The organism is Gluconobacter sp. ESL1110, assembly GCF_058107395.1.
In genome coordinates this window covers 804,492-919,834 of the sequence record NZ_JBYLUK010000007.1, presented here as the reverse complement: position 1 = coordinate 919,834, position 115,343 = coordinate 804,492, and the positions used below count along the sequence as shown (strand labels likewise).

99 protein-coding genes, 3 tRNA genes, 4 pseudogenes and 1 riboswitch (2 of these 107 cut by a window edge) are annotated in these 115,343 nt (G+C 55.9%); of the genes and pseudogenes, 42 read left to right on the top strand and 64 right to left on the bottom strand.

What is annotated here, in order from left to right; all coding sequences use genetic code 11:
• Window positions 1–613: the beginning of an MFS transporter gene (locus AC3B6F_RS08335; protein WP_211568160.1), read on the bottom strand. 617 nt of this gene lie to the left of the window's left edge; the window shows 613 of its 1,230 coding nt (coding positions 1–613); the start codon lies at window positions 611–613; its stop codon lies beyond the left edge, outside the window.
• 381 nt (window positions 614–994) lie between these two features.
• A riboswitch (TPP riboswitch) is annotated at window positions 995–1,130 on the top strand.
• Window positions 1,131–1,214: 84 nt separating this feature from the next.
• Here AC3B6F_RS08335 and AC3B6F_RS08330 point away from each other — a divergent pair.
• The 3 genes from AC3B6F_RS08330 to pnuC are packed head-to-tail and all read left to right on the top strand — an operon-like array spanning window position 1,215 to window position 5,306.
• Window positions 1,215–3,590, top strand: coding sequence for a TonB-dependent receptor (locus AC3B6F_RS08330; RefSeq protein WP_489823970.1), 2,376 nt, complete (start codon window positions 1,215–1,217; stop codon window positions 3,588–3,590).
• Between the two features lie 4 nt (window positions 3,591–3,594).
• A complete protein-coding gene (locus AC3B6F_RS08325) occupies window positions 3,595–4,740 on the top strand; it encodes a phosphotransferase enzyme family protein (protein ID WP_489823969.1) in 1,146 nt (381 codons plus the stop codon).
• Window positions 4,731–5,306 (top strand): nicotinamide riboside transporter PnuC, encoded by a 576-nt coding sequence (gene pnuC, locus AC3B6F_RS08320; RefSeq protein ID WP_489823968.1) that lies wholly within the window; start codon window positions 4,731–4,733, stop codon window positions 5,304–5,306. Before AC3B6F_RS08325 ends, pnuC begins: the two co-directional genes overlap by 10 nt.
• Here the strand turns inward: pnuC and AC3B6F_RS08315 are convergent.
• From AC3B6F_RS08315 to AC3B6F_RS08295, 5 genes are all read right to left on the bottom strand, one after another.
• Complete coding sequence (locus AC3B6F_RS08315; RefSeq protein WP_489823967.1) at window positions 5,291–6,430, bottom strand: pyridoxal phosphate-dependent aminotransferase; 1,140 nt, start codon at window positions 6,428–6,430, stop codon at window positions 5,291–5,293. The two genes, pnuC and AC3B6F_RS08315, sit on opposite strands and share 16 nt — an antisense overlap.
• A 166-nt stretch (window positions 6,431–6,596) precedes the next feature.
• Window positions 6,597–6,938 carry a hypothetical protein gene (locus tag AC3B6F_RS08310; RefSeq protein ID WP_010504078.1) on the bottom strand — a complete coding sequence of 114 codons (342 nt, stop codon included), beginning with the start codon at window positions 6,936–6,938 and terminating at the stop codon, window positions 6,597–6,599.
• 12 nt (window positions 6,939–6,950) lie between these two features.
• Window positions 6,951–8,405, bottom strand: coding sequence for an efflux transporter outer membrane subunit (locus tag AC3B6F_RS08305; RefSeq protein WP_489823966.1), 1,455 nt, complete (start codon window positions 8,403–8,405; stop codon window positions 6,951–6,953).
• Entirely contained in the window at window positions 8,402–11,578 is a 3,177-nt protein-coding gene (locus AC3B6F_RS08300) for an efflux RND transporter permease subunit (RefSeq protein WP_489823965.1), read from the bottom strand. The genes AC3B6F_RS08305 and AC3B6F_RS08300 overlap by 4 nt, the downstream gene beginning before the upstream one ends.
• A gap of 6 nt (window positions 11,579–11,584) precedes the next feature.
• Complete coding sequence (locus AC3B6F_RS08295) at window positions 11,585–12,796, bottom strand: efflux RND transporter periplasmic adaptor subunit (protein WP_489823964.1); 1,212 nt, start codon at window positions 12,794–12,796, stop codon at window positions 11,585–11,587.
• 116 nt (window positions 12,797–12,912) lie between these two features.
• Here AC3B6F_RS08295 and AC3B6F_RS08290 point away from each other — a divergent pair, with 116 nt between their 5' ends.
• Window positions 12,913–13,569 carry a TetR/AcrR family transcriptional regulator gene (locus tag AC3B6F_RS08290; RefSeq protein WP_489823963.1) on the top strand — a complete coding sequence of 219 codons (657 nt, stop codon included), beginning with the start codon at window positions 12,913–12,915 and terminating at the stop codon, window positions 13,567–13,569.
• A gap of 9 nt (window positions 13,570–13,578) precedes the next feature.
• On the opposite strand, the gene AC3B6F_RS08285 is transcribed toward AC3B6F_RS08290, so the two are convergent.
• Genes AC3B6F_RS08285 through AC3B6F_RS08265 form a run of 5 tightly spaced genes read right to left on the bottom strand, consistent with a single transcriptional unit; the run spans window position 13,579 to window position 18,885 of the window.
• Complete coding sequence (locus AC3B6F_RS08285; protein ID WP_489823962.1) at window positions 13,579–15,990, bottom strand: tetratricopeptide repeat protein; 2,412 nt, start codon at window positions 15,988–15,990, stop codon at window positions 13,579–13,581.
• A 35-nt stretch (window positions 15,991–16,025) separates the two neighbouring features.
• On the bottom strand, window positions 16,026–16,757 hold the full coding sequence (locus tag AC3B6F_RS08280) for a MotE family protein (protein WP_062503902.1): 732 nt from the start codon (window positions 16,755–16,757) through the stop codon (window positions 16,026–16,028).
• A gap of 5 nt (window positions 16,758–16,762) precedes the next feature.
• Window positions 16,763–17,266: a DUF6468 domain-containing protein gene (locus tag AC3B6F_RS08275; protein WP_489823961.1), complete on the bottom strand. Its 504-nt coding sequence runs from the start codon at window positions 17,264–17,266 to the stop codon at window positions 16,763–16,765.
• 18 nt (window positions 17,267–17,284) lie between these two features.
• Entirely contained in the window at window positions 17,285–18,394 is a 1,110-nt protein-coding gene (fliM, locus tag AC3B6F_RS08270; protein WP_489823960.1) for a flagellar motor switch protein FliM, read from the bottom strand.
• A gap of 17 nt (window positions 18,395–18,411) precedes the next feature.
• Complete coding sequence (locus tag AC3B6F_RS08265; RefSeq protein WP_489823959.1) at window positions 18,412–18,885, bottom strand: flagellar basal body-associated FliL family protein; 474 nt, start codon at window positions 18,883–18,885, stop codon at window positions 18,412–18,414.
• A gap of 63 nt (window positions 18,886–18,948) precedes the next feature.
• On the opposite strand from AC3B6F_RS08265, the gene AC3B6F_RS08260 reads away from it, so the two are divergent.
• On the top strand, window positions 18,949–20,184 hold the full coding sequence (locus AC3B6F_RS08260) for a transglycosylase SLT domain-containing protein (RefSeq protein ID WP_489823958.1): 1,236 nt from the start codon (window positions 18,949–18,951) through the stop codon (window positions 20,182–20,184).
• A 168-nt stretch (window positions 20,185–20,352) separates the two neighbouring features.
• Window positions 20,353–21,771, top strand: coding sequence for an amino acid permease (locus AC3B6F_RS08255; protein ID WP_034880650.1), 1,419 nt, complete (start codon window positions 20,353–20,355; stop codon window positions 21,769–21,771).
• A 63-nt stretch (window positions 21,772–21,834) separates the two neighbouring features.
• On the opposite strand, the gene AC3B6F_RS08250 is transcribed toward AC3B6F_RS08255, so the two are convergent.
• From AC3B6F_RS08250 to pstC, 6 genes are read right to left on the bottom strand one after another with little or no spacing between them, the layout of a single operon-like run.
• Entirely contained in the window at window positions 21,835–23,094 is a 1,260-nt protein-coding gene (locus AC3B6F_RS08250; protein WP_489823957.1) for a sensor histidine kinase, read from the bottom strand.
• Window positions 23,095–23,097: 3 nt separating this feature from the next.
• Window positions 23,098–23,820 (bottom strand): response regulator, encoded by a 723-nt coding sequence (locus tag AC3B6F_RS08245; protein WP_010504095.1) that lies wholly within the window; start codon window positions 23,818–23,820, stop codon window positions 23,098–23,100.
• Window positions 23,817–24,539: a phosphate signaling complex protein PhoU gene (phoU, locus tag AC3B6F_RS08240; RefSeq protein ID WP_211568149.1), complete on the bottom strand. Its 723-nt coding sequence runs from the start codon at window positions 24,537–24,539 to the stop codon at window positions 23,817–23,819. The genes AC3B6F_RS08245 and phoU overlap by 4 nt, the downstream gene beginning before the upstream one ends.
• Before the next feature lie 6 nt (window positions 24,540–24,545).
• Window positions 24,546–25,316 (bottom strand): phosphate ABC transporter ATP-binding protein PstB, encoded by a 771-nt coding sequence (pstB, locus tag AC3B6F_RS08235; RefSeq protein WP_234930915.1) that lies wholly within the window; start codon window positions 25,314–25,316, stop codon window positions 24,546–24,548.
• A 17-nt stretch (window positions 25,317–25,333) separates the two neighbouring features.
• Complete coding sequence (gene pstA / locus AC3B6F_RS08230) at window positions 25,334–26,206, bottom strand: phosphate ABC transporter permease PstA (protein WP_034880652.1); 873 nt, start codon at window positions 26,204–26,206, stop codon at window positions 25,334–25,336.
• A complete protein-coding gene (gene pstC / locus AC3B6F_RS08225; RefSeq protein WP_426066797.1) occupies window positions 26,203–27,171 on the bottom strand; it encodes a phosphate ABC transporter permease subunit PstC in 969 nt (322 codons plus the stop codon). The genes pstA and pstC overlap by 4 nt, the downstream gene beginning before the upstream one ends.
• 261 nt (window positions 27,172–27,432) lie before the next feature.
• On the opposite strand from pstC, the gene AC3B6F_RS08220 reads away from it, so the two are divergent.
• The 3 genes from AC3B6F_RS08220 (at window position 27,433) to dps (ending at window position 30,501) form a co-directional block, all read left to right on the top strand.
• Window positions 27,433–28,944 (top strand): glycosyltransferase, encoded by a 1,512-nt coding sequence (locus tag AC3B6F_RS08220; protein ID WP_489823956.1) that lies wholly within the window; start codon window positions 27,433–27,435, stop codon window positions 28,942–28,944.
• Window positions 28,945–29,092: 148 nt separating this feature from the next.
• Window positions 29,093–29,905, top strand: coding sequence for a glycosyltransferase family 2 protein (locus tag AC3B6F_RS08215; protein WP_489823955.1), 813 nt, complete (start codon window positions 29,093–29,095; stop codon window positions 29,903–29,905).
• 56 nt (window positions 29,906–29,961) lie between these two features.
• On the top strand, window positions 29,962–30,501 hold the full coding sequence (dps, locus tag AC3B6F_RS08210) for a DNA starvation/stationary phase protection protein Dps (protein WP_489823954.1): 540 nt from the start codon (window positions 29,962–29,964) through the stop codon (window positions 30,499–30,501).
• Between the two features lie 89 nt (window positions 30,502–30,590).
• Here the strand turns inward: dps and AC3B6F_RS08205 are convergent, their stop codons facing one another.
• The 7 genes from AC3B6F_RS08205 to AC3B6F_RS08175 form a co-directional block, all read right to left on the bottom strand.
• The gene (locus AC3B6F_RS08205; protein ID WP_061931965.1) at window positions 30,591–31,010 is read right to left on the bottom strand and encodes a hypothetical protein; all 420 of its coding nucleotides are present in this window, start codon (window positions 31,008–31,010) and stop codon (window positions 30,591–30,593) included.
• Between the two features lie 160 nt (window positions 31,011–31,170).
• A complete protein-coding gene (locus tag AC3B6F_RS08200) occupies window positions 31,171–32,406 on the bottom strand; it encodes a glycosyltransferase family 4 protein (protein WP_211568144.1) in 1,236 nt (411 codons plus the stop codon).
• Between the two features lie 118 nt (window positions 32,407–32,524).
• Window positions 32,525–33,427 (bottom strand): hypothetical protein, encoded by a 903-nt coding sequence (locus AC3B6F_RS08195; RefSeq protein ID WP_211568143.1) that lies wholly within the window; start codon window positions 33,425–33,427, stop codon window positions 32,525–32,527.
• 134 nt (window positions 33,428–33,561) lie between these two features.
• Window positions 33,562–36,513: a glycosyltransferase gene (locus AC3B6F_RS08190; RefSeq protein ID WP_489823953.1), complete on the bottom strand. Its 2,952-nt coding sequence runs from the start codon at window positions 36,511–36,513 to the stop codon at window positions 33,562–33,564.
• A gap of 5 nt (window positions 36,514–36,518) precedes the next feature.
• Entirely contained in the window at window positions 36,519–38,291 is a 1,773-nt protein-coding gene (locus AC3B6F_RS08185; RefSeq protein WP_211568141.1) for a tetratricopeptide repeat protein, read from the bottom strand.
• A gap of 61 nt (window positions 38,292–38,352) precedes the next feature.
• A complete protein-coding gene (locus AC3B6F_RS08180) occupies window positions 38,353–39,810 on the bottom strand; it encodes an HlyD family type I secretion periplasmic adaptor subunit (RefSeq protein ID WP_489823952.1) in 1,458 nt (485 codons plus the stop codon).
• Between the two features lie 3 nt (window positions 39,811–39,813).
• Entirely contained in the window at window positions 39,814–41,964 is a 2,151-nt protein-coding gene (locus AC3B6F_RS08175) for a peptidase domain-containing ABC transporter (RefSeq protein ID WP_489824012.1), read from the bottom strand.
• Between the two features lie 411 nt (window positions 41,965–42,375).
• Between AC3B6F_RS08175 and AC3B6F_RS08170 the strand changes: the two genes are divergently transcribed.
• Window positions 42,376–43,830 (top strand): protein adenylyltransferase SelO, encoded by a 1,455-nt coding sequence (locus AC3B6F_RS08170; RefSeq protein ID WP_489823951.1) that lies wholly within the window; start codon window positions 42,376–42,378, stop codon window positions 43,828–43,830.
• Window positions 43,831–43,834: 4 nt separating this feature from the next.
• On the opposite strand, the gene AC3B6F_RS08165 is transcribed toward AC3B6F_RS08170, so the two are convergent.
• Window positions 43,835–44,038, bottom strand: coding sequence for a hypothetical protein (locus AC3B6F_RS08165; RefSeq protein ID WP_426067611.1), 204 nt, complete (start codon window positions 44,036–44,038; stop codon window positions 43,835–43,837).
• Between the two features lie 126 nt (window positions 44,039–44,164).
• Between AC3B6F_RS08165 and AC3B6F_RS08160 the strand changes: the two genes are divergently transcribed.
• From AC3B6F_RS08160 to mdoH, 7 genes are all read left to right on the top strand, one after another.
• A complete protein-coding gene (locus AC3B6F_RS08160) occupies window positions 44,165–45,532 on the top strand; it encodes an adenosylmethionine--8-amino-7-oxononanoate transaminase (protein WP_489823950.1) in 1,368 nt (455 codons plus the stop codon).
• On the top strand, window positions 45,529–46,707 hold the full coding sequence (locus AC3B6F_RS08155) for an aminotransferase class I/II-fold pyridoxal phosphate-dependent enzyme (RefSeq protein ID WP_489823949.1): 1,179 nt from the start codon (window positions 45,529–45,531) through the stop codon (window positions 46,705–46,707). The genes AC3B6F_RS08160 and AC3B6F_RS08155 overlap by 4 nt, the downstream gene beginning before the upstream one ends.
• Window positions 46,704–47,330: an alpha/beta hydrolase family protein gene (locus AC3B6F_RS08150; RefSeq protein WP_489823948.1), complete on the top strand. Its 627-nt coding sequence runs from the start codon at window positions 46,704–46,706 to the stop codon at window positions 47,328–47,330. The genes AC3B6F_RS08155 and AC3B6F_RS08150 overlap by 4 nt, the downstream gene beginning before the upstream one ends.
• Window positions 47,323–48,090: a methyltransferase domain-containing protein gene (locus tag AC3B6F_RS08145; RefSeq protein ID WP_489823947.1), complete on the top strand. Its 768-nt coding sequence runs from the start codon at window positions 47,323–47,325 to the stop codon at window positions 48,088–48,090. Before AC3B6F_RS08150 ends, AC3B6F_RS08145 begins: the two co-directional genes overlap by 8 nt.
• Window positions 48,087–48,737, top strand: a complete 651-nt coding sequence (gene bioD / locus AC3B6F_RS08140) for a dethiobiotin synthase (RefSeq protein WP_489823946.1) — start codon at window positions 48,087–48,089, stop codon at window positions 48,735–48,737. Before AC3B6F_RS08145 ends, bioD begins: the two co-directional genes overlap by 4 nt.
• Window positions 48,738–48,902: 165 nt before the next feature.
• Window positions 48,903–50,450 (top strand): OpgD/OpgG family glucan biosynthesis protein, encoded by a 1,548-nt coding sequence (locus tag AC3B6F_RS08135; protein ID WP_061931940.1) that lies wholly within the window; start codon window positions 48,903–48,905, stop codon window positions 50,448–50,450.
• Window positions 50,426–52,600: a glucans biosynthesis glucosyltransferase MdoH gene (gene mdoH, locus AC3B6F_RS08130; RefSeq protein WP_489823945.1), complete on the top strand. Its 2,175-nt coding sequence runs from the start codon at window positions 50,426–50,428 to the stop codon at window positions 52,598–52,600. The genes AC3B6F_RS08135 and mdoH overlap by 25 nt, the downstream gene beginning before the upstream one ends.
• Before the next feature lie 40 nt (window positions 52,601–52,640).
• Here the strand turns inward: mdoH and AC3B6F_RS08125 are convergent, their stop codons facing one another.
• Complete coding sequence (locus tag AC3B6F_RS08125) at window positions 52,641–53,060, bottom strand: winged helix-turn-helix transcriptional regulator (RefSeq protein ID WP_489823944.1); 420 nt, start codon at window positions 53,058–53,060, stop codon at window positions 52,641–52,643.
• A gap of 103 nt (window positions 53,061–53,163) precedes the next feature.
• Here AC3B6F_RS08125 and AC3B6F_RS08120 point away from each other — a divergent pair, with 103 nt between their 5' ends.
• On the top strand, window positions 53,164–53,928 hold the full coding sequence (locus tag AC3B6F_RS08120) for an SDR family oxidoreductase (protein WP_489823943.1): 765 nt from the start codon (window positions 53,164–53,166) through the stop codon (window positions 53,926–53,928).
• A 68-nt stretch (window positions 53,929–53,996) separates the two neighbouring features.
• On the opposite strand, the gene AC3B6F_RS08115 is transcribed toward AC3B6F_RS08120, so the two are convergent.
• On the bottom strand, window positions 53,997–54,479 hold the full coding sequence (locus AC3B6F_RS08115) for a YjjA family protein (protein ID WP_023943831.1): 483 nt from the start codon (window positions 54,477–54,479) through the stop codon (window positions 53,997–53,999).
• 75 nt (window positions 54,480–54,554) lie between these two features.
• Here AC3B6F_RS08115 and AC3B6F_RS08110 point away from each other — a divergent pair, with 75 nt between their 5' ends.
• The 4 genes from AC3B6F_RS08110 to AC3B6F_RS08095 all read left to right on the top strand — a co-directional run bounded on the left by AC3B6F_RS08110 (window position 54,555) and on the right by AC3B6F_RS08095 (window position 58,945).
• The gene (locus AC3B6F_RS08110; protein WP_489823942.1) at window positions 54,555–54,680 is read left to right on the top strand and encodes a hypothetical protein; all 126 of its coding nucleotides are present in this window, start codon (window positions 54,555–54,557) and stop codon (window positions 54,678–54,680) included.
• Window positions 54,681–54,712: 32 nt separating this feature from the next.
• Entirely contained in the window at window positions 54,713–56,824 is a 2,112-nt protein-coding gene (locus AC3B6F_RS08105) for a S9 family peptidase (RefSeq protein ID WP_489823941.1), read from the top strand.
• 106 nt (window positions 56,825–56,930) lie between these two features.
• Window positions 56,931–57,902 (top strand): ELM1/GtrOC1 family putative glycosyltransferase, encoded by a 972-nt coding sequence (locus AC3B6F_RS08100; RefSeq protein WP_489823940.1) that lies wholly within the window; start codon window positions 56,931–56,933, stop codon window positions 57,900–57,902.
• 44 nt (window positions 57,903–57,946) lie between these two features.
• Entirely contained in the window at window positions 57,947–58,945 is a 999-nt protein-coding gene (locus AC3B6F_RS08095) for a glycosyltransferase (protein ID WP_489823939.1), read from the top strand.
• Here the strand turns inward: AC3B6F_RS08095 and AC3B6F_RS08090 are convergent.
• The 6 genes from AC3B6F_RS08090 to AC3B6F_RS08065 all read right to left on the bottom strand — a co-directional run bounded on the left by AC3B6F_RS08090 (window position 58,884) and on the right by AC3B6F_RS08065 (window position 65,422).
• On the bottom strand, window positions 58,884–60,236 hold the full coding sequence (locus AC3B6F_RS08090; protein ID WP_426067623.1) for a lipopolysaccharide biosynthesis protein: 1,353 nt from the start codon (window positions 60,234–60,236) through the stop codon (window positions 58,884–58,886). The genes AC3B6F_RS08095 and AC3B6F_RS08090 overlap by 62 nt on opposite strands.
• Window positions 60,237–60,353: 117 nt before the next feature.
• Window positions 60,354–61,541 carry a lipase family protein gene (locus tag AC3B6F_RS08085; protein ID WP_489823938.1) on the bottom strand — a complete coding sequence of 396 codons (1,188 nt, stop codon included), beginning with the start codon at window positions 61,539–61,541 and terminating at the stop codon, window positions 60,354–60,356.
• 129 nt (window positions 61,542–61,670) lie between these two features.
• A complete protein-coding gene (locus AC3B6F_RS08080; protein ID WP_489823937.1) occupies window positions 61,671–62,621 on the bottom strand; it encodes an efflux RND transporter periplasmic adaptor subunit in 951 nt (316 codons plus the stop codon).
• Window positions 62,622–62,637: 16 nt separating this feature from the next.
• Window positions 62,638–62,838: a DUF1656 domain-containing protein gene (locus tag AC3B6F_RS08075; RefSeq protein ID WP_010504136.1), complete on the bottom strand. Its 201-nt coding sequence runs from the start codon at window positions 62,836–62,838 to the stop codon at window positions 62,638–62,640.
• Complete coding sequence (locus AC3B6F_RS08070) at window positions 62,832–64,841, bottom strand: FUSC family protein (protein ID WP_489823936.1); 2,010 nt, start codon at window positions 64,839–64,841, stop codon at window positions 62,832–62,834. The genes AC3B6F_RS08075 and AC3B6F_RS08070 overlap by 7 nt, the downstream gene beginning before the upstream one ends.
• A 167-nt stretch (window positions 64,842–65,008) precedes the next feature.
• Entirely contained in the window at window positions 65,009–65,422 is a 414-nt protein-coding gene (locus AC3B6F_RS08065) for a hypothetical protein (protein WP_034880666.1), read from the bottom strand.
• A gap of 217 nt (window positions 65,423–65,639) precedes the next feature.
• On the opposite strand from AC3B6F_RS08065, the gene ykgO reads away from it, so the two are divergent.
• Together ykgO and AC3B6F_RS08055 are read left to right on the top strand one after the other, a co-directional pair.
• Window positions 65,640–65,765 (top strand): type B 50S ribosomal protein L36, encoded by a 126-nt coding sequence (ykgO, locus tag AC3B6F_RS08060; RefSeq protein WP_007281615.1) that lies wholly within the window; start codon window positions 65,640–65,642, stop codon window positions 65,763–65,765.
• Between the two features lie 17 nt (window positions 65,766–65,782).
• On the top strand, window positions 65,783–66,454 hold the full coding sequence (locus AC3B6F_RS08055) for a tetratricopeptide repeat protein (protein WP_489823935.1): 672 nt from the start codon (window positions 65,783–65,785) through the stop codon (window positions 66,452–66,454).
• Between the two features lie 46 nt (window positions 66,455–66,500).
• Here AC3B6F_RS08055 and AC3B6F_RS08050 read toward each other — a convergent pair whose 3' ends face one another.
• From AC3B6F_RS08050 to AC3B6F_RS08030, 5 genes are all read right to left on the bottom strand, one after another.
• Entirely contained in the window at window positions 66,501–66,770 is a 270-nt protein-coding gene (locus AC3B6F_RS08050; RefSeq protein WP_489823934.1) for a hypothetical protein, read from the bottom strand.
• A gap of 129 nt (window positions 66,771–66,899) precedes the next feature.
• Complete coding sequence (locus tag AC3B6F_RS08045) at window positions 66,900–69,716, bottom strand: TonB-dependent receptor domain-containing protein (protein WP_489823933.1); 2,817 nt, start codon at window positions 69,714–69,716, stop codon at window positions 66,900–66,902.
• A gap of 145 nt (window positions 69,717–69,861) precedes the next feature.
• Window positions 69,862–70,752 (bottom strand): FecR family protein, encoded by an 891-nt coding sequence (locus AC3B6F_RS08040; protein WP_489823932.1) that lies wholly within the window; start codon window positions 70,750–70,752, stop codon window positions 69,862–69,864.
• Window positions 70,730–71,293 carry an RNA polymerase sigma factor gene (locus AC3B6F_RS08035; RefSeq protein ID WP_489823931.1) on the bottom strand — a complete coding sequence of 188 codons (564 nt, stop codon included), beginning with the start codon at window positions 71,291–71,293 and terminating at the stop codon, window positions 70,730–70,732. The genes AC3B6F_RS08040 and AC3B6F_RS08035 overlap by 23 nt, the downstream gene beginning before the upstream one ends.
• 95 nt (window positions 71,294–71,388) lie before the next feature.
• On the bottom strand, window positions 71,389–73,629 hold the full coding sequence (locus tag AC3B6F_RS08030; protein WP_489823930.1) for a primosomal protein N': 2,241 nt from the start codon (window positions 73,627–73,629) through the stop codon (window positions 71,389–71,391).
• Window positions 73,630–73,662: 33 nt separating this feature from the next.
• Here AC3B6F_RS08030 and AC3B6F_RS08025 point away from each other — a divergent pair, with 33 nt between their 5' ends.
• Together AC3B6F_RS08025 and AC3B6F_RS08020 are read left to right on the top strand one after the other, a co-directional pair.
• Window positions 73,663–74,613 (top strand): tyrosine recombinase XerC, encoded by a 951-nt coding sequence (locus AC3B6F_RS08025; protein WP_489823929.1) that lies wholly within the window; start codon window positions 73,663–73,665, stop codon window positions 74,611–74,613.
• Entirely contained in the window at window positions 74,610–75,509 is a 900-nt protein-coding gene (locus AC3B6F_RS08020; protein WP_489823928.1) for a retroviral-like aspartic protease family protein, read from the top strand. Before AC3B6F_RS08025 ends, AC3B6F_RS08020 begins: the two co-directional genes overlap by 4 nt.
• On the opposite strand, the gene AC3B6F_RS08015 is transcribed toward AC3B6F_RS08020, so the two are convergent.
• Window positions 75,506–75,781: a helix-hairpin-helix domain-containing protein gene (locus AC3B6F_RS08015; protein WP_489823927.1), complete on the bottom strand. Its 276-nt coding sequence runs from the start codon at window positions 75,779–75,781 to the stop codon at window positions 75,506–75,508. The genes AC3B6F_RS08020 and AC3B6F_RS08015 overlap by 4 nt on opposite strands.
• Before the next feature lie 72 nt (window positions 75,782–75,853).
• Here AC3B6F_RS08015 and budC point away from each other — a divergent pair, with 72 nt between their 5' ends.
• Window positions 75,854–76,639 carry a meso-2,3-butanediol dehydrogenase gene (gene budC, locus AC3B6F_RS08010; RefSeq protein WP_194257658.1) on the top strand — a complete coding sequence of 262 codons (786 nt, stop codon included), beginning with the start codon at window positions 75,854–75,856 and terminating at the stop codon, window positions 76,637–76,639.
• A gap of 1 nt (window position 76,640) precedes the next feature.
• Here budC and AC3B6F_RS08005 read toward each other — a convergent pair whose 3' ends face one another.
• The 6 genes from AC3B6F_RS08005 to AC3B6F_RS07980 all read right to left on the bottom strand — a co-directional run bounded on the left by AC3B6F_RS08005 (window position 76,641) and on the right by AC3B6F_RS07980 (window position 84,163).
• Window positions 76,641–77,627 (bottom strand): hypothetical protein, encoded by a 987-nt coding sequence (locus tag AC3B6F_RS08005; protein ID WP_489823926.1) that lies wholly within the window; start codon window positions 77,625–77,627, stop codon window positions 76,641–76,643.
• 216 nt (window positions 77,628–77,843) lie between these two features.
• Complete coding sequence (locus AC3B6F_RS08000; RefSeq protein ID WP_426066776.1) at window positions 77,844–78,374, bottom strand: hypothetical protein; 531 nt, start codon at window positions 78,372–78,374, stop codon at window positions 77,844–77,846.
• Window positions 78,375–78,455: 81 nt separating this feature from the next.
• Complete coding sequence (locus AC3B6F_RS07995) at window positions 78,456–79,799, bottom strand: ammonium transporter (protein WP_489823925.1); 1,344 nt, start codon at window positions 79,797–79,799, stop codon at window positions 78,456–78,458.
• On the bottom strand, window positions 79,799–80,137 hold the full coding sequence (locus AC3B6F_RS07990; protein WP_010504156.1) for a P-II family nitrogen regulator: 339 nt from the start codon (window positions 80,135–80,137) through the stop codon (window positions 79,799–79,801). The genes AC3B6F_RS07995 and AC3B6F_RS07990 overlap by 1 nt, the downstream gene beginning before the upstream one ends.
• Window positions 80,138–80,285: 148 nt before the next feature.
• Window positions 80,286–82,811 (bottom strand): TonB-dependent receptor plug domain-containing protein, encoded by a 2,526-nt coding sequence (locus AC3B6F_RS07985; protein ID WP_489823924.1) that lies wholly within the window; start codon window positions 82,809–82,811, stop codon window positions 80,286–80,288.
• Between the two features lie 173 nt (window positions 82,812–82,984).
• On the bottom strand, window positions 82,985–84,163 hold the full coding sequence (locus tag AC3B6F_RS07980) for a mechanosensitive ion channel family protein (RefSeq protein ID WP_489823923.1): 1,179 nt from the start codon (window positions 84,161–84,163) through the stop codon (window positions 82,985–82,987).
• A gap of 444 nt (window positions 84,164–84,607) precedes the next feature.
• Between AC3B6F_RS07980 and AC3B6F_RS07975 the strand changes: the two genes are divergently transcribed.
• From AC3B6F_RS07975 to AC3B6F_RS07960, 4 genes and pseudogenes are all read left to right on the top strand, one after another.
• Window positions 84,608–86,797 carry a TonB-dependent siderophore receptor gene (locus tag AC3B6F_RS07975; protein WP_489823922.1) on the top strand — a complete coding sequence of 730 codons (2,190 nt, stop codon included), beginning with the start codon at window positions 84,608–84,610 and terminating at the stop codon, window positions 86,795–86,797.
• Window positions 86,798–86,863: 66 nt separating this feature from the next.
• Complete coding sequence (locus tag AC3B6F_RS07970; RefSeq protein ID WP_489823921.1) at window positions 86,864–88,081, top strand: UbiH/UbiF/VisC/COQ6 family ubiquinone biosynthesis hydroxylase; 1,218 nt, start codon at window positions 86,864–86,866, stop codon at window positions 88,079–88,081.
• Window positions 88,078–88,857 (top strand): serine O-acetyltransferase, encoded by a 780-nt coding sequence (gene cysE, locus AC3B6F_RS07965; RefSeq protein WP_489823920.1) that lies wholly within the window; start codon window positions 88,078–88,080, stop codon window positions 88,855–88,857. The genes AC3B6F_RS07970 and cysE overlap by 4 nt, the downstream gene beginning before the upstream one ends.
• Window positions 88,858–89,101: 244 nt before the next feature.
• A pseudogene (locus AC3B6F_RS07960) lies at window positions 89,102–92,033 on the top strand (TonB-dependent receptor domain-containing protein).
• Between the two features lie 119 nt (window positions 92,034–92,152).
• On the opposite strand, the pseudogene AC3B6F_RS07955 reads toward AC3B6F_RS07960, so the two are convergent.
• Window positions 92,153–92,940, bottom strand: a pseudogene (locus tag AC3B6F_RS07955) (aldose epimerase family protein); the annotation flags it as partial.
• Window positions 92,865–94,019, bottom strand: a pseudogene (locus AC3B6F_RS07950) (ATP-dependent DNA helicase); the annotation flags it as partial. The pseudogenes AC3B6F_RS07950 and AC3B6F_RS07955, both read right to left, overlap by 76 nt.
• Between AC3B6F_RS07950 and AC3B6F_RS07945 the strand changes: the two are divergent.
• Window positions 93,990–94,674: pseudogene (locus AC3B6F_RS07945) on the top strand (MlaA family lipoprotein). The pseudogenes AC3B6F_RS07950 and AC3B6F_RS07945 sit on opposite strands and share 30 nt — an antisense overlap.
• 10 nt (window positions 94,675–94,684) lie before the next feature.
• Entirely contained in the window at window positions 94,685–95,281 is a 597-nt protein-coding gene (locus AC3B6F_RS07940; protein WP_010504167.1) for an MlaC/ttg2D family ABC transporter substrate-binding protein, read from the top strand.
• Between the two features lie 83 nt (window positions 95,282–95,364).
• Here the strand turns inward: AC3B6F_RS07940 and AC3B6F_RS07935 are convergent, their stop codons facing one another.
• The 4 genes from AC3B6F_RS07935 to AC3B6F_RS07920 form a co-directional block, all read right to left on the bottom strand.
• Window positions 95,365–95,682 carry a pilus assembly protein N-terminal domain-containing protein gene (locus tag AC3B6F_RS07935; RefSeq protein ID WP_489823919.1) on the bottom strand — a complete coding sequence of 106 codons (318 nt, stop codon included), beginning with the start codon at window positions 95,680–95,682 and terminating at the stop codon, window positions 95,365–95,367.
• Window positions 95,683–95,808: 126 nt separating this feature from the next.
• The gene (locus AC3B6F_RS07930) at window positions 95,809–96,306 is read right to left on the bottom strand and encodes a GNAT family N-acetyltransferase (RefSeq protein WP_010504171.1); all 498 of its coding nucleotides are present in this window, start codon (window positions 96,304–96,306) and stop codon (window positions 95,809–95,811) included.
• Between the two features lie 74 nt (window positions 96,307–96,380).
• Window positions 96,381–98,060: an energy-dependent translational throttle protein EttA gene (gene ettA, locus AC3B6F_RS07925; protein ID WP_489823918.1), complete on the bottom strand. Its 1,680-nt coding sequence runs from the start codon at window positions 98,058–98,060 to the stop codon at window positions 96,381–96,383.
• Window positions 98,061–98,133: 73 nt separating this feature from the next.
• Window positions 98,134–98,207, bottom strand: a tRNA-Ile gene (locus AC3B6F_RS07920).
• 220 nt (window positions 98,208–98,427) lie between these two features.
• Between AC3B6F_RS07920 and AC3B6F_RS07915 the strand changes: the two genes are divergently transcribed.
• The 4 genes from AC3B6F_RS07915 to AC3B6F_RS07900 all read left to right on the top strand — a co-directional run bounded on the left by AC3B6F_RS07915 (window position 98,428) and on the right by AC3B6F_RS07900 (window position 103,483).
• Window positions 98,428–100,566 (top strand): FUSC family protein, encoded by a 2,139-nt coding sequence (locus AC3B6F_RS07915; RefSeq protein WP_489824011.1) that lies wholly within the window; start codon window positions 98,428–98,430, stop codon window positions 100,564–100,566.
• Between the two features lie 114 nt (window positions 100,567–100,680).
• Window positions 100,681–101,082 carry a hypothetical protein gene (locus AC3B6F_RS07910; RefSeq protein WP_010504177.1) on the top strand — a complete coding sequence of 134 codons (402 nt, stop codon included), beginning with the start codon at window positions 100,681–100,683 and terminating at the stop codon, window positions 101,080–101,082.
• A 156-nt stretch (window positions 101,083–101,238) separates the two neighbouring features.
• Window positions 101,239–101,760 carry an inorganic diphosphatase gene (gene ppa / locus AC3B6F_RS07905; protein ID WP_010504179.1) on the top strand — a complete coding sequence of 174 codons (522 nt, stop codon included), beginning with the start codon at window positions 101,239–101,241 and terminating at the stop codon, window positions 101,758–101,760.
• A gap of 190 nt (window positions 101,761–101,950) precedes the next feature.
• Window positions 101,951–103,483, top strand: a complete 1,533-nt coding sequence (locus AC3B6F_RS07900) for a carbohydrate porin (RefSeq protein ID WP_489823917.1) — start codon at window positions 101,951–101,953, stop codon at window positions 103,481–103,483.
• 145 nt (window positions 103,484–103,628) lie between these two features.
• On the opposite strand, the gene AC3B6F_RS07895 is transcribed toward AC3B6F_RS07900, so the two are convergent.
• Both AC3B6F_RS07895 and AC3B6F_RS07890 read right to left on the bottom strand, forming a co-directional pair.
• Window positions 103,629–103,703 (bottom strand) — tRNA-Gly (locus AC3B6F_RS07895).
• A 135-nt stretch (window positions 103,704–103,838) separates the two neighbouring features.
• Window positions 103,839–103,913, bottom strand: a tRNA-Gly gene (locus tag AC3B6F_RS07890).
• 216 nt (window positions 103,914–104,129) lie between these two features.
• On the opposite strand from AC3B6F_RS07890, the gene AC3B6F_RS07885 reads away from it, so the two are divergent.
• From AC3B6F_RS07885 to AC3B6F_RS07875, 3 genes are read left to right on the top strand one after another with little or no spacing between them, the layout of a single operon-like run.
• On the top strand, window positions 104,130–105,074 hold the full coding sequence (locus tag AC3B6F_RS07885; RefSeq protein ID WP_489823916.1) for a tetratricopeptide repeat protein: 945 nt from the start codon (window positions 104,130–104,132) through the stop codon (window positions 105,072–105,074).
• Window positions 105,075–105,078: 4 nt separating this feature from the next.
• Window positions 105,079–105,759: an LON peptidase substrate-binding domain-containing protein gene (locus AC3B6F_RS07880; protein WP_010503568.1), complete on the top strand. Its 681-nt coding sequence runs from the start codon at window positions 105,079–105,081 to the stop codon at window positions 105,757–105,759.
• 2 nt (window positions 105,760–105,761) lie between these two features.
• Window positions 105,762–105,941, top strand: a complete 180-nt coding sequence (locus tag AC3B6F_RS07875) for a Trm112 family protein (RefSeq protein ID WP_010503567.1) — start codon at window positions 105,762–105,764, stop codon at window positions 105,939–105,941.
• Here the strand turns inward: AC3B6F_RS07875 and AC3B6F_RS07870 are convergent.
• A complete protein-coding gene (locus tag AC3B6F_RS07870) occupies window positions 105,938–107,467 on the bottom strand; it encodes a methyl-accepting chemotaxis protein (RefSeq protein ID WP_489823915.1) in 1,530 nt (509 codons plus the stop codon). The two genes, AC3B6F_RS07875 and AC3B6F_RS07870, sit on opposite strands and share 4 nt — an antisense overlap.
• A 107-nt stretch (window positions 107,468–107,574) precedes the next feature.
• Window positions 107,575–107,943, bottom strand: coding sequence for a hypothetical protein (locus AC3B6F_RS07865; protein ID WP_426066763.1), 369 nt, complete (start codon window positions 107,941–107,943; stop codon window positions 107,575–107,577).
• Window positions 107,944–108,049: 106 nt separating this feature from the next.
• On the opposite strand from AC3B6F_RS07865, the gene AC3B6F_RS07860 reads away from it, so the two are divergent.
• Complete coding sequence (locus AC3B6F_RS07860) at window positions 108,050–108,712, top strand: protein-tyrosine phosphatase family protein (protein ID WP_010503561.1); 663 nt, start codon at window positions 108,050–108,052, stop codon at window positions 108,710–108,712.
• 15 nt (window positions 108,713–108,727) lie between these two features.
• Here the strand turns inward: AC3B6F_RS07860 and AC3B6F_RS07855 are convergent, their stop codons facing one another.
• The 5 genes from AC3B6F_RS07855 to AC3B6F_RS07835 form a co-directional block, all read right to left on the bottom strand.
• Entirely contained in the window at window positions 108,728–109,258 is a 531-nt protein-coding gene (locus tag AC3B6F_RS07855; protein ID WP_489823914.1) for a helix-turn-helix domain-containing protein, read from the bottom strand.
• A 68-nt stretch (window positions 109,259–109,326) separates the two neighbouring features.
• Window positions 109,327–110,856: an apolipoprotein N-acyltransferase gene (lnt, locus tag AC3B6F_RS07850; RefSeq protein WP_489823913.1), complete on the bottom strand. Its 1,530-nt coding sequence runs from the start codon at window positions 110,854–110,856 to the stop codon at window positions 109,327–109,329.
• A 53-nt stretch (window positions 110,857–110,909) separates the two neighbouring features.
• Window positions 110,910–111,743 carry a GNAT family N-acetyltransferase gene (locus tag AC3B6F_RS07845; protein ID WP_023943927.1) on the bottom strand — a complete coding sequence of 278 codons (834 nt, stop codon included), beginning with the start codon at window positions 111,741–111,743 and terminating at the stop codon, window positions 110,910–110,912.
• A 74-nt stretch (window positions 111,744–111,817) separates the two neighbouring features.
• Window positions 111,818–112,351, bottom strand: coding sequence for a Fur family transcriptional regulator (locus AC3B6F_RS07840; protein ID WP_010503553.1), 534 nt, complete (start codon window positions 112,349–112,351; stop codon window positions 111,818–111,820).
• A gap of 100 nt (window positions 112,352–112,451) precedes the next feature.
• A complete protein-coding gene (locus AC3B6F_RS07835) occupies window positions 112,452–112,862 on the bottom strand; it encodes a Ros/MucR family transcriptional regulator (RefSeq protein ID WP_010503551.1) in 411 nt (136 codons plus the stop codon).
• Window positions 112,863–112,948: 86 nt separating this feature from the next.
• Between AC3B6F_RS07835 and AC3B6F_RS07830 the strand changes: the two genes are divergently transcribed.
• Window positions 112,949–113,191, top strand: coding sequence for a sulfurtransferase TusA family protein (locus AC3B6F_RS07830; protein ID WP_062025690.1), 243 nt, complete (start codon window positions 112,949–112,951; stop codon window positions 113,189–113,191).
• Here AC3B6F_RS07830 and rimI read toward each other — a convergent pair.
• The 4 genes in view from rimI to AC3B6F_RS07810 are tightly spaced (at most 5 nt apart) and all read right to left on the bottom strand, a layout consistent with a single transcriptional unit that may run on beyond the window.
• Window positions 113,181–113,621: a ribosomal protein S18-alanine N-acetyltransferase gene (gene rimI, locus AC3B6F_RS07825; protein ID WP_489823912.1), complete on the bottom strand. Its 441-nt coding sequence runs from the start codon at window positions 113,619–113,621 to the stop codon at window positions 113,181–113,183. The genes AC3B6F_RS07830 and rimI overlap by 11 nt on opposite strands.
• A complete protein-coding gene (gene tsaB / locus AC3B6F_RS07820) occupies window positions 113,618–114,229 on the bottom strand; it encodes a tRNA (adenosine(37)-N6)-threonylcarbamoyltransferase complex dimerization subunit type 1 TsaB (protein WP_489824010.1) in 612 nt (203 codons plus the stop codon). The genes rimI and tsaB overlap by 4 nt, the downstream gene beginning before the upstream one ends.
• Before the next feature lie 5 nt (window positions 114,230–114,234).
• Window positions 114,235–114,873, bottom strand: coding sequence for a malonic semialdehyde reductase (locus AC3B6F_RS07815; RefSeq protein WP_489823911.1), 639 nt, complete (start codon window positions 114,871–114,873; stop codon window positions 114,235–114,237).
• A gap of 3 nt (window positions 114,874–114,876) precedes the next feature.
• Window positions 114,877–115,343, bottom strand: partial view of a NifU family protein gene (locus AC3B6F_RS07810; RefSeq protein WP_026017565.1) — the 3' portion only. The gene runs 97 nt beyond the window's last position; the window shows 467 of its 564 coding nt (coding positions 98–564); the start codon falls outside the window, past its right edge; the stop codon is at window positions 114,877–114,879.

Here is a 115,343-nt window from a genome sequence, read left to right as displayed (position 1 = left end):
TTGCGCGTTCAAAACGGAACAGCTTGTCCCTGCGAATAAACAGGAGCGAAACCATTACGCCGAAAAATGACAGGCCATTGACCATGAACGACCAGCCGGACCCCACTTCCGCAATGCAGAACCCTGCAACAGCCGGCCCTACCATCCGCCCCGCATTGTAGGACATCGAGTTAATGCCAACCGCGTTATAAAGGTCTTCTTCGCCGACAAGCTCTCCAACAAATGTCTGCCGGATCGGACTATCAAACGCTGCAACACACCCGCTGAGAAACGCAAACAGGTCCACCTGCCAAAGTCGGACCGCTCCCGTTACAACCAAAAGCCCTAACCCGACGGCGAGCGTTCCCAACGCAGCTTGCGTGAATAAAAGGAATTTATGCTTTTCCACCCGGTCTGCGACGAGACCCGTCCACAGGATCAGTAACAGTGGCGGCGCAAGCTGAAGGGCCATGACAATACCGATGGCCATAGCATCATGATTTGTGAGTTCGGTCAGAACCAACCAGTCCTGAGTCGTGAGTTGCATCCACGTCCCAATGTTGGAGAACACAGCTCCACAGGCCCAGATACGATAATTGGGGCGTCCCAGAGACCGGAAAGTACCACCGGTCACAGGCGACACTCCAGACTGAAAAAGAGGCAGAGAGACGGACAGACTGGCATTCACCCACTGTCAGGAATCTTCCGTTGGATGTCGAGGGGTATTCCAGCGGATAGCATCTCCAACACGGTTGTGATTCAACCATGACGCGACTTATCCCGATCCTGGAACAAATGTCTGTCTTCCGACAGGCAAAACAATCAATCCTCGAATACTCACAATGACGGACAGCCCCGCTATCCACAGTTTTTAATATGCGGTTTTTGTTTTCCTCTGAAACCCGATGCGCCAGTCCACCAACAAACCCTGCCTCACGCTTTTCTTCCCGAAGCTTTGATACCCTCTCCAGTACGGAAAATATTGACATTGCCCCGCCTCCCATGAATGGAGTGCTGCATCACCTTGGGGTGCCCTGCCATAAGGGCTGAGAGACTGCTGAGGGTGTGTTCCGTTTCGGGGCAGACCGGCGCAGTGACCCATCGAACCTGATCCAGTTCATGCTGGCGGAGGGATGGTGGCTCCTGACAGATCCATAGACTGGATTTTCGGTGTCTCTCGTCGCCCCCGCCCTGCAGGATGGGATCGCCAGTTTTGCAGGCGGGACACGATATTCATGAGCAACCGATTTTCATACAGGCCGCGTCCCGTCCCTGTCGTTCTGCTCGGCCTGACCGTCTGTGCCGGTACGGTGCGCGCGGCTGACACCACAGCCCTCACCCCACCTGCCTCCAGTGCCCCGAAAACCGAGCACATTACCGTTCACCGCATCTCTGACAGCGCGCCCGGACATCAGCCCGGCGGAGGCCTTATCCGCCCGGAAAACAGTGTGCGCTCCATCAGTACGGTCAGCCGCGATTACATGGACAAGCAGCCACCGATGGCGACGGCCTATCAGCTCGCCTCCATGCTACCCGGCGCCAATGTTGCCACCTCCGACCCGTTCGGCTTTTCGCCCAGCACCAACCTGACAGTACGCGGCCTGAACAATGACGCCATCGGCTATGTGCTTGAAGGCACGCCGCTGAACGACGTCGCCTATTATTCCGGCTACCCGAGCCAGTTTGCTGACAGCGAGAACTACAGTCAGGTCGCGCTCGCCCAAGGTTCGGCCGATCTGGATAGCCCGGTTTTGAACGCTGCCGGCGGCCTGATGAGCCTGTCCTTTCTCGATCCGTCACAGAAGGCCGGAGGCTTCGCCAGCGTCTCCTACGGCTCCTTCGACACCAACCGCGAATTCATTCGCCTTGAAACGGGCAACATCGGCAATTCCGGCATTCGTGGCTTTGTGTCTTACTCCCACAGCGCCAGCGACAACTGGCGTGGGCCGGGACGGGACAAACGCCAGCATGTCGATTTCAAATTCCTGAAAGACTGGGGGCAAGGCAATCGTGCCAGTCTCATTGGCTCCTTCAATACAACCATCACCAGCTATTATCCGCAGGTAACGATGGAAAGCTGGAAAGCCGATGGTATCCATGGCGCAAACAATCTCGCTGGCCATTATGACGCGTCCAACGCAGACAATGCCGTCAATTACTGGCGTCTGTGGCGCGCGCCGGAACGCACTTTCTATGCAGGCGCCCCCGTCCATCTGCACCTGACGCACAAACTGTCGCTGGACGTCACACCCTACGCACAATTCGCTTATGGCAACGTTCCCGCTGGCTCCACGTTGGCGGAAACGGGCCTCTATAACGGCACGCAACCTCTAAGTGACACGCTCACGCTACCCAATGCACAGGATGGAACCGCTGTCGTTCGCGCCAACTACACCCAACGCAGCTATCGCTCCGGATTCAACTCCACCCTGCATTACAAAACAGGCTGGAATGATTTCGTGCTCGGCTACTGGTACGATTATGGAGACGACAACGAGCAGCAGCCCTTCACAACCGTTTCTGCAACCGGCGCTTCAGGCGATATTTGGGCAGAAAACAGCAACAGCCTGATCCATCTTGCGAATGGGCAGAAACTGCTGGGCGGCAGCTTCCACACCATTTCCCAGACCAATGCTCTGTATGTGGGCGATCACATCTCACTCCTGCATGATCGCCTGACCATCGAAGCCGGTTTCAAGGCCGTCATGATGAGCCGGTACGGCACGAACAATGTCCCCGGCCCTCAGTATCGTGTGGCGTCAAACAGCATGGAGCCTCTACCGCGTCTTGGCGTCCGCTGGCGCATTGATGAGCAGAACCAGATTTTCTTCAACGCCACGACCAATTTCCGCGCACCGGACCAGACGGCGCTTTACAACACCTACGACCCAACCTCCGGCGCACTCGCGACGACAGGTAGTGCGGATGTCCGCAACGAATATTCCATTTCCGAAGAACTGGGATATCGCCGTACAGGGCAGTGGATCATCGGCAGCTTGACGCTGTTCAACTACAACTTCACCAACCGCCAGATCTCAACACTGGCCTCCCAGAACGGCTCCATCATCCAGACGACCATGAACGCCGGAGGCCAGACCTCTCGTGGTGTGGATGTGGAAATCGGTCTCCGTCCCTGGCACCATTTCAGCCCTTATATTTCTGGCGAGTACTTGCACGCCACCATTGATAACAACATTTCCGCAGGTGGTGACCTTCTGCCGACCAAGGGCAAAATCGCCGTTCGCAGCCCAACACTTCAGGCCGCGGCTGGCATCAGCTACGATGACGGGCATATCTTCGGCGTGGCCACCCTGCATTACACCGGCCACCAATACGCAACATTCATGAATGATGAGCGGATGTCAGACCGAACAACCGGCGATATTTCCGTCGGCTACCGCTTCGGTGATCTGTCTCGCCTGCATAAGCCAACCCTGCGCCTGAACTTCATCAACATTACCAATGAGCGCTCCCTGTCCGGCGTTGCCAGCCCAACCCTGAATGCAAAGGACACAACCGGCATTTACGGCGGCACGATCAGTGGGAGCGCCCCGAGTTATTATATCGGGGGCGGTTTCGCAGCGCTGTTCACAGCGTCCACAGGCTTCTGAAACCGTGAGTTCTCCCGGACAGTTCGGCGTCAAGGGTGTGCAGGCTGAACGGCACTGGCCGCCTCTGACGCTGGAGGAAGCAAGCCGTGTTCTGAAACACTTTGCTCTGGCTTTCGCTCCGGATACTCTTTTATGGCACGGCCAGCGCCCCTTCTCCGCAACTGCGCTCGTGAAGCTGGCGGACGGAACCGTGCTGTTCCTCAAGCGGCATGATCCCCGCTTGCGCGATTACGCCGCCCTCATGGAAGAACACGCGTTCATGGCGCATCTCACTGCGCAGGGTCTGCCGGTACAGGTGCCGGTGAAAGATCGCGCAGGGCGTTCCGTAACGGAAGAAAATAGGTGGATTTACGAAGTCTTTCGCCCGCTTTCTGGCTTGGACCTGTATCGGGACGTTCAGTCTTGGGAGCCGTTTTTCTGCGCTGAACAGGCACACACTGCTGGACGAGCACTCGGCCGCCTCCATCTCGCTTCAAAAGAATATGAGGCTCCTGCGCGCCCAAATGACCGCCTGCTGCTTTCCAGTTTTCAGGCCATTACCCAGCCAGACCTTGAGGCAGGTCTTGCACAATGGGGCAAATCTCAACCCGGACTGAACGCACTCTTTCAATCACCGTCATGGGAACCAGATCTCAAAGTCCTACTCCCATTCCATGACCGTCTCAAACCCCTTCTGTCCCATATAGAACCACTCTGGGGACACGGAGACTGGCACCCCTCGAATCAGTTCTGGACGTCCAGCGATCCCACAGCGGAGATCTGCGGAATTTTTGATTTCGGTATGTCAGACCGAACCTGCGCGGCCTATGACCTCGCCGTTGCCATCGAACGCACGGCCATCACATGGCTTGCTTCAGATTACACAGTGGCGTGGGATCAACTGGCAGCCCTGCTCGCCGGGTATCAGTCCATCCGTCCGCTCTCACCAACCGAGCGCAAACTGGTCGTCGCGTTTCTCCCCTTGGCGCATGTCGAATTCGCACTCTCGGAGGTCTCGTATTACCGCACACTCGTACACGACGAAGCCTCTGCCACAGTGGCCTATTCGGACTATCTGCTCGGTCATGCCCATTGGTTTACAGGGCCAGAGGGCCAAGCGCTTCTGAACTGGCTTGAAGCCACTCTGGAACAGACTGCTTCATGTCCCTAACCGAGCTCCTCGCCGCTCTTCTCAGCGCCGCAGGTGTCTGGCTGACAGCAAAGCGCCAGATGGCCTGCTGGCCAGTCTCACTGATCGCTGCCCTGCTTTATGGTTGGGTTTTCTTCGCAGCACGACTTTACGCGGATGCCGCCCTGCAAGCCGTATTCTGCGGCTGCCTGTTTTACGGCTGGTGGCAGTGGAAAACAGATGGCGCCCAAGGGGATACCGCGCTCCATATCCGCTCGCTTTCTGCCTATACAGCCAGTACGGGTCTGTTGGCGGGTCTTGTCGGCGGCGGCCTCTGGGCGTTCTGCCTCGCCCGATTTACGGACGATCCCACGCCTCTGGCTGATGCCATGCTGAGCAGTTACAGCATCGTGGCGCAGCTCTGGGCAGCCCGACGCCACACCGCAAGCTGGCTGATGTGGATCGTGATCGACACAGCCTATGTGCTACTCTTCCTCACGCGCGGCCTGTATCCAACGGCCGTGCTGTATGCGGTTTTCATCGGGCTCGCTCTACAGGGCTTCCTGCGCTGGCGAGCCGCTGAACAGACGGATCAACGTCTGGGCTGAGCCGCAAACCAAGGCACCATACGGCGCACAGCCTCTTCAATCCGGTCAGTGGAGACCGCAAAACTGAAACGCATAAAACGGTTCCCATTCACCGGATCAAAGTCCACGCCCGGCGCAGTCGCAACGCCTGTTTCCAGCAACAGCCGACGGCAAAAAGCAAGACTGTCATCCGTGAGATGGCTGATATCCGCGTAGATATAAAACGCCCCATCGGGCGGCGCGATATGCGTCAGTCCCATCTCTGGCATAGCCGTCAGCAACAAATCACGGTTACGGCGATAGGTGTCGAGATGCCCTTCCAGTTCGTCGACGCAATCAAACGCCACAAGCCCGGCATGTTGGCTCAGAGCAGAAGGGGTCAGGAACAGATTGCCCATCCGCGCGCGGGCTGCATCAATCCGATCCGTAGGAACCACCAGCCATCCGAGACGCCACGGCGCCATGCTGAAATATTTGGAGAAGCTGTTCACCACCATGGCAGATGGCTCGTACTCCAAAACCGAATGAGCCGGATCGCCATAGCTCAGGCCGTGATAGATCTCGTCTGACACCACGCGGATACCACGATCATGGCAGACCTTCAGAATAGCCCTGAGTTCTTCGTCCCCAAGAATGGTGCCCGTCGGATTGGCCGGACTGGCAATAATGAGACCATCCGGGGCGGGTTCAATCGCGGCTACAGCATCAGCCGTAAGCTGAAAACGCTCGGCCTCTCCGCACTCGATCTCGACGGCCTCCATGTGAAGCGCCCGCAGAGTGTTGCGGTACGCAACATACCCTGGACGGGCGAGCGCCACCCTCTGCCCCGGCACGAAACTACTCGTCAGCGCCAGAACCAGAGCAGGCGAAGCACCACATGTCAGGATGACCTGATCCGCCTGAACCGTCGCGCCATACATGTCTTGATAATGGCGCGCGACCCTTTCCTTCAGAGGCTGACTTTCCCAGTAGCCCATTGGATCAGTGGCGAGGATATGCTGCGCCCGCTCAATGGCTTTCTGTGGTGCCCCTGTCGAAGGCTGGCCGAATTCCATGTGAATGATGCTGCGCCCTTCGGCGGCCAGTTTGTGCGCCAGGCTGCTGATGGCAATGGCATGAAACTGGTCAATATCAGGAACGGTCATCGGAAGCTCAAGAAAAACGCCAGCTTTGCCAGCAGGAAACAGGAAAAATGCATGATGGCCTGAACGCTGCACACAGGCAAACCCACTACAAACACAAACGGCGGGAAGCAGGCTTCACGCCCATTTCCCGCCGCCGATCAAATACGAATGAACGAACAGCCCAGCCTCAGTTGGAGGCTGTATCGTCTTCCGGCAGAGGCTGAACATGCGTGACCTTGCCGTAGCGATCATAATAGATCACCGCATTGCCACGACGTTCCGCATACCCATCCGGCTGACCATCACGAGTCCGGAAAAGCAGACGGAACGCATCCGGCTGCTCAATGACCTTGTCCCCTGGTGGCCGATACGTGAAACGGCTGAAATCGGCGTGACTCCGGGGAAGAGAGGAGTTGCGATACAACTCGTGCATGTCCGGCTTCTTCGGCCCGTCTCCATCCGCATCCTGCGCGACAGCGGTGCCCGTCAGGGCGAGAACCGCCAGTGTGGAAGTCAGGATCCTGCGCATGATGCTCTCCGGTCAGTGCGTTGCGGCGGGCACTGTAGGCGAAACCGTCTTCTGGCTCCACCCACCACCGAGAGCACGATACAATGTGACAAGATTCTGGAATCGTGCAGCCTGAACCACAATAGCGTTCTGCTGAGCCTGATAGAGCGTACGCTGCTGCTCAAGCGTTGTCAGATAACTGTCAATTCCGGCGTCGTACCGCATCTTGGCCAGATCATAGGCTTTCTGCGACTGATCAACCAGTTCCCGCATATGCCGTTCCTGCGCCGTATAAGTCTCCCGTGCCGTAAGCGCATCCGACACTTCCCGGAAGGCTGTCTGCACGGTCTTCTCATACTGCGCGGCATACTGGAGCTTCTGCCCCTTCGCCATCATCAAATTTCCCTCACTCTGCCCCCAGGTAAAGATTGGCAGACTGATAGACGGAGACACCGACCATGTCTCGGCGCCCGGCGTAAACAGCTTACGGAACTGAAGGGAACTTGTCCCCTCAGACGCCGTCAGCGTCACCTTCGGGAAAAACTCTGCCCGTGCCGCACCGATACTCGCATTGGCGCCGATCAGAGTGTGCTCCGCCGCGACAATATCAGGCCGCTGCGCCAGAAGATCCGACGGTAGCCCTTCCGGTAGATCACTAATCATCGTCTGGGCACCAAAAGGTGCTGGTGGCGGGAGATCAGCCGGCAACGGCACGCCAACCAGAACCTGAAGGGCATGTTCGTCATCCGCTACGGCACGCAGGTACTGCGCCTCATACGCCGAAGCCTGCTCGACCTGCGTCTTGACCTGCGCCAGCGTCAGGGCATCCGTCTCGCCATTGTCATACGAGAGCTGCGTCAGCCGCAGCGTATCCCGCTGTGACTTCAGCGTGTCGCGTGTGACACGAAGCTGTTCACGATCCGCTAGCCACTGAATGTAGGTCGTACCGATTTGCGAGACCGTCGTAATCAGAACGTTCCGTGCACCCTCGACACTGTTCAGAACCGTCTCAGCCTGCTGCTTCGTCAGATTACGAATACGCCCCCAGAGATCCACTTCGTAAGACGAGAAGCCAATGGACGTCTGGTACAACCGCAGGGTTGAAACGCTGGTCCCAAGGCCAGGAGCAAACGAAAAGCCCGCTGTATCGGACGGCGCCATGAACATCCCCTGCCCCCCAGCAGAAATAATGGGGAACAGGGAGGCATTCTGGATTTCATATTGCCCACGAGCCACCCTGATGGCCGCTGCCTGAGCGGCCAGATCCCGGTTGTTCCTCAGCCCCAACTGAACCAGAACTTTCAGACGAGGGTCCGTGAAGAAATCTTCCCATCCCAAATTGTAGGACTTGGCCACCGAAGCGACGTTTCTGGACCCTGTATCCTGCGGGTAGGCATTCTGCACCGCCTGTGTCGGCTGATGATATCGAGGTGCCATATTGCACCCCGACAGCATCAGCAGCGCGGCAAATCCAAGACGGGCCTTCATGCGCCGTGCTCCCCTTCAACAGCCGGTTGGGACTGTTCATTCAGATGATCATACGGGTCCTTCCGGTCCTTGATGCGGGTCACCCGGAAGAGACGCAGAACAACGACGAAGAACACAGGCACAAAATAGATCGCCAGCAACGTCGCAGACAGCATACCGCCGACCACACAGGTTCCGATTGCCACACGCGCGGCAGAGCCCGCGCCCGTCGCGATTGCCAGCGGGAACACACCACACACGAAGGCAATGGACGTCATCAGGATCGGGCGCAAACGTTCCTTGCCCGCTTCCAGAACGGACTCTTCAAGGGACTGCCCCTGCTCGAAGAAGGCTTTCGCGAACTCCACGATCAGGATCGCATTCTTCACCGAAAGACCGACAGTCGTCAGCAGACCCACCTGGAAGTAAACGTCATTGGAAAGACCACGCCCCAGCGTTGCAGCAATTGCCCCCAACACACCCAGCGGCAGCACAAGCAGCACCGCAAACGGAATGGCCCAGCTTTCATAGAGTGCTGCAAGGCAGAACAGAATGACGATCGCAGCCAATGCATAGAGAGGCGCCGTCGCACCGCTGGACGCAAGCTGCTCGTAGGACAGACCTGTCCACTCATACCCAATGCCACGCGGCAGCTTGGCAAGGATCTTTTCCATTTCTGCCATGGCCTGCCCGGAACTGGACCCCACAGCCGGCTGTCCCTGGATTTCGTAAGAGTTCATGCCGTTGTAGTCTTCAACCTTCTGCGGCCCACTCTCCCACGTTCCGGATGCAAACGCATTGAACGGAACCATCGTGCCGGTCGCATTGCGGACATACCAGCGGTTCAGATCTTCAGGCGTCATACGGGCCCAGGGCTCACCCTGAATGTAAACCTGCTTTACACGGTCATCCCGCATGAACTGGTTGACGTAAATTGACCCCAGAGCGCCTTCCAGCGTCGTGTTGATGTCAGCATTGGTCAGACCAAGGGCATTCGCACGCTCACGGTTGATGTCCAGCTTGAACTGCGGGGCATCTTCCATACCAAGCGGACGCACAGCCTGAAGAAGCGGATTCTTGGCAGCTTCCATCAGAACCTGATTGCGCGCTGCCAGCAGAGCCGCATGACCCAGATGTCCCGTGTCTTCCAGTTCCAGATCGAAACCCGTCGCATTACCCAGTTCCATTACGGCAGGCGGATTCACAGCAAAGATCTGTGCATCCGGATCCATCCAGAAATGCATCATGATCTCACGGGACACCGTCATCGTCGTATGGGCAGAACCCGGACGCTGATCCCATGGCTTCATACGAATGAAGAACGCACCCGCAGACTGTCCCTGCCCGGCGAAACTGAAGCCGTTCATGGCAAAGACGGACTGAACGTAGTCGCCATAATGCTTGAGAACGTAGTCTGTGATCTTCTGGTTGACAGCAGCGGTCTGGGCCTGTGTGGCATTGTTCCGCATAGTCACCTGACCGAAGATGATGCCCTGATCCTCATCCGGAAGGAAGCCACCCGGAACGCGCAGGAACAGGAACACCACACCCGCCGTCAGCAGCGCAAAAATGAGCATGCTGACGACCGGAACCCGGATCAGCCATTTTACGCCGCCCAGATATCCATTGGTCAGACGATCAAACGTGCGGTTGAACCAGGCAATGGGGCCCTTCTCATGGCCCGTATGCGTCGGCTTGAGCATGGAACCGCACAGGGCAGGCGTCATGACCATGGCCACCAGAACGGACAACCACATGGCGGCAACAATGGTGATGGAGAACTGGCGGTAAATTACGCCCGTCGATCCGCCAAAAGCAGCCATTGGGAGGAACACCGCGGTCAGAACCAGCACGATACCGATCAGCGCGCCAGAAATTTCGTCCATGGACTGACGGGCAGCTTCCTTGGGAGAAAGCCCCTGATCCGTCATCACACGTTCGACGTTTTCAACCACGACAATGGCATCGTCCACCAGCAGACCAACAGCCAGAACCATGGCCAGCATGGTCAGAGTGTTGATGCTGTATCCCAGCACAGACAGCAGCCCGAACGTCCCAAGAAGAACAACCGGAACGGCAATCGTTGGGATCAGCGTTGCACGGAAGTTCTGCAGGAAGATCAGCATCACGAAGAACACGAGCACAATGGCTTCCACCAGAGTCTCGATCACTTCCTTGATGGACAACGTAATGAACGGCTCGGTATCCAGCGGATAAACCAGCTTCAGCCCACCCGGGAAGTACCGCTGCAAATCGGCCATTTTGGCGCGCACTGCGGCTTCCGTGTTAAGCTGGTTGGCACCCGGAGCAAGCTTCAGAGCCATGGCTGCAGCCGGATGTCCGTTATAAACAGACCCCAGCGCATAACTCTGTGCCCCCAGTTCAACACGCGCCACATCTTTCAGGCGGACCTGGCTGCCATCCTGCTGAACCTTGAGCAGGATCTTCTCGAACTCTTCCGGGGAACTCAGACGCGTCGGGCCAATAACCGTTGCATCAAGACCAATTCCTTGCTTGGCCGGAAGGCCACCCAGTTCACCAGACGAAACCTGAATGTTCTGTGCCTGAATGGCAGACTGAACATCTCCCACCGTCAGGCCGTAATTATAAAGCTTGGACGGGTCGAGCCAGACACGCATGGCATATTCGGAACCGAACAGCGTGTGATCACCCACACCCGAAACGCGCGACAGCGGATCAGAAATATTGGAGGCCACGTAGTCCGAAATATCCTGCCCGGACATGCTGCCGTCTTCGGAAATAAAGGCCAGAACCATCATGAAGTTCTTGGTGGCCTTCGTGACACTCAGCCCCTGAGCCGTCACTTCCGACGGCAGACGCGGCTGTGCCAACTGCAGCTTGTTCTGAACCTGGACCTGAGCAATGTCCGGATTGGTTCCCTGTTCAAAGGTCAGGTCGATTTCCATCTGCCCACTCGCATAAGACGAGGCGGACAGATATTCGAGATGATCCAAACCATACATCTGCTGCAGGATCGGGCGCACAACCGTGTTGTTCACCGTCTCGGCAGATGCGCCGGGATACATGACGGAAATAGCGATCTGTGGCGGCGCGATGCTCGGATACTGAGCAATAGGCATACGAGTGATAGCAACGCCACCCACCAGCATGATGATCAGCCCGATGACCCAGGCAAAGATCGGCCGATCAATGAAAAAGCGTGAAAGCGTCATGGGAGATTACCCGGCCTTTCCAGCAGGAGCAGGCGCTTCCTGAGGTGCCACCTTGGCACCCGGCTGAACCTTCTGAAGACCATTCACGATCACCCGGTCTCCTGCCTTGACGCCATCCGTCACAAGCCAGTCTGTCCCGATCGTGCGGCTCGTCTGAATGGCGCGCTGCTGCACCTTGTTGTCAGCATCGACAATCATGACATACGGCTCCCCCTTGGAGTTCCGCTGAACGGCCACCTGCGGAACAAGCAGACCGTTCGGATCAATGCCTTCCCGAACATGGGCATGGACGAACATACCCGGCAGGAGCAGATGGTCCGGATTGGGGAAAACAGCTCGCATGACAAGAGTCCCTGTAGCCGGATCAACCGTCACTTCCGACAACTGCAGCTTGCCGCGCTGAGGATATTCGGAGTTGTCCTCAAGCTTCAGGCCAACAGCCGCCGCATCATCCCCCTTACGCTCAACCTGACCGGTCGCCAGTTCATGCTTCAGGCGCAACATGTCCGCCGCCGCAAGATTGACGTCCACGTAAATTGGATCAAGCCGCGTTACGACAGCAATCGGTTGTGTCTGACCCGCCGTCAGCAGGGCGCCAGGCGTGTAAAGCGTACGGCCAATACGTCCATCAATCGGCGCACGAACATGGGTGTAATTCAGATTGACGGCAGCCGCCTCAACATTGGCTTTTGCCTGTGCAACCTGCGCTTCGGCTTCACGGGCCGTAGCCAGCGTATTGTCATAGTCCTGCGAACTGACAGCATGCGCCTTGACCAGCGGCCCATAACGACGCAACTGACCTGTCGCACGGCTTGCAGCAGCCTGTGCATTCAAAAGCTGTGCTTTGGCCTGATCGTAAGCCGCCTGGTAGGGGGCGATATAGACCTGAAAGAGCTGTTGTCCTGCCTTGACGTCTGCACCCTGCTCAAAGTCACGCGAAACGATCACACCATTAACCTGTGGTCGGATCTGAGCCTGCTCATAGGCTTCAGTACGACCCGGCAGGGATGTTTCCAGCGTGACAGGCTGGGCCTGTAACGTAAGAACGCCAACAGATTGCGGCGGCATCTGGGGCGGAGCCTGCTTTTTGTGACAGCCCGCCAGCACGAGCGGTGCAACGAACAAAGGCAACAGCACGCCAGACTTCAGCCACCGATGCTGGTCTTTCTCCGAGACGGCTGCTGAGGACATCAAAAAAGTTTTCTGAAAAGAAGGCATGATACAGCCGCTATCCTGTGATACAGAAACCACGCAGTTTCCAGTTGAACTGGAAACTAGCCGGTTTCTTTGATGAACGTCAATTCGGTTTGACCGAATAATACCCGGAGTTGATCTTGAGCAGTTCTGACGCCCTGTCCGATGCCCGCAAGCTGCGCTGCTGCGACCACACCGGCACCCTGGACGACGTAGAGCGCAGAACCCGCATCCTGAATGCTGCCAGTTCAATGCTGTCAACATACGGATACCATGCCGCCTCAATGGATAGCATTGCCGCGTGTTCCGGCATGTCCAAGAAAACGCTGTATCAGTTTTTCGAGTCGAAAAAATCCCTGTTCGAAACGCTGATCATTGAACGGCTTTTCGCCCCTATTCCTTATGCACCCGTCGAAACAGATCCACTCTCCACCCAGCTTCAAGGCATGATGCTGCTAATTGCAGAACAGCTTCTGGATGAAGAACGTCTCAGCCTGCTCAAGTCCCTCGTCACGGAGACCACACGCAACCCTGCCATCCGGCAGATCGTAGCAGACTTGTTCCACCTGTCAGGCCGCGCCCTCCCCGTCCAGGACTGGCTGACCAAACAGGTGGCTACGGGCACTCTCGACATTGACGACGTCGAGGAAGCCGCGGACCTGCTATTCAGCATGACACTCGGTGGCCCCCTTCTTGCCCATCTGACGCATTGCAAACCCCCCAAAGAGGGTGAAAATCTCTCTCACTTCATCGAATATGGCGTTCAGACGTTCCTGAAAGCTCATACTGTCAAATAGGCGAAATCTTTAGCCACCTGCTGGCACAGACGAATCTTTGCCTTCTGTTAGCAGCTGGAACATTGCAGCCGACGGCTGGCCGCTCATTCTGGCGGAAAACTGCTTTGCCAGACTGGAAAGCATTGCGCTGTCATGGGCCCGGGACGCATCCGCCCCAACTCTCAACACAAGCTGGCTCTGCTCCGATGTCAAAGGATTTGCCGTCTCGTTTTGACCTGACAACAAGGGCTGAAGCAGGTTTTTCAGCGCCTTAACTGCTCCATTCCAATCTTTTTGCTGTTCCAGAACACTCGCCTGCATTTCAAGAGCCTCCGGTTCCGAACGGTTTTTCAAATATCCCAAAGCCCTTTGCGGATCATGCTGCGCCAAGGCAATTTTTGCCCGAAGAAGCACGATCTCCGACGACTCAACATGTCCACCAGGCAAGACGTTAATACTTGCAGGCTCCTCCGGTGGAAGAGCCTGCAGAGCAGCATCCAGAGCGCCCGTTTCAAGGTTCAGACGCGCAATCTGAAGCTTCGTCTTTTGCGCGTCATCCCCTTCTTGAAGCTGCGCTAGCGCCTGAAGCGTATCCCGCTGCGCCAAAGGCAGGCCCAAAACAGCATATCGGTCAGAAAGCGCTTTCAGAAAATTAAGCTGGATCCTGCTCTGCCCTGTCGCTGCAAGCATTGCTTTCTTCAGGAGGTCGGCTTCTGCCAATGCGGTGTCTGGCTTGTCAGGAGCATAAGAAGCCATTCCCTCAGCCACCAAAGAAAGCCGCTCCGCTCCAGGAAACTGCTCTGTTCCATAGAGTTGCTGACCATCCTGAACGGCTTGCAACGCTTTCGGCCATTCTCCCGCTTTTGCAAACGCATCTACGGTTAACAATCTCGCTTCCGGCTCTCGTCCCGCCATTCGGAAGGCCGGCATCAGTGCATCAAGACGCGCACCGACAACGCCGGGCGGTATCTGACCCGTCTCTAGCCCAAGCCTTAACGCAGCTTCCCGTGCGACCGGCCAGATCATGGGCGACGATGAACCTGCCAGAATTTCCAGTTTTTTCGAGGCACCCGGATCACGGTCCTGCGCAGCCAGCAATGCATGGGCCAGAGCCGTGTCCGAATTTTCTGGCATTTTTCGAACAACCGCACGATCTGTCTCATCGCCGTACCGCACGACCCACTCAGCAGCAAAGGGCACCAGACGATGCCGCAAGGGTTGCGCATAGGACGTGATGGAAGGCAGCCCTGACGCGATCAGTTTTGCCGCCTGTCCCCGCTCAGAACCCGAAACAGAGTTTTCTTTTTCCGAAGACAATGTTTGAACCATCCCACGCCAGAACTGGTCTTCCGGCGTGGAGCCTTCTTCCTCATCTCGCAAATCTGACGAAGGGCGGTGATTCAAAACTGCCGCAATCTGCTGCAACCGTTTTACATCAGAGCGGGCAACACCTTCAGGCTGATCTTCCAGAGCCGTTTGAAGAACCTGAGCAAGTTCAGGCCCATTTCCCAGACGTGCCAGTTCCTGAGCCAGGCGAATCCTCGCGTCGAACCTCTGCCCGGCAATCGCCATCGCCGCTGATATCCATGCATGATACGCTGCAGAGTGAAGCGCTTCCGGAGAGGTCTCCCCCAGCCGAACGCCCGCCATTGAGGCACCATAGGTGGCCATCTTCCCCTGAGACAAAAGGGGCAGACTGCCCGGCCCTATCCGATCCAGAAAGAATTTTCCTGATGATTGCCGCAATTCCAACACGTCAGAATCGGCCGCAATGACAACACCCATCAGGCTTGGGCGCACTTCAAATCCGTCCCCTCTCCTGGCCATCGACTCCGAAACCACACCTGACTGAGCCAGACCGAGCAAAAGACGACGCCCTGAATCAGGGTCCTGGACCGTAAGCACCTGCATGGCATCACTTGCCTGCGGAGGCGTAAAAGTCAGCGCCTGACCTTCCTGCCCAAGCTTCATTGCGCTGTTGGGCCGGGAAGGCGCGAGCGACACTGTCCACCCTCCCGCAACTGGCTTGAGGTCCAGTGCAGCATCTACAGGGCAACTGATACGCACCACTGTGCTGTTGCCCAAAATCTGGCTTTGCACGGTTCCAAAGGGAGCAATCCCACCTAGAGCAGCTGTGTCGAGAGGGTGGCGCCCCACCGCCACAAGAACAAAACTCCCCCCTCTCCGAAACGCTGCAACCGGCGTCCGCTCGCCCAGAGGCAACCACAGTCCTGTCGCGTCCGAGGCAGATGACACGGCGGAGGCAGGTCCAACGTCGATGCCCTTCACGCCTTCCCCTTTCAGGGCAGCGTCTTTCTCTTTCACTGCCCTGGGGGATAAAAGAGGGGACGGATCATTCAGAAACGACCATCCCTGCGGAAGAACAGGCCCCTTGGCGGACGATACCGATGGTCCCGCAAACGCTGTTGCAGTGAAAGTCATCAGCAGCATTGCCAAAGCAGAAATCCGCCATCCGGTCATCCGTTGATACCGCGCGAGCCAGCATGCGCATGAATATTGGCCAGTAGTTGCGTCGCAAGAATGGCCCGTTGTGGCGACATGGCTTCCATGATTGCAGAAGCCTTGCGGGAACTCATGCGGTTCAGAAGACCTACGCCCACCCTGAGATCCAGAATATTGAAAATAACAGCCGCATCAGCAGGCTTCATGGCTTCGTAAATCTTGACGAGCCGATCCGTATCCTGATTGAGAAGTTCATCGGAATGACGTTCACTGTCTTCAATCTGGGACCGTGACGCCTGCAAGGCCGTCATCCGGCGCTGAAGTTCTTCTTCCCCCGCATCAACGAGACGCTGCCTCTCATCCAACGCCTTGGACCGCCGGTCCAGTTCCTGCTGCCGCTCATTCAGATCGGCTTTCAAAGCCGGGTCAACGGTTTCTGCTGCCACCACTCCCGAAGGTGCCTGAGGTGCGCCTTGACAGCCGCCCGCCTTGCATAGATCGGCAGTAGCAGGGACCGGCGACGCTGCGGAAGATGCGGGTTTTTTCTCCATGGGAGCGGCCGCATCGGCCTTATGTGTAGACGCTTCAGCAGAAGCCGGTGTCACAGACGGTTGAGCAACAGCAGAAGCAACCAGAGACGAGCCCGCAGGGACTTCGGCACCTACATATTCAACCAGATCGTAAACCTTGACGCCCAGAAGAACGATCATCAAACCACATGTGATGTGAAGAAGACGGAAAAACATCAGTTTTATCCCTGTCTCTGGCGAAGTGCGCGCAGAAGTTCACGTTCAGCCGCGCTTTTACCCACCGGCGTTTTGACCATTCCCACGCTCCCCATCCGCCCCTCATCCATTCGGGGCCGAAGAGGCATGCGCGCGCCCGGAACATCCTCCTCCTCTGGCCGAATTATGGGTTTCTGGGAGGAGGCTTTCTGTGTGGAAGCGCCTCCTTCGAGCACCTGCGCTACCGCTTCCGAGCGTTCACACAAGATCGTCAGTTCATTCTTGAGGGTTTTGCCAGTCTCAACAGTTTTGCCCAGTGCACGCCCAACCATTTCAGTTGTCTGACGAAGATGATCGATCCCGGATTGTGCCTGTGCGCTGCTGCCCTCCAGGCTCATGATCAATGCATCAAGCTGCCCACGGTCACGCCGGATCACAGCGAGGGCCCGACCGAGATAGAGACTGTAGAAAATCGTCACCAGCAGCAGAACCGACAGGGCAATTTCAAGCCCAAGCTGGAACCTGTCCATGAAAAATGCTCCGTCTTTTCAGCTATAGGCGGAGGGCCGTTCCGTAGCCTCTCCTCCAATAAGATTTTCTTCAATCCGGACGGCCACCTGCCCCTGTTTTTTCCCGACACGGCCTCGAAAAACAGTCTTCCCACCACACCTCATCTGCACCAGAGAGTCCGGGTCCCGACGCAGCACCAGCCGATCGCCGGCAGACAGGGTTAGAATGTCCTGAAGGTTCATGGTCTGCTCCTCCAGAACGGCATCCAGCGTGACGTCCGTATTCCAGAGTTCCTGAGCCAGATGACTTTCCCAGATCCCGTCATGTCCGAACTTCTCACCCATGAACTGCTGGAGCAGAATTTCACGAACCGGCTCAAGCGTCGCATGAGGGAGGATGAGATCCACGTCACCGCCGCGCCCATCCATATCGATCCCGAACCGGGCCATGACCACGCCATTGGTGGCCCGTGACATGGTCGCAAAGCGGGAATTCAGTTCCAGACGATCCAGCCGGAAATTCACGGCGCAAAGCGGACTGAAACTCATGGAGAGATCGCTCAAAATCACACGAATCAGCGGCTCGATCAGTGCGCGCTCAATCGCCGTATGATGCCGACCAGCAGGTCGATCCTCTCCACTCAGGGACGCCCGGACACGGTCATGCCCACCGAGCAGGGCATCAATAATGCTGTAGATCAGGGACGAACTTAGGACCAGAATCCCGTAATTGTCCCACTCTTCCGCCTTAAAGACCGCAAACATCGACTGCCCGGAAACATTTTCCAGGTAATCACCAAAGCGCAGGGAATTGAGGCGGTCTATCGAGACTTCAACATTATCATTGGTGAAATTCCGAAGACTGGTCGTCAAAATACGGACGAGACGGTCAAAGACCACCTCCAGCATGGGCAAACGCTCATAGGAAACGGAAGACGTCGTGATCAGTCTTTCGAGCCCATTTCCTTCGCCTCCCCCCTTCAGCGTGGCATCACTTCCGAACAGACTGTCAATTTCAGCCTGATTGAGAATACGGCCAGTACCGTCCTCATCTTCCGGGAATCCGAAATCGTCCATGGAGAGAGCAAACTTGGGAGTCGGCATGTCGCCGTCTTCTTCCAGAGCCTGATCCGGTTGTCTGCCGTCCATGTTTGCCGCGTCTGCAGTCACTGCACCAGCAACTCCACGAAGAAGAGATCCCGCACCGGCAGAGGCGCGAGAATATTGGAAACCTGCGCCAGCAGCGTCTCTCTCAGGCGATAGATTCCTGCACCAGAAAGCTCTTCCGGACGCATGCCATGAAGGCAGGTCTGGAAAGCATCCTGGATCTGCGGCATGAGCGGCCCGATTTTTGCCGTATCTTTGCTGTCTTCAACCTGAAGGCGCGCACTGATCCGGATATAACGCGCCCTGCCCTCCCCGGTATCCAGATTGGATACCATCGTGGGAATGGTAATAATCGTCAGCTTTTCGGGTTGTGGGGTAAGTTTTTCAGGATGGGACGCAGGGTGATGGAAGTGCTGCCAGGCGAATGCGCCTCCTCCGGCCAGCAGGACGCAGAGGATCGCTGCAATCATGATGACCCTGCGCTTCCCGCCCCCTTTTGCAGGGGTTTCAAGTTCCGGAGTCTCCGTCGTCACCGTGTCTCTGCCTTTTCTTTCGGACAGCCCCCATCATCTGTTCAAAAGATTAACATTGGGTTTATGACGCCCCGGAAAAGGCGCCTTTTCCTCTATGCCGGAACCCTTTGTGTGACCGGTTTTCTCCTTTCCGGCTGCGCCTCTCAGACATCCCCTTACAATCGGTATTATGCTGCGAACGGAGCCTATAAGGCGCCTGGAACCCCAAGTGATCCCTGGGGACCATACATTCAGCAGGCCGCCAATCGCTTCTCGATTCCCGAAGCATGGATTCGGGCCGTGATCCATCAGGAATCGGGAGGCCACCAGTATCTGAACGGGCAACCCATCACATCCAGCGCAGGCGCCATGGGACTGATGCAGTTGATGCCCCAGACCTATGCGGAAATGCAGAGTCGCTTCGGGCTAGGATCCGATCCTTATGAGCCTCACGACAATATTATGGCCGGGACAGGCTATATTCAGATCCTGTCCCGCAAATATGGCGCTCCCGCATTTCTGGCAGCTTACAATGCAGGCCCGCAGCGTCTTGAGGACTATCTTTATGAAGGGCGGTCTCTTCCCAATGAGACCGTTAATTATGTCGCCAACATTACCCCTCATCTGGGAACACAGGTGGCTATGACGGGCCCTCTCGCGGCTTATGCGTCAACAGCCCAACTGAATGCGTCTCCAATGGAGGTGGCGGAAGTGCCCGACACGTCTCCTCAACTTGCCATGACCCAGACATCAGGCAGATACGCTGCTCCACAGCAGAGTGTGCAGCAGGCCTGGGCGGGACGACGGATCACGTCCGTTCCATCTGACACAATGCCGTCAGATCTTCCTCCTGCAGTCCCCTGCGATCCAAACAGCGCCTATGATCCAAATACAACCTGCATCCAAGCACCGGCGCCATCCAGGCAACTCGCTCCGCCCTCAGCAACGCCACAATATGCTTCCAGCACTTCCTTGCCTCCACCACCCGTCATTCCCACGCCTCCCAGAACCTCCAGAGCCTCATCTGGTCTGACACCTATGAGCGTGAGTTACCGTACGCCGGGAAGCTATGGAGACTGGGGCATTCAGGTAGGTGCATTCGCGAATCCCGGGCAGGCGCGCTTTGCTGCGACAATGGCCAGACAGAGCGCATTCTCGCCTCTGCAGGCATCCCGCATCGAAATCCAGCCCACGATCGCACACGGCACACGCTTCTGGAGGGCAAGACTGGCTGGAATCAGCCGGACAGGCGCTGCTCAGGCCTGCAATGCTTTGTCAGGACAGGGCATGGCCTGCATGGCCGTGCCGCCGGGGCATTAAGTTACTTGTAGGGTGAGATTTTCGTAAGAAAACTCAATGCGCGTTGGCAACGGCTATGGTTTGCCGTATGTTCCCATGCAGATTGGACATACCTGCCACGCATGAAGCGTGGATGTCACTGTCCGGACATTGTTTCACCACGCCGATCCAGGCCCTCAGGATGCGCAGATGACGACCAGCCCTGCTCACGATTACACTCCCCCATCGGAAGATGTCATCAGCGAGGAAGGGTATCACAAGGACCTCGGTCGTCGACATATCCAGATGATCGCCATTGGTGGTGCCATCGGGACAGGTCTATTCCTTGGTGCAGGCTCCCGCCTTCAGGTTGCTGGCCCTTCCCTTGCTTTGATTTATGCCGTCTGCGGTGTTTTTTCCTTTCTGATCCTTCGCGCACTGGGCGAGTTGGTCATGTACCGCCCCACAAGCGGAAGTTTCGTCACTTATGCGCGCGAGTTCCTAGGCGAAAAAGCGGCCTATGCAGCCGGCTGGCTGTCATTTCTGAACTGGGCCATGACAGGTATCGTCGATATCACCGCCGTAGCCCTCTACATGCATTACTGGGCCGTTTTCGTTGATGTCCCGCAATGGGTTTTCGCCTTGGGCGCATTAACCATTGTCGGTGCCATGAACATGATCGGCGTTCGCTATTTTGGCGAAATGGAGTTCTGGTTTTCGCTCATCAAGGTTGTGGCTCTAGCGGCATTTCTCATCGCAGGAACTCTTATTCTTGGTAGTCGTATGCCTGTGGGGGGGCATACTACTGGGCTACATCTGATTACCGAAAATGGGGGTATTTTCCCGCATGGAATTATTCCGGCCTTCCTCCTCTTACAGGGTGTGGTCTTCGCTTACTCAGCCATCGAACTGATCGGAACGGCTGCTGGCGAATGCCACGATGCACGTGAGGTTCTTCCCAAAGCCATCAATAGCGTGATCTGGCGCATTGCCCTGTTTTATGTTGGCTCTGTTGTACTACTGGTCTGCCTTCTCCCATGGACCGCCTATCATGCTGGTGTCAGCCCGTTTGTGACGTTCTTCCAGGCTCTGGGAATTCCCGGCATGGGAACAATCATGAACATCGTCGTCCTCACGGCGGCCCTGTCCAGCCTGAACTCCGGTCTTTACTCCACCGGTCGTGTTTTACGGGCTCTGTCTCTTGGTGGATCCGGCCCGAAAATGCTGTCCAAAATGAACCGAAGCTCCGTGCCTTACATTGGCATTCTAACCACACTGGCCGTTTATCTCGTCGGCGTTGGTCTGAATTACCTGATTCCTGCGCGTGTCTTTGAAATTGTTCTGAATTTCTCTGCCATTGGCATTATCAGCACCTGGGGTTTCATTCTTCTCTGCCAGCAACGCCTGCGTTCAGCCATCAAACGCGGCGAAATCGCTCCGACGACATTCGCCATGCCGGGCGCCCCTGTCACCAACTGGCTAACGCTGGGCTTCCTGGGGTTCGTGCTGCTTATGATGGCTTTTGATTATCCAGATGGCACAATTACGATCGCAGCCATTCCTTTGATTGGATTAATCCTCGTCGGCGGTTGGATCCTTTTAGGAAAAACCCGCGCTGACATCCGTTAAACATGCCTCTCTGAACGCTCCTTCGGGGGCGTTTTTTCGGTTTTCAGAGATAGACCGAAATCCTCATACCGCTTCAGGCTGAACAACACTTACTGGTGGCAGCCAGACCAGGCATGTTGTTCCTCGCCCTGGCGCGCTTGCGACCCGCAATCGACCGCCATGACGATCCAGAATATGCCGAACAATGGAGAGACCCAAGCCCGTTCCCTGCTGGGCTGGCTCAACATTATCCACAACCCGATAGAAACGCTCGGTCAGCCGTGGAAGGTGATGCGCTTCCATACCGCGCCCGTTGTCCTCAACGCCCAGGAGGATGCCTCCGTCCTCCGGCCAGCGATCATCCCGTTCCGGCGCCCTGCGGGCAAACAAGGTCACGGAAAAATCCCGCCCCTGCTCCCGTCCATATTTCAGGGCATTTTCGATCAGATTCAGGAGCACCTGCACCATCTCGTCTTCATCTGCCTTGATGATCAGATCATCTTCGAGCGCCAGATTCAGCGTACACCCGTCCTCATCAAACCGGGGAGCCACCTCTCCCAGAACAATGGCCATCAAATCAGCCACGTCCACAACATCCCGTGGGCGTTGATGCTCATGAGCCTGCACACGGGATAAATAGAGCAGCCGGTCGATCAGCCGCTTTAATCGCGCTGACTGCTGTCCCATAATGTCAAGAAACTGCTGACGCGTTCCCTCATCCATTGTGCTGCCACCCGTTCTGAGCGCGTCAATAAAGCCGCTCAGCGATGCGAGCGGCGTCCGAAGCTCATGGCTGGCATGAGCAACGAAATCCAGCCGCATCCTGTCCAGAACCTGCGCCTCACTACGATCTGACATCACCACAAGAACCCGCTTGTGACGCTCCTGCGGAGCGGGAATTCCCCTTAAGGACAAGTGCAACGTCCGGGGAACAGGAACATCAAGAGTAAAGGTGGTGGAGCAGACAGGCGGAAGGTCATCTGCCCCTTCAGGTTCAGCCCTTAACGCTGCGGAAAGCGCCGAACGAGCAGCAGGGTGCCGCAGAATGGCTCCTACGCTGTCTCCGAACTGCGTTGCAGCCTCTTCATTGGCCTGGAGCACTGCACCAAGCCTGTCCAGTAACAGCACGCTTCCGGGAAAAAACTCGATTGGCAGGGGGGCATCCGGCAGAGGAAGCGAAAGACCCGAAGCCGAATATTCGGGTATGGCAGGCTGCGGAGTCGACCGACGGCGAAACGCCAGAGCCGCACACACCCATCCAGCGACAGCAAGACCTGCAAAGGTGAGGCCAACCCAGAGAGGCAGCCCATCATGGGGAAGAACTGCCAGACTCTCGGTCCTCACTCGTTACAGTCCGTCCGTAATTGGGCCATCATCCAGAGCATAACCCGCCGCCCGAACGGTACGGACAAGATCCGGCTCATTCGGACCATTGATGGCTTTGCGGAGACGTCGGATATGAACGTCGATCGTCCGAATTTCTACGTGGATGTTCTGCCCCCAGATCCGACGCAGCAGATCTTCACGGGAAAACACCTTGCGCGGATTACGGATCAGAAGGTCCAACAAACGATACTCGGTTGGCCCCAAAGACAACAGACGCCCCGCACGCTCCACACGATGCGTTTCAGGGTCGAGGGTAATATCCGCAAACGACAACACATCGTAGGACGACTGGTGACGGCGAAGGAGCGCTCTGAGACGTGCATCCAGTGTATCGACACTGCAAGGCTTGACCAGATAGTCGTCAGCGCCAGTATCCAGTCCGCGGATAGCATCCTGCTCTCCGGAACGGGCCGTCAGCAGAAGAACGGGCAAATCCCGGAGCGCCGGATTGCTCCGGATACGTCGGCAGAGATCCAAACCGGAAAGGCCCGGCAGCATCCAGTCCAGAACGGCTGCATCGGGGCGAGCCGTTTCCAGAAACTGGAGGGCTGTTTCCGCATCGGGAGCGGATTCAACACGATAACCTCGCTGTTCGAGATTATATCGCATCATGAGCAACAGGGCGGGATCATCCTCGACGACGAGGATGAGGCCCTTTGCTCGTACCTGCGTCGTCCCGCTCACCGGTCTGCTGGCTCGGCTGTGTTTTCAGCGGCTGCCGGGCCACCGCGCGGACGAACGGCTGGCAGATTGTCTCCGGTCACAGCGTAAAAGACGCGCTCGGCAATATTGGTCGCATGATCGCCGATCCGTTCAAGATTTTTGGCTATGAACAGTAGTTCCGTGCAGGCCCGGATATTACGGGGGTCTTCCATCATATACGTTACGAGTTCACGGAAGAGCGCCGTGTAATACTCGTCCACGGCACGATCTGCATGCCAGACTTCCATAGCCCGGTTGGAATCCTGCTGTGTGATGGCATCAATGGACCGTCGCAGATTGTCCTGCACCAGACGTCCCATGCTGCGTAGCCCCGACAGGGAAATCTGACCGTCAGAACCACGGATCCGCAGAGAACGACGCGCGATGGACGACGCATAATCGCCAATTCGCTCGAGATCACCCGTGATCTTCAGGGCCGCGACGATTTCACGAAGATCACTCGCCATCGGGCTGCGCAGAGCCAGAAGACGGATGGCGAGGCTTTCGACATCACGCTCAAGTCCATCCACATCCGGGTCCTGACGAGCGGCAGCATCCGCCGCTTCCTCATTCCTGTCTGCGATGGCCGAGAGCGCAAGAGCGACCTGGTTTTCCACGATACCGCCCATCTGGGACATCATGGACCGGAGCTGACCCAGCTCCTGCTCGTAGCTTTTGACAATATGAGATCTGTCAGCCATGGCGGATTATCCAAATCTTCCGGTGATGTAGTCTTGGGTCTGTTGCTGGCGCGGATTCGTAAAGATACGATCCGCAGTATCAACTTCAATCAGGCGACCCATGTAGAAAAACGCGACCTGATCCGCACAACGTGCAGCCTGCTGCATATTGTGAGTCACGATCGCAATCGTGAACTCCTCCTTGAGCTCATCCAGAAGTTCTTCAATACGCGCGGTCGAAATTGGGTCCAGGGCAGACGTCGGTTCGTCAAGCAGAAGGACTTCCGGGCGCGTAGCAATCGAACGCGCGATGCACAGACGCTGCTGCTGACCACCAGACAGACCGGCCGCCGGAGTATTCAGACGGTCCCGGACTTCGTTCCATAACGCCACGCGCGTCAGAACGTCCTGCACACGCACATCCATGTCTGCCTTGTTCAGACGTTCATGCAGACGCACGCCAAATGCGATATTGTCGTAAATCGACATCGGGAATGGCGTTGGTTTTTGAAACACCATCCCGATCCGGGCTCTCAGAATATTCAGATCAAGTCCGGTATCGAGGATGTTTCGTCCATCAAACAGGACTTCGCCTGTTGCTCGCTGTCCCGGATAGAGGTCATACATCCGGTTAAAAATCCGCAGCAGCGTGGACTTGCCACAGCCGCTGGGGCCAATCATCGCCGTGACCTTCCGGGCAGGGAAGTCAATGCTGATATCATGCAGAGCGTGATTCTGTCCGTAATAGAAATTAAGGTTACGAACAGCGAGGGCCACCTGCGGCTTGGTCTCGGTCATATTGAAATCCTGTAAAATCATCCGCGACGGGCCGAAAGACGGACGGCAATATTGATGGCCAGAACACCCATGGTTACAAGCAGGGCGCCGGCCCAGGCAAGCTGAACCCAGTCTTCATAAGAAGCCCCTGCATACTGGTAAATTGTCACAGGCAGGCTGGCCATTGGACGATTCAGACTGAAAGACCAGTTCTGATTACCCAAAGATGTAAAGAGCAGCGGTGCGGTTTCACCACTAACGCGAGCCAGCGCTAGAAGAATACCAGTCAGAACGCCAGTTTTTGCCGAACGCAGGCACAGGAAAAGCGTCACGCGCCAGCGCGCTGCTCCAAGAGCTGCGCCAGCTTCCCGCATAGCGATTGGGACAAGCTGAAGCATGTCCTCTGTTGTACGGACAATGATGGGAACTGCCAGAATGGCGAGCGCAACCGACCCGGCAAATGCCGAGAAATGCCCGAACGGTGCAACAAGGATCTGATAGACGAACAATCCCACCAGAATGGAAGGCACTGACATCAGAACGTCTGACACGAAGCGGACGCAGGAAGCAAACCGGTTCTGACGGTTTCCATATTCCGAGAGGTAAATCCCACAACCCAATCCAAGAGGCGTCGCGATCAGAAGAGCCAGAAAAGTCTGGATCACACTGCCGAGAATAGCATTTGCAAGACCGCCGCCAGAGCCTGGAGGCCCCATGGGTTTCATGATTGCAGCCGCGGAAAGACCAGTTATCCCCCGGGACAGCAACGTCCACAGAATGGACGTGAGAACCAGCACCAGAATACCAGCTGCAACCATTCCCAGCAGAGTTGCAAGTCGATCCTTTCGGCGTCGGCGAGCACCATTTGCGTTTGGAGCCCAGCCACCAGATGACGTCGTCATACCGCTCATTTCCCGTCCTTCCGCAACATACGGGCCAGAGAAAGACTGGCGAATGACAACAGCATGAGAATAAACCCAAGAGCCAGAAGGGAAGACAGCCTCAGAGACCCGGCAGGACTTTCCGGGAACTGTAGTGCAATCAGGGACGCCACTGTGCTGCGGGGCGCAAACAGCGACCATCCTACAGACGTTACGTTTCCGATCACGAACGTGACGGCCATGGTCTCACCCAATGCACGCCCCATTCCAAGAACAGTTGCGCCAATCATGCCTGTCCGGGACCAGGGCACAACGACTTTCCACATGACGTCCCACCGCGTGGCTCCCAATCCGTAGGCGCTTTCGCGCAGCATGCCGGGCATGGCGCTGAACACATCGCGCATTACGGCCGTCATGAACGGGGCGATCATCATCGCAAGGACGATGCCTGCAGTCATGAGGCCTGTTCCAAAGGGGGCACCATGGATCAGTAGGTTAATTCCTGGCACATGCCGGAAATTGTGCATCATGAAAGGCTGAACGTGCCGCGCCATGAATGGCACGATCGTAAAAAACCCCCACATACCGAAAATAATCGATGGCACAGCCGCCAGAAGCTGAACTGCAGTACCCACAACAGCAGCAACCCGTGGAGGCGCAATGGCCGTAAGCCAGAAAGCCGTACCGAAAGCGAGAGGCATGGCGATCAACACGCCGATCAATGTACTGACAATGGTGCCGAAAAGTGGTGCCCACGCCCCATAATCATTTGCGACCGGGTTCCACACATTCCGAAAGGTGAACCCCAACCCGAAAGTCCTGAAAGCTTCCTGACCACCGACACCCATCAGAACGACCAGCCCGCCCAGAGCGATGAGCACAATGAGTGAGCAGCCTCCTACGATGGCCTGAAATGTGGTATCCGCGCGGCTCCGCTTTTCCTTGATTTCAGGAACGGAGACCTTGTCGGGCTGCCTGGCTGGGGCAAGTGTCATGCGTCAAAGGCTCTGGCTGTGATAACGGATGCAGACTGACGACTAAATGCCGCCACTTCCGTGCATTAGCCTTCCGGAACGAGAAGAACAACCGGCGCAGCCACCAGTGGCCATGAAAGATTTATGTCATGAGTAACGCTTTTTTTTTGATTCTTGGGACTGAGATACCCAAGACAGGGTGAAATAACTCATTTAAGGTTAATGAAAATTATCGCGCCGCTCTTATAAACTGAAACAGGCGCTGCTCGGGAGACAGAGTAAATGACCTTGCAATCCCCTCCTCCTTCTCCACTTGCTTCTGCCAGCGTTTTCATTGGTCATTTCGACCAGTTTGTTGAAGGGCAAGCGCGCGGTTGGGTGATCGATACAAGGGGTTCTGGTGCAGCTCGCCTCCATGTTCTGATAGACCAGCAGGAAGTCATGCAGGTTCTCTGCGATCAGGACCGTCCCGATGTACAGGCAGCTCTGGGACTACCCATCGCAACTGTAGGTTTTGAATTCAGCATTCCCGAGAAATTTATTGATGGGAAACCACACGAACTTTCCGTACGCCTCCCGGACCGCTCTGTTCTCCCGCTGACTAATCCGACAGACCCGGAAGCAGACCCTATCCCAGTCATCCAATTTACACAGAAATTCCAACCCCAGTATCAAAGCTTTGTAGACGGTGTGAAGCAGGGCGCTCTGCGCGGCTGGCTTCTGAAAGCAGAACGCCCCGGTGCCGAAATGCATGGCGGGTGCATGATTTCCGTCATGGTGGACGGGGTCCGTGTCGCACAGTCTCGCGCAGACCGATATCGTGGTGATGTCGCCGCAGTTCTGGGTTGCGACCCAAACTGTGGTTTCGAGATTCCCATACCTCAGCATCTTCGCGGCAGTACCCCCCGTCAGTTCAAAGTTGTTACCCTCCCGGACAATACCGAACTCAATGGCAGCCCCTTCGTCACCTCGCTGGCGGATGACGCGCTTGAGACGCGTCTGGTCGATCTCCTCGGCGTGATTGATGGACTACACCGCCAGCTTTCTGCGCTTCGACAGGAAGTGCGCGATCTGGTGCCACGCCGTGGCTACAATCTCGGCGACTACAATCGTTGGGCCCAGAAATATTACCCCCTTTTGCGTGAGCGGACGGCTCGTCAGCGTCAATTGGAAGAAGGCAAGGGCTACGAGGAACCTCTGGTCTCCATTCTGTGCCCGACCTATCGCCCTCTGAAGAGCGATTTCGAGGCTGCCATCAATTCCGTTCTTTCCCAGACCTATCAGAACTGGGAGCTGATCATTGTTGATGACGCTGGAAAATGTGCGCAGACAACAGCCATCATCAACGAGTTCTGTAAATCGGATCAGCGAATTCGTGCGGTTCCCCTGAAAAAGAATGCCGGCATTTCAGGCGCAACCAATGCCGGCATGGACGCGGCGCGTGGTCAATATGTCGTATTCTTCGATCATGATGATCTCATGGTCGATGTTGCCGTGGAAGTGATGGTTCGCGCTGCCCGCGAGACAGGTGCACGACTGCTTTATTCCGACGAAGACAAAATCGATCAGGCCGGGTACTTCCTGGAACCGAACCTCAAACCCGACTTCAATTATCGCTATCTGCTCGGCTGTAACTACGTCTGCCATCTGACCATGGTGGAAACCGAAGCCATGCGGGCCATCGGAGATCCTGAAGCCTTCAGAAATCCATCATGTTCCAGAAATCCTTTATCATTGGCGCAAGACACCCAATTCCACGGCCGTAAACGTCGCGAACAAGACCTACGCCATTGAGGCAGGTGTACGTTGCGTTCACGACCATCTCAAACGGCGCGGTGTTAAGGCAAAGGTCTCGTCCATCCGTGGCCTGACGCTGTATGGCGTCCAGTGGCTCACACGAAAGACCCCCAAGGTCACGATCATCATCCCTTTCAAGGATCAGGTGGAAACCACACGCCAGTGCGTGGAGGCTCTGCTAACCAAGACGGCCTACAAGGCGTTCGACATCATTCTCGTCAACAACTGGTCCGTTAAAGACGAAACGGCTGCTTTCATTGAGGAAATGCAGGCTCATCCGAAGGTGTCCGTGCTGACGGTTGAGGAACCCTTCAACTACTCCCGCCTCAACAATCTGGCCGTAGAACAGACCAAGGCCGACTATCTGATGTTCATGAACAATGACGTGTTCGTGGAACATGAGGACTGGCTGCATATCGCCATCGGGGAAGCTCTGTCCGCTCCGGATGTTGGGACTGTGGGCGCAAAACTGCTCTATCCGAACGATACCATCCAGCATGCTGGCGTGATCGTTGGGCCCGCTGGCATTGGCGCGCATGTCCATCGTGGCGACCCGGTCTCTGAATATGGCTTTATCGGACGCACCATGCTGTCCCACGAAGTCACAGCCGTCACGGCAGCAGCAATGCTTGTTCGTGCCGACGTCTTCCGGGAAATCGGGGGCTTCGATGAGAAGGAACTGACCGTCGCCTATAACGACGTCGATCTATGCCTGAAGATCCGTGATGCAGGATACCGGATCATTTTCTGTGCGGAAATCGTTGCCTACCATCATGAAAGCCTGTCACGCGGCAGCGATGACCGTCCGGAACACGAAGCCCGGTTCTTCCATGAAACCCAGACGATGCTGGCTCGTTGGAGCAACAATCCACTTTTCGAACGCGACCCGGCTTACCCACGCTACTTCACAGTAGACCACCAGCCGTTCTTCGATCTCGTGGATCCGGAAACACTGTGAAACCCATTTGGGAGTTCTGCGTTTCTGGATAACGAACCTGTTACAGGAGACTTATCGTGGCTACCAAGTCCAACCGTCATGTCACGCAGAATAACACGGCAGACAACACCAAGAGCGTCTCCATTGAGACGCTCAATGCCCGTCTGGCAGACCTGATTGATCTCGCCCTGATCACGAAACAGGCTCATTGGAATCTTAAGGGCCCACAGTTCATCGGTGTTCATGAAATGCTGGATGGCTTCCGCGCCAGCATTGATGAATTTGTCGATACGACAGCAGAACGCGCCACCCAACTTGGCGGTACAGCTTATGGCACAGTGCAGGCTGTTGCGAAGAACAGCAACTGCACCCCTTATCCGACCGATATCTATCGTGTCGCGGACCATATCGCAGCACTGATCGACCGCTACGCAACCGTTGCAAACAACGTTCGCGAAGCCATCAAGATTACGGATGAAGCAGGCGATGACGATACTGCTGATCTGTTCACGGAAGTGTCCCGTGGTCTCGACAAACACCTCTGGTTCCTTGAAGCCCATGTTCAGGAACCTACAGGTCAGATGCGCGACGGAGACCACGACGGCAAACGTAGCTGATTAGGCATTACCGGCCAGAAACAGAAAAACGGGGCAGTTATCTGCCCCGTTTTTTTATATGCATTTCAAGTAAAATTTTCTTCGCTTCCTCAAAGACAGCGCGCCAGATGCTCTCGCGCAAACCGGAAAGCGTCTTCATCCAGAAGCACGGAGTCCTGAGGCATTCCATCTGAAATTTCAGCCGGATTCTGAGACGCCTCTATCACTCTCACTGGCGTCAGAAGCCCTTTAAGAGCCAGCTCCACAAACATCCGATACTCTTCGAACCTGAGGGGAAAGGGTATCTGACCTCTTTGGCGCTGAACAATCCATGAAGCCGTCAGGGTCTGGAGGCTGCCCCATTCTAAGACCAACTCTCCAACGGCACGTTGCTTCAGCGTTTCAATACTCGCCTTCGCAAGGACTTCGATATCTTCGTCCGTCAAGCGCCGTGGCGGTAAGGAAACCTCTTTCTTCACCACCCAGGACTGTACGATGTCACGCAAGCCGGGAAGTATTTCGAAAGACATTCGGGCCGCTCCTGTCACATCCGCCTGCGCAGCGCAGATGTTTCTGTAACTCTCTATGGCAGGGAGGTTATCATACCTGCCAGTGTCATGGAACGTGACTTTATCCATGCCTTTGCCACAACTTCACAGTCACGGCGGAAGGTATATTGACCACAAACCGTCAGAGCCTGTTCTGACTCACAACATCTCGGACCAAGGCATCATATCGTTGCAGATAATCCTGCAAGGACAGTTCGGCTTCTGCATATCCTCTGGCTCCCTGCCCCAGACGACGCGCCTGTTTGCGATCTTCAAGCAGTTCAAGAACGGTCTCAGCAATCCGATCTGGCTCAAGAAATGGCACCAGACGGCCCGTAACTCCATCTGTAATAAATTCACTGACCGGGGCCGTATCGCTGCCAATAATCGGGCATCCCGTCGCCATGGCTTCGCGCAGAGACCAGGAAGCCACGAAAGGATAAGTCAGGTACAGATGAGCATCTGATCTTTTGAGCAGATTACGGAAATCATCATAGGCAACCTTGCCGACGAAATGAATCCGACTGAGATCCAGCTTGCCTTCCAGTTCCTTGAGCATGATGTCTTTCCAGCTTCCGCGATCCGGAGGCGGCGCACCGTAACTGACCTGATCCCCCCCGACCAGAATGACCTGCGCATCCTTTCGCTCATCCAGAATACGCGGCAAGGCGCGCATGACGCTATGAAAACCACGATAAGGTTCAAGGTTACGCGCAACATACGTCACAAGCGCATCACGCGGTGAAATCTTTACACCGTTGATCACGAGGTTCCGTCGACGCGCTTGAGCATCAGGCTGACACAGCTCGAGATTTACGCCTTCCCGGAGCAGAGAGATCCTGTCCTGCGCCCAGCCGGGATAGGTAGATTTCTGAAACTGCGTTGGGGTCTGCCCATAACCATTTGGCAAGGAAAGAGCCTGCAGATTTATGGCATTTTTCACCCGGACAGCCGCCGCCAAATCCGGACTGGGAGGGAATTCCGGGTCGAACCCTACGTCATTCCGATCAGTATGATAGAAAAATTCAAAATATCCCAAAATGGGACAGCCAGGGAAAACATCCACAAGATTCAGAAGCTCACCCCAGCCATGATGACCGATGATGATATCCGGGACATAGCCAAGCCCCTTGAGCGTCTTGGCAGCCGTCGCAACGGCTTCTGCCCTCAGGAGCCCATATTCAAATTCACGCAGATGCGGGTGCGTGGCAGAGGAGGGCAGACGCGGGACACGATAAACAGCGCGCCTGACACCAGGAATTTCGCCTGCGTTTGCCTCAGAAATGAAGACAATTTCATGCCCACCCTGCTCATGAAGATGGCGCACGAAATGCAGAAATTGACCGGGAAAATTCTGATGGACAAAAAGATACCGCACACCAAATCCCGGTCATTCAAAAAGGGCTGAAGGCAGAGTTGAAACATAACGGCGCTTCAACTCTGATTTGATATTTGAAAGCTGGCTTTCCGTTCAGGCAACCCGCTTTCGTTCGTCATCATTCTGCAGCGTCAGCCTTAGACTTCGCAGCGGCTTTTACAGACTTCGCACGAGGGCGTTTGGCGGCCGGGGCTTCAGCGCCTGCATTCGGAATGATTTCCAGAAGGAAAGCCTCAAGCGGGGCAAGGCTCTCTGCTTCCAGAGCATCTGTCCCATCAAGCGGGCCAAGGCGTGAGCCGTCCGTAAAGGTGGAGGAAAGACGGATATGATGCGTTTCTGCCGATGCCCCCTTCAGGCGAACCCGCAGACCAAGAATGGGAAGCGCCATACCGCGCGAACCACAATACTGGCCACCTTCAGACCAGGGAGAGAGCCACCCCTTCCCCAAGACAGCCTGATATTCGATATCGGAAGCCGGAATGCTGTTTTTCGGAGCGATGGCAAAACCTTCGATCCACGACTGGCTGCCCGGTGTTCCCATCCATTCACCGATCGGAGCCGCAACATCACCAACCCGCTGAACGTGGGCAGAGATTTCAGCCGCTTCGATGGGCAGAGGCGCTGCTTTCTGCGCAGGCTGCGCGACAGCGACCGAAGCCGGACTGACGGAGGTTGGACCTGCAAGCTGTGCGACCTGAAGCTTTGGCGCTTCGTGGGGGCTACCCGGTTCCTGATAGGTGGTTACCAGAACAGCTGCCGGTCCGCGGGTAATACGCACCAGAGCAGCGCCATTGGCACCACCAATCCAGCCATCTTCCTCGAATGTGCTAACGGTCACAATGCCCGGAGGCGTCCCGGGAGCACGGGAAATCCGAATACCCGGAAGCCCGGAAGGCCCAGGGTCCTGCTGTCCCGCGGCATGAAAAATGCAGAAAATTCCCGCATCGAGAACCATCATGTGAGCGCCAGACTTGAGGTCAATCACCCGGTTCTGCGTTGGTGCTTCAGCCGTCTTTGACATTCCCTACTCCACTTGTTCCCGCATAACGGGAGGAAAAACTTTTCAAGCCCAGCGGCTATAGCAGCCAGTTCAAGACAGGCATTGTTTCCGGGTTATATTTACCCGTTCCAGTCGAAGCGTAAACCCCGTTCACTTCAACTTACCGGCCCCCAGCGACGCAAAATAAATCGAACAAGAAATTCAACAGGCATTCCTAGTGGAACAACTGCGCCCCGATCACTACAACGCACCCGCTCCGATTGTGCTCCAATGTCAAAGGACAAAACTTCGAGCCCGCTTTTCCACAATATTCCAAGGGCATAACACCAAGTTTCCGGTGCAACGGAAGGAATAAATCCAATATCGGCGCTCTGTTCGCGAATCAGGTCCAGAACTTCGCCTTCCTGATATTCTCCCGTGACCTTAACCCCCGCGGCAATCAGTGATTCGTCATCGGGCGTATGTCCTACCAACACAAGCTCGACCGGAAGAGACATGACCCTGATGCACTGCGCCATGGCCAGAAGAACGTCATACCCCTTCCAGCGGCTCAGCCCTCCAACAATACAAATCCGCAAGGCACGACCCGAAATAATACCTTTCCGCCCTGAAATATTTGACAAAAGAACGGCATCATCTTCCAGCGACACAGGCAGAAAATGAGTCTGTGGAAAATGCCGCGCCATTCTCTGCGCGGTATCACGAGACGGCACCATCACCGTATCAGCCTGCCTGAATTCGCGTTGAGAGCGGCTGATAAGATCCGGGACAGTCAGATCCTCTCCCAGATAACTACCCCACGTCGCAATACAGGCCTCACAGCCTGCCACATCCGGCTCACCACAATAGCGCCCATTTCCATCCAGAAGAGAAATACGAGGGCAAAACCAGATGTAGTCGTGAACAAACACATCGTAGGGAACACAAAGATCTTCATGAAGCGTTCGAATACAGGGGGCATGCCCTACGAGATGATGCCACTCAATGCGATGAATTTTCAGCCGTAACAGCGTGTCGACAAGAAGGGGGAGTTCCTCGGGCAGTGTGAAATTGAGGTTCGGAGCGAAGTTTCTCTCCCCCATTGGCCATTCAAGTTTACACCCCAGAGATGTTGGCCGAAGCGTCAGAGCCAAAAAACCCTGCTGCTCAAAAGATTGGGCACGCTCCAGCACGACACGCCCCACACCCCCACCTGCATCATGCTGAACCAACAGCATGGAAGAACGTCCTTGGCGTTGTTCGTCTATCCGGGCCATATCCAGTTGCCGCCGGAACTGCCTGAGGGGATCCCTCTCTATAAACGCTGCGACTTCTGCATCGTATCCGGGATGCAAGGCATTCAGGATTTCCAGATTCCGCCCCATCAGGGCCTTACGACTGCTTCCGAATGACGTTGACCCTGTATGCGCCACATACACATCCGGTGCGGGAAAGTGACGATACCCCTGCGCAGAGGCCCGAAGACAGAAATCATTCTCCTCGCCATAGCCCTGAGCAAAGAGGTCTTCTCTAAAAAAACCCGTCTCAGCCAGACATTCGGCGGTTATCGCCATGCAGAAACCATTTCCGGTTGGCAAATCGATACACGCGTCTTCCTGTGAAAACAGAGCCTGGCACAGAACATCCAGTTTTCGTGTGCCTGCTCCATCAGGCACCGTATTTTCAGTGTCCACCGAAGGATAGGACAGGATGCTCGCGTCATTGGAAAAAGGCGTTACGGTTCCCACATCCGTAAAAGCCAACCGTGCCCGTAACCGCTCGATCCACCCTGAACACACAAGTGTATCACTGTTCAGAAGAACAACGTCCCGCCCTGCCGCAAGGCGCATACCGTCATTCGCAGACGCCGGAAATCCCTGATTGGCCTCATGCCGGACAAGCGTAATTTTACCGTCCTGCGCCAGCATATCCAGAAAGCCTGCCAGCTTTGGCTCTGGCGTTGCATCATCCACAACAATGATTTCGATACCCGGCGGGACCGTTGCCAGCACACTGCGCAAACAGGCTTTGCTTCCCGCCAGATCACGATACACCGGAATAACAACAACACACCCGGAACTGTCTCTGGGCCTTCTCGGTCTATGAGGCCATGCTTCCACATGAACAGGGCGCAGACGTTCGGGCAGCCTGCCACGCTTAGAAACCAGTCGGCCGACCATGGGATCAATCGGCGCGCCCACAAGAGGCCGTCCGTGCTCATCCCTTAAAAGCAGCGTCCCACAATCGCCTTCCGGCAAACAGTTTTTCTCAAGCCGAAAAGAACGCGGCCGCGACAGAGGGACATCACTGTCTACATCAACCGCAAACTTCGGAACTGACAGAGTGCGATCATCCCACAATGTCACAGAGGGAACATGGTCTGGGTCTGCAGGGTACCAGAGCCATCCCTCAAGCCCCTTGTCTGTCACACGCACAAGCGATTCACAGCGTATGAGCGCCGGCACATCAATCGGGCTTCCAAGTACATGCTGGCGGCCTGCCCGAACCTCAAGACGTGCAGCCTTCTGCCAACCGTCCGGGAGCCTGTAGCGTCCGCGAAGACCTCGTCCTGCTTCGACACCATCCAGCAGCACCCGGATGCTACCAGTCGCCTCCACATCCACCCAGCTCCCATTGGACGCCGTACACCATCCTGGGGCACCTGCACTTTCAGAGAGCTGGCTCGCCAGTTGCCGAAGTTCGGGCAGAATATGAAATTTCGATAATGCCGTTCCCAGCCTCGAAGAAGCCTGCGCCGGCTCATTCAATCGAACAAGACAGACAACGGACAGAAACGCAGCTTCCCGCAAACCATATGTATGGTAAAGCCGCTCCATCCGTTCCAGACAACTCTGAACGCGACCAATATTCAAAAACGCGATTGCCAGGGCCCAGATAACATTGGGACTTTGACGCGCCATTCTTTCGGCACGCTCCAGCCAGAAAACACCGTCCTGCAGGCGTCCTGCCTGTATGGCCTCCTGTCCACGCTGGAAAGCGGCCTGTGCACGGGCGCTCATCACGTCCCGCCATTCAGCCCGGTCTTCCGGGGTTACGACATGACCGTATCCTCCGAAGGCAGCTCTGGACGTTGTCCCCGTAAGATCAGGATTGCTATCGGACGTCACGCCGATCAATCGTCCTCGTCAGGCTGGGCCGCATCAAGATTGATGAGTTCGGCCTCGGCATCCGCAATCCCCTGGGCTTTCGCGTGCTCCAGCCATTTCCGACCTTCCTGCAGGTCCGTCACCCCTGCCAGACCGCGGATCAGATACCGCCCCAGCATAAGTTGGGCCAGACCATTCCCAAGTTGGGCCGCCTTCATGAACCACTTCTGGGCTTCAACGCGATTTTCCGGAACATCATGTCCGCCACCATACATGGCTGCGAGCGAGAACATCGCATCCACGTTTCCGCTTTCTGCGGCGGCACGATAAAGCTCCATTGCACGACCATGATCTTTACGGCCGTTGATCTGCCCCGTGACAAGAAGCTGCCCAACGGCAACCTGGGCTTCTCCCATTCCGGCCTCTGCCGCCTTCTCCATCCAGTGCATGGCCTGAGTTGGATCGGCCTGTACGCCCCGCCCCTCCAGCAGCATTTTACCATACCAGAACTGGGCGTTCACAACGCCATCTGCGGCCTTCTGCATCCAGCGGGCTGCTTCCCGACTGTCGACCGTACCGCCGACACCCTGATCGAAGCACACACCAAGATTGAAAGCCCCCACTAAATCCCCACGTTCGGCAGCACGCTCGAAACGCTCTTGCAGGGCCTGTTTCTCATCATCCGTTGCAGAAGCTCCTGTCAGAATCAGATTGCCGAAATCGGCATCCGCATGGCGGTCTCCGGCTTCTGACGCTACCTGGAACCAATGAGTCGCCACATCCGGATCACGGTGGACACCATTTCCCGTCAGGTAAAGCAGCCCCAATGCTCGCGCTGCGCCACCGTGTTTCTGCTCTGCGGCCAGGCGATACCAGTTTGCCGCTTCCATCAGATTGGGGGGAAGCTCACCACCCTGCGCATAAAGATCCCCTAGCAACGCGGCTGATTCCGCATCCCCGTTCAGGGCAGCCCGTCGCAGCCAGGTTTCGGCACGACCATAATGCTGCTCAATCCCGACGCCTTCCAGCAGGAAAAGGCCATAGCGGGCCTGTGCACCCACAATATTCCGTTCGGCCGCCTGCTGGTAGTATCTAGCCGCAGCCCCCATGTCCCGCGGAACACCAGCACCGGCTTCGCTCATGCGCCCAAGAATATCGAAGGCTGTCCCCAGTCCACCCTTGGTCGCTTCTTTCAGATGATGAGCCGCAAGGGTTCTAGCATCATCTGTTTCGGCCTGATGGAGAATGGCCAACGCCAGACCAAGATGCCCCTGCGAACATCCCGCAGCAGCAGATCGTTCATACCAGGCTCGCGCTTGAACAGCATCTCGCAGATCCTCGGGACCATTGGTCAGGATGTAACCAAGAAGAGCCTGCGCATCAGAAAAACCCGCATTTGCGGCAACCTGCCCCCAATGGAACCCTTTATGAAAATCGGGCTGGCGAGCTCCTGACGGCGGACGCGCGGCCAGGTCAAAAGTCGCTGCCGCTTTGCGGATTTCAAAGCCTTCAGGGAACCCGATCGTATAAAGCGTTGCCAGAACAAAGGCGGCTTCAACATGGCCAGCCTCTGCCGCGCCCAACATCCAGTGCGCTCCTTCTTCCAGACTGGGCGGAACCCCGGCACCGTCAAGATAGGCACGTCCAACGCGAAAAGACGCTTCCGTATCACCTGCACTGGCAAGACGGCTGAGAAGAGCAAATCCCCGAACGAAATCGCCTGCTTCCATCAGACGAATGCCTTCTTCCACCTTCCCCTTTGAAGACAGAAGAGACGCAATGCGGCGCTTGAATGTCATGATTCCAATCCTGGTCCGATAGAAGTGGAAAACGCCCGGAATGTTCGGGCGTTTTCTAACCTTACGGCTCTCTCATACCGTCCGTCAGGGCCGGAGCAACACGTCCAAACAGGTACTTCAGGATCGTCCGCTGACCAACGTCAATATCCGCCGTTGCCGGCATACCGGGCGAGGGATGGAAGAAGGCCGGCTGTCCATGGAGTGTGTAGCGATCAATCTTCAACCGCACACGATAGTACACTGATCCGTCAGGTCCCCCTGCAACCGCGCTGTTATCTCCAGGATTACTGGCATCAGATTTATCAAAGGAGTTTGCGCTGATAACATGAACCGTAGCTTCAGCACCGCCATACTGATTGTACGGGAACGCTGCGAATTTCACGATCGCATGATCTCCGAGTTTCACGAAGGCCGCATCACTCGCCTTCATGACAGCTTCCATCTCAACACCGGCACCCGTCGGAATCAGTGTCATGAACTGACCGGCTGACTGTAGCACAGAGCCAATGGAAGCCTTGGCAATTGTCAGAACAACGCCGTCTTCCGGAGCCTTGAGCAAAATAAGGTCCTGACGGAGACGTGCCTTCTCGTATGAACTGCGATATTCGTCCAGATGGTGCTGGGTTTCCGTCAGGTTCGTATAAACCTGCGCTTTCCAGTTCTCTATGTAGCTGTCACGTTCGGCTTTCATGGCAGCTATCTTGCTTTCCGCAGAATTTGCACTCTGCTGAGCAGAAATTTCCGCACGCTCGGCTTCCATCATATCGTTCTGGGCAGCAAGCGTAGAGAGACGCGACCCGACCTGATCAGCCTGTTCATGCTGGCGCATTTTCAGAACTTCAGAAGCAACACGCATCTTGCTGGCATACATGGCCGCATTGGCCCGGTAGCCTTGCAGATCGCTTTCCAGACCTGCCAATTGCTGATCATAATTCTGAACGCGCGCACGATACTCGCTTCGTCGACGCAGAAAGGCAGCTCCCTGCTGAACGGATGCGGGATTGGACGTATCAGGCACATAGTCCTTGTCGTCAGCTTCCGCTTTCAGCCGGTCAAATTCAGCCTGATAAGCGTCACGCTGCTGGGCCATGTTCGTGATGTCAGCCTCTGTAATAGTCGGGTCCAGATGAGCAAGCACCTGTCCCTTCTGTACAAAGTCACCCACGTGCACGTCGATTGATCGAACAATCGATGTTTCCAGCGGCTGCACAACAATGGTGGGCTGCGTAGATGCCAGACGCCCTGTCGTGCTGACCACACGATTGATTGGGAAAAATGCTATTCCCGCCAGGCAGGCCAGAAACAGACATCCAATCAGCCAGATGACGTAACGTGCAGAAGCCGTGGCCGGCAGATTAACCAATCCCGCTGTTGGAGAATGGAATTCCAGCAGTGCAATCGGCATATCCTGCGGCGCGAACGGGTCCGTCGCAGCACGCGGCACATGACTGTTGAAGTTCTCACTGTCATTCTCTTCTGGAGCCTGGCCATTCTGCGAAATCATGTCGGAGGAGCTCATGTCTTATTCTCCTTCGGTCAGTTGGCTGGATTCGCCAGAGTTGGCAGCAGAATTGAGATGTCGATTCTGCTGTAGCCACAACGTCCTGTAGATCTCACAGCGTTCCAGCAGAACATGATGCGGCGCGATATCCACCAGCTTACCCTGATCCATCACGGCAATCTGATGACAATCTACCAGCGAAGACAGACGGTGAGAAACGATGACCATCGTTCTTCCTTTGCCGATCCGCTGAAGATTGGCATTCACCAGAGCTTCGGATTCAGGATCGAGAGCAGAAGTTGCCTCATCGAGGATCATCAATTTCGGATCACTGATGACGGCACGTGCAATAGCCAGACGCTGACGCTGACCACCCGAAATATTGGTCGATCCCTCTTCAATGAAGGTATCGTACCCGGCAGGCATCCGCTCGATGAATTCTTCAGCCCCGGCCAGTCTTGCCGCGCGAATGGCATCATCAATGGTCAACCCTGGACGTCCGGCCGTAATATTGTCTTTGACCGTACCGCGGAACAGGAAGTTGTCCTGCAACACCACACCGAAAGAGCGTCGCAGATGGGTCAGATTAATTTCACGCAGATCAACCCCGTCCAAACGAAGATAGCCAGTGTAATTCCGGCTTACACCCTGAAGGAGGCGCGTAACCGTGGACTTACCAGAGCCAGACCGCCCCACCAGCCCCAGCATCGTCCCCGCTGGCACTTCAAAATTGACGTTGTTCAGGGCTTTCGTGGAGGAGCCCGGGTAAGAGAAGTTCACATCCCTGAAGGACAGAGCCCCCTTGATAACAGGCCGCATCCCGGTAGTGAGCGCTTTTGTCTCAGTTGGCTGGTTCAGCACTGCACCTGCTTCCCCAAGAGACACCGTCACTTCATTCACAGCCTCCATCAGCTTTGCCAACCCAACCAGTGGCTGGGCCACACGACCACCTAGCATCATGAAGCCCGCCAGCGCGCCAGCCTGCATGGTGCTGGCGTTCGTCAGCACCAGATACGCGCCTACGAGAATGACGCCGCGGCTGATGAAAGCATCGAAAGGCATCACGAGGGTCTGAGGCCAGTTGGACATGCGTCCAGCAGCCAGTTTCCACCGAACCACTTCCGCCGTCTTCTCATCCCACTCTTCACGACGAGTTGGCTCAAGCGCCAGCGTCTTGACGGTTCGAATACCAGCGACTGTTTCGTAAAGGGTTGAACCACGGTTCATTTCCGCCCGGATTTGACGTCCCATGATACGCGTCAGAACGGGCAGGAAGATAACGACAATCAACCCGATGCAGCCAGCCCCGGCAATCGTCATCCAAGCCAGGGTCGGGCTGAGCAGGAAGAGAATTGGCAGCACCACGACAAGCGTGAACATGTCCAGAAGGGTGGTCATCAACTGTCCGGTCAGGAAGTCACGGACCTTGAAAACCGCCATGAAGCGGCCGAGGACTTCGCCTGTCTGTTGTCGTTCATAGAATTCGAGCGGCAGGGCAAGCAGACGATTGAAGGCATGCAGCGAAATTCTGGCATCCAGTCGGGTCGACAGAATCAGAGAAAGTTCTCTTCGCGCATAGCTCAAGAGAATTTCATAAAACGTAAGTATGACAACAAAAGACGTCAGAGAAATCAGTGTCGCCATCGAGTGATAGTTCACCACCCTGTCCAGAACCTGCATGACGATCAGTGCCGGAAAAACCTGCAGAACACTGAGTACCATGGAAGAAAAAGCAATATCCCGAAGAACGTGCTTCTCCCGCATGACCATCTTGGCAAACCAGAGCAGGTCAAAACGCGCATCCGCTTCAGATTCGTTGACGCGCCGCTTCACCAGAAGCACGTCCCCCGTCCAGACCTGGGAAAGACGCAGTTCGTCAACAGGAACAGGCGCATCCCCCTCCCCACCCATCGGGTCACGGAGCCAGACGATGCCCTTCTCCGCATTCGCCGAAACCATGAGGCCTGCGGAGCCGTCCTTGAACATGAGAACAACCGGGGGCGTATTCCGAAGCCGAATCAGGTAACGCCAGCGGAGACGCATTCCTTTGGCAACAACCCCCTGCGATGTCAGCCAGCGCGCCAGAGACGCAGGAGAGGGAGAGGCTTCACCCGGCTCGGCCGCAAAATCACGTATATCAAGCTCAACCCCATGAAAACGGGCAGCCGCCATGGTTGCATATAGTCGGATGACTGCCGGGCTTACATCCCTTCCGGGGCCAGACACGCGCTGGGTTTGCTCCACGAAATGTCCTCTATGCTGTGGTCCCGCACAGGCGGCATCAAAGGCAGAAACGCCCGTTCATAATTCATGAATAGAGAATACTGTCTTTTCCGTCACCTCCCCTTTCTTCCATCAGAAAAAATCTTTGCAAAAACAGAGTTTCAGCGAGAAAAAATTGATTCTTTCTCAAAGGAGAGCAGCTCATAACTTGTACCTGAAATGTCTTTTTTATGACAATAATGCCACTCAAACTCTGAGTTTCATCATAAAGCACGTCATAAAAAGACTGTGACTTCTTTCTTTATCCTTACAGGGGGCCCATGTGAGGGCATTCCAACATCAATCCAACAGAGGCGTTTCATGCAGCTTCTTCGCCAGTATGCCGCACTGCCGGGACGGTTCTCTACGCCTCTGAAAAGCCGCCCCTTCCGGGCACCCGGAATCATCGGACTCAACGCCCCCCTTGCTACCGCTCTCGGGCTGTCACCCGAATGGCTGAAAAGTCCGGCAGGGATCTCTCTTCTGTCTCACGGGTTGCGCCCGGACGGCCATTCTCCCGTCGCCATGGCTTACGCTGGACACCAGTTCGGGCATTTCGTTCCCTCCCTGGGGGATGGGCGAGCCATGCTGGTGGGGGAGATTCAGGACGCACAAGGAAAACTCTGGGATCTACATCTCAAAGGCTCCGGCCCTACCCTCTTCTCCCGCCGAGGAGACGGGCACGCAGCTCTGGGGCCGGTTCTGCGCGAATATATTGTCAGTGAAGCCATGGCCGCGCTTGGGATTCCAACGACACGCGCTCTGGCCGCCCTGACAACAGGCGAAGACGTTCTCCGGGAAACGCTCGTGCCCGGTGGCGTCATTGCACGCATTGCTTCCAGCCATGTCCGGGTTGGCACGTTTCAGTATTTCGCAGCACGCGGAGACCAGGCCTCGCTACGTGTTCTGACCGATCACGTGATTGGGCGCCTCTATCCGGACCTTGCAACCAGCATCAATCGTGCATTGGCTTTGCTGGAAGCTGTCGTGGAGCGCCAGGCAAGACTGATCGCTCGATGGATGCTCGTCGGTTTCATCCACGGTGTCATGAACACGGACAACATGTCCATCGCCGGAGAAACCATCGACTTCGGGCCCTGCGCCTTCCTTGACGCCTATGATCCAGGCAAGGTTTTCAGCTTCATTGACCAGAACGGACGTTATTCCTACGGCCAGCAGCCAGATATGGCGTTGTGGAATCTAGGGCGACTGGCAGAAGCCCTTCTGCCGTCCATTGATCCAGATACCGACAGGGCCGTCACCATGGCAACAGCCGCCCTGACTCGTTTCGATCAGATATTTGGAGAGACCTATCTTTCAGGCTGGCGTCAAAAACTGGGGTTGATGACTGAACAGAAAGCCGACACCACGTTGATTTCCAGACTTCTCACACTGATGCATCGCGACGAAGCAGACTTCACGCTGACTTTCCGCCTGCTGTGCAACGCTGTCCGGACCGGCGATACATCAGATGTCCTGACCCTTTTCAACGACCAGACTGCCGCGACCGTATGGTTGCAGGATTGGCAACACCGATTGAAAAAGGAGAACGTCAGCGCTGAAGAACGCGCTCAGGCGATGAGAATAGTCAATCCACGGATCATTCCCCGCAATCATCAGATCGAGGCTGTCATCACCGCAGTCATGTCGGGGAATTATGCGCCTTTCCATCGCCTGACAGAGGCTCTTTCGCATCCGTTCGACGATGCAGACGATGGGTTCGACCAACCACCCGCCCAGCATGAGCGGGTTCGAAACACGTTCTGCGGAACCTGACGGATCAGGCGCCCTGAAGGGTCAGTCGGCTGCTGTTGAACAAACGCCTGACCTGACAGTACAGCGCCAGAAGGTCAGGCATGCAGGCATTATGCAACGCCCGGACACTCTCGTGCGTGGCATAGAATCGCAGAGTGTTCATGCTGCTGTTCATGATAGCTGTGCCGAGAAACACACCGTTGACATGAATAACCTTGGAATTCAGCATCGATCCTGACCTTGATTGTCCTTCCAACCGCGAAAGAACGTCCTTTCTGCCGCCACCGACACAGGTCAGGGCGGTGCAATAACGGGGTTCATGCCAGATCGTTTCCCGTTAAAGCGTGACCTTTTTATGATATCCGATGACAGCATCATGGCCGGGGGGATGGACTTGCCCCGGACCATGCGGGAAAACGCTGGAATGTCCTGCACAGTCTCACCCGCTACAGTCTCATCCACCGAGGCGAACCGTTCCGCGGCCGACCTTCCGCATCTTTGGCTGCCCTACACACAGATGCAGACCGCGCCTTTCCCCGTGGAGGCCGTTCATACATCGGGAAGTCGCATCACACTGGCGGATGGTCGGGAACTCATCGACGGCGTGGCTGCCTGGTGGACCGCCTGTCATGGCTACAGCCACCCGCACATCCAGCAGTCACTCATCCAACAGACCAGCATGATGCCACATGTCATGTTCGGGGGAATGGTCCATGAACCGGCCCGCCGTCTGGCCGCGCGACTGGCAGAGCTTCTGCCCGGGGATCTGGAACGGACATTCTTCACCGATTCCGGATCGGTCGCGATGGAAGTCGCGGTCAAGATGGCCGTGCAGTACCACATTAATCGCGGAACAGAGGGACGCACGAAAATGCTGTCCTTCCGTGGCGGCTACCACGGGGACACGCTGGGCATGATGTCCATCTGTGACCCCGAAGAGGGGATGCACAGCCTGTTCGCAGGCGTACTGCCAAAACAGGTTCTGGCTGACCTGCCCGTCGATGACGCCAGCACAGCCCGGCTTGAAGCCCTTCTGGAAAAGGAAGGCCACACGATCGCCGCCATCGTCACAGAGCCTCTGGTTCAGGGCGCTGGCGGAATGCTGTTTCACAGCCCCGAGGTATTGCGTCGCCTGCGGGAGCTTTGTGACCGGTTTGGCATCCTGCTGATCCTTGATGAGATCTTTACGGGCTTTGGCCGGACCGGGACCATGTTCGCCTGTGAGCAGGCCAACATCGTGCCTGACATCGTGGCCCTCTCCAAAGCCCTGACAGGGGGGACCATGGCATTGGCGGCTACTGTCGCAAGAAAGAGCGTGTTTGAGGCGTTCCTGTCTACGGATGGTAGCAAAGCACTCATGCATGGCCCAACTTTCATGGCGAACCCATTGGCCTGTGCCGTCGCCAATGCGTCATTGGACCTGTTCGAACAGGAACCACGTCTTGAGCAGGTCGCCCGGATTTCCGATCAGCTTCGCCGAGAGCTGGAACCCTGCCGAACGATCCCGGGGGTCAAAGATGTGCGCGTTCTGGGCGCAATCGGCGTGGTCGAGCTTGAGAAGATCGAAAACCCGGATGTTCTGCGTCGCGCCTTCGTCACGCAGGGCACCTGGATTAGACCTTTCCGCAATATCGTATACCTGACACCGGCCTTCACGATCACACTCGAAGACCTTTCTCATCTGACATCCAGCATCGTGGCCGTTCTTCGGGATAACTCATGACCCTGTTTGACGCCCATTTCGCTACGGCTCTTGAAAAACGTGAGGCAGCAGGAACTCGCCGGATTCTACGTTCCGTCACCCGCGAGACAGGGGCCATCCTGCGCGATGGGCAGCGCCTGATCGACGTTTCCTCCAACGATTATCTGGGTCTTGCGGATCATCCCCTATTGCGAGAGCGGGCCGCAGATTGGGCCCTTCGATATGGAACCGGCGCCCGGGCTTCCCGACTGGTCAGTGGCACGCTGGACCTGCATCAGGCGGCTGAAGAGAAACTGGCCCGGTTCAAGCACTGTGACGCAGCACTTCTGTTTGCCTCGGGCTGGCAAGCCAATGCCTCAGTCGTTCCGGCACTCTGCGCCCTTTCGGTGGCACAGACCGGCCATCCAATGATCGTGTTTTCGGACCGGCTGAACCATGCCAGCCTGCATCATGGATGCGCGGCAGCGGGCGTCCGGCAGGTCCGGTTCCGTCACAACGACCTTGCCCATCTGGAAACACTTCTCAAACGCGAAGCCGCCACGCCCGGCTTGCGAATGATCGTGACGGAAAGCGTATTCTCCATGGATGGAGATCGCGCCGACATCCCGGCTCTTCGAACGCTGGCAGATCGCTACGACGCATTCCTGTATGTTGATGAAGCCCATGCGACCGGCGTTCTAGGGCCTCATGGACAGGGTCTTTCGGGCGGTCTGGCTGATCTGACCATGGGCACATGCAGCAAAGCCCTCGGCGGAATGGGCGCCTACATCGCCGGCTCCCGGCTGCTCTGCGACTATCTGATTAATCACGCCTCAGGGTTCGTCTACAGCACGGCGCTCCCTCCAGCAGTTCTCGGGGCCATAGATGCCGCGCTGGACGTCATTCCCGGCATGGACGCGGAACGGACAACCTTGCTGGGACAGGCCGAGACACTACGGACCCTCCTGAACAACGCCGGGTTCGATACAGCCGAATCCACGACGCAAATCGTCCCCGTTCTGATAGGTGAGGCCCAGCACGCACTGGACGTCGCAACAGCCTTGGAAAACGAAGGCTTCCTGACCGTCGCAATCCGCCCTCCCACCGTTCCCGCTGGAACAGCACGGTTACGAATTGCCCTGCATGTCGGCCTTCAGAATGCAGACATCAAACGACTGGCAGAGGCCATCATTCGGCTGGCCGGAAACGATCAATGAGCCTTCCCCTGTATCTTGTGCATGGCTGGGGGTTTGATGCGTCATTCTGGACCACCATGCTGGACCACTTGCCAGATGTCGACGCCTCCATCGTAGATGCTGGCTATTTCGGTGCTCCCTCCCATCCGCCATTACCCCAGGTCCCTTATCTCGCCATCGGCCATTCAGCAGGCAGCCTTTCCCTGCTGAGTCAGGACCTTCCGGGTTGCAAAGGTCTTGTCCTCTTCAACGGATTTGCCCGTTTCTCCGCTGCCGCCGACTTTCCAGACGGTGTTCCCGCCCGTGTTCTGGAACGGATGAGGCGCCAGCTCCAGAAATCGCCAGAAGCCGTTCTGGCCGACTTCCGCAAGCGATGTGGCACGGATGAGCCACTCCCCGGCCCTCCTGCTCTCGAACGCCTTGATACCGGACTGGAAAAACTGCTTCTGGACGACGCAAGGGAGCAGGCCGCCAGATGGGGCGACCGCCTGCACTGGATGACAGGGCGGTCAGATCCGTTCCCGCCAGCCCGGTCCGGCTTTGCCAGTCCCGGCTCGATTGTGGATGGAGGTCATCTCCTGCCCCTGACGGAACCCGCTCTTTGCGCCAATTTTATCAGGCAATGGTCGGCACGCCATGGATGAGCGCAAGCACCAGATTGCCCAACGGTTTGACGCGGCACAGGATTACAATGCAGCAGCAGATATCCAGTATCGCTGCGCCGAACTTCTGGCCGAACGCATCCGCAGAGAACTGGCACAGTCACGCCCAACACGGATTCTGGAATTTGGATGCGGCACTGGCTTTCTTACCGAAAAACTCTCTGCTTCCTTCCCAGAGAGCGCGTTAATTGCGACTGATCTGGCGCCCGGCATGATTACCCGGGCACAGGAAAGACTGACAGACCGCCCTGTCACATTCCGCGTCATGGATGGCGAACATCCAGACGTGGACGACCCTTTCGATCTGATCGCGTCCAGTCTTTGCTTTCAATGGTTTGAAGACCGCCCAGCCGCTCTTCAGCGCCTGTGCCAGAAACTTGCCCCCGGCGGCTCTCTCATGCTCACGACACTTCTGCCGGGGAGCCTTGGGGAATGGCGCTCGTCCTGCGAGCAGGAAGGCGCACCCTGTGGCGTTCCTTCTTATACGGACGCATCAGCCCTTCAACGGGAATGGCCAGAGGACGGTTCTGGAACGTGGGACGTCACCACCCTCCACGATCCAGTCCCAAATGCCCGTACCTTCCTGCATAGGCTGCGCCAGATCGGTGCCTCCCTACCCCAGTCTGGCAGTACTCCGGCAAGTCTAGGCGTCCTGCGTCGCGCCATGCGCCACTTTGACAGGCACCATCAGGCTGTGACCTACAGGATTGGCCTCGGAATTTTCAGAAAGGACACTCCATGAACAGTTTTCGCGGCGTGTTCGTCACCGGAACAGACACGGAAATCGGCAAAACGCTTGTCAGCGCGATCCTGACGAAAGCGTGGAATGCCACTTATTGGAAACCACTTCAGACGGGGCTGGCTGATGAAGCCGGTGATACACCAACCGTCCGCACCCTTGCCGAACTCACAGCCGATCAAATCATTGCCCCGGCTTACGGATTACAGGCCCCGCTGGCGCCTCTGGCCGCTGCCAATCTGGAAGGCGTGACCATCAATCCGGGCCGTCTGGTTCTCCCAGCCATACAATCCCCCCTCGTGGTCGAAGGCGCAGGCGGCCTGATGGTTCCGATCCGGGAAGACATGCTGATGATTGATCTGATTCAGCAGATGGATCTACCGGTCGTTCTGGTCGCTCGAAGCGGGCTTGGCACAATCAACCATACCCTTCTCAGCCTGGAAGCGCTGCGCAAGCGCGGAATTGCGGTTCTTGGTGTCGTTCTCAGCGGCCCTGAAAACTCTGGGAATGCACGGGATATTGAAAGGTTCGGGAACGTCCGGATACTGTTCAGCGTTCCACATCTTGAAAAAATAAATAAGACGGTTGTTTCTGAAATATCTGAACGCGTTCCACCTTTTTATGTCTGTCAGCAACAGAGTTCACAATGATGTGTCCTTTTCCGGCTCTGCCATGAAAAGAACATGTCCAACCCTTGTGAAATAACTCTGCAATCATAGAACGTCTCTTCGCAACGAACTGCATCCGGCGTATCGGTGGAACATGACCACTTCGATTTCGGAAGTTCGGTAGAAACTGGGACTGTAGGGAAAAGTATGAGTATCCTGCGTCGTGATCTGGTAAAGCTTGGAGCCGGGATGTCCCTTATGGGAGCTTCCGGTGGTCTGGCTTATGCTCAGTCCGCGCCGCCTGCCGCAAAGCAGGCTCCAAAAACTGTTCCGTTCGATAACGGGACCGTTCGCGCTCTTGCTGAAAAGCTCTCCAGATCGCCCTACGCTCCTCCTCCCCAGAGTCTGCCCTCCGCAATCGCCAATCTCGATTTTGATCAGTTCCGTGGCATCGCGTTCAATCCGGACCGCGCCTTGTGGCATGGCCAGAATCTGGCTTTCGAAGTGGAGTTTTTCCCGCGTGGCTTTCTCTACAAGCCGCGGATTGGGATGAATGAAGTCATTGGCGGTCAGTCGACCCCGATCGCCTATGATCCGGACCTCTTCACCTACGCCAACTCCATGCTGCGCGTAACCGACGATCTGGGCTTTGCCGGCCTCCGTCTGCGCTACGCCATCAACACCCCCGGCGTGATGGAAGAATGTGCTGTGTTCCTAGGAGCGTCCTACTTCCGGGCCGTCGCAAAAGGTCAGAATTACGGCCTTTCCGCCCGTGGCTTCGCAAACGGAACAGGAAACTCCAAAGGGGAAGAATTCGCGCTCTTCCGTGAATTCTGGCTGGAAAAGCCTGAACCCGGTGTTGAATCGGTTGTGATCCATGCCCTGCTGGACAGCCCATCCGTCACAGGAGCGTTCCGCTTCACGATCCGTCCGGGTGACACGACTGTTTTCGATGTCCAGTCCTCGCTTTTCCCGCGTCAGGACATTACAGAATCCGGCGTCGCACCGCTGACCGGCATGTTCTATTTTGATGCCAACGAGCATAACCACGTCGATGACTGGCGTCCGGCCGCTCATGACAGCGAAGCCCTTCAGGTCTGGACCGGCTCGGGCCAGCAGCTTTATCGTCCGCTCGTTAACCCGACAGATCTCCAGTTCTCAGCCTTTCAGGACAGCAGCCCGCATGGCTTTGGCCTGATGCAGCGCAAGCGTTCCTTCCACGATTACGAAGATCTGGCGCTTAACTACGAAAAGCGCCCCTCCCTATGGATCGAGCCGATTGGGAACTGGGGCGACGGTGCCGTCGATCTGGTGGAAATCCCGACGCCCAATGAAGTAAACGACAACATCGTGTCCTTCTGGCGTCCGAAGGCACCGCTCAAGGCCGGTCAGGAGTACAGCTTTACCTATCGCATGTACTGGGGCTGGGACACACCGTGGCCGACACCGCTGGCTCGCGTAGGCGGGACCCGGATTGGTGCGGTAACGGATCACGCCGATGCCCGCATGTTCGTCATCGACTTCACGGGGGCACCTTTCCAAAACCTTCCGGCGGATGCGCATTTTCACCTGATCTCACAAAGTACGCCGGGTACGATCCGCAATGTCGTTGTAGAGCCCAACCCGAACATCAAAGGCTGGCGCACCACTTTCGAGTTCGTACCGGGGGATGCCAAAGCCTCCGAGCTTCAGGCCCAGTTGGCAAACGATCAGGGGCCGGTTTCTGAAAAATGGATGTATCGTTGGACGCCGTGACAGATTTTTCCCCGTCCGAAGCCCCTTTTCTTCCCCGTGAAGCTCCGCTCAAAATGGAGCCTCAGAACCTCCAGCAGCAGCCGGATCGCCACGGGCGCCCCTTCCGCATTCTGGACACAACACCGAAGCTGCTTTGGCTGCGGCGGTTGTTCGTGTTTGGTACGGCCATTCTGCTGACAGGCTTCGGTGTTTATAAAATCAACCAGGTTTTCAACTCGCTCGGTGTTTCGACATTGGGCGTGATTGTTCTGGTGCTGTTTGCCATTCTGGGCTTCTGGATCGCGCTATCCTTCACGTCCAGCCTTGGCGGATTTGTGTCTCTGATCTGCCGTGGTGGGTTAGGCCTCGGTATCCAGCGCACGGGCGCACTTCCCCGTCTGAAGGCCAGAACAGCCGTCCTGATGCCGACCTACAATGAAGACCCGACGCGGGTTCTTGCAGGTCTCAAAGCCATCTACGACAGCATTCTGGCAACCGGCCAGATTGACGCATTTGATTTCTTCATCCTGTCAGACACAACCAACCCGGATGTATGGCTACAGGAAGAGCGGGCTTTTCTGGCGTTCCGTCAGGCTACTGGCGATCATCAGCGCATCTTCTATCGCCGCCGTCACCAGAATACGGACCGCAAAGCCGGAAACCTGCATGACTGGGTGGTCCGCTTTGGTGGCTCCTACCAGCAGATGCTGACGCTGGATGCCGATAGCGTCATGGATGGCAGCCTGATCGTCCGCGTCGTGTCTGCCATGGAAAACCATGAGGGCGTCGGCCTGATCCAGACACTTCCAGTGATCGTTGGCGGCCGTACACTTTTTGCACGGATGCAGCAGTTTGCCGGGCGTGTTTACGGCCCCCTCATCGCGCATGGGATTGCGTGGTGGCATGGCTCGGAAGGCAATTACTGGGGTCATAATGCGGTTATCCGCACCCGTGCCTTTGCCGAACAGGCTGGCCTCCCGCATCTGAAGGGCCGTCCTCCCTTCGGTGGCCACATTCTGAGCCATGACTTCGTTGAAGCCGCTTTGATGCGCCGCGGTGGCTGGGCCATTCACATGGTACCCGGGCTCTTCGGCTCATACGAAGAAAGCCCGCCCTCGCTAACGGACGTCGCTATCCGTGACCGCCGCTGGTGTCAGGGCAACCTTCAGCATGCCAAGATCCTTGGAACAAAGGGCCTGCACTGGGTCAGCCGGACCCATATGCTGACGGGTATTGGCTCGTATGTCATGTCCCCGCTGTGGCTGCTGTTCCTGCTGTTCGGAATTCTGATTTCCCTTCAGTCGCATTTCTATCATCCGGAATATTTCGGCACGAAACCAACGCTCTATCCGCACTGGCCACGCGTTGACCCGGTCCAGGCGAAGTTCGTGTTCATCGGCACGATGGGCATCCTGCTGGCACCCAAGGGGCTGGCGTTTATCGCCATGCTGTTTGACCGTGCAGCACTCCGGGGGTCAGGCGGTGTTATCAAACTGTTCCTGTCCATCATTCTGGAAACACTGATTGGCGGCCTGATTGCCCCGATTGCCATGCTGATCCAGACATCCGGTGTGATTTCCATCCTGCTGGGCCGGGATTCCGGCTGGAATGCCCAGAACCGCGAAGATGGTCGGGTTTCCTTGCGTGAAGTTGCTCGTGGATACTGGGTCTATACGGTCTTCGGTATTCTTCTGGCTGCGGCTGCGTGGTCTGTCTCGCAGGCGCTGTTCCTGTGGATGACGCCCGTGCTGCTGGGGCTTGTTCTGGCTATTCCACTGGCGGCCCTGACGGCAAGCCGCGATGTCGGCCTGGGATTGCGCAAGGCTGGCCTGCTGCTGATCGAGGAAGAAACTGCTCCGCCGCCAATCCTGCGCCTTGCGGCAGAGAATGATCGCCTGCGGACTGAAGCCATGCATGCGCCGCATCAGCCCCCAGAAGAAGCTTTTGCGTTGCTCCGAACAGACCGTACCTTGCTGGACGCGCATCTCGGCGCCCTTCCTCCAGCCCGCAAACCGGGAAGTGCCATTGATGCAAACCTCCTGGTGGGTCTGGTCAAGCTGAAGGAAGCCTCGTCTCTCAAGACCGCTCTTTCCAAACTGAACCGTCAGGAAAAAGCTGCTGTTCTCGGGTCTGCCGAAGGTGTGGCCCTGCTCGAAAACCTGCCTGAGTAAGCTCATTCCATGCCTGACAGAATAGCGTCAGGCATGGACCTTATCTGGCATCGAAGGCCGTCCGGGCGGCTTCCACTTCCGTCAGATTTTTCTCCGCCCAGATCCAGACACCGCAGAACGCAGCGCCGAGGCTTAGACCCAGCGGCGTGAGACGATAGTCCACGCGTGGCGGGATGACGGGATGAATGGTTCTGGTCACCATGCCGTCGCGCTCCATGTGGCGGAGCGTCTGTGTCAGCATTTTCTGGCTGATACCTTCAACCTTGCGCGCCAGTTCCGTGAAGCGCAGCTCTTTATGCTCTTCCAGCACTTCCAGAATAATCATCGTCCACTTATCGGCCACGCGTCCGATCAGGTCTGTCACCAGTCGCCCAACACGCACGTCACACTCGGTCGGCGCCGTCTCAGCAAGCCGCTGGGCACGGTGCTCTGGAGACGCCTCATAGGGATTATCCGTCATGGGTCGCTCTCCTTCTGGTGCGTATAAATCTTTGAGGTGCCTTCTTCCCGATCAACGATAGCCCGCTAGATAAAGTGTTCCAATTCATGAAGGAGCAACTCCGATGAAACAGACTGGAAATACAATCCTGGTAACCGGTGGCGGCTCGGGCATAGGACAATCCCTGGCACAGAGGCTGCATGACGCGGGCAATACAGTCATCGTCGCCGGACGGCGGAAGGATGCTTTGGAAAGCGCTATTGCAGGCCGTCCCAACATGCACGCGCTGACACTGGATATTGAGAGTGCTGACGGCATCGCCGATTTTTCGGATCGCCTTCTGAAAGCCTATCCAGACCTGAATGTCGTTATCAACAACGCCGGGATCATGCGGTTTGAAGATCTCACCAAAACCCACGATCTGACAGACGCTGAAGACACGATCACGACGAACCTTCTCGGCCCAATCCGTCTCATCAACGCCCTGACCGATCATCTGGTGAAGCAGCAGGACGCTGTCATCATCAATGTGACGTCCGGGCTGGCGTTCGTCCCGCTCACCACCACGCCAACCTATAACGCCACGAAAGCCGCAATCCATTCCTATACGATCGCTCTTCGCCAAGTCCTGAAAGGGAAAGTCGAAGTCATTGAACTGGCCCCGCCTGCGGTCCAGACGGGACTCACGCCAGGACAGGAGACACGTCCGGGCTATCAGCCTCTCGATGACTTTTCCGACGAGGTCATGGCACTGCTTTCCCATCAGCCAACACCACCGGAAATCCTTGTGGAACGTGTCCGCTTCCTGCGATTTGCCGAAGCCAACGGGCAGTTTGACGACACGCTGGTCAAGCTGAACGCCTTCGCTGCAAAGGCGCGCAACGGCTGACACCAGAAACAAAAAAAAGCCCCGGAGGATAACCCCCGGGGCTTTTTCAGGACGAAAACTCAGAAGTCTCAGTTGTTGAGGCTCTGGGCCTTTTTGAAGAGATCACGGCAGACCAGAACCTGCTTGTCTTTGGGCAGTGTGGAAATGTCGAAAGGCGTGTTCGTGCTGGTCTGGAGAAGGCCGCGACCGCCCAGTGAGTAGTACTGGTCATTCTGCACATCCGGGCGCTTGGCCAGCGTACGGGACGCAGAACGCGGAGCCGTACCCAGAGACAGCTTCTTGTGGATACAATAGGACGTCAGACCTGCCACATTGCCAGCCTGTGCGCTGTCAATGGACGGCATGCCGTTTTCACCCAGCGTGCCCGGCGTTGCTGCGGTTGCAACACCATTGATGCCACCCACAGCCTGAACATGGTTCGGCGTGATAACGGCCTGAGTTCCCGGCGGAACAATCGGCTGACCCGGCTGTGGCGCCGTCTGGGCAACAGCAGCACCAGAGAAAGCCAGACCAAGAGCAGCGAAAGCGGCAAAATACTTATTGGTATTCATGGAGGAAATCTTTCCATGTCTGATATGATTACATGACGGCTATTGAGACCCAACCTCCCGGAGACAAGCTCCGGTTTGAAAGATCATCCGCCGTTGCATGAAGAACACCTGAGAAGCCTTCCGGTTTCTTTTCCGATTATTTTTCCCGATACCACCCTCTCTGATCCAACTTTGAATATTGCCGCCATCCTGCCGGATTGAGTCATCCGCATTTCTGCGCCAAGGTTTCAGGCATGTCAGAAACGCAGCACCCCTTCCCCGTTCCGCCCGCTCCCAAAAAGGAGCCTTTCTCAACCACGCAGCTTGGCCGGACCCGCACCGATTCCTATGCCTGGATGAAAGATGAGAACTGGCAGCAGGTTCTGCGTGATCCATCCGTCCTGCGCCCGGATATTACCGAGCATCTCAAGGCCGAAAACGCCTACGCCGAGAGCGTGCTGGCCGGTATGGAGCCGCTCCGCAAAGAGCTTCTGCAGGAAATGATCGGGCGCATCCCACCGGCTGAAGAATCCGTACCTGTCCCGGATGGCCCATGGGCCTACTACAGCCGCTTTGAAGATGGCGCCCAGCATCCGCTTCGGGCCCGCCGCCCCCGCGAAGGTGGAACTGAGCAGGTTCTGCTCGATGTGGATGCCCGCGCCAAACAGTTCGATTACTACGCCCTCGGCGGAACAGCCCACTCCGCCAATCATCGCTACTTCGTGTATTCGGAAGACGTGCAGGGATCAGAAGTCTATCGCATCCAGGTCAAGGATCTGGAGAGCGGTGAGCTTTGCGCCGCACCGGTCGAAAGCACGACCGGCAGCTTCGCCATTTCTCCGGATAGCGCATGGCTGTTCTGGATTTTCCGGGACGACAACGGCCGCCCATCCCGGATCTACCGCCGTCCGCTGACGGGGGGCAAAGATGTTCTGGTCTTTGATGAAACCGACCCCGGCTTCTTCCTGAGCATCGGCACCAGCGCGTCCCGCAAGTGGATTGTCATCGAACGCGGCGACCATGACACGAACGAAACGCTGCTGATCCCAGCCTCTAACCCGACCGCCCTGCCAGTCGTGGCCGCTTCCCTGATCCGTGGCGAGCGTTATTCTTTCACCCACTGGAATGACCGTTTCATCATCCTCACCAATGCCGGCGGTGCTGTCGACTTCCAGCTCATGCAGACGCCTGACACGGCCACCGGACGAGAGAACTGGGCACCATTCGTGCCGTATCTGGAAGGGCACTATATTCTGGGTGCAACCGCATCCCGCAATTATCTGGCCTGGTCAGAGCGAAAGGACGGCAATGTTCATATCCGCGTGGTGAAAGCTGGCGTCAGCGGGGATGTTCGCAGTCAGGCTGTGACCATTGGCATGGATGAACCGGCTTACGATCTGACGCTTCAGGGCGTTCTCGAATATGAAGGCTCGGTTTTGCGGTACGTCTATCAGTCCCCGACAACACCGGCGCACTGGTATGACTACGATCTGGCCACCGGAGAACGCACACTCCAGAAGGTTCGTGACGTCCCCTCCGGGCATGATCCTGAAAAATACGAAACACGTCGCCTTTTCGCGACGGCACCTGACGGGGAGCAGGTTCCCCTGACGGTCCTGATGCGCAAGGGACAGGTTCTGGATGGGTCCGCGCCCCTGCTGCTTTACGGTTACGGCTCATACGGCATTGCCATGGACGCCAGCTTCTCCACGACGGTTTTCAGTCTTGTGGACCGTGGCTGGGTGTATGCCATCGCCCACATTCGTGGCGGCTCGGAAAAGGGCTGGAACTGGTTCCTGCAAGGGCGCGGCAAAACCAAGCCCAATACCTTCACGGACTTCATCGCGTCAGCGAACTATCTCGTGAAGGAAGGCTATGGCTCCGCAGGCCGCATCGTGGCCCATGGTGGCTCGGCAGGTGGTCTGCTGATGGGCGCTGTCGCCAATATGGCGCCGGATCTTTTTGCCGGGATCGCCGCGCAGGTGCCGTTCGTGGACATGCTCAACACCATGTCCGACACGTCCCTGCCCCTCACGCCACCAGAATGGCCGGAATGGGGAAACCCACTGGAAGACGAGGACGCCTACGACCTCATCGCCAGCTATTCGCCTTACGACAACATTCAGGCTCGGCCTTACCCGCCTATCCTCGCCATGGGTGGCCTCTCCGACCCACGCGTCACGTATTGGGAGCCTGCGAAATGGATTGCCAAGCTGCGTGAAGTCGCATCAGGCGGCCCCTTCCTGTGCCGCATCAATATGGATGCAGGCCATGGCGGATCATCCGGGCGCTTCAAGCGGCTGGAAGAAGTCGCGCTGGTGCAGGCTTTTGCAATCTGGGCCATGGACCGCGCATCTTCGAGATAAAAAATAACTTTCCTGCCATCCTTTGATGAAAGAAGGATGGCAGTGCCATGCACTGACGTACCCTTTTATGGCCAGAACTGATCAGATCTGGAATATGCTCTCTCCCATGAAACCGTCCATCCTCATCGTCGATACGCACCGTCAGGGCGAGATGCGACAATGTGAAGCTCTGGCTGTTGCAACGGGCCTTCCATACCGGTTCATCGAACCAGGAGAGCCTGCCCTTTCGGAACCCGCATTGATTTTCTCGTTCGGCAAGGCGCTTGAGCCTGCCCTGCGACTTCACGAAGAATTCGGTAAGCGGCCCGGCTTCATCCAGTTTGGCCGCCCCCGACATGTTGCACCACATCGGCTCGATCTGATTATTCTGATGCCGCAAGACGATTTCCCGTCTGGCGACAATATTTTTCAACTCGACATGCCGTTGAATGGCGCTGATACCGATATTGCTGCTGAAAGCTCCAGCCCGTCGCAGGGCCTGACATCCGTCCTTCTCGGTGGCCAGACCCGTCACTTTCTGTTTGATGAAAGCGATGTCGTCCCCCTCACCGAGGCTGCCGAACGCCTTGCTACGGCAAACGGTGACAGGATCCGCTTTGTGCCGGGCCCTCGCACTCCACAAGCCGTTCAACGACAACTCGAAGCACGGTATAAAAACACTCCCAATGTGCTCGACCATCGACCGCTCAAGACCGTCCTTGAAGACAGTACGCGTCTGATTGTGACAGCAGATAGCGCTTCTCTCGTTGCCGATGCCTGGAGAACCGGACATCCCACATGGCTTTATCCACTCCGTGCCAATTTTCCCCTCGTTCAGAGACTCAAACTCTCCGCCGACCGGTACATTCCAGCTCTTCGCCCTGCCCTCATCCGACGCGGCTGGCTGGCCGGAGGCACTGATTTCCTTCGCTGGTACCGGCGTCTGGCACAGGAAGGGCTTATCCGTCCCCTGACGCCACAAGGCCTGAAAGCACCGCACTGGTGCCCGAAGAAGGAAGTCGCAGACCCGGAAGTCCTTTATTGCCGGGACAGAGTGATGGACATCTGCCATCGTGTTCTCAATACAGGGCGTCTCTGATCTGCACGCCAGATCATCCCGTCACTTTACGATCTGGAAATCTGATGCCCGTTTCCTCTTCCGACATGTCTGTCTGCGTCGTTACAGTCACATATGGGCAACGGGCACATTTGCTGGATCAGGTTCTGACAGCCAGCTTCGCCTGTGGCGTCGTAAGAGCTGTTGTCGTTGACAATGGATCCCCTGCAGACAATCAGGCAGCCCTCACCGCTCTACAGGATAAATTTGGAACCGATCGTCTCCACCTTGTGCGGCTGGAGGAAAACACCGGGTCCGCTGGTGGCTTTCACGCCGCCCTCGCCCATGCCCGCACCCTCCATGACATCCGTTTTCTCTGGATACTGGACGACGATACGGTGCCACGACCTTCCACGCTGGAAGGTCTTGAAAACACTTGGCGGGCCTTTGGCAGTACCGACAACACAACCCTGATGTGCTTCCGCGAAGACCGGCGCGTTTACCAGAAAGCCCTGGCACGGAAAACACTCCACGGGATTGAGCCGGATGCGTTCTTTGACTTCAACCTGGCCCATCTCTGGAACGGTGGGAAACGCAAGGCCCGGATGGAGCACGGCTGTCTTGAGCTTGAATCCGCTGCATATGGCGGATTGTGGCTCGCACGATCATGGCTGGATCGCATCGCTTTACCGCCAGCTCATTTCCATCTTTATTTCGATGATTACGCCTTTTCCCTGCAGATCCCGGAACGGGGCGGCCAGATCTGGCTCTGTCCGGACAGCCCCCTGCGGGACATTGAAACATCCTGGCAGGCGGATCGAAAGACAGCCCATCCCTGGTTAACGCTGGCAACCGAAGACCGCCGCGTTTTCTGCACCATCCGCAACAGACTCTGGATCGAGCGCCCCCGTATTCGCCGTCCGTGGCTGCATACGGTGAACATGGTTCTCTATTTTCTCATCAAGGTGCTGGGAACGAGCCTGCGTTACATGCTCGCAAACATCCAGAAGACGCCCTGTTTCCTCAGACGCTTTCACCTGATCTGGCGGGCTCTTCGGCAGGGGCGCAACCGCCCTTTGACCTGACCTCTCCAGAAAAATTCCGCATCCCTGCAAAGCAAGACAGCAGGATGGCAGCATTACAGGCGAGCGTGCTGAGGCAGGCACCAGCCAGACCATAGCGCACGGTCAGCATATACAGCGCGGGGAAATAGATCGCCGTGATCACGGTGCGATTACGCATCAGGAAACGAACCTGCCCCACCACAATCAGCAGAGGCTCCAGCGGAATCGTCAGGAGACTACAGATCGCGGCTCCCAGCATGATGACAATATAAATCGTCGTGCCGCTCACATGCGTGTGGAGCATCATGTAAAAGACCCGTGAACCAATCCCGAAGGCTAGCGCCATCAGGATGACCGATATCCCTGCAAGAATTCCGAAAACACGTCTGGAAACCTTTTTCAGTCCTATCCAGTCCTTGCGGTCTCTCATCTTCACCAGTTCAGGATAAAGCACCGGAGAAAGGAGTTGGGCCGGTGTGACAATACCGTCTGCAATTTGCCGACACACCCGGAAAACTGCGGCATCGGCTGATCCCAAACCACTCCCGACCAGAAGGGTGGCGACATGTCCTGAAATATTGCTGAGCGTCTGGTTAATGCTGGTTGAGCGCGTGAACTGCCACATGCCTGGCAGAGACCATCCCCAGCCACGAAACGAACGGAAATATCGGAATCCATATCTGGTACGGAGAACGGACAGGGCAAAGTAGATGTACAGACCGTAGTCCAGTATGATGGTGACAGCCCAGACACACAAAAAATAGGCCAGCTTGAAACCGAGGAAAAAGCCCAGAAGAACACCGAGAGTCCGCACGACTGCCGTGCAGGTATCACTCACCGGGACAAGATGAAACTTCCCGGCCATCCGCAGCACGCCGTTGCACCAGCCCGTATACATGAAAGGTGCCACGCAGACGTACAGATCCGCCATCAGCCGGTCATGCAGGCTCCAGTGAGCCGTGAAGGCATAAATCTGCGTCGCGACCAGGCTGAAGACCACAGCACATCCTGCCGAAATGAAATCCAGCCGGACACAGAAGGACGTCACCCGACGCAAAAGATCGGCCTGTCCGTCCGAGAAAGCCTGACTGCCATAACGGATAAGCGTCTGCCAGGACTGCATACGCGACAGCATGGAGCCGGTTGTCGCCAGAGAATGGATGAGGATCAGGAGGCCAAAATCGGCAAGCCCCAAAGCGCGTACGGCAAAGGCCGTATAGACAAAGCTACACAGCGCGTTGACGATCCGGCCAACCGTCAGAAAGCTGACATTGCGAAAAATGGAGCCGAAAGCAGATTTATGGCCGGACATGAGGGCTTTCTGACCACAAACCCTAGGAGGTGTCCATGCCTGACCTTCCTCATCATGCGAGCAAAGTCAGACCAGCGCAGGTCCGCCGTGTCGAACAGACCTGCGCTGAATAGTCCTTTACTGCGACAGAGCACCGCAGGTTGAGGGTACCGCATCTCCGGCCATGACCGCCTTTGTAAACGCGGCAGAATCCGGCAGAGACGCATTCACCGTCTGCGAATGATCCAGTCCCTTGTACAGATGCGCCTGGACCACGGTTCCAGCCGCACAGGCTGCCTTGACCAGCCCCAGCTGCAATGGCGTCGGGACGTCCTGATCCGCGCCTCCCGTACCGACAAAAAGTGGCTGTGCCAGTTTCAGCGTTGGATACATCATACCCTTCATGGCCGGAGACATGGCTTTGGCATAGGTTGGCTGAAGTGCATTTGCCAGCGTCAGGCCATCTTTCTCTGCCAGATCAGACAGACCCGTCAGACATGACGTTTCTGCCGCCTTGAAGGCTGGCATGGCCTTGGCTGTAAACGCCTCTTCCGGGCGGAAATGAGGGTTCAGGCCCGCGTAAGATGATCCAATCAGAAGCGTATAGGCCACAAGAGGGCTGTAGCCCGTTGCCTTACCCGCCTGCGCCAGCATAGCCGAGAGAATTTCCGGGGTCAGATAGGGAATACCCGTTGCAACCGTACCACGAATGTTGAGGTCTGGCGCATAGGCAGGAGCGAAAGCTGCGGAAGCGAAAGCAGCCCCACCACCCTGAGACTGACCAACGATCATGATTTTGTTCTGAAGGCCCGGAACAGATTTCAGTGCGGCGCGGACGGAATCCAGAACACTGTAAGCCTCGGCCCGCGTGTTCAGATACGGATGAACACCCGGCGTTCCCAAACCCTGATAGTCTGTCGCGACAATGGCGAAGCCGCGCTTCATCCATTCCGAAAGATATTGTGTATTGCGGGCACTGTACGGGTTCAGGGAGGGGGCACAGCTATCGTCGTTGCCCACGGTCCCATGCGCCCAGGCGACAATTGGCCAGCCACCGGCAGGAGCTTCCCCCGCAGGAACAATCACCTCAGCCGTCACGGGCACGAGCCCTTTCCCCGTCACACCATCCGTCGAAAGATAGGTGATCCGCAGGGATTTCCCCGCATCCGGAAGACTCAATGCGTCCGCCAGAGGGCCTGAACTGACAAGTGCTCCGGCTTTGCGGGCTTTATCCGTCGCAGCGGCTTCAGCCGTTGAGAAGGCAGCGACAAGGCACAGACCACTCAGCGCGAAGCCCAGTGTCCGGCAAGAAAGGGATGCGTGCACAATTCTTCCTTCTCAGTTTGTAAAATCAGGGCAAGCTACCTGCCGCCCCGTTTTCAGATATCCGATTTTCTGTCCGGTATGTTAACGGCTAAAACAGAAGATGGATTGTGAAAATCACAAGACAATCCGTTACTTATGACCAAAAAGATGTCGAATATCGTCCCCGAAATGCTGGAACGCATCCTGTGTGGAGCGATGGCGACGGTTTCCCGATTCAGACACAACCGTGACCGTCGCCGTCATGCCCGCAGCAAGTGTCAGATCATCCGGCAGTTTGTCGATTTTCACGCGTACCGGAATACGTTGCGCCAGCCGCACCCAGGTATAAACAGGATCGACCGTCGGCAGGCCCTGCTCGTTCACAAGCGCATTGTTGCTGGCAATACCCCGCGTGATGCTCTCGATATGCCCGTAGAGAGGGTCATGGTAGCCCATCAGATCCATGCGGACGAGATCACCCTCATCCAGATCATGAACCTTGGTTTCCTCGAAATACCCGTCAATCCAGTAGGAACTGGTATCAATGACGTGCATGTTCACTGTGCCCGCCGTCGCAAAATCACCCGGACGCATGATCAGGTTCGTGACGATCCCGTCCAGAGAACTCCGGACCTTCGTACGGTCCAGATTGATTTCGGCCTGCCGCAGTTCCGCCTGTGCTGAAGCGTATTGCGCTGCTGCCTGCTGGGCGAGCGCAACGTACTGCTTTTTCTCTTCCTTGGAGACAGCCACGCCCGGAATGGCCTTGCGCCACTCGGACTGGACCTCCTTGAACTCCATATCCGCCTTGCGTTCCGCAACCTTTGCCTTGGCAGCATCCACAGCCACCTGAAAGTCGAACGGGTCAATTTCGTACAGAACATCCCCCCGATGGACGGGCTGATTGTCATGAACGTTCACATGCAAAATCTGCCCGGAAACGCGCGGCGCAATATTGGCGACCTGCACACGCACCTGTCCGTTCCGGGTCCAGGGAGAGGCCGTGTAGTAGTCCCACAGGATAACCACCACGACAGCAGCCACCACAAGGATGGAGATGGTAATGGTCAGGCGGACCAGACGATGGGCACTGGAGAGCACTGGAAACGGCCTTGTATCAGAGGATCAGGGTGTAAAGCCCGAGAAGGCAGATAAGGATGCCGAACTGGGCCAATGGCGGATCCCAGACGAAACGCCAGAGATCGAACCAGCCCATGAGCCAGCGGAGAATGGCCAGCGTCAGAAGTGACAGGGCCAGATTGACGACAAACGCGGAGACGAGCAGACCCCCAAGGTCTACGACCTGTGTCATCACCATCGTTTGCGTCCTATTCCATAATGATGAACAGCCGTCCGGTTCCGCAAAAGCATGACCCGTACGGCTTCAAGTCCACCAACACAGTTGATGATCAGGATTTCCTCACTGGGCGCCCCAAGACGAAGACGATCAAGAAATTCCTGCGTCATATCCGCCAGCTCGCGCTCCAGAACGCCCAGACTGTCACGCGCCAGAGCCTTGCGGGCAGGACGGACAAGATGGCGCAGAGACGGCATACGTGCAGCCTGATCAAGATAAAGACGAACACGGGCGATCGTACTGGACAGATCCTCCAGCGCAACAAGACGTTCAAAAACATGCTCGGACGCTGTCCCTCCTTTAGGGAGACGCTTCGTCCAGAGCAGAAGCTGGCTCAGTCGATCATATTTCCGGCTCAGAAGGGCTGGCCCCATCGCCTCACCATGGCCGCCAAGCTGAGACTCCAAGTCGGAGGAAATGGCCACGGCAATCCGGAAACGGTGTCGCCGCGCCGTGGGTGGCCATAACAGAACCAGCAGAATGAAGGACAGGACAGCGGAGATGAAATAAAAGGTGTTGCGTTCGATGAAGGCTTCCGGGTCATAGCTATGATGGTTGCCCAGTCCTACGAACACAAGGAAGAACGCACCGTAGTGGAAGCCTATGGCTGAGGTCTTCGGGTTCATGAGCAGCAGACAGGCAATAACCGTCTGAGGCAGCAGAACAAACGCAAGCCCCTGCAATGTATAGACGTAGGGCAAGACCCAGAAGGACAGAAAAGCCGCAGCCACAATACCCAGCGGCGTCCCGATCATTGCACCTTTACCGAACTGCGCCGTATCCAGAGATGAGGACGCCAGAACAAGCACCAGTGCGCACTGGGACAGGGCTGTTGCCGAAGCAGGCAGACTTGTCCCGATACAGAAAGCGGCGACAAAACTGAAACCGATCAGCACCCGCATACTGTTGATGAAGGCTGTAATGTAATCCGTATTATTGGCCAGGGTTGCGAGCTTAAGAGCCTCTCCAGCCGGAGTGGCCTTCATAAGCGTGCTGATACCCGTACGAATATGGAGCCGGTTACTCAACAGCGTCGCCGCACGTTCCAGAAACCAGGCATCCCGAGCTGTCGGAAAATATTCAGGGTCTTCCTTCCGAATATTCGACAGGATCGTTCCCATCGTTTCCTGCCGGTTCGTGCCATCTTCAACACGCTCATGCCACTGACGGACATAGCGCACCATGATTTCCGTTACGTCTCCTTCCTTCAGAAGCGTGGAAATGGCACGGCTGCATGTCAGAACGGTCAACATGCCGATAATGCTGAGTTTGGCACCCGCCATACGCAAACGGCTGCGATCAAGCTCTGTCCGCGCATAGGAAATCTGGGTCATCAAAGACAGGATTTCGGAGGCAAGCGCCGTGGTGCCCTGCGCCGAAGGAGGGGGATCCCCCATAATCGCAGCATGACTCAGCCCACGGATTCTCTGCCCCAGATTCTGTAATCCCCGCGCGAGATTTCGCCAGGCCTGAGGCGAGCCGGACAACAGGTTGACGACCGCCACGGAAGCCACACCGATTGCCACGGTGGACGCTCGGGCCACGCTGACATGATAGATGTTCTGGGGACTATCAACGCTGGCGACAGCAACAAGCGCCACCATGTACCCAGCCAGCAGGGCGCCATAGGCCCGAAAATCCCGCTCCAGAGTGCCGACAAAGGCACATCCGGCCATCCACAGAGCAACACCACCAAGGAACAGTCCACGATCCTGACTGAACATGGAGATCAGCAGGATAGAGACACCAACTCCCAGCAACGTGCCTAAAAAGCGATAAAGTGCCTTGGAAAGAGCCTGCCCACGCAGCGGCTGGGCAAGAATCATAACGGTCACACCGGCACCCGCAGGCGTATCAACCTGAGCCCAGAAAGCTGTGGCCAATGCTACGACCAGCGCAATCCAGGTTCTAAGGCTGAACTGGATCCATCCCGGGCGGAAGACCGACTGGAGTACAGCGGTCAAGAAGGGCTATCCCTGCCAGGTAAACGGGTCATTCCGAAGCAGTCTTACAGTTGTTATCATCAACTCAGGCCGGAAACCCTACTCCTCCGGCACTATAATGGTTAGCCCCTGAATACACATGACATGATTTGACGGAATTTATCGCCGCATTGTGATGCTCAACTCTGTCAGTCGTCTTCATGTGGCAAAGCGTGGCAGGCTTTAGCAAGAGTGGGATTTCCATCAGCGGACTCGCGACACAGGGTCCGGGCATCCGTCCCGCAGATGGTCGTCACGTCTTCCATACTGGACGCCGTGACATCACGCGCCACCTCAACGTCCTGATTGTTCTCGTGTCCTTCTTCCTTGCTCAACTGATCCTGCGCCGCATGCATTTCCTTAAGCGCGTTGATGCAGGAATCGCTGGCAGAATCAGGATGAACCTGCAAAACCTTGAGGATCTGGTTAACTCCGATCCCCAAAGCATTGATCGACGGATCATCATCGTTGGTTTTGGCCCCTCCATCTTCGGCATGAGCCAGAACCGGAAAGGCGAGCGGGACGGCCAGAAGCAGGGTGGCCACAAAGCGACGCTTGATCATGGCCGCATGATTAGGGGAAAATAATCTCGGGACAAGCCTTCTGGCCCGGTAGTCACACACCGTTGCAGAACCCTTTGCCGTAGCTTTTCCGCGCTTCGGAACGCAGTTGTCCTTGACTCACTGACGGACCATCGGTAAGCGGGGCCATCCTTTTGCGGGCGTTCCGGCCCGCTATCCGGTCCATCATGGACCACACAGTCGAGAGCCTGGAAACATCATGAAGATCCGCAACAGCCTGAAGTCCGCAAAGGTCCGCGACAAGGACTGCCGCGTTGTCCGCCGTCGTGGACGCGTTTACATCATCAACAAGAAGAACCCGCGCATGAAGGCACGTCAGGGCTAATTGCCTTGATCCGCTGGATGACAATTGGACGGCGCTGGCTGATGGCTGGCGCCGTTCTGCTTTGTACTCCGGTCTTTTTTGCCTCCGCGACTCCCGCAGACTCTCCGGCGCCTGCCGCGTCAGCGCCCTCAGGTCAGACGCCTCCCCCCGTCAAAAACGATTCTGCCACATCCGATTCCGGCAAGGCACATCCGCACCACAAGACCGTTCAGGAACGGCTTGTTGAAACGGAAAAGGCTCTCGCTCTCGCTGGAAACGACAAGGATGCGCGCAAACTCGCCGATCAGGCGGAAACATTGCGGAACCGCAGCCTGACCGGAGCGGTGCGGATGCTTCTGACCGATTCGCAGGACGCTCTCGGCAAGCATGATTTCCAGTCCGCCGAAGATGATCTGACGTCCGCCATCACTCTCCAGCCCGATCAGCCCATTCTGCGCCGTTACCGAGCGGCCATACGATCAGCCGCTGGCGACAATAACGGAGCCATTGCCGATCTGGGTATCGCAATCCAGGCTGACCCAGGAGATGCCACAGCGTGGGGAATGCTGGCAGAGAGTGAGCGGGACAGGCATGAACCAGAGGCCGCCCTGCGCGCTTACAAACAGATGATGCAGCTTGATCCCCACGCCCCTGATGCAGACAAACAACTCAAGATTCTTCAGAAAGAGAAAGACGGGCAGGAAGACTGACGGACACAACCTCTTGTATTCGTCAGCGTTCAATCCCTGATTCACTCTATTCAGGAGGATTTTCATGAAGACCAAGACCGTTCCCGTTGAACAGACACCTGCCAAGCAAGGCTGTTGCAGCAAAGTCAAAGCCTGCTGCAAGCACGCAGGACGCGCCCGTGAAATTGGTTTGGCGGGCATGACTGCTATGGCCACCATCGGACCCAAGCGTTTTCGTCCCTATTTTCAACAGGCGCTTGCCGTCATTTCCGTAGTGGCTGCCACCATCCAGTTTTTCCGCAACCGGAAGGGCTAACCCAGGCAGGCCAGAAACCATTCAAGGTCTCTGGCCGCCTCTTTTTCAAGATTGTTTCGTCCAAAGGTCACAAACGAACCAAAACGCTCCAATATAAAAAATAGAAATAAAACAACTCAGAATTTTACCGGAAATTCAATAATTACCACATCAATTATAAACCAATTCGAAGTATATACTTCTTCCATAATTTTCTTTTGCTTCAAGTCTATTTAGATTTTTTCCATAGTACATACGCGTATGCGAACCGGCCAAATTATACACTTCATACTTGAAACGCAGATCGTTCGTAATGTCGTGCCATGCGCCAATGTCGAGACTCGGCTGTGAACCATAGCCATAGATTTGAGATGGATCGTCATTAAGACCCTCTAAATATTTTGATGAATAAGAAAAGGTCGCTTTTATAGCACCTCGAATTTGTGGAATATTCCATGTAACTCCACCATTAAAAATGTACTTTGGCTGCTCTGTCAGAGCATGCAATTTATAAGAAACATTCGACCCTTTATACGTCATCCTTCCCCGCATCCAGGTTCCGCTGGCATTTATGTCAAATGACTGCCTCCACGGGCCTCTAATACTCCTATTAACCAGAGAAACCTCTACTCCCATAAGAGACGAATTATTGGCATTTTGTGGCTGCTTGACGTAAGTAAGCTGATCATTAATCAACATTGTTGCACGAGTAGTATAAATATCGTGTTTTATCATTTTATCAAAATAAGCTACGCTAAAAACTCCTCGACCACGATTGAAAAATTTATCCAGAGAAATATCGAAATTCTGAGCTTTACGAGGCTTTAGGTTAGGGTTGCCACGTGTCAGGGAACATTCAACCCCGCCGCCTTGAGTATCATCATTGTTACCACAACTGAATTGTTCAGCCTGAGCAAGATCTGTTGGTTGTGGGCGCCCGACAGACTGGCTGTAAACCGCGTGCAATATCAAATTATGAGGGAACTCATGAACAAAGGTGAGTGAAGGTAACGGATTAATATACCCGCCTGTTTTCTTATTAATTTTTCCTGTGGCGTTTGTTCCATCTGTTTCTGGAATAAAGGCATTAAAATTTACAGCGTCCGCCCTGACACCCGCAATGAGTTGAGAATTTTTCCATTTATAATGCAGAGAAACATAACCATCAAAAAGCTGCTCCTGATAACGGAAATAGGCTAGCTGTGTGGTTTGTTTTGATTTGCTTTTGTCGATGGTCTGTTTGTCCCATAGAAAATTATTCAAATCGACAAATGGTCCATTGGGATTTTTCATATCCGGAATAAACATACTGGAACCGGCACTTCCTCCTGGAGCATACCATATCTGATCAGAAGAGTTCGTCGCGTTCAGGCTGCGCCATTCAAATCCGCTGGCGAACCCAAAACCGTGGGAATTTTGATTGAGGTTCCGCGTGTAATCCAAGCGAACGTTTGTCACTCCTTCATGGTCACGATCATATTCCTGTTGAACCGTTTGGAATTTATAACCGCTATTAAGGAGTTTATTCAGATCACTAATGTGGTTAAGCGTCGCAACATTATCCTGATCAATATAATAATCGGCAAATATTGCCTGATTTGCCTTTTCTGAAGGGTAAGCGCGAGCAGTTATATATGGTTCATGATTAAAATAATCTTCCCACGTATAACCCGCACGTAATTTTATTGTGGAAATATTATCAGACCAGCTTAGATTTCCCAAAACACCGTTGGTATTCATCTTCCAGTTATCTTTACGTGCCGTCGTTCGCGCCCGATAAATATATTCTCGGCCCGTAGTAGGAGTTTGGTTCCAGATCCCGGTATCATCTAAAAGATACTCATTATGCTCCATAAAAGATTTTTCCCACCGCTCGTATGCATAACCCATCACCGAGGCAGTCAGTCCACTATTTACCGGATGCCATTCTAGGCGCGTAGCCCCCCCTAATGTATTCAAATCATTAGAATAACTGCCGCTATCAACGTAACGAGGCGCAGTCATGCCATTCCAGCCTGGCGTCGTACTGGCATTCGGTTTAAGAATTTTCCCTTTTTTGTCGTAATAATTATAACTGTCTTCTTGCCACGTTTTACTCGTATTACGCGTCCTCATTTGGTATCGAAAAGAAGTCATGATACCGAATTCTTTATTTTTACCAAATCTATCCGACAAAACAACTTTAGCACCCCGTCCCAAGTGTGGAGACATACCAGGTATTCTATTTGCCCCGGCAGACCCTTTTTCCGTCGAGTAAATTCCGTATACGTTTACGTATTTGTATAAACCTTTGTGATCAAAAGCACTTCTTGGATTCATATCGATAACAGCACCGATAGCTCCTCCATCCTGCTCTGCGGTAAACGTTTTATAAATACTGTCTTCTCCAGTCATTTCTGCTGGTATATTTTGAAGATTCACGCGACGCCTGATACTTCCTCCATCACTAATACTTGCAAGCGTTATTCCATCTAAGGTCGTCTGATTAAGGTCGGACGAAACGCCTCGTACGCTGATATAACGAGGCTCATCGCCATTACGAATACCTGTAACGCCTGGAAGTTGAGTTAGCATCTGAGCAATAGATGTTGCTCCACCAAGATTAGAAAGATCATCATACGTCATTGAATCAACCACACCAGCAAAGGTGCGCTTGGTACGTAGTTCTTTTCTATGACCTTGAACGGTTACGTTATCTTCGTAATTTTTATTATTGTATTTGGGATTTTTGTCTAATTTTTTAAGTACGATAAAATTTGAGTTTGAAGAGATAATTTTGAAGTTTTTTCCAATAAGCATCGTGAGGGCTTTGAAATTATTCATCGTGCCATGAAGCGGGACGGAACGCATATTATCAGCAGCATTGCCATCAAACACAATTCGCATTCCAGTTTGCCTACTAAAAGTAGAAAGTGCTGAAGTGAGTTTTTGTGCTGGAATTGCAAAGGTATTTTCATTGCTGTCCGCTGAAGCAATAGCAGGTACCATGCATACCATTGAGGACGATAGAGCAAGAATTTGGAATCGACTTAAGCGGAACATTTTAAAACCTTGAGAGAGACACCTTTCCCTCAAAGAGTCTTTCAGAGTTAAATTTCCGCCGCTTTTTGTTATGACACTTTTGTGTCGATAATTATTCCAGATAGATATTATTACTATCTCTTCTAATCACTCCTCCTAAGACAGCTTCTACCGCAGTCGCAAAAAGATCTGGCTTCGTAAGATCAAACATTCCCGAAAGACGCAGACCTGCTAGCCTCATGGAAACAACAATCTGCTTGCTATTATACCTGTTAAAAATTTCTGAGGCCTCAGATAACGTTTCCGTCTCCAGTAACACCTCGCCTCTTGTCCAGTCCGTTAAGCGCCGCATACGCTCTTGTTCTACAGTATCAATGCGTATTTTTTCCTGCGGCCTGATTATAATTTCGGTTCCTGCAAGAATTTTTCTCTCCGGAGAGAGAGTGCCTCCATAAATCACAGCAGTACCATTTGTAACCAATGCACGATCACATAGAGAATTTTTTGTAACGAGCATACTTCCATTAACAATGGCAAAAATATTTCCTAAATTAATGCAATGATTAACCCCAGAAAAAAAGCACCTACCATAAGAAATAGACAAAAAATTAGATTTTGAATTCACTTCTGAATAACAATCTAAAATTATAGATTTTCTTTTTTCATTTATTTTAAAAATGTTATTTTCAGTTTTATATTTTGTACTCGCTTCACCACTCTTCATTGGTACACAAAACAGGGCCATAGCCGCTGCCGTGGAAAAAAACGTTCTTCGAGAGACGGTGTTTGTCCGACTGTGTTGAAAATTCATTGGATTATACAGGGCTTTAGCCCGTTCGGTCGCATGCCATATTGCCTGCGCCCGCACAAAAGCACCTTCATGACGAATATCGCTACCAAGCCATAATTGTAATTCTTGGTTTTCAGAGGCCGTGAGGGAACTCCTGTCTATGCGAGCCATCCAGCCTGCCGCAATTTCATCAGGAGATTTTTTTATTCCCACGTATCCATCCTATCGGTGTCACTTTGTACTGACTTTCACGCTGCGAATAAAATTTTGCTACCAAAGCAAGAGAATGTGCAAGCCGCTTCTCTACAATATTCTCTGAGATACCCAGCTTTTTTGAGCAATGTTTCTGCGTGTGCCCATTTATTTTTCTTTCTATGAATACGTTACGATATTTTTCAGGTATTTTTTGTATTATTTCTTCCAGAAATCTTAGTTCGGACCTTGCATCAACAATTTCTTCCAGATGAGGTACTGGATCAATTAACATTTCACTCTGGATTGCAGAAATCGAACTAATCTTAATAACATCCATCTCTTTATATTTTCGATATACGATATTTCGGCATATAGTATAAAAATACCCCACAGGATTTGTTATGTTCTTCTTATCTACGTTGATAATAAAAACATAAGCTTCCTGGATAATATCATCTGCCTCAAAATCGGAATACCGAGCAAGCCACGACCGGATAAGGCTTTCGTTTGGCAAAATATGATCCGCCAGCCACTGGCTACGCTCTCTGTCTGACAACACGCCTCATGCCCTATTTTGATGCTTAGGGTGTTTAACAGATCTTTATTGTTACTCTGTGAAACTATTGTGATTTCATGAACCATTCCGAAGCACGGTCAGAGAAACGAAATCGGGTCGATATCAACATCGATCCTGGCACTTCCCTTGGGTTTGATGTCTTTCAGCCAGTCCCGCAAAATCGGCTGAACAGCAATTCCGCGCATGGTCCGCAGCAATAATCGCCTCCGATGCCTTCCACGCAGTACAGCCAGCGGTGCAGGCGCTGGCCCCAGAACCTGAACCCCTTCCCGCTCCGGTGCCGCAAACGCGATTTCCTTTGCCAGCGCATCCGCCGCATCGGCTGTCGCCGCACTGACAATCAACGCCGCAAGACGCCCATAAGGCGGCCAGAAAGACGGACGTCTCTGCTCCGCTTCCTGCTCCATGAAGGTCTGGAAATCATTCGAGACGAGCGCCGTCATGACCGGGTGCTCGCCCACATAGCTCTGAAGCAGCACACGGCCGGGACGTTCCGCACGACCCGCACGACCCGCGACTTGATGCAAAAGCTGAACCGTGCGTTCTGCTGCCCGCAAGTCGCCGCCACCTAGCCCCAGATCCGCATCGACCACACCCACAAGCGTCAGCTTGGGGAAATGCCAGCCCTTGGCGACGATCTGCGTTCCGATGATGAGATTGACCTCGCCATCCGTGATCTTCCGCACAGCCTCCGCCGTAGCAGCCGGAGACCCAAGCGTGTCCGAAGACATGACAAGAATCTTCGCCTCCGGAAAACGGAGCTTTGCTTCTTCCGTAATGCGCTCGATCCCCGGCCCGATCGGCACCAGAGAATGTTCGGCGTGACATTGCGGACAGTCTGACGGAATGCTCTCGGTATGGCCACAATGATGGCAGGTCAGAATACCACGCGCCCGATGTTCCACCAGCCAGGTCGAGCAGTTGGGACACTGCATCCGATGCCCGCAGGCACGACAAAGCGTCAGCGGCGCATAACCACGGCGATTGAGGAACAGCATCGCCTGCTCCCCATTCTTCAGCGTCTCATCAATGGCGTTGCAAAGCACCGGAGACAGAAACAATCCCCGCTCCGGCGGGTCAGACCGCATATCGACCAAAGACACATCCGGCATCGTTGCGCCACCATGTCGGGCCGTCAGAAGTTCATGGTGATAGCGACCGCCTTCCACGTTCGCCAACGTCTCCAGAGACGGCGTGGCAGACACGAGAATGGCAGGCGCGTTGGCCAAACGGGCACGGACGACCGCCATATCCCGCCCGTGATACATGACACCTTCTTCCTGCTTGAAGGCGCTTTCATGCTCCTCATCCACCACAACGAGACCCAGATCTTCAAACGGCAGGAACAGGGCTGACCGTGCACCAACAACAACGCGTGCCGTGCCATCAGCTACAGCACGCCATGTTTCCCGCCGACGCTTGGCTCCGAGATCCGAATGCCAGACCGCCGGCTCCACACCAAAGCGACGGATAAACCGATCCGTCCACTGCGCTGACAGGGCAATTTCCGGCAACAGGACCAGCACCTGCTTGCCTTGAGCCAGACAAGCCGCCACAGCCTCAAAATAGACTTCCGTCTTGCCAGACCCTGTCACGCCCTCAAGCAAAGTCACGTCAAAACGCTGTTCTTTCACCGGACGACAAAGGTGTTGTGCAACATCTGCCTGTTCTTCGGAAAGTTGCGGTGCGCCATGGGTCGGGTCTGGAGTTGCGAACGGAGCGGCCACCGAAATCACGGCTTCCCGCAGCAGGCCAGCCGTCGCAAGACCGCGGATAACGGCGGAACTGGCCCCGCTGGCCGCCGCAAGATCGGATGTCGTCATCGCCGTGCTGGATGCCACATCGAGAACAGCGCGACGTGCTGGCGTCACACGCAGGCCATCTTCGGGCTGCTCAGTCCGAACCCAACCGAGCGACGGTTTTGGCGCGTCTTTCAGATGAATACGGGTCGCCATAGCCAGAACCAGCCCTGGCGGCGTCAGGGTATAGGCCGCCACCCAGTCGATGAACCGCCGCAGGCTACCCGGCAAAGGGCGCACATCCAGCTTTTCAACCACGGGACGCAGGCGGGACAGTGGAACTTCACGCGTAGGTGCTGTCGCGAAATCAGCCGGAACCGTGGTGGTTGTGTCCCAGACGCATCCAACGATTTCCCGCTTTCCCAACGGAACCGTAACCAGATCGCCCGGCTGAAGCGGCATGGGGGCCAGATAGTCCAGCGGTCCCGGAAAAGGCAACGGAACGAGCACCGAAACGCGCGTTCCGGTGGGAGGTGGCTTTCGCCAGAGGTCAGGCTTGGGTAGGCTGCTGGATGCCATGCCTGTGTCTAACCTCCCTGAGCCCGAAATGCCATGATGGCCCATGACGCATTGCGTGACTGGACCGAATGGCTGACCCATGAACGACGCTCCAGCCTGCGAACGGTCGAGGCTTACCGGCACGATATTGTTCTCGCACTGGCCTTTTTCGAGCAGCATCTGGGCGGAGATGTTGATCTGACATCCCTCGCAAAACTGTCTCTGGCTGATTTGCGCGCCTGGCTGGCCCATGAAACCGCCCGCAGCGAAAAACCTACACGTCGCGCCACGAACGCAGACTCCCGCGCCCGATCCAGAGCCCGCCGCGTGTCGGCCTTGCGGTCGTTTTACCGATATCTGGCCGTCCGGTTCGATATATCAAATCCCGCTCCCGGACTTCTGGCCACACCGCGCCTGAAAAAACGTCTTCCCCGCCCCCTGGGTCAGGAACAGGCTCTCGCCGCTCCCGAAGGGATTTCCGACGACGCCTACACCAGCGCCGCTGCCCTCAGGGACAAGGCCCTTTTCACGCTGCTCTACGGCACCGGATTACGCATTGGCGAAGCGCTCGCACTGGACGTGCGGGATCTTTCAAACGCTGGCGAGAACATGCTCCGGGTTGTCGGTAAGGGCGGGAAAGAACGCCTCGTTCCCCTCCTTCCCGCCGTGCGCGAGGCATTGGAGACATGGAAAGCCGCCCATCCATCTCCCTCCCCCGATGCTCCCTTATTTTGCGGCACGCGCGGGGGGCGCCTGAACCCCGGCATCGCCCAACGCGCCATGCGGGAATGGCGTAAAGGCGAAGGTCTGCCGAATTCCGCCACCCCTCATGCGCTGCGCCACTCCTTTGCAACCCATCTGATGGAAGGCGGCGCAGATTTGCGCGCCATTCAGGAACTCATGGGTCACGCCAGCCTTTCCACCACCCAGGCCTATACGCTGGCAGACGAAAAGCACCTGCTGGACGTTTGGCGCAAGGCACATCCAAGGGCGGAGCAGAAATGAAACGACTGATCGGCGGCTTTCTGGCATCCCTTCTGGCCGTGACAGGGCATGCAGATGCCGGAGCCTGTCGCATGACCCAGGCCACAGTCCTCCCTCTTCGTAATGATGGCGGTTATCTGAGTGTTCCTGTTCAGATCAACGGCCAGGCTGCCTCCATGATTGTGGATACAGGCTCACAGGGAAGCCTGATGACGCCTGAAGGAATCAGGACGCTCCGCCTGCCGCAGGACCAGAACCGCCATACCGTCATGCAGGGGCCAAATGGGGCTCCCCGACTGGTCCCGAACAGCCGCATCGCCGATCTGCGTCTTGGCAAACTCGCACTGGGGGCTGGCTCCATGCCCGTAGGGTCTCTCCCCGGCTCTCCCATGATCCGCCCACCCATTCTGGGACTTTTGGGAGCGGATGTTCTGGACGGATACGATCTGGAATTCGATGTGCCACATCAGCAGCTCATCTTCTGGAAAATCCTGCCCAGTTCTTCAGACTGCCAGCTTGCGCCATCATGGAAGGGCAAATGGAACACCTTGCCTGCCCGCGTCATTGACGGCCGCATGATGGTCACGTTCACACTGGATGGCGCCCACGGCACCGCCCTGCTGGATAGCGGTGCACGCTCGCATATCATCAGTACGGATTTCGCTTATCGGCTGGGTCTCACGGACGAACTTCTGGCTCTCGATCCCGGCGGCACGACAGCCGGAGTGGATCTGCATGAACGCCGCTACCACTGGCACCGATTCAAACGCTTCTCCATGGGAGGCACGGTCTGGGAAAACCCGGTTCTGACCGTAGCCCCAGTCCACGATCAAACAGATATGCTTCTGGGGTCAGACTGGTTCGCCAAGCATGACATCTGGCTGTCGTATTCCACGGGTCAGGTTTTCATTCGTTAGATTCTGCAAAAATTCCCTGCTTTCATCCGTTCTTTACGGGGTGGCGTGAAGACCCACCAATCCAGAGCTTCTCCTGTCCGAGCCTCATGGATGGTCGCGGCAAAAACGTCATGTACGCAGGGATCATGCCTCTGCCCGGTGAGCGCACACAGTTTCACATAAAGATCATCTGCTTCACACGCCGCCAGTTGCGCTGTTGATGTTACTCCGAGAACAGCAAAATCAGCCAATGCTGCCTTACCTACATTCTTCAGTTTCGCAAGATCGCTCATCCTTAGGCTCCTCTTCAGGCAACCATGCTCTCACTGACACCTTAATGTCCTAGCAACAAAAGGACATCATTCATGGCACTTCACGGGTTATCACGTTTCACGGATCGAAAAGTCCTTGTAACAGGGGCCGCATCCGGGATTGGGCACGCAACCGCTCTCCGCTTTCTGGAAGAAGGGGCACATGTTCTTCTGGTTGATCGGGACGAAGACAAACTGAATGATGTCATGACGTCTCTTGACCCGGCAAAAGCGACGGCTTCCCTAACTGATATTTCCCAACCCAAACAGGTTGAAGCACTTCTCACCTTCACACAACAAACCTTCGGAACACTTGATGTCCTGGTGAATAATGCTGGCGTCACGACAATGGGGACTGTGCTGGATGGCGATCTGTCCGCCTGGGAGACGGTCTGCGCCACCACATTGACCGGCACCCTGAATGTCAGCCGGACTTTCCTGCCACTCCTCATCAAAAGCAAAGGCAATATCGTCAATACGGCTTCTGTTTCGGGTATGCGCGGCGACTGGAATACAGCCTATTATGACGTGGCCAAAGGCGGCGTCGTGAACCTGACCCGCGTTCTCGCCATGGATCATGGTAAAGATGGCGTCCGCATCAATGCCATCTGCCCATCCGTAACCCGGACCGCCATGACAGCAGAGGCCGTGAAAGACGCTGCTTTTGTTAAACGTGTTGAGGACCGGATTCCTCTGCAACGTCTGGGCGAGCCAGAAGACATGGCCGCAGCCATCACCTTTCTTGCCAGCGATGATGCTGCTTACATTACGGGCCTCATCATGCCAGTTGATGGAGGCGTGACCGCATCAAACGGGCAACCTCCCTTCCCTATGAACTGATTTACTCCACGTCTCCGCGCTTGTTCTGCACGGAGACGTTGCCTGAATGCGTTGAGAAAAAATGTAGATTCCTGCCTTTGGGAAGCGGCGGCTGGTCATTTGAGAGCGTAAAATACATTCTGTTTTCACGCAGGTTCCAGAGAACAATCTTGTTCTCGAAAAACGGCAATCCCAGACTGCCAATCTGAACATCGTCCTGAAAAAGAACCTTCTCGTCTTCAATGGAAAGACCACCCATTGTCATATTGCTGACCGTCGCCACCTGCCCGACACTCATAAAGCCATCATAATGCGTGAATTTTTTCTGCTCACCCAACCCTGAGAGACTGTCTTTCAGAGAGGAAACCCAGGCGGATGGAAACGTCGTGTACGTCAGGTCAGGATTAAAGCTGATGTGCCTTTTCTTACCGCCAATCCGTAGATGAACTGTAAAATCATCTTCCATATACAAAGAGCGACTCTCTTCCCCAAGGAAGGTGTCTATTGCGCCCTTACAGGCAGCGTCGCGGCTGAACTCAAGATAAGCAAACTTCCGCTTGGGAATGTCTATCAAAACAGAAAGACGGGAAAGCGCGGCTCGCCCCAATACACCAACAATCGGCCTGCCATCCACGCTTTGTGCTGTTGGCCGCTCCAGCAAAACAGCATCCACATCTTTGAGCGCTACACCGTCCAGAACAAGCTCAGAAATTTTGGAGTGATACGCCCGTTCCTGATAGGTCCCGTTGATAATGACCCTCGCATCTTCATCGGCCTGCGGAAACCGGACGTCCCCAGAGTTGCGAATGTAAATATAATCAAATGCGGGACTGACATACATTGCAGCCGGTTTGCCATTGATGGTCACGGGGATCAGCGGCGCATCACCTTGCCCTCCCAGAAGAGGCAAAAGAATCGGCGCAGTCACACACTCGACAGAATTTTCAGCCTGCGCGGTTTCAATGAACAGCCCTGAGGACACAAGAAGAGCAAGAACCAGTTTCTTCATATTCTGTGGCCTTCCAGGCAACACGCTCAGTATTTCAATACGTCATCAGCTCTGGGGCCATCTGTCCCCTCAGTCTTTTTTGCTGATGTCTTTCTCCGTTATAATCACCCTGCGACAGCAGACTGAATATTGAACGAAACAGAGCGCCCCTCATAAAAAAAGCCTCCAATCCAGATCAGGATCGAAGGCTTTCAAACATATCAAAGCTCAGAAGACTTATTCGCCCTTGAGACGGCTATTGCACTGGGACCAGTATCCGCCGCCCTTCTGGATCCACTTAAGGTTCCCGTTCTTCCCCGTTGCCTTGTTGGCATTGTACTGCGCCACACAGGTCTTCATGCGGGCCTTGCCAGGTGTCAGGCTGGAGAACTGAGAAGATACCGCCGCTGGGAACACCACATTCCCAGACGTAACCGGCACAGTCTTGGATTCAATCGGAGCCTTGGTCCCCGCAACAGAAGAGTCAGGCGGGTTCGCCTTGCCTGTCGTAACAGGCACCGTCGTCGTGGGAGCCGTGGCCGCAGAAGCCGGAGCGGCAGCCTCAGGCGTTGCATCCGGTGTTTCCGTACCACAGCTTGCAGCCTTGAAAGCCTTGTAGCTTTGGCCATTCAGCGTACCGCCCTTCTTGGCGGCCTGGAAAGCAGCGTGACATTCCTTGGCCGTCATCGCGTGAGCAGGAACAGTAGCGAGCCCGGCCGCCAGAACGGTGGCGAGGGTTAGGCGGGACAGCAAACGGTTGGAAACCATGAAAAAACATCCTTGTCTGTCAACCGGAAGGTCGTAGCCTCCCGGCCCGGAAACGCCAGTGACTACGCTCAGTTGATACGCTCAGTTGATACGCTCACCATGCATGGTCATGTCGAGGCCTTCAAGTTCCTCTTCTGCAGAAACGCGCAGCCCCATGACGCGATCCAGAATCTTCAGGATCACGAACGTCATGATAACACACCAGACAATCGTCACGCAGACCGCTTCGGCCTGCACCAGAAGCTGCGACAGACCTCCAACCGTTCCCGTCGGGTTGGCATCCGTCGCAGAGAGCGGACCGTAAGCGAGCAAACCCGTCAACAAAGCACCAATAATGCCACCGGTTCCATGCACGCCAAAGGCATCAAGGCTGTCATCATAGCCCAGCGCGTGTTTGAGCCATGTCGCACTCCAGAAGCAGACCGCACCCGCGATCAGACCGATCACGACGGCACCACCCGGAAGAACGAACCCAGCAGCCGGCGTAATCGCGACCAGACCAGCCACAACACCGGAAATGATACCCAGAGCTGTTGGCTTTCCGGTACGCGCCCATTCCACGACCATCCAGGCCACGCCACCTGCAGCGGCCGCAAGCTGTGTCGTCAGCATGGCCATGCCCGCACGGCCATTCGCACCCAGAGCAGACCCGGCATTGAAGCCAAACCAGCCAACCCAAAGCAGGGATGCACCAATAATGGCGTAGGTCAGATTAAACGGAGACATGTCATCCGTACCAACGCCACGACGCTTGCCCAGAACATACGCACAGACCAGGCCCGCCACACCGGAGTTAATGTGAACGACTGTACCGCCAGCAAAATCGACAGCCCCCAAACCAGCAACCCAGCCGGTTGGGCTCCAGACCCAGTGAGCCACAGGGGCGTAAACCACAAGCAACCAGAGAATGGTGAAAACGCACATGGACGAGAACTTCATGCGTTCCGCGTAAGCGCCTGTAATCAGCGCTGGCGTGATGACGGCAAACGTCATCTGGAACATCATGTAGACGCTCTCAGGAATCGTCATCGGCACAGCGGCCGCAGTCCCAGCGCCCAATGTAAACGCAGAATCTACACCATTATGGAAGTTCGCAGCCACACCGTTCAGGAGGGCCCGGGACAGATCACCAATCCATGGCGTACCATTCGAGAAAGCAAGACTGTAACCCGCCACCATCCAGACGAGGCTGGCAATGCAGCAGATGGCGAAAGACTGGATCAGCGTGGCAAGAACGTTCTTCTTGCGCACCATGCCGCCATAGAACAGCGCCAGCCCCGGAACAGTCATCATCAGCACAAGCGCCGTACTGACCAGCATCCAGGACGTGTCACCCGTATCAATGGCCGCCGGAGCATCCGCAGCCATGGCAGAAACGGGCAGAAAAGCCGCGGCTGCCATGAGTGAAAGACAGGAGCCCTTCATCACAGAGCGCCCTCCCCGGTCTCTCCCGTGCGGATACGGATAAGCTGATCCAGGTTGGAGACCATGATCTTGCCATCACCGATCTTCCCTGTGCGAGCAGCCGTCATGATCGCCTCAATGACGTCTTCCACGACAGAATCCGATACAGCAATTTCGATCTTGAGCTTCGGCAGAAAACTGACGTGGTATTCGGCCCCACGATAAATTTCCGTCTGGCCTTTCTGGCGACCGAAACCTTTGACTTCCGTGACGGTCAGACCTTGTACGCCCAGCGGCGTCAATGCCTCACGGACATCGTCAAGCTTGAAGGGTTTGATAATGGCGGTGACGAGCTTCACGAACGGCATATCCTCGTTGGGTATCAGCAGACTGGCGGGCAGTATGGCCCAGATTGTACCAGTTCAACAACAATATACGAAACAGCCCGGAGACGCCGGAAAACCGACATGTCCGGGCCTATGCAACAGACCTTACCCTGCCAGTACCTCAGAACGTGGCGTTGATTCGCCCGTAATAATAGCCACCCGTGATCCCGATTCCGGCAGAATCCGTATCGTAGATCATAGCCCCCAGGTAGTTGTTGTACTTGCTCACCCGGCGCGGACGCTGGTTGAAGATGTTGTTGGCACCCACGGCGAAGTGCCACACGTGATTGAGACGATACCCAACCTCAAGATCCGTCAGCCAGACTGGCGTATTCTTGAACTGCCCCCAGCAAACATTGGAATACTGAAGGCTCTGCCCCTTGCAGGTGAGACTTGCAGGCGTTTGATCCTGATACGTCAGCATGGAGGTCGTCTCGCCGTAACGGGTCTGACGGACGTTCACATCCCACTGACCAATGGTCCAGTACGCGTTCAGAATGATCTTGCTACGCGGAGAGGTGGACGTCAGATACGCAATGCTCTGCTCGTTGAGGTAAGGATTGCCCTGTGAGTTTGTATTGATGTGGCTGACGCGTGTGCGGTTCAGGTTGAGCGCCATCGTCAGATCAAGATTTCCATACCGATGCATATGCAGCAGATAGTCGGACTGGATATCGAGACCCTGCGTTCGCGTACTGCCTACATTGGCGAAATAGTTGGCAGACACGTCAGCGGACGTAATATCTGTTGGCAGCGTCGCACCCGTCATGGCGATCGCCGAGATCGCCGTATCACCGTAAATGGAGCCTGCACCGGAAATACGGTCACGAATGTTGATCTGGTAGACATCCGCAGAGATATGCCAGCCATCTACCGGCTCAAGAATGATACCGCCTTCTGCACTTGTAGACCGCTCGGGCTTTAGTTTCTGTGCACCCAGTGCGCGTCCTGCCGCACCTGAAGTCGACAGAAGGCCGGAAGCACCCGTTGGAGAAACATTCAAAGCACTGAAGTTTTCTTCCGGCAGGGTCGGCGCGCGGAAACCGTTACTGATCGTAGCACGGACAGCAATACGCTTCGTGATGTCATAGCGCGTGGAGATCTTGCCGTTCTCAGTGTTGCCAACGTCGGTGTAATGCTCAAACCGGCCAGCAAAATCGAGATCCCAGTGCTTCAAAGGATGGAAATCACCATCCAGATAGGCTGCCCAAACGTCACGGCTCCATTTGCCTGAGTTTTCAGGCATCAAGCCCGCATATCCTTGCGTTCCGCCCTGTGTGTAAGACGCGATTTCGCCGGGCCAGATCTGATAAGTTTCAAGACGATGCTCGCCCCCGAAAGCCACAGTCACAGGAACAAGGTTCGCAATCTTCAACTGACGGCGGAAATCAAGATTGTTCGTCCACTGCGACAGACGATAGGTTTCAGCACGAACCGTCGTCGGAGACGTACCCGTCTCCTTAATCAGATTCGGGTTGGCCGTATTTTTGTTGCCGATGTCGTTTTCATCCGCACCATAGGTCGAGCTGAGATCCCAGGAGAACCCGAGGAAATTGTCACCCTTCAGACCCAGCGTGGCGGCGTAATCGTTCTCTTCAATGGTTTCGAGCGGCGAGAACCCATAGGGATACAGTGTCGGCGCCACAGACGGCATACGGTAGTTTTCGTAAGCTTCGGAATGACGATGGGCATAGGTAATGAGGCCATAGCCCTTCACGCCTTCCGTCAGCGTCTTGCCGAATTCAATGCTGAGATTCTCGCGGGTTTCTTCCGGCGTGCTCAGGATTTTGTTGGAGTTGTGCGGAACCGTATAGCCCTTGTATTCCGAGTTCCCAGGCACCGTCCGCACGTCTGTCGTGTTCGGAACCATATGATCGGTGTGATAGACCTGCCCGCTCAGGTGAACGTAGCCGTCCCCGAGAAAGCCGAAGCCGCCATCCGCGCCAAGCTGATACTGCCAGCCATCACCATTATAGGCATTCGCGCCCGTCTGAGCCGTCATGTTCAGCCCGTGCGGCGTTTTCTTAAGGATGATGTTCACAACACCCGCGATTGCGTCCGAGCCATACATGGCAGCAGCGCCATCACGCAAAATCTCGATATGATCAATTGCCGAAGCCGGGATCATGTTGAGATCCACAGGGGTCGATCCCTGCTGCGGGCCCGCATCCGCATAAATATTGGCTGTCGTATGACGGCGCTTTCCATCCACGAGGACCAGAACCTCATTCGGATTCAACCCACGCATCCGGATCGAGGATGTCAGCGCACCGGCATCACTTCCCATGGCATTAACCGTAATGGAAGGATCCGTGCGGACAATAGCATCCGCCAGGTTCATCTGGCCGGAACGGCGCAGCGTTGCTGCCGACAGAACACTGATCGGGCTCGTGGAATCCCGTGCGCGACGATTAAAGGCGTGCGTACCGGTCACGATCATCTGTTCGTTGCTGTTGCTGTTCACAGCATGGAGGCGATGCGGCGGCCGGACTGCCTGCTGAACGACTGTTTTCTTCCCTGTTTTCGTAACCTTTGAATTTGCAGGCTCCGCGCCATGAGCTGTTTTGTGTACTGCGGCAACAGCCCGCTGTATTGGATATGAAGCCGTAATGATCGTAGTAACGAGAAGAAGTGACTTAAGGCGCATTACAGGCAGTCCTAATCAGATCCATGATTTGGTTCAGATTAGAAACGTTTTAAATTATGTCTACATTATTTCGACAATGGAACATGTGTCTTGGTGCTCCCGGTGCATAAATGACACACTTTTCGTGTCTGAAACGAAATTTTCAGACACACCAAAAGCACTCGGGGGGAATTTCACGAAATAACGGGCGTTTTCAAATCCGGTCCTCGATACCGCCCATCCATGGGGCGGTTAACCGCCGGAGCCATCAGACTTTCCGGCCATGCCTCGGTCGTTGGGGAGTCCGCAACGACCGCCATACGACCGCGCGGCAGACATTCAGGCAGCTCAGTCTGAATGCGATGCAGCATCCGCTCCCGAAGATCACAGGACAGGTTCCACATGTTTCCGGCATCCTTGGCACCGGCAATCATGCGGATTGAAATGACCTGCGCATTACTGTCCGCAATCTGACAGGCGACGGAAGAGCGGTCCTGATCCCAGTCTGGGCACTGCTCGATTTCTTCCATGAACATCTGCCGGAGCTTATCCATCGGCGTCCGATAATCCAGCCACAAAAAGATGGAGCCAATCAGAGATTGTGAGCTATGCGTCCAGTTCTGGAACGGGTTCTCCAGAAAATAGGAAATCGGCACAATGTAGCGGCGGCGATCCCACGTTCTCAACACCACATAAGTCGCATTGATTTCCTCAACCCAGGCCCAGTCTCCATTCAGGATCAACATATCCTCCATACGGATCGGCTGCGTAATGGCAATCTGGATGCCGGCAATCAGGTTCGACAGAGCAGGACGCGCAGACAGACCAACGATCAGTGATGCTGCCCCGGCAGATGCAAAAAGCGATACGCCGAATTTCTGAACAGAATGGAACACCATCAAAGATGCCGCGACAGTCAGCACTCCAAAAGTAATTTCGATCAAACGCCGCAAAACACGGATCTGCGTCTGATGAGAGCGGACCGTGATGTCATCCACGTTCTCGCGAGCGCTGATCCGGTTGAGATACTGGTCCGTCGTCAGCCTGAAAGCCCGGATAATTCCGAAACCCAGATTCATGATGAACAGGCAGGCCAACGTATGCGCCAGAAAAGTTTCTGTCTTGGGAGAAAAACCTTCCGTGGCTGGTAAAGCAGCACTCGCTGCAATGATCATCAGAAAATAACTGATATTCAGCCGCAACCTGTTGATGATGGCATGAATGAACTGGATTTTCCGCAGCCCTGGCAGTCGTGGCAATGCGCCGGTAATGAGGCGACTTAGCAGAAGCGCAATCACTGCGGCCGCGCAGAGCAGCAGAATGGAACCAAGCGGGTCAGGCAGCCAGTCAAACTGGTGACGGAGAGTGGACATCGAATCCACGTAATTCTGTCTGAACATGAGTCTCCCTAGGCAGTCATGAGCCGTTCCCCCTCAGGGCACGCAGGGACGGTATCCTGAACGAATGAAACGCTATTTCCGGGTGTTCCGCAGCAGATCCACCGAAGAACATTCGGCTATAACCTCGTGGGCCCGGAACCGTTCCCGAAATAGGACGTCGCTCATTTTCACTATATTATTTTGTGACTATTTTCCCTTCCACGATTCTTGTTGCCAAAAAGAGACACCGTACACACCCTTTTCAAAGCGGCTTGAAATCCAAACATCAAGAAAGACGGATTTGGCAAAAATCCTGAATTTATAAGAAGTTTTTAGTTTTATGTCGCAACAATATTTAAACACCGATCCGTGTTGATGTTTTATTCTATTGACGTAAGATTTGCGTAATTTCTAAAATTTACGATCCAGAGAAGTTTTATGGCGATCAACTCTCCTGTTTTGTCCTCCGTGCTGTCATTCGCCCTTCTTATGTCCGGCACCTCCGCCACAGCGTGGGCCGCGACACAGGATGAACCCTCCAAGACGAACAACAAGTCCCTTAACCCCTCCCGCCACCACACGCAGAGATCGCGCCATACATCTTTCGGATCCGTGAAAGACGGAGGGGATGAAAACCTCACGGTGCGCGGCCATACCCACACCGTGAATGGGGGTGCATTGGGGACCAAGCGCGTTCTGGATACACCGTTCTCAATCAGAACCGTTACCGCAGCAGAGCTTCAGGAACGGCAAGTCAAATCCCTCGCCCGCGTCTTTTCGCAGGACGCATCCGTCATTTCAAACGGCGACACGTATTCGTTCAATGCCTATTCCGTCACGGTCCGCGGCGTACCACTTGACGACTATAACGGCTACAAGATCAACGGCACGCCCTTCTTCATGACGACCGTGGAGCTACCGCTTGAATCCTTCGAGGCAGTACAGCTTCTCAAGGGGGCTTCCGGCTTCATGTATGGTTTCAATGCGCCAGGCGGCATCATCGACTTCCAAACCAAGAAACCAACCGACACACGCACGTTTTCCTTTGACGCAGGCTACAGTTCAGGCGCTGTAGGCAGCCAGCACATTGACACAGGCGGCCGCCTCTTCCGGAACGACATCGTCGGATACCGCCTCAACCTCACGCATGAAAATGGTGAAACCTACAGCGGCTCTCACGTCACCCGGTTCTCAGGGTCCCTGTCCACGGATGTACGCCTGGCTCCTAACCTTCTCTGGACGGCCGATGCCATTTATCAGGACCGCCAGGTCCGGGGTGGCGTACAGGACTTCTTTATTGATGACCCGTCTGCCTATGGCAGCAACCGCCTGCCCGATGCCATCAGCGGCCACAAAAACCTGACGGCCTCTCCTGCCAGCATGTTCACATCTCACACGCTGTTCGTTTCCACGGGACTACACTGGGACATCACGAAAAACTGGACCGCACGCATCGATTACAGCCACAGCATGGATTACCGCCGCTATCGCGGGGAGTGGATGTCTCTGCAAAACCAGGCCGGCGACTACAACACCTACATGAGCACCAATCCCGGAAGCTGGGCGCAGTACGATCAGGTACAGGCCATTCTGGAAGGGAAGTTTAGAACGGGCTTTATCCGACATGACTTCACAATGGGCGCTGCCTGGCAGGGCTTGAGCAAATATCTGCCTTATGATTCCGATTACGTTGATATCGGAGGACAAAACCTCTACGCGCCCGTCATCAGCCGTTCCTACAGCGGAAGCTGGAACACAGCGACTTACAACAATTACCGCTCCGATCAGGTTGGTCTTTTCGGAAGCGACACTCTGACGTTTGACAAACACTGGTCGTTGCTGGCGGGCATTCGCTTCACGGATTTCCACCAACTGACCTGGAAGGCTTCAGGCGCAAAAACCGCCCTGCGCACCACCCCTCTCACCCCGACAGCCGCGCTGATGTTCCATCCGTGGAAAGACACCACCATTTACGCCAGCTACGTTCAGGCACTGGAAAACGGTGGAACCGTCGGCGATACCTATAAAAACGCACGTGAAACTCTTCCGCCAATCCGTTCAGATCAGGTGGAAGTCGGTGCAAAAGTGGCCCGTGCCACCTGGGACCTGACAGGCGCGCTCTATCGCATCACACGGGGCGCGCAATACGCAAACGCTGACAACGTATACGTCTCGAATGGTACCGTCACATATCAGGGCGCAGAACTCAGCGGCCATGTGGATCTGCCGTTTGGCATTACTCTCACGGACAGTCTTGGCGCTGAAGGCGGGAAATACAGCAAGGCGGATGCGACCATCAAAGGGAACAAGATCGAGGGCATTCCGCTGTTCCAGAACGTGTTCCAGCTGACAGACCGTATCCCCGGCGTACCGGGTCTCTCAGCCACGGCGGAAGTTCACTATACCGCCTCCATGTGGGGCGATAGCTCCAATACCTACCACGTCCCAAGCTATACTCTGCTCAACCTGCGAGCCAGCTATCGCACCAACATCGGGCGCCACAAAGTGACCCTGCGTGCTGAACTCGATAACGCCACGAACCTTCATTACTGGGGCTTTCTGGCATCCGATTACTTCTTTGTCGGCACGCCACGGGCTGTTTTCCTGAACGCACGCTTCGATCTCTGATCTCCGCAAGCACTCCCTTCCCTCTTCCGCTCCCAACCTCACAGGAGTAGGACAGGGGGCAGGGAGATGAGCACAATGAAAAAGACACATTACGACCTGTGCATTAACGGAGCCGGACCGGTTGGAGCGACGCTCGCATGCCGTCTGGCCGCAGAGGGCGTAAGTGTTCTGCTGATTGACCGTGCGCCTCTCCCGGGCATGGAAGACCCCTCTCTGGACGGTCGCGCCTACGCCATTGCGGAAGGCTCACGTCAGATGCTTGAAGCAGCTGGCATCTGGGACAATCTGCCCGGCGTCTCCCAGCCCATCCGTGAAATCCGCGTGTCTGATGGCCGCCCGCATGAAGCCGCCTCTCCGCTCTTCCTGCATTTCGGCGTAGACGATGCACCGGAAGGCATGAATTTCGGCTGGATGGTCGAAGCCCGCGACTTGCGTGTCGCCATCAATCAGACGCTGGGACAGTATGAAACGCTGGATGTGCGTGCGCCCGATACCGGCACATTCACCTTCCATCCGGATCACGTCTCCATCCGTCTAGCCTCTGGCTCCACCGTTACGGCGAAACTTGCCATCGCCGCAGAAGGTCGCCGTTCACCCCTGCGCGAACAGGCCCGCATTGGCCTGACGAAAATTCCCTATCATCAGTACGGAATCGTCGCGACGATCGCGCACGAAAAGCCGCATGACGGCGTGGCTCTGGAACACTTTCTGCCAGAAGGCCCGTTCGCCCGCCTGCCCATGCCCGGCACACCGGAACACCCACACCGCTCCGCTATCGTCTGGGCAGAAGGCGAAGGTCGTGCACAGCGTTTCCATAGCCTCCCGCATGACGTCTTTGCACGGGAAATCAAGGCTCGCATGGGAGACGAGGATCTGGGCGCGATTACTCCCATCGGGCGCCGCTGGATCTATCCCCTCTCCGCGCAATACGCCCAGACCTACATCGCGCCCCGTCTGGCCCTTGTTGGAGATGCCGCACACGGTATTCACCCGATTGCTGGTCAGGGCCTGAACATCGGGTTTCGGGACGTCATTGCCCTTGCCGATCTGCTGATCGAAGCTCACAGCCATCGTGCCGATCCGGGCAGTCGCGACCTTCTGACGCGCTATCAGCGCCGAACGCGCCCCGGCAACATGGCCATGCTGGCTGCGACTGATATTCTTGAGCGTCTGTTCGGGAACGACAATCCACTCCTTCGGCGCGTGCGCGATCTGGGTATTGCAGGGGTGCATCGTTTTCCTCGTCTGAGACAGGCCTTTGTCCGTCGGGCGATGGGCGTATGAGCAGCACTCTTGACCTTCTGCAGCTCTGGCGCGACATGCAGTCTCAAGCTTGCAGTTGCCATGACCCGCTGATCCAGGATGTTTTTGCGACCAATATCGGGGATCATGCTGATTTCAGTTCAGCATTGGCCTCCCTTCTTGGGACAAAACTGGCAGACCGCTCAATTTCAGCCACGGCCCTCACACGCCTTGTTGCCTCCATCCTTCAGGAAGTTCCCGAAATCGCGGAAGCGGCCGCCGAAGACATTCTGGCCATCCGGGACCGGGACCCTGCCTGCCCGGACCTCGTCACACCATTCCTGTTCTTCAAGGGGTGGCAGGCTCTCCAGGCTCATCGGATCGCGCATTATCTCTGGCAGCAGAATCGCCGACATCTGGCCTATCATGTCCAGAGCCGAATCAATGAACTGTTCTCAATCGACATTCATCCCGCCGCTCAACTGGGGCGCCGTCTGAGTATCGATCATGGAACAGGCATTGTCATCGGTGAAACCTGCATCATCGAAGATGACGTCTCCCTGTTTCAGGGTGTCACCCTTGGCGGGACCGGAAAACTGAGTGGAAACCGGCACCCGATTGTCCGCCGAGGAGCCATGATTGGTTCGGGCGCCAAAGTTCTGGGCCGGCTCATCATTGGCGAGAACGCGCGCGTCGGGGCCGCTTCAGTGGTTCTGGAAGATATTCCCGCCAATGCCACAGCCGTCGGAAACCCCGCACGCATTCTCGGAACACCGAAAACTGCTGTCTCCGCAAACCCTGTCCACCCCGCCTCCTGACACAGACAGCAGGCAGGACTCCTGCCTGCACGTCGATATTGTTTCTGTATGAAACAAGATTGTTTCTATAATTAACGTTTTTAGTTACCAAGAAACAGAAAGTATAGTTTTGTTTTAGTTTGATGATATTTATGCAACAGCGTGATTAAAGGGCATCTGTTCCAGATATTTCCGGATAGACAAAGTTCTGAGACAAAAACATTACTTGGGGGATCTCAGAAATATAGTCTGACTGTGAGCCCACATGATTCTTCATCGACGCAGGGAGCTGCTTCTGTGCGCTTCCGTTCTCAGCATGGGACTGGACGCGACCGCATCCGCGAACGCACAGACCGCCACGAGCACGCATCACCGTGCGTCCTCTCATCGCACATCCTCACACGCCAAAACGGCTGCTAAAACAACAGCAGCAACACAGGCTCCCGTTGGTACGACGGCATCCGTTGCTTCCACCCCCGCAACACCAACCTTGAGCGCTCAGGTTAATCGTCGTCGTGCGGTTGCTTCTATTGATGCGGGCCGCTCTGAAAGCGTCGTTGTAACAGGGTCGGCCCTGAGCACGTCCAACAACCAGAACGCTAATCCGGTCCAGATCGTTACGAGCAAGCAGATCGAACAGACAGGCGCCACGACACTTGGCGATTATCTGCAACGTCTGCCCTCCATCGGATCGTCCGGAACAACGAACAGCCAGACCAACGGAACGGGCGGCGCCTCCTGCACCGACATCCGTAACCTTGGTCAGAACCGCGTTCTGGTTCTCGTTGACGGCAAGCGCGCCGCCATCAACGGCAACAACAGCTGCTTCGACATGAACACGATCAATGTTCATCAGATTGCCAGTGTTGAAATCCTGAAGGATGGTGGCTCCGAGCTTTATGGTGCCGATGCCGTTTCCGGCGTCATCAACATCAAGCTCAAGCACAACCTGAGCGATGGCAACATCACGGTTCGTGGTGGCATCACAGATGTTGGTGACGGCCAGACAGGTATGATCTCCGGCTACAAGGGCTGGAACTTCGATCATGGCAAAGGCAACGTAACCGTTACCGGTTCGTACATGACGCAAGGCGGTGTGCGTCAGAGCAATCGTTCCTGGGCCAATCCGGTGCAGGCCAATGACCCAGCCAGTGCTTCCAGCGTCACCTATGGTTCAAGCATTCCAACCGCAGGACGTTTCATCACGGATAGCGGAGATTATATCGCCATCGGAAGTGACTGAACGGCAACTTCACCAAACTGAGCGCTACAACTACGGCGATGACCAGTCCCTGACGAACAACCTGACAGATGCGACGCTCGGTTTCGATGCCCATTACGACATCAACGAGCATTTTACCCCTTATCTGAATTTCAATTACAGCCATCGCAACTCGTCAACAACGATGGCCCCGATGCCGGTTTCCGGCAGCATCTATCCGTCCACGCTCCCAACGACGCTTTATATCCCCGCTGATTATCCCGGAAACCCAACGGGCGAAGACGCAGTCATGTATAAACGCATGTCTGAATGGGGAAACCGTCGCAGCGAAACGGCATCTGATACCTATACCGGCATCGCAGGCGTCAAGGGTGCAATCACCCATGGCTGGAACTACGACCTGTCCTACACTTACGGCTGGAACCAGGTTATGTCCCAGACGTCCGGTGTTGGCAGCTACCCGGCGCTGCTGAATAGCTATGGGTTGGAGCCAACAAACTTCGGCGATCCAAACTCTGGCATGGCGTACAACCCGGGTCTGTGTGCTTCCACGCCAAACTGTGTGGCTGGAAGTCCGTTCTCCACGCTGTCTCCGGCTGCGGCACAATATTCCAACCTGAATACCACAACGCATGGTCATTATCAGCTTCGTGACCTGAATCTGCGTATCCATAACGATCATGTCGTCAAAATGCCGTGGGCAAACGGTGGTGATGTCGGTATTGCAATGGGTATGGAGCACCGTGGCGAGCAGTTGACCTACACGCCTGATCCGGCGATTCAGGCTGGAACGGCACTGACGAACCCGCAGGGTGTTACGTCTGGTGGCTTCAACGTGACGGAAGGCTATCTTGAAGGCAAAGCGCAACTTCTGAAGAATGCTTTTCTTGCCAAGGATCTTACCGTTGACGCGCAGGGCCGTTATTCGTCCTACAACACGTTCGGCGGTGTGAAAAACTGGAAGGCTTCCATCGACTGGGCGCCAACGCGTGACGTTCGTTTCCGTGGAACAATCGGAACATCCTTCCGCCAGCCTAACGTGAACGAACTTTATGGTGCGCAGTCCCTGAGCTATGAAACGGCGCTTGATCCCTGTGCTGGTGCCTCTAATCCGGTGGTCGTCGCGAGTTGCATGAGAGCAGGCGTTGCAAATCCGGGTACATTCAACCAGCAGGGTGCAGGACAGGTTGCTACTATTACCGGTGGTAATACAAAGCTGCGTCCAGAAGCAGGGCGTACCTACACCTTTGGTGCGGTTCTGACGCCGCGTTGGATCCCGGGTCTGTCCACTTCGGTGACGTTTTGGCACTACAACGTCAGTTCGACGGTTGGTTCTCTTTCGACGAACTATATCCTGAACAACTGCTATGATGGTACAAACACAGCGCTCTGCAATCTGGTTACCCGCTCTGCAAATGGTCAGATTTCTCAGGTTCTGGCCGTTGGTCAAAACCTAGGAACCATGAATACAAGTGGTATCGATTGGGATTTTGATTATCGGATCCGTCTGACTAGCATGGATTCCATCACTGTCAGCAATAACCTGCAGAACCTGGTCAATTTTTCCCAGCAGCAAACGCCAGGCGGGAAATACTATCACTATACTAACGCAATTTATTACCCAGGTGGTTCGTCTAACCCGCGTTGGCGTGACTATGCCTCAGCAACGTGGCAGCATGGGCGCTTCTCGTTCACCTATATGGCGAATTACACCGGTGGCCTGCACTACAATGACAGCTCATCGTTCATGCAGCTGTCTGATGGATATGGTCGTGTAAAGGCTCCTGCAATCGTACAGCAGGATATCGCTCTTGGTTATCGCTATAGCTCGTGGAACTTCACGGGTGGTATCAATAACATTGCGAATAAGGCGCCGACATTCTTCCCAGATGGTGGAACAAACACTGACACCTCGACTTATTCATCTTTCGTAATGGGTCGTAATTTTTGGTTGCAAATCAGCAAGGACTTCTAAGAGATTTCCTTGGTGCAATGTGAAAAACCGCCGCTCCGAAAGGTGCGGCGGTTTTTTTATTTCAAGTACAGTATCTGGGAGCTTTTTCTCGCCGGGAAAATTGAGTGAATGCGAGATGGTCAGGAAAGGTCGTGTGCTGTCGTCGGGAAAGACGGATGGTTCGGACTATCGGGATAGTGCTCAGCCTCGAACGCAACAGCATCGGTCTGACGATAAGCCCGACCAGAAATGCCAGCATAACCACCATCCAGCGAGTTGGACGTATAGACCTGAAGACCCGGCTGGTTCGTCAGGATTTCCATGCTGCGACCAGAGCGGGGATCATAAACCTTGCCCGCAAGGCGCGGAGCCTGACCGTAAGCGCCGTTAACAACCCAGTTCATGTCATAGCCGCGGGCATACATCATCTGCTGATCGTTGCTGCGCAGACGGTCCCCAATAGCGGTCGGCTTGCTGAAGTCCACCAGGGTTGCGTTATCCATTGCATCCACATGCTGGGCGTAGAGAGGGAAGCCCTGTGTTTCCAGCGGTTCGCTAATGCGTTTGTGGACTTCTCGCAGTCTTCGGCGTGAAGCTGTCCGCATTCAGCTGAAGGATTTCCGGCTCGATGCTGCCCGAGCCTTCGCCATTCAGGTTCCAGTAGCGCGCGTCTGCTTTGCGTAGTCAAACGGACTCGTCGGCGATGCCCGGATTGGCGGCTTCATGAAATGCGTGGCGCCCAGGCATCATCGTTACCCAATGTGTAAGTGATGTGCGTCGTCAGAGTACCAGGAAAGCCCTGATCGCCGTTAGGGCTGACCAGCTTGAGGGTCACATACGCGCCAGAGCCGTTGGTTCCAGCCAGTGTCGATACAGCCCAACGTCGTGGTCCCCTTGCGCGGCCCGGGTTCGGGGCAATCGCTCGGTGCGAATGAAGTCGATGTGGACGGGTGTGATGTCAGTTTCCGGAGGTGTTTGCAGGGCGTCCAGCATCCCTACCCATCCTGTCACGCGACTAATGGCGCGACGATGAAGTGTACGAATGAAGGCTTCGATCCGCTGGCGCGTTGGGGCTTCCATTTCGGGATCGTCTTCGACCTGGGCTTCAAGCCGCTTGGTCAGAATGATAAGCGGCTCTTGCAGGCGCCGGAGCGCACAAGAAAGATCTTCAGCAGTTTTTCGGACGGTATCATTTGTCGGGTGAAGATCGCACTCCGTAGAGATGTATCCGGTCTCATGCTGCGGGTTCTGGGATCTGCGGGCTTTAAGTTGCTGATCCAGTGCCTGAAGGAACAGTTCCGCAGGATTGTCGAGTTCGGGTTCCTCCAGTGGCAGAAGGGATGGAGTGTCCTCTTCGGCAAGAGGAGCGTCCGGGCCACTTTTCAGTCGCGTGCTCCAACCGGGGGCGGGAAGAGCGCGTGCAGCTTGCAGGACGGCATGAAGCGGGGCGTCAATAGCAGGGATGCGTTCGACAAGATCATCCAGTCGTCTCAAAAGCCCTCGCGCACGCGATCGGCTACCTTCCGCACCCAGAAGCCATCGTCTCAGTTCGGCGGCTTCTAGGCCTGAGAGAACGGTTGCAAAAGCACTATCGGCGGCTTCTGGAACATGATGGCCTTCGTCAAAAACATAGCGCGTGGGCGCCGCGTCTTCGTCCGGCAGCCCCGGAGGAGCCAAGGAGGCCCAGGCAGCCTGAGACATGACGAGGGCGTGATTGGCCACAACCAGATCGGCTTGTCTTGCCCGGCGGATACCGTGTTCCACGAAGCAGGCCTGATAGTGCGGGCAGGCAGCATGGATACACTCGCCACGTCGATCAGCCACGCCGTAGAGCGTGCCGTGTCCGAAGAGTTCCCCGAACCAGCCCGGAAGATCGCCACCCATCAGATCGCCATCGCGGCTGGCCTCTGCCCAGCGGGCAAGAAGGGCGAGGGGCAGGAGGGCTGTTGCGCCGTCGTTTCCACGGGATGTGGCGGTATTGAGAAGATCTTCCATGTTCAGAAGGCTGCCAACGATCCATACGAACCGTTGAACCGGAAGATGTATAACGTCCAGATGTGGGCCTATCACGTCGCACTGCGCCCCGTGGCCAAGGCCTGGGTCTGGGCCGTGCCGAAGCCGGTGCGTCACAGCATTTCCAATATCAATGAAACCTGGCGCCAGTGCCTGTTCCGGCTTCTGCTAAAACGACGTTGGGGAACCCAAGCCGAGGCTCAAAAGCGGATCGTTGCGCTTTACGATCAACATGAGTGCAGGTGTGGCCGGGTTCTTCGATGTTGCCAGTCTGGTGGGATACAAACAGCATGAGACGGATCCGGGCATGACCATGGGAACATGGGGCGTGCCGAGCGGGCCATATCTTTTCATTCCGTTCGTAGGCCCCAGCAACTTCCGCGATGGCGCAGGTTACGCGATCGGTCAGGCTCTGACCCCGATCAACTATGTGCCAAGAGGGTACGGGCTGCTGACATTCAACTGGGCTTATAATATTCTGGGCACGGTTGATGGCTTTGCCAACAGTGTGGATCAGATCGATCATCTGGAGCAGGACAGCCTTGATCCGTACTCTTACGTCCGCAGTGCGTGGCAGCAGAACCGCCAGAGCCAGATTGACGCCATGCAGAACGATCACCGCGCCACCACCCCAGACTGGTACAACTGAGGACAAACGCATGCTTAAAGCCCTTTCGCGCCGCGCCCTGTTTGGTGCACTTGCTGCAACCCTCACGTTCGGGGCCGGTGTCGCACACGCTAACCCGGCAACAGATTTCGTGAATTCCTTCGGCGGCCAGCTGGTCAGCATCGTCAATTCCAGCAAGCCACTGGCTGAGAAAAAGCGTGAAGTTCTCCCGCTGCTTCAGTCCAACGTCGATATTCAGGGCATCGCCCGATACTGCCTCGGCCGCTACTGGCGCACGGCAACACCGGCCCAGCAGCAGAAATACCTGCAGCTCTTCGATCAGGTTCTGGTCAACACCATCACGGACCAGATCGGCAACTATCAGGGCGTCAGCTTCCGTGTGACAGGCTCCACCCCGACACCGGATGGTGAGCGCGTCAATGCTCTCATCGACCGTCCAGGCCAGCCTGAAGTCAACATGCAGCTTATCATTGGCGGAAACCCGTCAAAGGTTGTGGACATGTATGGTGAAGGCGCCAGCCTGCGCATGAACCAGCGTGGCGACTACAGCTCCTACCTTTCCCGCCATGGCGGCGATGTCGGCGCTCTGAACACCGCACTGGAGCATCAGCTCAACAATCACCACTGATAAAACCGTCTGCGGACAGGACATCATAAAAAAGGCCTCCCGTTTCGGAGGCCTTTTTTATGCTCGTACCCTAAAGCCCCCAGTTAACGAACGGGACGCTTCACGACAGTCACATGGAAACGGTAAATCGTGTCTTTTCCCGTAAAAAGAACATCGGTCTGCCCTTCATGATGCGCCAGAATTTCCGCAATTTTCTGGGACACGAGATTGACGTGTAAAACGTCGGGCAAACTCAGGGTCGCGGTTTGCAGCTCAGGTGGGAGGGCAACAATTTCTGTCCCACCAACGGGCAGCACAAGCGTACGATCAATAATGTGCATCCCCCCAACAACGCTCTCGGCAGGCTTGACCGCACCCGCTTGAGCCATCGCTGTCCCCGCACTCGCCGCAACGGCCAACACAAACGCTATTTTCCGTATATTTTTCAAAAATTCGGCCACATCACATTCCTCAATGAATACTTTCGTATTGCTTGAGACGGTAGTGCCTGTGGAGCCGGGAAACAAATGCTGTCTCCCTGCCCCGTGTCAGCCGGACGTTATTTCGTAGAGAAACATCGTATTGCCATCGCGTTCGAACGTATCGACATGCCGCATGCCGATACTGCCAAGCACAACACGGGAGGCCAGATTGTCTTCCTTGGCCACAGCCACAATACGTGGCTCTCCTTCATCCAGAACATACCGGATTGCAGCAGCTGCCGCCTCGCGCGCGAGCCCCCGTCCGGCAGCCCATGGAAAAATGGAAAATCTCAGCCCAAGGCCACGACCATCCGGACGTTCATGAACGCCCGTCATCCCAACGAAGCGTCCATTCTCACGGATGGCAAAAATACCAATACGGCGCCTAGCCCAGAACGCAACGTCCTCAGCCATTTCCTGTTCCGTATCAAAGCGGCTTCGCACGCCGCCAAGCATCTGCCCGAAAGCACCGGCATCAGCCTTGAGAGCAATCATATCCTCAAGATCCGGCCAGTTGACCGGAGTGAGAACCAGACGTGCAGTACGGAGTTCGCGCCCTAGCAAACGGGCCTCCTCAAACCGTCAGAAACCGGGACAGACTACCCTGCCCCGGTGACGAGCAAAAGGAACGGTCCGTCTTAGCGGGCCAGAGGGCGATACTTGATGCGGCTTGGCTCGGTCGCATCCGGTCCAAGACGGCGGCGCTTGTCTTCTTCGTAGTCCTGGAAGTTACCCTCGAACCACTCAACGTGACTGTCGCCCTCGAAAGCGAGGATATGCGTTGCCAGACGGTCAAGGAACCAGCGATCATGGGAGATGACCACGGCGCAGCCAGCGAAGTCTGCCAGAGCATCTTCGAGAGCACGCAGCGTATCAACGTCAAGATCGTTGGTCGGCTCATCGAGCAGCAGAACGTTGCTGTCTTTCTTGAGCATCTTGGCAAGATGAACGCGGTTCCGCTCACCACCCGACAGGATGCCGACACGCTTCTGCTGGTCAGAACCCTTGAAGTTGAACGCTCCCACATAGGCACGGGACGGGACCGTCCGCTTGCCAAGCTGAATAACGTCCGTACCCCCGGAAATCTCTTCCCAGACGGTCTTGTTGGCATCCAGCGTATCGCGGGACTGGTCAACATAGCCAAGCTTCACGGTCTCGCCGATCTTCAGTGAGCCACCATCCGGCTTGTCCTGACCCGTGATCATCTTGAACAGCGTGGACTTACCCGCACCGTTCGGACCGATCACACCCACGATACCACCCGGCGGCAGCTTGAAGTTCAGGCCATCAATCAGCAGACGATCGCCAAAGCCCTTGGAGAGGTTCTCGGCCTCGATCACCGTACCGCCAAGGCGTGGACCCGGCGTGATAACGATATCCGCTGTACCACCAACCTTTTCAGAGTTGGCAGCCAGCATCTCTTCGTACTTGGTGATACGAGCCTGGCTCTTGGCCTGACGAGCCTTGGGAGAGCTGTTGATCCACTCCTGCTCGGCAGCAAGTGCACGCTGGCGGGAGCTCTCTTCCTTCTCTTCCTGGGCCAGACGCTTGCGCTTCTGTTCCAGCCAGGATGAGTAGTTGCCTTCAAACGGATAGCCACGACCACGCTCGAGTTCGAGAATCCAGTTCGTGACGTTATCCAGGAAGTAACGGTCATGGGTGATGACCATGACGGTGCCCTGATAATCACGCAGCGTCTTTTCGAGCCAGCTGACGCTCTCGGCATCAAGATGGTTGGTCGGCTCATCGAGCAGCAGGATGTCAGGCTTTTCCAGCAGCAGGCGGCACAGAGCCACACGGCGCTTCTCACCACCGGAAAGCTTGTCAACCGGGCTGTCGGCTGGCGGGCAACGCAGCGCATCCAGAGCGATTTCCAGCTTGCGGTCCAGCTCCCAGCCGTCGCCTGCGTCGATGATTTCCTGAAGCTCGGCCTGTTCGGCCAGCAGGTTTGTCATTTCTTCGTCGGACATCGGCTCTGCGAAGAGCATCGAAATCTCGTTGAAGCGATCAATGGCATGCTTGAGCTTGCCAAAACCAAGAGCGACGTTTTCACCGACCGTCAGCTTCTCGTCGAGCTTTGGTTCCTGCTCAAGATAACCGATCTTGACGCCCTCAGCAGCCCAGGCCTCGCCACCGAATTCCTTGTCGATCCCGGCCATCACCTTGAGCAGCGTGGACTTACCGGCACCGTTGACACCGAGAACACCGATCTTCACGCCCGGCAGGAAGGAGAGCGTGATGCCCTTGAAGACCTCACGTCCACCCGGATAGGCCTTTGTAAGATCCTTCATGACATAGACATACTGGTAGGCGGCCATGCGAGGTCTCCTGATCGGGGTGGAACGTGGAATGGGCGGCAACAGAGGGCACGCCAGACAGAATAAAACACCGTGCGCCCGGAGGGACTCGAACCCCCAACCAAGCCGTTATGAGCGGCCGGCTCTAACCAATTGAGCTACAGGCGCGCGGTTGCTGCACGAAATCGCTTACCTGACGCATTTTTGCAAGGCCTGACATGGCGAAATGTCTTTTTTTGCATTATGTGTCTAACGCCTTCCCGTCTCCGACAGGACTTTCCAGAGCCGCTGCCGCCGTTTCGAGATGGCACCTGCCGGCCTGTATTGCTCTGGGGGAAGACATCATGGAAGACACCCGACATCCTTTTGCCCGCTGGCAAAACCGGTGATATCCGCCAGCCCGGCGCTGCTTCTGCGCAAGCTGCGCTGGCTCTACGCTCCCGATCCGGTCATGGCCGGATACGCCCTCCGAACAACCCTGACATCCCTGCTGGCACTGGGAATCGCCCTAAAGATGGAACTCGGCAGCCCCCAATGGGCCGCCCTGACCGTCTGGATGGTGGCCCAAGGCACACGCGGGCGAAGTCTGGCCAAGGCAAAATGGCATCTGTTCGGCATGGTTCTGGGCGTGATCTCGGGGGTGGCCCTCGTCGCGGCCTGCCCACAGGCACCACTGATGTTCATCCTGCTTCTGGCAGCGGGAATCGGCCTGTTCTGCCTGATCGGGACCTTCATGCCCGGCCCGGCCTCCATGACCAATTACCGCATCCACGGCATGCGCGCGACCGGCTTCACCTACGCCATCGTTTCGCTGGATGGAATCGCCGACCCTCACCACATTTTCGAAATCGCCATGTCCCGCGCGACCTATATCGTGCTGGGCATTGTTCTTGAGGCTTCTGTCTCCGGGCTTTTCCAGCTCGGCCTGACAAAGCGGACCCGCCAGCAACTCTCCAGCACCTTCAGGGACACACTCAAACCAGCCCTGCTCACAATCGCCGATATTCTCATCGGGAAGGTCGATGCGCTGGAAACTATGCAGCCGGTCTTCACCCGTATCACCACACTCGGTGATCAGGTCGAGTTCGCAGAAGTCGAACTGGGCCGTCAGGATCACGCAGGCGATCACACCCGCGCTGCACTGGCGGACATTGCTGTTCTGCTGGCCAGAGCACTCGATCTGGCCACGCTCATGCACCTGCCCCTTAGTCAGGATGATGCTTTTCTTGAACAGGCAGAGTGCATCCGGGAGATGTTTCTAACCCTTCCAGACAGGCTTGAAAGAGCCGATCCCATGGAAGCGATCCTGGATGACCTGCGAACCCTCCGCCGGGACTGCCGCCGCCGCGTTGTCGAGTATTTTGGAACGAACCTCCCGGGAGCAGAGGATCGCGCGGCCATGTTACGCCACGGCATGCTGCAACAGGCCCTCGTGGAACTGATCGACGCCCTGCGTATGGCCCTTCGTCAGTTCGAGGCCAGCAGGAATCCACAGCCGCACGATCATTTCCATGAACCCATTCGATCCTATCGGGACTGGCGGCAGGCCATCGTCAACAGTCTGCGCTCCTCCGTGACGGTCTTCGGAGCCGGCGTGATCTGGATTGCGACGGCGTGGCCCAGCGGCCTGACATTCATCATGTTCGTCGCGATCGCATGCAGTCTGTTTTCCACACTCGAAAGACCGGCTCTGGCCACACAGGCTTTTCTGCACGGCGCCTGCTGTGCGGTTCTTGCCGGTGGCGTTCTCGACCTGCTCCTGCTCGGCAAACCTACCACCTTTGAAATGCTAGGCATGTGGTCCGGCGTCGCCATGATGCTGGGCGGACTCGCTTTCGCTTATCCTCCCCTGACGCTTCCGGCCGTGTCGTACAACCTGTTCCTGCCCATCATGCTTGACCCTTCGAACCAAGGACGAACGGACGAGATCGTCTATTTCAATACCGCCCTGCCGCTGGTTCTGGGTCTGCTCTACACGACATGGATGTATCGCGTGTTCCTGCCCTATGACCCCGCGCATCAGCGCTGGACCATGCGGGAAAACATTCTGCGGGATCTGCATCACATTGCGGATGGAAAAAATGACACCACACTGGATGTGATCGTCTCCCGCAACGTGGACCGTTTCGTCCGCCTCATGACCAACTCGGCAGATACCCCTTCCCCCGTCGTTCATGCCTACCTGCAAGGCATCCTGTCCGCCATGCGTGTCATGCTGAACCTGCTGCGTCTGCGGGCCATCAGTCATGACGCTGCCCTGAGTCCACGCGCCCATCAGGCCCTGAACCTCGTTCTGGCCCGCATGAGCCACTTCAGCGGCCGGTATCACGGCCATTATGGCCGAACCCTGCGTGCCACCCTGCTGGCCATCCAGCGCCTCAGAGACTGTGAAACAACCGAATCGCGTCCCAGACAGCGATTTATTCTGATCGCAGCCCTGACAGCCCTGGATGTGATTTCCACCGAGCTAACCACAAACCGTGTCTTCTTCGATGCCCGCTCTCCTTATCTTGACCCCACCTTTTGAATGCTCACGAAGAAATGTTCTGCAACGGGCTTTTCTTTTCACGCAAACGGGAGAAGTGTTCCGTTTCAACCGCGGGGTGCCGCGGAAGACAGGGTCTCAGAAAGGATACCGTCCATGTTTCGTCGTATCGTGCCCGCTCTTGGCCTCGTAGTTGGCCTCGGTATGGTTTCGTCGGCCGCTCTGGCACAGGAACAGTCACCGCCGCCACCGCCAGCCGTTCAGGGCACGCCAGGCAAGGATTTTACAGGCGTTTCTCCCGCTAACCTCGCAGGAATCATGAACTACTGCATCGAGCTGCAGTATCTGTCCTACGACGAAGGCAATCCGGCTCTGTATGGCCTGAGCGAGAAGTACAAGGCTACCGAACAGACAGTCGGCAATGACGACTATGCTCTTGGCACGGCTGGTTATTTCAACAGCAACGGCAAGCGCTATTATCTCGTGGCTTATACCAATGAAGATGACCGCCGCGCAGCCTGCCACAATGCGCTGAAGGCCGCCCAGCCACTTCTCTGAGCCCACTGATCTTCTAATCATTGGCTTTCCGTATGAACGCCCCGGCCTTACGCCGGGGCGTTCTGCGTTTCTGGGTGTTTTTCTTCCGCACTGGGCAGAAAGCTGAAGGACCGTTAATGTTCGTTCGTCTTAAAACCAGTTCAGGACATGAACATCATGGACGTTTCCAAGATCTCGCCCGGCAAGGACGTGCCGAACGACATTAACGTAGTTATCGAGATCCCGCAGGGGTCCCAGGTCAAGTACGAAGTGGACAAAGAAAGCGGTGCGATCTTCGTAGACCGTTTCCTGTTCACTCCTATGGCCTATCCGGCCGCCTACGGCTTTATTCCGGGCACACTCGCCGCTGACGGCGATCCTGCTGACGCCCTCGTGCTGGCTCCAGCCGCCGTTGTTCCGGGTGCCGTCATCCGTGCACGCCCGATCGGCATGCTGAAGATGGAAGATGAAAGCGGCCAGGATGAGAAAATCATCTGTGTTCCGCACGACAAAATCCACCCGCAGTTCACAGACGTAAAGTCCATCGATGATCTGCCGGAAATCACCCGCAAAGCCATCGAACACTTCTTCGAGCGTTACAAGGATCTTGAGCCGAACAAGTGGGTCAAGGTGACAGGTTGGGCCGGCAAGGAAGAAGCTGGTAAAGTGATCGAAGCAGCACTGGCCGCTGCAAAGTAATACGGATTTGTGATCCGTATTATACGGATCACAACTTCTTTCCTCTGGTACAAGCTGCATCTGTTCCTTAAAAACCACAGTTCGTATCATATGAACGTGATTTTTGAGATTTTTATCTCACAATGACTGTTCTTTATCCCCGATAAAGTGTTACGAAGATCTCGCAACCTGATACCCGAGGATAAGAGACTTGTCTCGCCTGCATCTCTATGCCGCAGCCTGTGCGGTTTCGCTTACGCCCGCCATCGCCGCTGCTGAAAGCACGGCCAAGGCTCCTCCCCCCGTAACGACCGTTGTCCAGTCAGCCCCTGGCAAGAAGGTCACGACAGTTCATGTCCTCGCGCCTATCACGGTGATGGACTGGCCTGATCAGAACTCGGAAAACCCCAGCGTCCGCGTTAATACACCACTCACCATTCTGTCCTTCGACAAGGAACAGGTTCCGCCGCTTCCAAAGCCTGAAGCGCTGCTGACCAACCCTTTCGGCTGGAATAAGTGGCTGCGTGATCGTGGTATTGCGCTAATGATGGACAATACTAACGAATATACTGGCGCCATTACCAAGCCAACACCTGGCTATGGACTGCGCCAGGGTAGCAGCAATGCTGGCCAGTACAGCCTTGAAAATGACATCGACTGGGAAAAGCTCGCCGGTATCCGTGGCTTTTCAACCCATGCTGTCGTTGTCGGCCGTTACGGTATTCCGGCCAGCCGCATGTTCGGTGACAACCTCAACCCCAGCTCCGAAATCTACGGTGCTGGCGGCAACGTGGTGGTCCACCTTGTCTATGCTTACGGCGAAGAAACACTCGGAAACGGCCATTTCGACGTTGCCGCAGGCCGTATTCCGTTCCTGAACGACTTCTCCGCCAACCCGCTGTACTGCAACTTCCAGAACAATGCCTTCTGCGGTAACCCCAAGGCATCGTCTGACAATACGACCCATTCGTCTTACCCAGACGCCGTCTGGGCAGCGCGTATCCGCGTCCGCCCGACCAAAAGTACCTACATCCAGACGGGTGTGTATTTCGCGCAGGCCGGCATCTACAACAACGTCCAGTACCGGACAGGCTTCAAATTCAACGGCGCCGATATCAACGGTCAGGCCGTGCCTGTTGAAGCAGGCTGGGAACCGCTGTTTGGCAAAGATCACCTGCCCGGCCACTACAAGGTCGGCTACGCGATCGACAATGCGCCTCACAAGGACAACTACTATGACATCAACGGCAATCCGTTCGTCATAACAGGCCTGCCACAGAGAACGGTAAACTACTCCTGGGCTGCATGGGCACTGGTGGACCAGATGGTGCTACGTCACCATACCCCGGGCAATCCGGATGCAGGCTTGATCGTTCTTGCCGGTTTCTATGCCAACAGCCCCCGCACGCAGACCCGTGCCCAGCAGTATGAAATCGGGTTTGTGGACAGTGGCTTCTGGAAGGCTCGTCCCCTGGACGGCATCGGCGTGAACTTTACCTATGTCCGCGTTGCTGGCAGCGTCTCAGACACGCAGCGCCTGCAGCTTGCCCGCGGCATGTCTCTCATGAATGGGTCCTACGGCATCCAGAACTACGGCGAAGTGCTTGAAGCGAACTACCGTATCCATGTGATGCGCGGCGTGACGTTCGCGCCTGACTTCCAGTACTACTTCCGCCCGGGTGGCCAGGCCGCCCTGCATGACGCAGCCATGCTAGGCTTCAAGAGCCACATCCAGTTCTTCTAAGCCCAAACGCTTTCCGAAGATCAGAAACAGCGGCCAGCAGGTTCTCCTGACTGGCCGTTTTTTTTGAACCTGATTGGAATGGTTTTCAGAAAACGGAATCATAGCTGAAAACGAAAAAAGACGCCCGAAGGCGTCTTTTTCAATCTGGAGCGGGTGATGGGATTCGAACCCACGACCCCAACCTTGGCAAGGTTGTGCTCTACCCCTGAGCTACACCCGCGTTCCGTGATGCGGCTTATGACGGAAACCGGCAGAGTCTGCAAGAGGGAAGACACTCTGAAAAGCATTTTCCTGATGAGAAAAATATCCAGCACTAGAAACGAAAAAAGACGCCCGAAGGCGTCTTTTTCAATACTGGAGCGGGTGATGGGATTCGAACCCACGACCCCAACCTTGGCAAGGTTGTGCTCTACCCCTGAGCTACACCCGCGTTCCGTGGGCGGTGTTATTACCGAACTTCGCAACCTGCGCAAGAGGGAAAACACATCAGGCAGACTAATTTTCCATTTCTTCCGATTCCATGGGGATCCCTCGCCTTTTCCTGAGCTATCCCAGCTTCCCTCAGCTCAAAGTCCTCTTGCACTGATCCCCATCAACCCCGATCTTTCGGAAAACCGGATTTCTCCAGCAGGATGGCCTCCTTTTCATGAGCAGCACTTTTGACGAACATCTGATCGGCCAGTCTCCATCACAGGGAACTCCCTCCCCTATCATTGACGCTGACCAGACGACTTTCATGGCTGATGTGGTTGAAGCCAGCCAGCAAACACCCATTCTGGTGGATTTCTGGGCTCCCTGGTGTGGCCCCTGCAAGCAGCTCACCCCTGTTCTTGAAAAAGTCATCCGCGCTGCGGCAGGGCGTGTCCGCCTTGTCAAAGTAGATGTCGAGGCCAACAAATCCCTCGCAGCCCAGCTTGCCCAGATGGGCCTCCCCTTGCAGTCGATTCCCCTTGTCGTCGCGTTCTGGAAAGGGCAGGTCCTCGATCTTTTCCAGGGTGTGCAGTCTGAAGGAGAGATCCGTCGTTTTGTTGAAACCCTGCTGAAGACAACGGGGGGCACAATGCCGTCCGCCGATCTTCTTGCAGAAGCCAAGAAAGCACTGATTGAAAACCTGCCAGCTGAAGCTGTAGAACTCTATGCACAGCTTCTGGACGTTGAGCCGGAAAACCCGGAAGCCTGGGGTGGCCTTCTGCGTTCGCTTCTGGCTCTGGATGAAATTGAAGGAGCGGAAGAAGCCTCCGGTCAGGTTCCGGCAAAGCTGGACGCTCACCCAGAAATCACAGGAGCCCGTGCTGCTCTGGCACTCAAGAAAGAAGGTGCCAAAGCCGCATCCGAACTGGACACGCTGTGCCAACAAGCCGAAGCTGATCCGTCAAACTTCGATATTGCTTTGAAACTGGCCGCCGCGATGAACGCTTCCGGTCAACGGGCTGAAGCCGCTGATCTTCTTCTCGAGATCATTCGCAAGAACCGCGACTGGAACGAGGGCGCCGCGAAGACCGAACTCCTGCGTTTCTTTGAAGCCTGGGGCCATACCGATCCCATAACCCTGTCCGCACGCCGCAAACTCTCCTCCCTCCTGTTCTCGTGAGCCTATGACCCGAACGCCTGATACATTCGTAGATCTCAGCGACATTCCCCGCAGGGTTCCGGCCCTGATGGACCTGACGCTGGCCGATCTTCCTCCCCGTGTCGGGCTTTTTCCCGTATCCGGAGCCATGCTGCTCCCGGGAGGGCAGCTCCCGCTGACCGTTTTTGAACCGCGCTACGTTGCCCTGCTGGAGGACGCGCTCGCCGAACGTCGGCTCATCGGAATGATCCAGCCGCAGGAAGACGACGAGGAAGACCCTCTTCCCGTCCTGCACGATATTGGCACCCTCGGACGCATCACCAGTTTCACGGAACACCCGGACGGGACATTCTCGGTCACCCTGCTGGGCGTGACCCGTTTCCGGCTTCTGATGGAAGGTCTGACGCGCCGGGGCTGGCGCGAAGGGGCGATCGACGCCTCTCCGTTTTTCTCTGATCTGGTGGAGAGTGACCCTTCTCCCATCAATCGTTCCAGACTTCTGAGCCGACTGAAAGACTACCTGACGGCCCACGAACTCCAGACGGACTGGTCCCTGATCGACGAGATGGATGACGAGATGCTTCTGGTTGTCCTACCCATGCTTGTCCCTTTCAGTCCCATACAGAAACAAGCGCTTCTTGAAGCAGGCACACTGGATGATCGTGCAGGGGTCTTGCTGGATCTTCTGGCAAAGGGCATGGAATAATCATGAACGCTGAACTTGACCCCCGCCTCCTGTCCCTTCTGGTCTGTCCGGTAACCAAAGGCCCCCTGACCTATGACCGGGACACACAGGAGCTTATCAGCCCCCGCGCGAAGCTGGCTTTTCCAATCCGGGATGGCATCCCCATCATGCTTCCAGAAGAAGCACGTCATCTTTCAGACTAAAACGCCAAACCGGTACGGGACTGTGACAAGGCAGATTGATCGTCACGAACCTTGAAGTTCATGACGATCTTCATCAGTTCTGCCGCATCCCCCACCAACTCCTGACTGGAACCGCTCATTTCCTGCACGATGGCTGCATTGGTCTTCGTGACGGCCTCCAGCTGGGTTGTGCTGGCGTTGATCTCCATGATCCTTAAGGCCTGCTCCTCCGCACCAGACGCAATCTCCCCAACAGCTTCTCCCAGACGACTGACAGATGTGGTGATATTCCCGAGCGCCGCACCAGTTTCATCGACCATTTTCACACCGCGTTCGACGTCTTCCATGCTGCTGCTAATGAGTTCCTTGATTTCGCGTGCAGCCGTTGTCGATCTCTGAGCCAAAGCTCGAATTTCCTGAGCCACAACAGCAAAACCACGGCCAGCATCCCCCGCTCTTGCAGCTTCGACGCCAGCATTCAAAGCAAGCAGATTTGTCTGAAATGCGATTTCATCAATAACACTGATGATCTGCACAATCTGGGTCGAGGACTCGGAAATTTTCGCCATCGCTTCAACCGTGCGATTAACAATTTCCGTGCCCTGCCCTGTTTCATTGCAACAGGCCTCTACTGTTTCGTCCGCCTGTCGGGCTTCTTCAGCCACCTCCTTCACGGAGGTCGTCAATTCCGTAATGTTGCGGGAAACTGTCCCCAGAGCCTGAACCTGTTCGGCAATCCGGCAGGCAACATCTTCCGATGAACTACTCAGTGTTCTTGCACGATGTTCGACCACCCCGGATGTAGACCGCACGGCATGAACGATATGGCTCAGACCGGCACAAGCATTCTGGAACGCACCACTCATCCGGGTTGTTTCGGTTTCCAGATCCGGATCAATTTCCTGCACCAGATCCCCTTTCGCCATCCGCTCCAGCGCATCGGCGAGGGCTTCAGACAGAGCGGTCAGACTCTCAGTCCGCTCTTTCTCAGCCCTTGATCGCTCCTGATCATCCATGTTCAGGGTATAGGTCTGAAGACCCAGTTCCATATCCAGCACCGCGGCTTTAATCAGGAGGCCTACCCTGCGCGTAGCCTCCTCAACAGGCAGAACGGGCTCGGCTTTTCGAAAAAGACGACGGAAAAATCCCTGTGGTGGCTGCGGCCATGCTTCACGCAGGAATCCCGAAACAATCCCCTCAAGCAGCAGCCCGTAGCTTCCAATATACCATTGAGGCTCCAGACCAATCCGGGCATGGGTGTTACCAATAGCCTTCGTGCTCTGAACATAATCAGGCCCGAAATCGCCATCTAGAATACGGCTCCAGTGCTTCTCCTGCTGAGTGCGGGCCGATTTCTGGTGAAGCGGATTGGAAAAGAACCGAGACAGGGCCGGGGTCTCATCAACCCGACGATAAAACCGATCCAGTGCAGGCCCAAGCGTCTGCCTCACCTGCTGGCCAATACGGCTGATCAGGGCTTTTTCCGCGGCGCCGATACCCAGAAAAGCAAGACGTTCTCTAATATCTGTCTCGACCTGATCGGGCATATTTGATCTCCAAGGCGTCGCTCGGTCCGGGGAAAAGGACTGGCTTCGCCCTAGCACACCAAAGGTTACGCAATCATGAAGACACCCCGTCAGGTCACAGCAGAAAACTAGTTCCCACTGTTCTGCCCATAAGAGACTTCCGTGTCTGGAACCGCCGGCCGTGGCGTAATGTCCGCCGTGTTTCCTCCAGGACCACCAGCCCCAAAGCTGACGCCTTCTGATGAGGGACTACTGGTCTCATGCGGACGGCTATCCTCACTCATGGCTCCCGGGGGCATAGGCATAACCGGCGCATCATCCGCATAAGACATACCGCTCGGATGAGGGCGGCGCCGGTGGTGATCTCCCCGATCCGGACCGGCCCCCGGTGGCGGCAACGCCGTCATGTCTGCGGCTGGGCCGTCAAACATGGAACCAACACCACATCCCCCCAGTGAAAGGCAGGACAACGTCAGGGAAAGAGAAAGCCAGCGCATACCACGATATTAGCATTTTTCCGGAGTTGACGCATCCCTGTTTGGAATGGGACACACCGCAGCCACACGCCTTTCACCCGGCACCCACAGTCAAGGAGAGATCCGCATGTTTGAAGGCCGCATTACCTCTGCCGCCGATCTGAGACGCGCCTGGTGGGACAGCCTGTTCGTAGACCACTCCATTTTCCGCCTCGGCTGGACGAACCTTTCAGAGGTCATTCCAGGGAAGGTGTGGCGCTGCAATCACCCAACCCCTTCTCGCCTGCGGAGGCTGACCCATCGCCTGCACCTGAAGACGCTGGTCAATCTGCGTGGACACCGCAAATGCGGTTCTGATGCACTGTCCCGCCGGGCCAGTCAGCAGGTTGGCCTGACGCATCTGGATATGGCCTTTGAAAGCCGCGGCGCTCCACACAAGGACCGTATCTTGCGCTTTTACGACATGTATCAGACGCTTCAGTTCCCCATGCTGATGCACTGCAAGTCCGGCGCAGACCGTGCGGGACTGGCCTCAGGGCTGGTGACCATGTTTGAAGGTGGAACCGCGACAGACGCCCTGAAGCAGCTTCACTGGCGCTTTGGTCATTTCAACCGTTCCAGAACCGGTATTCTGGACGCATTCTTTCTGCGTTACAGAGCCGAAGCTGAAGGCCGCCTGCCCTTCATGGACTGGGTCCGCACAGAATATGACGAAGATCGCCTCCGCGCGGATTTCAAAGCCGGAAAGATTTCGTCTTTCCTGAACGACAGTATTCTCCGCCGGGAGTAATCCGGCGGGGGCCTTTCAGGCCGCTTTATCGTCAGGTGCGCTAAGCGTCCGGATCAGATCCAGCATCCGCTTGCGGACAGACTGATCTGGAATGCGATAGTAAGACCTTACAAGATCAACCGTCTCCCGACGGCTGAAAAGCGCGGCTTCATCAACTGGAAGATCAAAAAGGCGCGGCGGGGCGGGAGCCGCACCCTTCGGAGGCGGACCACCAAACGTCGCCTGTGTTTCCGCAAATCCGGCCCCAAAGGCAGGAGCAGGGGAAGCCGCAGGTTTGGGGGTACCATCCTGCATGTCATCAAAGAAAAAGCCGATTGGCACGTCCAGAATACGCGCCAGATCGTATAAACGGCTGGCACCAACACGGTTGGCACCACGCTCGTACTTCTGAATCTGCTGGAAGGTCAGGCCAAGCGCCTCACCAAGCTTCTCCTGGGACAGTCCCAGAAGAGTCCGCCGAAGACGAATACGGTTCCCCACATGCACATCGACTGGCCCAGCAGCGGCGGCACTTTTCGGCTCGACCTTACCGTGACCGATTGTCATGTAGTTCCCTTCCCAATCAAGAAAGAGAAGGTAAATAAAACAACCCTAGATTGTCAATATTAACCTTTTTAACGCATTGCAACCAAGACTCTCTCACCCCGCCGACGCGGCCAGAAAGCCAGAAGAACACAGACAATCGACAGACCGAGCGGAATGGCGCGTCCATATCGGGAAAAGAGCGTGGGTGGCAGCGGAGACGGAATATTGCTGACCAGCACATCCGTCTTTCCCCACCCCAGTCTGGCTGTCTCACGCCCGGCTGCATCGTAAACTGCGGAAATGCCGGTATTGTTCGCGAAAACAACCGAAAGCCCCTCTTCAACAGCCCGCATCCGCCCGGTCGCCAAATGCTGGCGTGGGCCCGCACTGTCTCCATACCAGGCATCATTGGAAATAGTGACAAGCCAGTTCGGCCGATCATGAGGTGCAACAACGGAGCCCGAGAAGATGATCTCATAGCAGACCATCGGCCCCACCTTGCCAATATCCGGCATGGTCCAGGTTTTCAGTCCCGGCCCAGGCGTCAACACACCCGGCAGGATATTAAAGGGCAAAATCCAGGGCTGATATTCGCCAAACGGCACAAGACGGCTCTTGTCATAGATCGCAGCGATTTTCCCATCCTGGTCCACAACTTCGAGACTGTTATACCAGTGACCGTTTTCTTCACGGTCAGAGCCAATCATGGCCGGAGCACCACCCGCAGCATGTGCAATGATCTGCCGGGCAAGATCATCTTCATCCAGCAAGCCCGGAAAACCTGATTCCGGCCAGATCACAACACTCGGCCTATCGTCTCCCATCAGTCGAGCCTGTTGAACGCCCTGCGCCGTCATCCGGACATACCGACGGAAATTCTCGACGCTCTGTTTGTGGTCAATAATTTCTGCCTCGGGAACATTCCCCTGCACCAGAACAGCACGCGGATTGATGACCGGCAGCGGCTGCAAAATCGACAACCGCCAGAAACCTCCACCAACCCAGAGAACAGCACCAGCCAGAACCAGCAATGCCGCTCTCCGGCCACGGAAGATCGCAAGAGAGGCCAGAACCAGCACAAGGGTCAGACCATCCACACCCAGAACCGAAGCTGGCTGGATCAGCGCATCACCAAACCGCCCCGGAAGTTCCAGATCGCTTCCCAGCGGGTTCCAGGGAAAGCCGGAGAAGATCAGCACACGCCCCATATCCACAGCGGTCCAGCTCCCGCCGAACATCAGCACACGCCTCCAGCCCGCCGGAACCAGACGGCACAGAACAGCCGGAACCGCGATCAGTGGAGCAATAATCAGGGACACACCCGGGGAGGCAAACGGAACCACCCACCAGAATTCATGCACGCGTGTCAGGATAGCGTTTGTCAGCCAGTACAGACCTGCAGTGTGGAACCCCATCCCGAACAGGAAGCCATACAAAGCAGCGCCCTTCCAGGACGCAGCATCCTCAGCGGCGCGGTACAGGACCAGAAGCCCGAGGGGCAACGTGAAAAGTGCACAAACGGGCGGCAGAGACAGGGCCGCAAACGCCCCCGCCAGCACCATCAGGCCAGCAAGCCGCCAGCCATGAACAGGGAGCGTCGAAGTCATGAAGACGACCATCCATCAAAATGAAAAAACGGCCGAGCCATGTCAGCCCGACCGTTACAGGGATGTCAGGAGTCGAGAGCGTCCCGAAGGCGGCGCTCATAGTGACGGTAGTACTTGTCCGCCAGAAGCTCGCTTTTTACCAGAACGGCAACATCCGTCGTGTTGAACTGCTCGTCCACCACTGCACCGTCACCCACATATCCGCCCAGACGGAGATATCCCTTGATAAGCGGCGGCAGCTTATTCAGGCACGCACGATGATCAAGAGTGTGAGGATCGGTCCGCAGCATTTCCACATAACGGTCTGGCAGGGCGCGGATACGAAGAGCCGGCGGGGCCAGATGGTTGTGATGCAGATATGTCAGCTGGTCGGCCAGTGCATCCGGGTCTGTTCCGGGCAGACTTCCGCAGCCAAACAGCACATCAATCCGGTGAAGGAAAATATAGGACGCGATACCACGCCACAGAAGCTGCATTGCCGAACGACCACGATGCTCCCGCGCGACGCAGGAGCGTCCGACTTCCAGCAAACGTCCCGGAAATTCCGTCAGGGTCGAGATATCGTATTCGGAAGACGTATAAAAACGGCCAATCTTCTCGGCAGCATCAGAACGCAGCAGACGATAGGTGCCCACAACTCCTTCTGCACCCGACCCGATACTGTGATCGATGACGAGAAGATGATCCGCGACGTCGTCAAACTCGTCCACGTCGCGCTTGGTACGGAACGTACGCTCATCGGGATGAGCACCAAGCTCTTCAAAAAAGACCTTGTAACGGAGCGCCTGAGCCGCATCACGCTCGGCCTCAGTCTCCGCAATCCGCACCCCCAGAGACCCACCCCGAAGCTCCTGGAAGCCGCCATCGCGGTTCAGAGCCAACGTGGAGAGAGTCTCCATCTGCTTCAGCGTTTCTTCACTGCTGACGAGCGAATGGGCTGGCGCTGAGTTTTTATCCTCGGCCGAATTGGTGCTCATGTGTCGCTCTTGTTCCTGCTCTTGGGAAGCGGCCGCTTCGGGGTCTCTTTTTCGAGACGATGTCCGAACAGCTCAATACGGTGAGAAACGAGATCGAATCCAAGACGCTGTGCAATCTGCGTCAGGAGACGGACGGGCTCGTCATCTTCGAATTCGATGACCCGGCCGCTATCCACGTCAATGAGATGATAATGGTGGCCACTGTCGCTGGCTTCATAACGGGCACGCCCACCGCCGAAATCACGACGCTCAAGGATGCCCTTTTCTTCCAGCAGACGAACGGTGCGATACACCGTGGCCACAGAAATACGGCTGTCTATAGCCGATGCGCGGCGATACAGCTCTTCGACGTCCGGATGATCGTCAGCTTCAGACAACACATGGGCAATCACCCTGCGCTGTCCTGTCATTTTCAGACCATTCTCCACACAGAGGCGGGCAATGGGCGAATCATCCACAACGGCGGAACCAGCTGGCTTCCGACCTTGCGTGCGGGTGCGTCTGTCCGCGACTTTCGTATCTACGACCATAACAGCGGCCTAGCCGAAAAACGGACCATTTGTCCAATCAGAGATGCAAATAAAAATACCGGCTTCCTGCGGATGAGGGTCAGGAAGCCGGGAAACATGATCAATCGTCGTCGCGACGACGGCCGAGGCCGATCTTGCGAGCCAGGGAAGACCGGTGGCTTGCGTAGTTTGGAGCAACCATCGGATATTCCGGCGGCAGGCCCCAGCGCTCGCGGTATTCCTGCGGCGTCATGTTGTAAGCTGTCTTGAGATGACGGCGGAGCAGCTTCAGCTTCTTACCGTCTTCAAGGCAGATGATGTAGTCGGGGAATACCGACTTGCGAGGCGGCACAGCCGGGACTGGCTTCTCAGCCGGTACTTCTTCCTGCACATCAACATTCGCAAGGGAATCATGTACCGAGCGAATAAGACCCGGAAGCGCGTCAGCTCCGATGTCATGGCTGGATACATAAGCGGTAACGATCTGCGCAGTCAGGTGGCGCAGATCAAGGTCTGCTGTCTCTTGCGACATAATATAAAGTCCTTCATCCGGAAACGGGCAGTTCTCTATCAGTGAATTTTGACTACTATCAAGCAAAAACAAGGTGCAGACGAGACATGACAGAATATGAAATATTTCCACTCGACGTCAGAGACAAGCGTTGCCCAATGACGACTGTGTATGTTCGCACCCGTCTGGACTCCATGACTTCCGGCCAAAAACTCCGGGTTTTAATCAAAGGTGAAGAACCCAAGCGCAATGTTTCCACCGCCGTTCGAGCACTTGGACACCAGATAATAGACGAAACTCACGTTCAGGAAGATAGCGGTTTTTATTGTCTTCTGATTGTCAAATCTTAGAGGTCATGACGATGGCATCACTTCCATCCTGATAATAACCACGCCTTACGCCAGCCCGGACAAATCCACAGACCTCATAAAGCGCCATCGCAGTCGTGTTACTTACGGATACTTCCAGAAATATTTGACCTTTTGGAAAGATTTTCTCAATCAGCTGACGTCCCAATCCCCGTCGCTGAAAGCGGGGAGAGACAGCAAGTGTCAGGATTTCCGTTTCATCCAGAAGCGTTCTGGTCAGAATAAAGCCCGCAGGTTGCCCTTCCAGAGTCACAACCAGCGCTTCAGTTCCAGGGATGGAGAGCAACGAGGCAAACGCCGCCTCATTCCAGACTTCCCCGCCCTGAAAGGCTTCTTCATGCAAGGCCGCCAGCAAAGGCGCGCCGTCCACACCCAGATCCTGAAAGACCTGGTCCGGTTTTGCGGCTGTCATTGGGGAAGCGGGCGCAGTCCAGCCGCAGGCGGCTTTGCTTCCGGAGGATCAACATAAAGAGGGCCAAGAGGACCAGCCGTCTGCCCCTGCGCTGCACGGACGATTCCAAGCGCATCCGGAGCAACACAGGGGATCGTGGGACATTTCCACGAAGAGCGCTCCTGAAGTCCATCGCCCGCTATCGCAGAAAACACTGTCTCATCCAGATCGTCCGCAGAGATTGCGAAAACATCTCCATTCGGCGGGTCAACAAAGAACCGTCCCCGCCGCGCGAGACTGACACAGGCAACATCCGGCCGTCCAAGCGTCGCCCGGATCGCAGCGCCCAACGTGACGCCGATTGTCGGACAGTTCCACCCAGCGGCCAGTCCTGCGGCCAAAGACAGAGACGCCCGCAAACCCGTAAAAGATCCTGGCCCTATCACAGCAACGACCGCATCCGGAGCCTCGACCCACTGCCCGTCTTCAAGAAGGGATCTCAGGGCAGGCGCAAAATGCTCGGATGCGCCTCGTCCGGTCAGAAGCTTTTCCGCAACGACACGTCCGTCTTCAACAAGAGCAATAAGATTGGTCGTTCCCGTCCCTGCACCTGCGCCGTTGAAAACCACAGTCCTCACAGGCACAGACACGCCTCGCCGAAGTCCAGACGCGGGGCACGAGGCGCGGCATGGTCCGGATGAGGCTCGTTTTCTGCCGGGTAACCAAGACCAATCAGGAAATTTGCCCGCCATCCCGAAGTGGTTAGCAGCGCATCTTCGACCATGAACGAATCAAATCCCGACATTGGCATTGCAGAGAGGCCCAGCATCCGGGCAGCCAGAATGAGGTACCCCCCCTCCAGCGTACCATTCCGGAAAGCAGTTTCTTCCGACAGGCCGACATCTGCCGCAAACCAGTCCCGCAGCCCTTCATCACACCCAAGTCGGGGAAGCGTCTCAAAGAACAGCGGATCGTGGCAGACAACAACCAGAACAGGAGCCGACATGGCCCGTTCGACGTTTCCGGGAGACAGGGCAGGCCGAAGCCGCTCCCTGGCATCCTGCGTCGTCAAGAACACAAAGCGTCCCGGCGAGCAGTTCCCGGACGTCGGACCCAGCTTCACCAGATCGTACAAATGCCGCAACACGTCTTCCCCAACAGCCCGCGGGGAAAAAGCCCGTGGTGTGCGGGCCTGTGTAAACAGAACCTCGGCGCCCGGCATAGGGCCGGAACACGGGGTCTCCGTCACGGGGAGAGACGTCTGGTCGTCCATAAATCAGTCCTCGACCTGCTCGACAGACTGCACTTCCGGCACATAATGACGGAGCATGTTCTCAACACCATGCTTCAGCGTCGCGCGGGAAGACGGACAGCCGGAACAGGCGCCCTGCATCGTCAGGTAAACAATTCCGTCCTTGTAGCCCCGGAAAGCAATATCGCCACCATCTCCAGCCACCGCCGGACGAACACGCGTATCCAGCAGATCGCGGATCCGAACCACAACGTCTGCATCTTCCGGCGCAACATCGTATTTCAGGGCTTCATCACCGCCAGCAAGCACAGCCTTGCCGCTCTCAAAGAACGTCGTGAGCGTGCTGAGCACGACCGGCTTCATGTCTCCCCAACTGACGTCGGGCGCCTTGGTGATGGAAACGAAATCGCTGCCCAGAAAGACGCGCTTGACGTCTGGAAGAGCAAAAAGCGTTTCAGCCAGCTCGGAACGACCTTCAGCAGCTGAGGCCT

Excerpts from the sequence above, each read along its gene's own strand:
- pstC (WP_426066797.1), bottom strand. The coding sequence starts at position 27,171 with ATGACACTTGCCCCAGCCAGGCAGCCCGACAAGGTCTCCGTTCCTGAA.
- AC3B6F_RS08125 (WP_489823944.1), bottom strand. The coding sequence starts at position 53,060 with ATGACGGATAATCCCTATGAGGCGTCTCCAGAGCACCGTGCCCAGCGG.
- fliM (WP_489823960.1), bottom strand. The coding sequence starts at position 18,394 with ATGGACGGCAGACAACCGGATCAGGCTCTGGAAGAAGACGGCGACATG.
- AC3B6F_RS08115 (WP_023943831.1), bottom strand. The coding sequence starts at position 54,479 with ATGAATACCAATAAGTATTTTGCCGCTTTCGCTGCTCTTGGTCTGGCT.
- cysE (WP_489823920.1), top strand. The coding sequence starts at position 88,078 with ATGAGCAGCACTCTTGACCTTCTGCAGCTCTGGCGCGACATGCAGTCT.
- AC3B6F_RS07860 (WP_010503561.1), top strand. The coding sequence starts at position 108,050 with ATGTTTGAAGGCCGCATTACCTCTGCCGCCGATCTGAGACGCGCCTGG.
- AC3B6F_RS08155 (WP_489823949.1), top strand. The coding sequence starts at position 45,529 with ATGACCCTGTTTGACGCCCATTTCGCTACGGCTCTTGAAAAACGTGAG.
- AC3B6F_RS08000 (WP_426066776.1), bottom strand. The coding sequence starts at position 78,374 with ATGGTTTCCAACCGTTTGCTGTCCCGCCTAACCCTCGCCACCGTTCTG.
- AC3B6F_RS08185 (WP_211568141.1), bottom strand. The coding sequence starts at position 38,291 with ATGACATTCAAGCGCCGCATTGCGTCTCTTCTGTCTTCAAAGGGGAAG.
- AC3B6F_RS08160 (WP_489823950.1), top strand. The coding sequence starts at position 44,165 with ATGATATCCGATGACAGCATCATGGCCGGGGGGATGGACTTGCCCCGG.
- AC3B6F_RS07975 (WP_489823922.1), top strand. The coding sequence starts at position 84,608 with ATGGCGATCAACTCTCCTGTTTTGTCCTCCGTGCTGTCATTCGCCCTT.
- AC3B6F_RS08075 (WP_010504136.1), bottom strand. The coding sequence starts at position 62,838 with ATGGTGATGACACAGGTCGTAGACCTTGGGGGTCTGCTCGTCTCCGCG.
- ppa (WP_010504179.1), top strand. The coding sequence starts at position 101,239 with ATGGACGTTTCCAAGATCTCGCCCGGCAAGGACGTGCCGAACGACATT.
- AC3B6F_RS08055 (WP_489823935.1), top strand. The coding sequence starts at position 65,783 with ATGACAATTGGACGGCGCTGGCTGATGGCTGGCGCCGTTCTGCTTTGT.
- AC3B6F_RS08015 (WP_489823927.1), bottom strand. The coding sequence starts at position 75,781 with ATGAGCGATCTTGCGAAACTGAAGAATGTAGGTAAGGCAGCATTGGCT.
- AC3B6F_RS07980 (WP_489823923.1), bottom strand. The coding sequence starts at position 84,163 with ATGTCCACTCTCCGTCACCAGTTTGACTGGCTGCCTGACCCGCTTGGT.
- AC3B6F_RS08090 (WP_426067623.1), bottom strand. The coding sequence starts at position 60,236 with ATGTCCGGCCATAAATCTGCTTTCGGCTCCATTTTTCGCAATGTCAGC.
- AC3B6F_RS08300 (WP_489823965.1), bottom strand. The coding sequence starts at position 11,578 with ATGACGCTTTCACGCTTTTTCATTGATCGGCCGATCTTTGCCTGGGTC.
- AC3B6F_RS08205 (WP_061931965.1), bottom strand. The coding sequence starts at position 31,010 with ATGTCTTTCGAAATACTTCCCGGCTTGCGTGACATCGTACAGTCCTGG.
- AC3B6F_RS08005 (WP_489823926.1), bottom strand. The coding sequence starts at position 77,627 with ATGAAGAAACTGGTTCTTGCTCTTCTTGTGTCCTCAGGGCTGTTCATT.
- AC3B6F_RS07885 (WP_489823916.1), top strand. The coding sequence starts at position 104,130 with ATGAGCAGCACTTTTGACGAACATCTGATCGGCCAGTCTCCATCACAG.
- AC3B6F_RS08025 (WP_489823929.1), top strand. The coding sequence starts at position 73,663 with ATGATGGCCCATGACGCATTGCGTGACTGGACCGAATGGCTGACCCAT.
- AC3B6F_RS07910 (WP_010504177.1), top strand. The coding sequence starts at position 100,681 with ATGTTTCGTCGTATCGTGCCCGCTCTTGGCCTCGTAGTTGGCCTCGGT.
- ykgO (WP_007281615.1), top strand. The coding sequence starts at position 65,640 with ATGAAGATCCGCAACAGCCTGAAGTCCGCAAAGGTCCGCGACAAGGAC.
- AC3B6F_RS08220 (WP_489823956.1), top strand. The coding sequence starts at position 27,433 with ATGACCTTGCAATCCCCTCCTCCTTCTCCACTTGCTTCTGCCAGCGTT.
- AC3B6F_RS08295 (WP_489823964.1), bottom strand. The coding sequence starts at position 12,796 with ATGCCTTCTTTTCAGAAAACTTTTTTGATGTCCTCAGCAGCCGTCTCG.
- AC3B6F_RS08260 (WP_489823958.1), top strand. The coding sequence starts at position 18,949 with ATGACGCCCCGGAAAAGGCGCCTTTTCCTCTATGCCGGAACCCTTTGT.
- AC3B6F_RS08020 (WP_489823928.1), top strand. The coding sequence starts at position 74,610 with ATGAAACGACTGATCGGCGGCTTTCTGGCATCCCTTCTGGCCGTGACA.
- AC3B6F_RS08305 (WP_489823966.1), bottom strand. The coding sequence starts at position 8,405 with ATGAAGGCCCGTCTTGGATTTGCCGCGCTGCTGATGCTGTCGGGGTGC.
- AC3B6F_RS08170 (WP_489823951.1), top strand. The coding sequence starts at position 42,376 with ATGCAGCTTCTTCGCCAGTATGCCGCACTGCCGGGACGGTTCTCTACG.
- AC3B6F_RS07940 (WP_010504167.1), top strand. The coding sequence starts at position 94,685 with ATGCTTAAAGCCCTTTCGCGCCGCGCCCTGTTTGGTGCACTTGCTGCA.
- AC3B6F_RS08030 (WP_489823930.1), bottom strand. The coding sequence starts at position 73,629 with ATGGCATCCAGCAGCCTACCCAAGCCTGACCTCTGGCGAAAGCCACCT.
- AC3B6F_RS07815 (WP_489823911.1), bottom strand. The coding sequence starts at position 114,873 with ATGGACGACCAGACGTCTCTCCCCGTGACGGAGACCCCGTGTTCCGGC.
- AC3B6F_RS08255 (WP_034880650.1), top strand. The coding sequence starts at position 20,353 with ATGACGACCAGCCCTGCTCACGATTACACTCCCCCATCGGAAGATGTC.
- AC3B6F_RS07995 (WP_489823925.1), bottom strand. The coding sequence starts at position 79,799 with ATGAAGGGCTCCTGTCTTTCACTCATGGCAGCCGCGGCTTTTCTGCCC.
- AC3B6F_RS07870 (WP_489823915.1), bottom strand. The coding sequence starts at position 107,467 with ATGCCCGATCAGGTCGAGACAGATATTAGAGAACGTCTTGCTTTTCTG.
- AC3B6F_RS08120 (WP_489823943.1), top strand. The coding sequence starts at position 53,164 with ATGAAACAGACTGGAAATACAATCCTGGTAACCGGTGGCGGCTCGGGC.
- AC3B6F_RS08050 (WP_489823934.1), bottom strand. The coding sequence starts at position 66,770 with ATGGTTTCTGGCCTGCCTGGGTTAGCCCTTCCGGTTGCGGAAAAACTG.
- AC3B6F_RS08165 (WP_426067611.1), bottom strand. The coding sequence starts at position 44,038 with ATGCTGAATTCCAAGGTTATTCATGTCAACGGTGTGTTTCTCGGCACA.
- AC3B6F_RS08285 (WP_489823962.1), bottom strand. The coding sequence starts at position 15,990 with ATGACTTTCACTGCAACAGCGTTTGCGGGACCATCGGTATCGTCCGCC.
- rimI (WP_489823912.1), bottom strand. The coding sequence starts at position 113,621 with ATGACAGCCGCAAAACCGGACCAGGTCTTTCAGGATCTGGGTGTGGAC.
- mdoH (WP_489823945.1), top strand. The coding sequence starts at position 50,426 with ATGGATGTATCGTTGGACGCCGTGACAGATTTTTCCCCGTCCGAAGCC.
- budC (WP_194257658.1), top strand. The coding sequence starts at position 75,854 with ATGGCACTTCACGGGTTATCACGTTTCACGGATCGAAAAGTCCTTGTA.
- AC3B6F_RS08065 (WP_034880666.1), bottom strand. The coding sequence starts at position 65,422 with ATGATCAAGCGTCGCTTTGTGGCCACCCTGCTTCTGGCCGTCCCGCTC.
- AC3B6F_RS08195 (WP_211568143.1), bottom strand. The coding sequence starts at position 33,427 with ATGTCAAAGACGGCTGAAGCACCAACGCAGAACCGGGTGATTGACCTC.
- lnt (WP_489823913.1), bottom strand. The coding sequence starts at position 110,856 with ATGGTCGTCTTCATGACTTCGACGCTCCCTGTTCATGGCTGGCGGCTT.
- AC3B6F_RS08045 (WP_489823933.1), bottom strand. The coding sequence starts at position 69,716 with ATGGTACCTGCTATTGCTTCAGCGGACAGCAATGAAAATACCTTTGCA.
- AC3B6F_RS07840 (WP_010503553.1), bottom strand. The coding sequence starts at position 112,351 with ATGGTCGTAGATACGAAAGTCGCGGACAGACGCACCCGCACGCAAGGT.
- AC3B6F_RS08100 (WP_489823940.1), top strand. The coding sequence starts at position 56,931 with ATGAAACCGTCCATCCTCATCGTCGATACGCACCGTCAGGGCGAGATG.
- AC3B6F_RS08150 (WP_489823948.1), top strand. The coding sequence starts at position 46,704 with ATGAGCCTTCCCCTGTATCTTGTGCATGGCTGGGGGTTTGATGCGTCA.
- pstB (WP_234930915.1), bottom strand. The coding sequence starts at position 25,316 with ATGACCGAGACCAAGCCGCAGGTGGCCCTCGCTGTTCGTAACCTTAAT.
- AC3B6F_RS08315 (WP_489823967.1), bottom strand. The coding sequence starts at position 6,430 with ATGACCGTTCCTGATATTGACCAGTTTCATGCCATTGCCATCAGCAGC.
- phoU (WP_211568149.1), bottom strand. The coding sequence starts at position 24,539 with ATGGCTGACAGATCTCATATTGTCAAAAGCTACGAGCAGGAGCTGGGT.
- pnuC (WP_489823968.1), top strand. The coding sequence starts at position 4,731 with ATGTCCCTAACCGAGCTCCTCGCCGCTCTTCTCAGCGCCGCAGGTGTC.
- AC3B6F_RS07875 (WP_010503567.1), top strand. The coding sequence starts at position 105,762 with ATGAACGCTGAACTTGACCCCCGCCTCCTGTCCCTTCTGGTCTGTCCG.
- AC3B6F_RS08280 (WP_062503902.1), bottom strand. The coding sequence starts at position 16,757 with ATGTTTTTCCGTCTTCTTCACATCACATGTGGTTTGATGATCGTTCTT.
- AC3B6F_RS07845 (WP_023943927.1), bottom strand. The coding sequence starts at position 111,743 with ATGGAGACTCTCTCCACGTTGGCTCTGAACCGCGATGGCGGCTTCCAG.
- AC3B6F_RS07835 (WP_010503551.1), bottom strand. The coding sequence starts at position 112,862 with ATGTCGCAAGAGACAGCAGACCTTGATCTGCGCCACCTGACTGCGCAG.
- AC3B6F_RS08105 (WP_489823941.1), top strand. The coding sequence starts at position 54,713 with ATGTCAGAAACGCAGCACCCCTTCCCCGTTCCGCCCGCTCCCAAAAAG.
- AC3B6F_RS08180 (WP_489823952.1), bottom strand. The coding sequence starts at position 39,810 with ATGAGCTCCTCCGACATGATTTCGCAGAATGGCCAGGCTCCAGAAGAG.
- AC3B6F_RS07880 (WP_010503568.1), top strand. The coding sequence starts at position 105,079 with ATGACCCGAACGCCTGATACATTCGTAGATCTCAGCGACATTCCCCGC.
- AC3B6F_RS08330 (WP_489823970.1), top strand. The coding sequence starts at position 1,215 with ATGAGCAACCGATTTTCATACAGGCCGCGTCCCGTCCCTGTCGTTCTG.
- AC3B6F_RS08175 (WP_489824012.1), bottom strand. The coding sequence starts at position 41,964 with ATGGCGGCTGCCCGTTTTCATGGGGTTGAGCTTGATATACGTGATTTT.
- AC3B6F_RS07865 (WP_426066763.1), bottom strand. The coding sequence starts at position 107,943 with ATGCGCTGGCTTTCTCTTTCCCTGACGTTGTCCTGCCTTTCACTGGGG.
- AC3B6F_RS08310 (WP_010504078.1), bottom strand. The coding sequence starts at position 6,938 with ATGCGCAGGATCCTGACTTCCACACTGGCGGTTCTCGCCCTGACGGGC.
- AC3B6F_RS07855 (WP_489823914.1), bottom strand. The coding sequence starts at position 109,258 with ATGACAATCGGTCACGGTAAGGTCGAGCCGAAAAGTGCCGCCGCTGCT.
- AC3B6F_RS08135 (WP_061931940.1), top strand. The coding sequence starts at position 48,903 with ATGAGTATCCTGCGTCGTGATCTGGTAAAGCTTGGAGCCGGGATGTCC.
- ettA (WP_489823918.1), bottom strand. The coding sequence starts at position 98,060 with ATGGCCGCCTACCAGTATGTCTATGTCATGAAGGATCTTACAAAGGCC.
- AC3B6F_RS08275 (WP_489823961.1), bottom strand. The coding sequence starts at position 17,266 with ATGGACAGGTTCCAGCTTGGGCTTGAAATTGCCCTGTCGGTTCTGCTG.
- AC3B6F_RS07830 (WP_062025690.1), top strand. The coding sequence starts at position 112,949 with ATGACAGAATATGAAATATTTCCACTCGACGTCAGAGACAAGCGTTGC.
- AC3B6F_RS07970 (WP_489823921.1), top strand. The coding sequence starts at position 86,864 with ATGAGCACAATGAAAAAGACACATTACGACCTGTGCATTAACGGAGCC.
- AC3B6F_RS08145 (WP_489823947.1), top strand. The coding sequence starts at position 47,323 with ATGGATGAGCGCAAGCACCAGATTGCCCAACGGTTTGACGCGGCACAG.
- pstA (WP_034880652.1), bottom strand. The coding sequence starts at position 26,206 with ATGAGCGGTATGACGACGTCATCTGGTGGCTGGGCTCCAAACGCAAAT.
- AC3B6F_RS07985 (WP_489823924.1), bottom strand. The coding sequence starts at position 82,811 with ATGCGCCTTAAGTCACTTCTTCTCGTTACTACGATCATTACGGCTTCA.
- AC3B6F_RS08095 (WP_489823939.1), top strand. The coding sequence starts at position 57,947 with ATGCCCGTTTCCTCTTCCGACATGTCTGTCTGCGTCGTTACAGTCACA.
- bioD (WP_489823946.1), top strand. The coding sequence starts at position 48,087 with ATGAACAGTTTTCGCGGCGTGTTCGTCACCGGAACAGACACGGAAATC.